Below are 115,343 nucleotides of genomic sequence, written 5' to 3' on the forward strand. Positions count from 1 at the left end.
GCCGAGAGTACCAAACCGCTGTCGTACAAGTTGGCGTATCTTGCAGAGTTGAGACAAATATTTGAAGCGATGAAAGTATACAGAGCAAAGGAAGATATGGGAGATCGGATTGATGCAGTATGTGACAGCATAGAGAAGGAGCTAGGTATTGATAGCCGCTGTTGTATTGGGGCCGAGGACTTCTAATGGCTCGGCATCCTGAGATATATGCAGCGCCAGAGTGGGAGAAGGCACGGAAGTATGTTATCTCCAGAGCTGATGGGCTGTGTGAGGAGTGTAGGCGGCAGGGAATGGTTAAGCTTGGCAAGGATGTTGACCATATCATTGAGCTTACGGATGAGAACAAACAGGACTGGGATATAGCTTACAATCCTGCGAACCTTCAATACCTTTGCACCGATTGTCACAATCATAAACATGCACGAAGTATTGGATTGCAAAATTTCCTTTCTCCTCCAAAGAAATAAAAAAATATTTTTTTATTTCAAATCCCCCCGGCCCAAAAAATTTAAAAAAGTATTTCAGGGACCGTCGGGGGAAGTTTCGAATTTACTCGCGGGTCAATCGTATAGGCCCCTCCCCTAAATAACGAAAGGTTGTGATATAAATGGCGATTACGTCTGGAGCTTCGAGAGAAGAGCGGATAAAGCGGGAATATAATCGCCTGAAGCGGCTACTGAAAGGTTTGCCGAAGGAAAAGCTGGCGGCAGCTGATGGCATTATTCATAGAGTTTCATTTATGGCTATTACTTTAGAGGACCTCGAGGAAGACATCAACATCAATGGAACAATCGAAGAGTTTACCCAGGGCGACAACACATATGATAGGCAGAGACCAGCGGCAACTATTTACAACGCGACCATTAAAAACTATTCGATGGCTTGCAAGCAGCTCACCGATTTAATTCCGGCCGGCATACCGAAACCAACTGGCGAAGACCCATTTCAGAAAATCATGGGGCGCGGTGGTTAAATGCACCTACCTTCCGAATATATTTTAGATTGGCATGAGTATGTAGAGCGTGAGCCGGAGAAGCACGGTAAAGATATTAAGGATTTAAAGAAATTGGTAGAGAAGCTGCTTAAAAATAAAAACGTTCGCTATGACCCGACCGATGTTGAAGGATTTATAGATTTTTGCCGATTGATCAAACATAGAGAGGGACGCTGGTCAGGTCAGCTGTTTGAACTGACGATTGAGCAGAAGTATATTGTCGCTTGCATATTCGGCTTTAAGATGTTTGATAAAGAGCTCGGCATGGAGGTTCGCTATTTCAGGGAACTCGTTTTGTTCGTTGCCCGGAAATGGGGGAAATCATTTTTCATTTCAGCGATTGGACTGTTTCTTCTCATGGCCGATCGCGAAGCGGCAGCGCAAGTGTGGTGCTTGGCAACAATCAAATCACAAGCGGGAATTGTTTATGATAATGCAAAGGCTCTTCTCATGTCTAGCGATGTATTAACGCCAGAAAAGAATCCTCGGCAATACTGGCGAACAAAACGGGATAAGGACAATGCAGAGAAGCTGTTGTTCCCAGCGACAGACAGCTATATGAAAGCTGGTAGCAAGAACAGCAATTCTCAAGATGGTCTGAATCCGCATGCGTATATCATCGATGAGTGTCATGCAATAACGCAGCGTAACACCTATGATGTATTTTCCTCAGCAGTCGGAGCGAGAGCGCAGCCGATGGGTGTTATCATTTCGACGTTTGGCTTTGTGCGCGAGGGGATCTTCGACAGTATCCTAGACCGCTGTAAGAAGGTGTTGTCTGGTCAAAGCAAAGAGCGATTATTTCCAATGATCTTCCGAATTGATGATGACGACAAGCCTGAGGATCGTTCAACATGGATTAAAGCTAATCCCGGTCTTGGCAGTCATCCGACAATGAGTTATTTGGAAGGCGAGTATCAGAAGGCGCTCGAAGATCCGGCAATGATGCCAAATTTTCTTTCCAAACATTTAAATCGCGCTAGCGGCTTGAGCGTCATCTATTTTGACTTAATGGAAGTAGATGCCTGTGCGGTGGATATGTCGATAGACATGATTCAAGACATGTACGCAGTCGGCGGCGTGGACATGGCAGAGACAACAGACCTTTGTTGTGCGTCGGCGCTAGTTTCGATTAATGGTAAGCTTCGATTATTTCAGAAATACTTTATTGCCAGTCAGCGTATTGAACAGAACAGTAAAGCGGACAAAATGGCCTATGAGAGTTTCTGTCATACTAATGCTTCCGATCCGCTGAACAAAGAACTATTGCACATTTGTGAGGGCAGCATGGTTAGGAAGTCAGACGTTACCGCCTGGTATGTTGAACTAGCCGAGCAATACGGCGTAACCTTTTGGAAAATTGGATATGACCGCTGGCATGGTGGTGATTGGGTAGACGATATGGAAATGAACGGCTTCCCTAAAGAAGACACGAACGGCCGTGGCGTTACGTTTCCCGTAGCCATGGGTGCCAAATCATTATCAGCTCCCATGAAGGAAACGAAGGTTCTCTTCAAAGATGGCATCATTGAATTTAGTGAGTATAACGGTTTGTTTCGTTGGTGCACAACAAACACCGCAGCCAAAATTGATGTCAATACGAATATACAGCCGGATAAGGCAAAGAGCAGGGCGCGTATCGATGGATACGTGTCTTTTTTGATTGCCTATATCGCCTATCAAAAGGTTAAGGATCAATTCGAAGAATACCAACCGTGAGAGGGGGTGAAGTATTGGGGATATTTCAGCGAGCGCTAAACTATTTCAAAAAGGAAGAAGTAACGGCTGCACAAATTATTGACTTGCTTAATCAAGGTGCGCCGCTAGGCTTCTTTGGTCGAGAGCTTTACAACATTCCAGAAGTACGAACAGCGATTAACTTCGTAGCCGAGAAGATCGGCAGCGTTCCTTTCTATCATGCTCGTGCCGACAGTGAGGGAAACGCACAGCTCATTGATGATAGGCTGCAATATGTGCTAGAGGTTCGCGCTAATCCGTACCAATCACCACAGGTGTTCTGGACCTACGTTGCGACGCGATTGATGATGCACAACAACGTGTTCATTTATCCAGATTGGAACGACCGGGGCGAGGTTCAGGCGCTCTATACGCTGCCCTTTACACAGTTTGATTTCCAGCAGAGTGAAGATGGGCAAATCGTCATTCATTTTCCCTATGCGAAGAATTACGACTTTTACTATGACGACATTATCCACTTACAGCGATTTCCAACACAAACTGGAGGCGCACAGCGACAGGCGACAGGCTCTTATGTGCAAATGGTTAACACGATGCAAGCGCAGGCGGTGAAGGACAGCGAGAACAGTCAGCGAATTGCGGCGCTATTGCAAGTCAAATCAGCGCTTAAAGGAAGTGACATGAAAAAGAAGCTCGACGAATTTAAGGAGCTCTTTTTGACTTCTGAAAATACTACAGGCTTCGGGATGATTGGCGCGGAGTATGACTTACACAAGCTGGATATGAAGATTAGTCCGTTGAACAAGGACTTGCTGGAATCCATCATTGGGTATTTGCATAACTATTTCGGCGTTTCAAAAGAGATTATTACGCATACAGCATCGGATATTGAGTATGAGCAGTTCATCGATAACACGATTAAGCCAATTGTATTCCAGATTGAAGAAGAGCTAACCTACAAGCTTTTTACGTATGGCGAAATTACGCATAAAAATAAAGTTTTGGCTGAAATGATCGACTTGGAAATCAGTACCCTTTCAGCGAAGACAACGTTCTTTAAAGAATTGTTATTTGGCGGGGTACTTAATCGAAATGAGATCCGAAAGCGGATCGGCATGCCGCGAGGCCCGGCTGCACTTGATCAATTCATGGAAAGTAAAAACTTTCAATCATTGCCGCCTGGCAATTACAGCGTAGAGGGAGGTGAGAAGGATGGAGAAGGAAAATAAACAATCCCGATTAACAGGCCAAACCAAACGCAAACTGAAATTTGCAAATGACGCTTCTAACTTCCGAGCCGTTACAGAGGAAGTCGATGGAAAGGTCATCCGCCGTTTGCGTGGCTATCCAATTTTGTTCGACGTACCCGGTAAACCATGGATGGGTAGCGATTGGATTGAGAAGATCGATAAAAAAGCACTCGACGGTGTAGATTTTTCAAACCTTGTCATGCTGCTTGATCACAGCACCACATGGGTACTTGGCCGCACAGGCTCGGATATGCGTGCGGTGGTCGATGACACAGGTCTGTTTGTCGAGGTCACACTAGGAGACACATGGATTGATGATTACGCTTTTGATCGCGTGAAGCGGGAGATCATTGAGGGCATGTCATTTTGGTTTGACCATAACGCCGTAATTGCTACGGATTGGGAAAATAAAATTGATGTTGTTTTGAAAATAAATGCCGTGTATGAAGTTAGCTTGGTCACGTTCCCAGCTTATGAGGAAACGGTGATTATTGCTGAGAACGTCGAGGAGACAAACAATCCCGTTGAGTCAACAGATGAAGAAACGCGAAAGCAGGCCCTTTTACAGCTAATTGAACAATTATAAGAATCCGAGGAGGAAATGAATCATGGCATTGACACAAAAACAGGTAGCGGAACTGAAAAGGAAAAAAGGGGATTTGGAACAAAAGCGTTTGGCGCTTAAGGAAAAGGTCAAGAACCATCGGAATATGTCATCCGATGATGTAAGTGCGACAGCTGAGGAGCTTCGTGACCTAGGCGAAGAAATTGACGATATTAATGCGCAGCTTGTGGATGCGCCAGAGCCACAAACTAGAGGAGGATTTCAATCCATGCGAACAAATGAATTGACGCAAGAGAATTTCCGCAGCTCCAGCCAGTACCGGGATGCCTTTTTTCGTAGCTACATCAATCGGAATGTATCAACGGACGATGAGCCAATCATGGATATGGGTAAACGGTCCATTACGGATATGAACGGTGGCAGCATCTCAAGCGGTGCTGCTTTTTTAGTGCCACAAACCACGTTGGATGTGATTCAAACCATTATCCAAAAATATGGTCAAGTTTATGCTGCTGTCACGAAATACGGATTTACAGGTGACGTTACGCTTCCGATTGGTACGGCGGGCGCGGTGACAACGAATGACGATGGCACAGTTTCGCTTAACTTCTCGTTCACGGAAGCGAAGCTTTCACAGTCGGCCATTGTTGCAACCATCAAAGTCAAAAACTTGCTGCTTAAAAACAGTATTTCAGCGCTGGAGACTTACTTAGCAACAGAAATGGGTAAGTACCTGGGTGTTTATTTGGATAGCGCCGTTATCAATGGCGATGGTGCAGGGGGAACATTCACAGGTATTGTACCGGCTATTAAAGTTGCACCATCGGAAGAAAAAAACTATGCCAAAATGGATTGGGGAATCCTAATGGACATTGAGGGCGATGTGGATTCCCCATATGGGGATGAGGCTGTTTTCATCATGCGCCGGAAGACTTTCTTTAATCGCTTCCGCAAGATGACAGACGCAGCGGGTGCGCCAATCACCACATCGATTCCAGTCATTACTGGAAACGGTAAAACGCAATTTGTATTGGACGGCCATCAAGTTATCTTTACCTCTGCCATGGCGCTAGATGACATTTTGTTTGGCGACATTAAGCAGTATGTTGTAAACGAATCACAAGAGATCGTTATTGAATCCTCCAGCGTAGGCGATGACACGTTTGGTAAAGATCAAACGATGTGGAGAGGGAAGGTATACAGCGGCGGTAAGCCAATGTTTGCGAAGGAAACCTTCACACTCTGGACTTTTGATGAAGAAGCAGCAGGGTAATATTGAGGCAAGGGGGACAAGCTTCGGCTTGTTCCTTTCTGCATGAATCGGGGCGATTGAATGACGGACGAACAATTGCTAGAGAAGGTTAAAGAAGGACTACGGGCAGGAGATTCGAATAACGGTACGCTTCTTATCAAAACGATAGCGGTGAAAGAGTACATGCTAGGTGCTGGTATTAGCCAGGAGCTAATTGAATCGAGTCTTGGAATCGCTACGCTTACGATTGGCGTTTCAGATCTTTGGAGTCTCCAGGCTGGCGAAATAAAATTTTCAGATGCCTTCAAGGATATGCTGATGCCCCAATTAATGGCACGAAGTATCGGAGTGTGAGAACATGCGTCTTGATTATATGATTTACTTGATAAGTACGACGATCAGCAAAAACGCGATAGCCAATTCCATTACCATCAAGACTAAGAAAGAAACCTATGCCGAAAAAAATTCTATTCGTCAGTCGGAGCATTATCAAGCTGCTGCAAGTGGTTTGAAGCCGGAAATCATGTTCACGATTAGAGCCGAGGAATACAAAGATGAATCGCTCCTAGAGTTCGAGGGAAAAGAATACAAAATTATTCGGACTTATGAAAAGAATAACGGCTTGGTGGAGCTCGTTTGCACTGGCCTTGTGATCGGAGCGGGATAAAATGGCACTTATGCCTCGTGCCGTGAGGACGACACGTAATGGTGTTGAATTCATATCTAATGTTGATCGTACGCAATTCACCATGAAGCGTCTTCAATCGGCAGCACTTTCAAATGTAGCAAGTCTGCTTCGCAAAAAAATATTGGAGAAGGCTAAACTTCGACCCAATATGAAACGGTCCAAAAGGAATGCGCAAGCATTCCAATATTGGAATCGTAAGCGCGAAGGCGACTTGCAAATCGGTATTAAGCATAATACTTGGTATGGTGTGCAGCAGGAGCTTGGAACGCGCAATCAGCCCAAGAAGGCAATACTCATGAATACGGTCATTGAAAACATGGATGACATTCGTCGAATCATGGGCATTTACATTGCTTCAATTGAGGATCAGAATAAAGCGGATGGTTTGATTCGTGAGGATGGAGGGTGGTAACGATGAGTAAAGTGATTGTCCTCAGTACCGCCATTGTTACGCTGCTCACGGCTAAACATCCACACATATACTGTGAGATCGCGCCAGAGCATGCCCCTTATCCATTCGCCACTTACAATTTAGAAAACAGTGTAGACGATGGCACGATGGAGAATTTCGTTTTAGAAATTGATGGTTGGGATGCACCAGAAAACGGAGATACCATACCTCTTGAGATGCTGATGCATGAATTGGATCTAGCACTAAATAAACAAGTCATCCGATCTAATGGGATGGCTTTTGTTATTTACCGGGACAACCGCCTGCCGCTTACCGATCCCGATAAGCGATTACGAGGCAGGCGGATTAGATATCAAGTACGTACATTTGGAGGGGATTAGCTATGGGAGTGCAATCAGGCTTTACAAATCAAACGGCAGAACATTTGGTGATCGATGCCGGAGCATTTTATAAAAATTTTGATCTTGTCACAGGACAAGGCACACTTTTAGGAGCAACGCGAGGCGGTGGGGAATTTAAGGCTGTGCCATCGGTCAGGTCTATTGAGATTGATGGGGTTAAAGGTCGGGCCAAAGGTTTGAACACGATTGACTCATGGGAAGTTACGATTGTTGCTAATATGCTGGAGATTACGCCGCAATTGCTTGCTGCTGCACTAGCGACAGGAACAGTAGATTCCGCGACCAATGCCATGTATGACATTATCACCGCCAGCAACACCATTGCACTGGCAAACTACTTGGATAATATCACTTGGGTGGGACGCTTGAGCGGCAGCAACAACCCGGTCATTATTCAGATTTTCAATGCGCTGAATACCGAAGGTGTAACACTAAAGACAGAGGATAAAGGCGAGAGCGTGCTGCCGGTTACTTTTGCTGCTCACTATGATGCAACTGATTTGGATATGGTACCGTTCAAAATCTATTATCCGAAACTATCAGGGGATACCACGCCGCCAACGGTTACGGTTGTGCCAGCTGATGCAGCAACGGCTATTGCGGTGGGTGCTAGTGTGGTTTGGACGTTTAACGAGGCCATCAATCCGACGCTCGTTAATCTGTCGAACTTCTTGCTTGTCAAAGCAACAGACGGTACTAACGTACCGGGTGCGCTGACAATCAATGCTGCTAAGACGGTGGTTACACTTAAACCGTCGGCCAATTTGACAGCGGCTACGGATTACATCGCCATTGCATCATCCAACATCAAGGATGTAAACGGCAATTCACTTGCACAGAAAGTAATCAAATTCAGAACGGCCTAATAACAAAGCGGAGAGGGTAGCGATGCCCTCTTTCGTCATATAACGGAGGGTTAACATGGAAACGATTAAACCAATCAAACTTAGAAAGCTACAGCTTAAAGATATTTTCCCTATGTCCCGCATCATCAAGAAGATTGGAATCAAAGAAATCATGAAGCAAGCAGCAGCGGCGCTAGAGAATAAGAAGCCAAAAGTGAGCGAGAAGGAGCAGCTAACCGAAGCTAAGCAAATGCAGGCGGGTATGGAGATGCTGGCAGTCGTGCTGGAGAATATTCATCTTGCAGAGAAAGAAGTCACGGACTTTTTGGCAAGCTTGGCTGGCATGGAACCCGAAGCGTTCGCGTCGCTTAATATTGAGCAACTCGGCAGCGTCTTTGAACAATTTAAAGAATTGCCAGGTCTGTCAAGTTTTTTGAAGCAAGCAAGTCAATAGATGAGGTAGAGGTCATTGACTTGTTGCTCAAACGATACGGCCAGATCGATTATGTGCTGCAAATGGATGTGGAAGCGGGTATCGAGCAAATCAGCAAAGTATATGAGATGGAACAAAAACAGCAGAACTGGGAAATGTATTTGACCAGATACGCAAATATGACCGAAAAGAATTATGTCTCATTTGATGATTTCTATAAGCCTAAGCGTCCGGCACCTCCTCCGGCATCCAAGAAAACGAAACAAGAAATCATCGACGATGCTGAGGAGATCCTAGCAGCTTTTCGGAAGGCGGGTGGGTAATCGATGGAAATATTTCGCCTCTTCGGTACGATTCTCGTAAATAACAATGCCGACGAGGTGCTTGACGATGTAGACACGAAAGGGCGCAAGGCGCAAGAGCGATTGGGAACAATTGCAAAGGCGGCAGGCGCTCTTATTTTGTCGTTAGCGGCTGTGGGAGCGGCAGCGGCGCTTGCATTAGGTGTGAAGTCCGTACAGGTGGCTGATGAATTTCGGAAGGCTATGAATGGGCTTGCAGCTGAAACAGGGCTAACCGCTGATGAAATGAAAGAATACGAGGAAATAACCAAACGGATTTACAACCGAAATCTAGGCGAAAACTTTGAGGACATCGCCAAGGCGATGGCGAAGGTCAAGCAGATTACGGGTGAATCCGGCGCGGAGCTTGAAGGGCTTACCGCAACGGCCTTGATGCTGCGAGATACATTCGAGTTTGAGGTCGAGGGATCAATTAACACGGTTAACAGTATGATGCAGCATTTTGGGATCACGGGCGAGCAGGCGTATACGCTCATTGCTCAAGGTGCACAGCAAGGAGCCAATAAAAATGGCGATTTGCTAGAGGTCTTAAATGAGTACAGCGCGCAATTCTCTGCTCTTGGATTCTCAGCAGAACAATTTACAGACATATTGATTCAAGGCGCACAAGATGGCGCATTTCAAGTTGATAAGATTGGGGATGCGATTAAAGAATTTACCATCCGATCCAAGGACGGTTCGACGGCCAGCGCAGAAGCTTTCGCAGCGCTTGGCTTAAGTGCATCCGATATGACGAATGCTTTTGCTGCTGGCGGGGAGACGGCACAAATTGCTTTTAGTCAAGTGGTCGGCGCATTGGATGCCATTAGTGATCCAGTAGCAAAGAATACAATTGGCGTTGCTTTATTTGGTACGCAATTTGAGGATTTGGAAGCCAAGGCGATTACTTCCCTAGCTAGTGTCAAAAGCTCCACGGACTCGACAGCCAACACGCTTGAAGAAATTAACAAGATTAAATATGATTCATTCTCGCAGGCGATCAAAGGCATTGGCCGTATGTTTGAGACAGGTGTCATGATTCCCATTGGGGAGAAGATCCTGCCGAAGCTGAACGAGTTTGCGGAATGGTTCAAAGGCAAGATGCCAGAAATCGAAAAGGTTACATTAGCGGTAGCAGATGCCATCATTGCCGGATTTACTCTGTTTGGGGATGCGCTGCAATGGGTAGTGGACAAAGCTAATATTTTGCTCCCAATCCTCGGCTTTATTACTACCGCTTTAGCAGCTCAGATGATTATTAATACCATTGTAACCATCTATAAGGCTTGGAAACTCGCTACAGCGACCATGACAACCGCACAATGGCTCCTTAACCTTGCAATGGCTGCAAACCCTATTGGGCTTGTAGCAGCCGCAATAGCGCTTCTGATAGCGGCTGGGATAGCACTGTACATGAATTGGGACAAGGTGTCTAGTTTCTTGCTAGGGACATGGACGGCGATCAAAGAGGCAGCTGTAGCCATCTGGGATGGGCTTGTTACTTTTTTCAAGGAATGGGGACCGAATATCCTCATTGCCATAACGGGACCAATCGGCATGACAGTCGGGTTGATCGTCAAGTATTGGGATGAGATCAAGGCGTTTACGCTCAATGTTTGGAATGCGATTATGAGCTTCTTCACCAATGACGTTCCAAACGCATTTAACCAATTTGTTACTTTCTTTTCAGAGCTGCCGGGCAAGATTCTTGGCTTCCTCAATGATTTGTTTATGGTGAAGATTCCGTATGCTATCGGTTATGTCATTGGTTACATGATTACAGCGGTTTCTGAGGGTATACCGAAGATCATTCAGTTTTTCGCGGAGCTGCCGCAAAAGGTCTGGACGTGGCTTGTGCAATTGATTTCGAATGTTAATCAATGGCGAAATGATATGATTGCTGCCGCTATACAGTTGGGCACGGAATTTGTTACTAATGTGGTTAAGTTTTTCGCGCAGCTGCCAGAGAAGGTATGGACGTGGCTTGTAAATACGTTTAATCGGATCGTGCAATGGCATCAAAACGCAGTAACGCAGGCTGCGGAGGCAGGCAGAGGGATTATCAATGCCATCGTTGATTTTATTAGGCAATTGCCTCAAATGATCATGGATTGGTTCCTAACGGGTATCAACGTCATTGTTTCTTTTGGGAAAAGCGTCTATGAAGCTGCTGGAGCCATCGGGAAGAACATCATAGACGGTATTGTCGATTTTATCAAAGGCATCCCGGATAAAATCATGGAGTTTGTTGGCGGGATCGTCGGTAAAGTAACCGAGATTGCGGGGAAAGTAAAAGATGCCATTGCCGGAATCTTTAAGAGCGGGAGCGAGGGAATCCAGGCAGGCGTACAAGCTTCGGGATCGACAGCAACGATTACGATTCCGGCGCATGCGGATGGCACGTTGTACGCGCCAGGCGGTTTGTCGCTCGTAGGAGAGAAAGGACCTGAGCTTGTGAATATGCCGCGAGGTAGCCAAGTTTACAACGCTAACGAAACGCGAGATATGCTTAGCGGCGCAGGTAACGGCGTGACTATCGTCCACACCCATATCCACATGGATGGCCGTGAGATCGCTAGTAGCGTCAGCCACCACCAAAATGAAAATATGCAGACAAGGGGGAGAGCGCTTGGCAATTTATAATGGCGGTTTTACCTTGCGTCCGGTAGATGATCCGCTTGATGTGCGCACAGCCTTGCAACTGGGCATGCATATGACGCGATCAGCAAAGCGTCCGATCTTAGCTGGCACAGTGGATAGTACATCTGCTATTGCAGGCAAGCACGGCGCTTTTTATTTTGGTGCGAAGCTCACGCCGCTGCAATTTGGCCTTGATTGTGCCATGTTCATGAATAATCCCGTTGAGCTGCAGCTGGCCGCAGATCGTTTGGCAGAGTTTATCTTGGACGTTGCGGGTTCGCCCCGCGAGCTGGAGTTGGTCTTTGATATCAAGCCGGGCAAGAAATACAACGTGTACTATTCCGGTGGCCTCGACATTGGGCGAGTGGTCGGGTTCGGGCAATTTACTTTGCCGTTCACAGCTTTCGATCCGTTTAGTTATCAGACGGATCTCTCCAATACGTTGACATGGGATAGTGAGGTGCTGATGGACAATGATCAACTCACATTTGAGGATGGATTTGATTTTGCTATATTGGGTCCACAGACGGTTGAGGTCGTTAATTATGGTGCGCTGGAGATTTGGCCAACGATTCAAATTCTCGGCAGCTTCGTTTCGTTGTTTATCAAAATCGGGGATCGTACCTTAGTTTACGGCGAAGCGGTTTCCGCTGGCACGGTTACGATTGACAACGAGCGCATGCAGGCAAGGCTCAGCGCGACCAACAAAAACAATAAAGTATCCGGCCGCTGGGTAAAGCTTGCGCCGGGACGTAATAGCGTAGAGATCGGCGGCACGGGGCTTCATTGCTCGGTGTCGTTTATTTTTGCAGCAAAGTATACGTGAGGTGATTAAATGTCTGAGTTAATACCGCCAGGCTCGACGCTTCGAGCAGGCAAAGAAGCGATTAACGGGAAGATTGCAGCGCTGGAGGAAGTTGATGCTTTAAGGCAAACCCAAATCACGGAGGAGCAGCAGGCGCGTATTGCAGCTGATGGCGCTCATGCTGCTGCTCCGGTAGCCCATACAGCGGAGCAGATCCAATTTGTCGAAGGCCAGAGCGTAAAACAGAAGGTCGAGGCGCAGCAAGCACAAATCAATAACATCATTGGCGGTCCCACATCGAGCGCAGCCGAGGTCATTGATGGCCGTATGGGTGCGGATGGAACGGCAAGAGCTACGCTTGGAACGATGATCAGGGAATTGCACAGCAAGCAGCTTGCGCAGGCCGATCAGACGGCGACCATTAAGCGAGGGCTAAACCTACTAAACACTTCTCAAGCATCAGGAGCAGAGGTGAAGGTGCAGGGCCGAACACTAGTTAACTTGCTTGGCATTGATGGGAATTTCGAAAATGATTCTAATGGCGATGGAGTAGCAGACAGGTGGCAAACCGCTGGGCCGGGAACTAGAAATACTGACTACGCTAGCGCAAAATACGGAAGAAGCGCACAGAGAATTTCTTCGCTGTCCGGGGATTCGCACACCGGGAGGAATGTAAGATATCCTACGCCTAATTTAAAAGCGGGCAAGTATTTATATTTGGTTGATGCGATTACAGATGGTGTGTCAATTGCTCGTGTAACAGTGGCTAAATTGGATGGAAATCCTATTTCAAACGGAACTGTCACTACTATGCAAACAACGAGTAATAAAACGCTTTATTCGAAGGTTGACGCAACATCAGAATTAGCAGACGCCTCTGTATGGATTCAAAATACTTCTGCAGTTGGCACAGTTGGTTGGGTTTCGTTCGACGGTGCTAGGTTGTATGAAATATCAGCAGCGGAGTACGCGAAAATTGACTTAGATCCAGAATACACGGGCGAAAAGCTGGCAGAGAAGTTCCCTTACGTCGATAGCGTGCAGCACTTGCAGGGTGGGGCTGTGCGTAAGGTCGGGAAAAACGTACTCCCTCCATTCTCGGAGTGGAAATTGCACGCAAACGCAACTATCAGTTCACCATATGAAATGACATTAAATGCCACCAATGTCGCCCAAGATAATTGGTTAAGCGTTCCGGTAGTGGTCGGGGCAACCTACACAATCAAACTTAATAACGGTGGAAATGCGAATGCTGTTTCCCGCATTTATAAAACTCAACTAAATACACACGATGTATCAAAGATGCTAACAGGTACGCTTGACACACCTATCACATTTACGGTAGACAGCTCTTACAATGGGTACGTTTCACTAAGACTTACGTCTGGAGCGGCGGGAATTTGTATATTTACCAATCCACAACTAGAACTAGGCTCTGTTGCTACCCAGTGGGAGCCGCGCAACGACGATTACATTAACTTCCCTATGCTCGTAAGCAATGTGGATCGGACTATAGCTGATAGTTACGATACGGCCACGGGTCGTACATTTAGACGTTGGTATACTGGCGTTGTATTGGATGGTTCTCTGCCTTGGTTGTTTCACGTAAACAATACTGGGAATAAGGTAGTTAAAGTTACGCTTCCTACTCCGGCAGGAACGTTTAGAACTGGGCTTGTACAAAAGTCAGATGGGACGATACTCTCACAAAACACTGGAGGTACAGCAACTTATTTACCAGACAATCAAGTATTTGATTCAGGGAATTTATTGTATGTGAGTGTTGGAACAGCAGATAGTGGTTGGGGGGATTCCTACAATCCATCAGTAGCAGAAATTAAAGCGTATTTTAATGGGTGGCGGATGAATAATGGTACCGTAGGGACTCCTTACAATGGGACGGGAACTAAAAGCTGGACTCCCATTGTAACTCCTAATGCTAATTTTGTTGGCAAGGTGAGTGGTAGTGTAGTCGAAAACCCAAATACGTATAAAACGCTGCTTATGACGACGTTGCTACCTCCGGCTTCAATTACGACCGAGTTTGCGACATCATCATACAGTAACATAGCGACTTTGAACGCAGTGACGCAACCGACCGGACGCAGCGGAGCTGGAGAAATAGCGGTACAAATATTTTCATTTAATTTGCTCGAACATGAAATTCGTAATCACGGTGTCGGCGTTTTCGGAACAGCGACAACAACTGCGGAGCGTGTGGCGTGGCTAAAGGCAGGAAACATCCCTAAGTTCAACTTTAACTGGTATGGGAACGGAAGTGGACCGAATGGGAATAAGGCTACTGTATCTATTTGGAATGGTGTGGCGTGGTCGGGCGCTGCAACCAACTTGACAGGCTCCGTTGCTAAAGTAAATATCAATTTAACAGTGACGGCAGGCTGGATCGACACAAACGGTTTCGTCCATCTTCTTGCTTATGCTGACGCTTCTAACGGTACGATAGCATCAACGATCAATACCGATTTCATAGATTTAGAGGCCCCTCTAAACCTGACTACTATACCAACAACGGGCTATGCAACGGTGTCATACACTCCATATAAACTCGACTATGTGCTAGCTCAAGGCTTTGAAGAACCATTTGTTGGAGACACAGGGGCCATCGCTTTGCAGGCTGGCGGTAATCAATTGGAATTAATGGAGAGTGTTGTAGTTCGCGAGAAGGTAACGCCTGTGCTATTTAGTAATACGAATTATTTACTAAATAATACGGCTTATCCTGTTAGTTATTTTAAATATGTGCCCGACAAGGTGTTAGCTGTTTATAAAAACGGCATAATCGATAACAGATGGATAATCAGCTTTAGCAGCCTTTATCGTAACAATGTTCAAGTTTATATAAATGCTAGCGACTATGACACGACAGCAGAATACACCGTGACCTATCAAGTGTTGGACAAGTATCTCTATACATCCAACGCAATCAATGCCGTTGTCCAGTACAAAAGCAATCCCAAGATGGTGCAGGATCAGCTCGTGCAAGATATGGCCGATATGGAGACGCAGAGCGCGGTCAATGTCCGAGCCATTGCAGAGCTTTACAAAAAAGTGAAAGCGCTAGGAGGCTAGGCCATGGATTTAGAAACGTTGCGAGAATGGTTGATAGCTAACGGGATACCGGCTAATGAACTGGACGATGTGGCCGAGCCTCCCGTTATCCGAGACATCGGGGAGGCGCTAACCTTGTCTTTACAAAATGATGACATGATTGGCACAGTCCTGGTCGAAATGATGATGCAGATCGCGGAGCTTCAAGGTGAGATTGCGGCATTGAAAGGAGGTAATGCCTAATGCTGACATTCTATAAATTTAGGGTAGATAATGGAATGCTCCAGCTCTCTGATGTACCTAACCCTTACCAAAATCAAATGAGGCTTCTAGGGTACAAGGATGAGGAAGCGAGCGAGGCAGGCGAGGAAGAATGACAGATAACATCATCGTAATCTATGACAAGATGGAGACGGATTTTAACCATTTCGGTCTTGCTGTGATTAAAAACACAATTGATCCGGGGCCGCGCATCTTCCAACGGATCAATGCTGATTATACCGTCGAGTTTTCTGTACCATTCACCGATGAGGCGGTACAGTATCTAGCGGAGGAAAATATCGTTAAAGTATCCGGCCAGCTGTTTATTATCCGAACCATTAACGAGAGCCGGGACGCAAGCGGCAAGCTGCTTGCAGCTGTCTTTGCCGAGCATATATGCACGGAGCTGCTTACCGAGTATATACCGTTGCTCCAGTATACCAATGCAACAGCTCCTGCGATATTGAATGGCATACTTGCAGGCACTCGGTTTACTGGCAATGCGCTCGCCGTTCCAACATCACATGATTTCACGGTAGAGCGGAACAGCGTGGTATGGGGGCTGAGTCATTTCATAGCCTTGTCAAAGGCAGAGATGCAGCGTGACAACTTCAATATTACTTTTCGTCCGCAAATTGGTGCTGACAATGGCGTGCGGATCAGCTACCGCAAGAATCTAAGAAGCATTACACGAACCAAAGAAAGCCGAGGTGTTATTACTCGGCTTTTTGTTTTCGGCAAAGACGGTATTACGCTGCCTCAGCCGATTGATAGCCCGAATATCGGGCTTTATCCGCGCCCAAAATGCGGAGAAGTAACGTTTGATGAGGTTGAGGACTTACTGGAGCTGCGTACTAAAGGCGAGGCTTATTTAGCCACAGTAGATACGCATTTGCTATCCTATGTCGCGGATGTGGCCGAGCTTAAAGGCGTAAAAGGTTACGGGGAAAGCGAGGCTTTTGCAATTGGCGATACGGTACACGTCGATGAGGAGGACTTAAACATCGAAGTGACGGCCCGAATCGTTGAATATGAAGAGTATCCCAATGCGCCAGAGCGTTCGCGTGTGGTGCTGGCTAATTTCCTTCCTAGCTTGACTGATACGCTAAACAAGATGCAAAACGCATCCAAGACCATAGAGCGTGTAACGACAGGCGGCGGCAGGGTTAGCACCAATTGGATTGACGGCAAGATTAATACGCTCAAAAATCAGCTTGTCGCTTCAGGCGCATATGCTTCCGCTGAGGTGCTACCAAATGAGGGATTCTTGCTTGAAAATACGGACATCAGCAGCCCGGACTATGGGGCGTTGTATCTTGGTCCTGGTATCTTCGCGATTGCAAGCGAAAAGGTTGGAGGCAACTGGAACTGGCGCACATTTGGCAAAGGGACAGGCTTTACCGCTGACGTAATCAATGCGGGTATCCTTAACGCCAGCTTGATACGAATCAACTCTTCAACAAGTTTTGATGCAGGGTATGATCCATCGACAAAGGAAACGCCGGGAGGCGCACAAGAAAAGGCAAATGATGCGAAGCAAGCAGCCATAGCAGCAGCCGCTACGGATGCTCAAGAAAAAGCGGATGCGGCTCTTGAAGCTGCGGAGCTGGTCGCAATTGCACAAGCGCAGCTCGCACAAGAAGAAGCGTTAGCTTATGCGGATGGTATCGTTTCAGCAGAGGAACAGGCGCGGATCAACCAGGCAGCAACCAATCTTTCAACAGCAAAAGCAGACGCAACGACTAAAGCCAATGCTGCCGAGACAGCTGCTAAAAACGCCAGCGTGCTTAAGGGAGTCAAATACAAATCGGTATATACTGATGCTGACGGCTTCCATGTTGATGGCCCAAACGGAGAGGTGCTTCGTATGGGGGAATTCGCTGCGGGGCAGTTCGGTGTCATCGCTTATCATTCAGATGGTTCCACTACAGCCCTAACGCCAGCAGGATTAATTAGGAAAACGGCAGCAGGAGATAAGCCTTATAACTACTTGGTTGCTGCCGGTAGTAACTCTACTGGAGCAAACGGTGCTTACTTTGGCACTGGAGAAATTCCAGACGTAACAATAACCTTGCCTTCGGATTTCAAGGGTAAGGATTTCAAAATATTCTTAGCTCTCAAGCGAGATTCGTTTTATGCGCAGGAGCTTAAGCAGAATCCTGGTGCAAATCTCAGGGTGTTAAATTATGCGCCGGCTATTACTCAGCTTGAAGTCGTTAGTATTGATAAGGCTAACGGTACTTTTACTGTAAAAGGATTTGGTCGGCTGTATCGCTGGAATGTATCTTATACGGTATCTGGTTCAACGGTAAATGCAAATTATACGAATCTTACACAGTATGATTATGCATTAGATTTTACTTGGATTGCCTTAGTATAGCCCACATCAGTGGGCTATTTGTTTACACAGAGAGTGATAATAGGGGGAAGAATAGGCATGTATAAACAATGGTTTTCGGTAGAGGTAACGGAAGGTAGGGCAATTGCAGCAGGGATTGGAGCAGTGCTGGCTCCGTGGGTATCTCTAATTTATGGAGATGGCCGTTTATTGCCGATTGCGCTTTTGATCCTCATCATCGGATTGGACTGGATTACAGGGATTTCGGCAGCAAAAAAGGATAAGACATTCTCTAGCGAATACGGCTTAAGGCAGGGGTTGCCACGTACGCTGTTTCTTGTATCACTGCCAGCGATTGCGAATCTCTTAGATTCCATGCTGGGCGTGCCAGGCTTATTATTTTATGGCTTAACGCTCGGCATCATCTATCATACTTGGCAGTCGTTAACAGCCAATGCCTACCGCGCGGGTTGGGGCAAATGGATACCTCAGTCGGTTATGTCACATATCGAATCCGAGCTTAAAGCAAAGGTGGAAAGAGCATCTAAGATCAGCTTAAAAAAAACAGTAGAGGAGCCTGAAAATGGCGAAGCTAAGTAGAAATGAATTTATCGCAAAGCTCGCGCCTATTGTGCAGCGAGTGAGGGGGGAGGGATCACCATTGCTCCCCTCTGTGCGATTGGCTCAAAACATATTGGAGACAGGCTGTGTTATTCATTCTTGGTACAACTTGGGTGGGATCAAGGTCGGCAGCGGCAAGCCGAATGGATATTGGAAAGGGCGTAGCATCAACAAGGGAACATGGGAGGAGTACGGCGGGATTGCGGTCAGCACGAGTGCCAATTTCCGAGTGTACGACAGCCTGTATGATTTTTACAAGGATCAGGATCTATTATTCCTACTGCCGCGCTATGATCGGGTGCGCTCGGCTAAGTCGCCAGAAGCGCAAGCTGTCATGCTTTATTCTTGCGGCTATGCAACAGATTCGGCTTATGCCAGTAAGATATTGTCGATTATCAAAGCTCATGAATTGACTAAATTTGATGTAATCGAAGAGGAGGACGAGAATGTGATTAACCTAACGGATGCAGAATGGACCGCACTGGCGGCAGCGGTTCAGCGGCTTATTGAGGCAAAAGTGATTTCGGATAAGGCTTGGCTGGATAAGGTAAAGTCGAAGAAGCTGACGCTATCTGAGCTGACGTGGTTTAACACTATTGCAATATCCCGAAAATAAGTAAGAGCCCACTAACCATAGCGGTTGGTGGGCTGTTTTTCTATTTTCCCAAGCGCTTGGGATTATCCATTTTATTTAATTACTGTTAACATTGTACTGGAAAGGTTCGAAATCTAAATCCCAATCTTCCGAGCTACCTTCTAAAAGTAGTTTAATTTCTCCTGCACTAGGATCGAGTTTGCCAAACAGAATAACACCATCCGTCATAACTTCTGGAAGAATCTCAGATTGAATATCCTTGTAATCTGCTTCATAGTTATCAGTCGGTTCAAACTGAGTACTATTTTGAATTAATTTAGCATTGAAATCATAAAAAGATATTTTACTTGCTGTGTTATTCTTAATTGAAATGTAAAACCGTGTTTCTTTTTCGGCAAATTCTACTTTTTCAAGATTAATAACATAACCATGTTGATCAATTTCTTGATTGACAGTAATTGTTTGCAATGTCGGAGACAAAGCACTTATATAGTCAGCTAATTCAACGGAGCTTGCAGTTATTAGTGGTGCAATTATTTTCCCGCCAAACGCATTTTCGCCTTCATATACATCATGCACCGTACCTTGCACATGTACTAAGTCTCCGTTTTTGACTTGAAAGGAGGGATCGTTATAACCAATAATGGCATTTTTTTCAGAGCTCTCTGGGTCTGCCCAGACTTGAAGGTAAACGCCATCTTCATCTTTTTCGGGTTCTGTAAATACTTTTGCAAAAAAATCAGTAGATCTTCCTTTGAATTTTTTAGGATCAGTGAACATTTGTTCAAACTCGGTTGAATTCAATAATTCAGAACTGGATGATTCATTTGTTGATGTCTTTGTCTCACTGGATTTCTCGGTACTCTCATTAGAAGCATTTGTACCACATCCTGAAATCAAAAGGACTGTTAAAAAGCAACCGATAAGCATTTTCTTCATTTTCTCTACTCTCCCCTATCACTATGTAAAAATCCTCCATTCAGTTTACTATATTAGTCGTATTTTGGCGATATGTGGAATAAAAAAACACCCTAATGGCGTATGTTGTCATCAGGGTGATAATTTAGTTTATTACTCCCATAGCTCGGAGCTTTCGTTTGATTTCATTTATTCTTACTTGTTTGAGGACCTCTTCAAAAGACAGCTGCTGCCTATCTAAATATCTCTTTGCCAATTGTTTAGCTTTATCAGGCACAACTGCCTCTAATTCAATTTTAAGGCGTTCCGGATCGGATTCAACTCGACAGAGAAGTTCGAACAGAAGTAATTGACTATTTATTCCTAAACCTCTGATTTCGCTGATATTATGCCATGTTTTACCTAGTACTGCTTTATATGTGTTCAATTGATTGGATGCAAGCGCATTGACGATTCTCTTTGTAGAAGGTTTGTAATCTATATCTTGAGCATACAAAGTGAATGTTGAGATATCGCATTCCATATATTTGGCCGGAATCTCAAAATAGTTACCAAGCGGCGTGTGATAATCAATTTTATAATTCATAGTAACTTCTCCTGTTGTCTTGCGCCAGCGAAGCGGAGCTATTCACATAAGCAGCTCCGCTGCAGCGCAATGGTAAATAACTACTTACTGAGCTTATAGAGCATATACTGATTGAGTGAAATGCCTTCTTCTTCGGCTTTAAAAATTAGCTGCCGGTGAAGTGACTTAGGAACACGGACGAGAATTTTTCCGCTGAATTCCTCTTGAGGTTCGGGTATGGGGTCACCATACTCTAATTTAATCTCGATGTGATCTTTTAACACTTCCTGCAACTCATTAAAAGCTTGTTCCCGTGTATCGCCAGAAGTGTGGCAGCCGTCTAATTCTTTTACATTTGCCCAATAATAGGATTTGTCATCATCTTTGACGTGTCTGACTTGGAATGTATAGGGCAGGGCTAAATAGTATTCAAGGTTTTTTTGATTTTCCATAATATTCGGCTTATGATAAAGGGAGGGAAGGGTGAGGGGATTGCTCCCCTCTTGTTACTTGCCTAACCTTTCGAGCGCGTCTGCAACAGCTTCCGGGTTTACCGGATTTTCGCGCTTGACCGTTGTCAGAAGTCCTTGTGCATTTCGGTAGTGATGGTGAGAGCCGCGAACTCTTACTTCACTGTATCCGGCATGTTCGAGGACTTTCTTTACTTCGGCAAAGGTTATGCCCTTCGGTCTCCGTCTCATCTTTTCGATGAGCTTCTCTATCTTAGCCATTTCTCAACTCCTTTCTATAAATTTATAATATCACATATGATATCAAAATACAACTATATAAAAAGAAAATATTCTTTTACGGCAAGTACTATGTAAAGCCAATTGCGTGTCTAAGGATCGCTTTTATCTAGTAGAAGCTTGCGCATAAATATACCCTTCAAGCGGTTAACCTTCGTGCCGATTATGTGCCGATATAAAATGAAAAGATGTGAAATGATATGAAAAGTTGGGGGCGAAAAATAGAGTATTATTAGGGGATATATAATAGGAAGGAACACGTTGAAAAGCTCAATTAAAAAAGTTCGAGATGGAAGGTTCTATCGGTTAATAAAAACGTAGGCGTATCAAGGGCTAAACGGTTTCAAAATATCGTATGATACCGTTTTGATACCGTTTAGTCAAATACGCTACTACTTTGAATTTCTATTTGCTAGTAAATCGGTGAATCCGTAGATTTTTTCTACGGATTCTTTTTTTTATTTCTTTAAGCAATTTCTGCAATAAATCGGGGAAACGGAAACCAAAAATGATTATAAATGAACAGTAAAAAAAATGACATCGAAAAATCCTCGACTGGCTAGGTCGAGGAGATAACTAATACAGACTGTATAGAAATAACCCTATGATTCAAAGATTAAACAGGTTTACCTGTCAGACTGTTTTCAAACATATCAATTATAACGAGGAAATGTTCTGCTTCTCGGAATACATGATCCGCCAATAACGGATGAATGATACTTTTTATACGGCAGGCTTCAATAAGGTCTCGAGCTGTACTTTTAAAGTCACGAAGCGATTTAACTGACACTCTATTTTGATCAAGAAATTGGTCAAGTAGCGGAACAGTTTGCGATTGAGGTCGCATAGACTCTAAGTCCCTTGCTTGAAATAGTAACGTGTCAAATTCTTCACTGAAGTTATTCGCTTGTTCCACTAACTGTCGCTCTGAAGGATCAAGCAAGTGACTAATGAATTTGGCGTGGTCTGCCATGATTCTTAGAAAGAAAACATTCTCGTCGATAATAGCATCAGGCAGTGGCTGTAACTGACCTAAATTTAATTCCGACAAACGATTTCTGAAATAATTAGCTTCTCTGCTCACATGATCAACTAACAATGGGAAGTTGTTTGCACCTGGAAGTTTGCAAGTCAGAATTAAACCGAGCACTTTTCTTTTGAAAGCCCAAATGTAAGAAACAGCAGTATAAACTTCTTCATTGAATCTTTTAATTACGGTAGGATCTATTTCAATTGTATAAGCATTAGATTTATTTTCGATTGATTCAAAAACGGCATAGAAATGATTTGCTTCATTAATTAGTTGTGTATCTTCACATCGGAAACCCAATTTAAGAAAAAGAGAATGCTCTTTCATAATACGAGACCAAAACCTAACTTCTTCTAGAGAACGAGCTACAAATGACTGATCTAACAATGGCGAAATCCTCCCTTGATACATTATCTTTAAGAGTACTGTATGAAAGGAAGGTTTGTTCTATTCCCTTCCTTGTATTCTAAGTAGCTTCATTTAGTCATAGTCGAAATGGAAGGTTCAATCGGTTAACGATAGAGCCAATAGGAAAAAGGGGCTGTCCCAAAGTAGAATATTCTACTTTAGGGCAGCCCCGTTTCCATGTTCATCGTATCCGTCTATTTTTCGAGTAGAAGCTTTACTGCTTTCTCGAAATAGCTGCTAAGCTTAGCGGTTTCTTCCAAGTTGCCATGTGCCCAATAAAAAATCATCGCATTGTTTATCTTATAAATACGAGGGTAAAGCATATTAATCAATTCGGTTTGTTTTTGAAAATCCTTTAGACCCTCTTCAAGCTGCTGCTCCGATTTAAAAATATAAATGGAAACCTGTTCTAGGCGAGTAGAGTCAGCTTCATTGTTTATAGGACTAACCGTATATCTGCTAGGATTAATACCATCCAAAATCCATTCCTTATCTGGACGGATCGGAGTCAAAAGCAGCTGCTGATTGCTTAATTCTTTTTCAATTAGACTTAAATAAAGGGATGATTTGGTTATTATAGGATCAATGATTTGTGCCGTAATGAAGAACCGAATGGGTGGCGATGAATCGAGCTGCATAGCTGCTGCTCTAATAGCCACTGGCTGACCAATATGTAGCTTGCCATAGACTTCTTTATCGATGGTGTACCACGCTAGCTCGCGATTCTGTTCTGCTTTTGTAAACCAATCATCCATCGAATGGCTTTTTCTCTCGTCTTCTGACCAGTTCGCAGCCACTAAAATTCGAATCGATGCATCTCGGGCCATAACTTTCTTGTCCATTACAAGTCCTTCGACCACTTTCTCTGGCTCTGACCAAGATAGTATTTCCCGAATCTTAATCGTGTCAGAAGGAGATAGCCTGAACATCGTATGCGAGTCATCTAGATTAACGATAGAATCTGTTTTATCATCACCGATCAAAAGATAATATTCAGAGCTGCCGATTATTACTTTATAAGTTGGAGCTGCCATTTTCACGATACCTTTTAATGGTTCAGCTTCTTCAATAGCTTTTTTAAATACATCTACAAGGTCGGCTTCCGTTATGGTCTGATAGATGGTTTCAATAGCTGCCTTGCTGCCATCAGCATTTTTGAGGCTATAAATGACAACTTTTTCACGGACTCGATTCGGCTGTTCGTTCGGTTCAATGATTGTTAGCTCGCTTGGTTGAACAGTTGGTGTATTGCTTATTGCTTCGGATTTGCATCCGGTCATCATTAAAGCGATAATGATTATTGCTAAAATGCTTCTCACTCCATCACCTCTAGTCTTAATTTGCATATTGGGTATCATTTACAATAACAACGATAAAATCATTGTATAAGTTGCGAACGTGGTTGATAAGAATAAGCGGCAGCATAAAAAAAACCCGCAATCGCAGATATGATCTGCAATTCGGGTTGTTTTTGAAACATTTAAATATAAACCTGCTGGATTTCATACTCACGCTCAATGGCCATATCGATGAATTCTTCACCAATTTGAATAAGCGGGCGGAAAAACTCGGTAGGGTGAGTCATGACAATAATTCCACTTTCTCCACCTACAAGCTCGATTCTTTTGCCTATGAAATTAGGCATCATATGTTTAATAAAGGTGTGGGTTGTATAGGGATCAAGCTCTTTGAAGCTCAGCTGATAAAGTTCCTTTAGTACAAAAAGCAAATCACGCTTCTGTTGATACACGCGCTGGGAAATCATCGCACTGTAAATATCGACTACAGCAATGATTTTGGATACGGGATGAATCTCATCACCCTTCAGACCTTGAGGATATCCAGTGCCATCATTTCGCTCATGATGTTGAAGTGCTCCAATGGCTACAAATGGTTCATCCAGAGAGTCTAAAATAATTTCATGTCCGTATAAGGTGTGTCTCTTCACTTCTTCGTACTCTTCATCAGTCAGCTTCCCAGGCTTATTTAAAATGCTCTCTTCAATTCGGCATTTTCCGATATCATGGAGGAAGCCGGCATTGCCGATACGAACAGCTTCTTCATTGGAGTACCCGACCCAAGTAGCGAGATAATACGACAACATACCGACCTGCACGGAATGCTGATACGTATAATCGTCTTTAGAATTGAGTAATAGCAGCATAGATACAACATCGCGTTCCATTTGGAGGTTGCTCAGTAGAGGCTGGAAGATGGACGTTACTTCCTCGACATCCACTTTTCCTTGCTGATTCGCTTTCGTGAATAATCCCTCAAAGCTTTTGACAGCGTTTTCGTAAAGGGGCTGAACGGTAGGAAGCCACTTGGGATTTATAGTAGATTCAAGTGTACGACCTTCCGTTTCTTCGCTTACTCTTTCATCTATATCAATATAGTCCATTTGATGTTGAAATAATCTTGATATATCTTGGTTATTGAGTACTGTTCCTTTGGAGAGTACATGAAGTCCGTAATTGTTGAAAGTGTCATTGCTTAAACGGTCTCCATTAATTAATTCTGTAACATGAACTCTCATCGAGACACCTCATTGGTAGTAGTAGAAAAGATATACCTACAATAGTAGCAATGATTGATCGGATTGGCAATATGAGGGTATTATAATAGCGACTAATTACCTAATAATTCAGCATAAAGCGACCTTGCTTTTGATAATTGATCTGTGCCTTGGACGATGGCTCGGCCATCCTGGAACAGGACTAAGGTCAAATCAGCCTCAAGTTCAATTCGCAGTAAAAAACGATTGCGTGTTATTGTGCCAACCGGCTTTAAGCGTTCAGCTAACTCTTCCAAGTTCAGTAGAGCATCTTGACTCGGTGTAATTTGCACAGAATGGCGACCGCATAGAGCAGCAGCTGATCCCGACATTTGGTCTTCCAAAAATGCGAACTGCCTATTTCCGCAGCAGTCGCAATGGCTTCGCTTCGATTTGGCCACAGAAATAGGAAGCCAAGCATGATTCCAAAGGTCAACTTGAAATAAGGTGCCGTGAAGTGCGTTCTTGTTGCCTGAGAGCAGCTTAATGGCTTCCGTTGCTTGAAGAGAGCCGATGATGTCAACGACTGGAGAGATGACACCTGCCGTTTCACAAGTATCGGTCGTTCCAGGTGGAGGCGGTTCATTGAACAAGCATCGGTAGCAGGGGGATTCGCCTGGTATAATCGTCATTGTCATGCCCGATGCGCCGACGGCTCCGCCATAAATCCAAGGAATGCTGTACTTCACGCTATAATCATTAATTAAATATCGAACAGAGAAGTTGTCACTGCCATCAACAATAAGATCAACATCAGTGAGTAATTCTTCCGCATTCATTGCCGTTAAATCAGCAACTATCGGATCAATGAAGACAGAGCTGTTCATGGCTCGCAAATGCGCAGCAGCGGCCTCTGCTTTGGGAAGCAGCGATAATACATCTTCTTCGGTATACAGCATTTGCCGCTGTAAATTACTCCATTCAATAATGTCCCGGTCTATAATACGCACATATCCAACGCCGGATCTGACTAAATGCTGGGCGATGACAGAACCAAGCGCACCCATGCCAACGACCGCTGCGCGACTGCCGGTAAGCAGCTGTTGTCCTTTCTCTCCAACGGGTGAGAAGCGGACTTGTCTCGCATAACGAGCTGATCCCACGCCCGATATTTCAGGCGCAGCGTTATTTTGTGTGATTGGTTTGTTCATTTTTGCTAATCTCCTTAAAAGCATCGTGAAGCCATGTTCGACACGCCTAGTTGTAATTCTAAAAGTCCTTTAATTGTTCAGTAGGATTCCACGGGCCAAGCTGATGCCCTTTCCATTCTGATCCGTCTTCCCAAATTTCTTTCTTCCATATAGGGACGATTTGTTTAAGACGTTCAATGGCGTAGCGGCTCGCCTCGTAACAGCTGTCACGGTGGGGGGATGACACCGCGATAACGACGCTTGTCTCAGCGAGGCCAACAACGCCAATTCTATGGCTGATGGCACATAAGGCGCCTTGCCAGCGCTCGGCAATTTCATTGCCAATTTGCTGCATCGTTGCAATGGCCATCGGTGCATAGGCTTCATATTCAAGCCGTACCGTACGCTGCCCATGTGTCCATTCACGCGTTGTTCCTACAAATGCAATAGAGGCACCATTTTCCGGTACAATAACTTTTGCAAGCACAGCATCGGAGCTAATGACATCGTTTGTTACGATATAGCGCTCTATAGGCTCCTTGGCAAGCTCTTGTTTCTCTTCTCCTCCGGATACTGGCGGAAGCAGGGCTAGCTCGTCAGAGGCGTGTATGATCGTATCCTCGGCGGCGTAAACGTGGTTGCATGCGATAAAAGCTATCTGTATTAATGCTTGATGATCTGGGTATTCGTCAGAAATGGCGGCCTTCAGATCGGCTACGCTCATTTTCTCCAAATCCGATTGCAGCTGTATGGAAGGGGCCCCAATTCGCTCGGGAAGCCCTGCAAATAATTTAATAATCCAGTCATATTTCATGGTATAAAACCTCTCATCGTATAGGCTTGAAGCTGTTTATAGAATATCATAATTCAAGAAAAAATGTTATGCTTATACTCGTACAGAAAGGGAGTGAAGGTCATGCCGACATTGACGGATCGTTTTGGACGGGTACACGATTACTTACGTATTTCAGTAACGGATCGTTGTAATTTGCGATGCTTGTATTGCATGCCAGAGGAAGGAATGGAATTCACAGAATCAGAAAATTTACTTTCCTATGATCAAATTGTCGAGGTAGTTGAAGCGGGTGCGGCGCTTGGCATTACGAAGCTGCGCATTACCGGAGGCGAGCCGCTTATAAGGCCGGGTCTCGATGGTTTAATTAAAAGATTATCTGCCATAGCTGGCATTAAAGATATAGCATTAACGACGAATGGTGTTTTTCTAGCCAAACAAGCGGAAGCGCTTCGAGCAGCAGGCTTGAATCGTGTCAATATTAGCTTAGATACGCTGGACTCCGCAAGATTTCGTTTTATTGCAAGAAGCGGGGAATTAAAACGTGTGATGGAAGGAATCGAAGCGGCAGCAGCAGTAGGCTTCGACCCTATTAAGCTGAATTGCGTGCTTCTTAAAGAAGTAAATGAGGATGAAATTGCCGCATTTTTAAAACTCGCCTACGAGCAGCCGATGCATGTTAGATTTATTGAATATATGCCAATCGGCCATGCGGATGAAAATTGGAAAAAGCATTATTTGCCGCTTTCGCGTGTACTGGAAGTAGCAGAGCAAGAAGGCTATACGATTAGCCGCGGACCAAACGTGCATGGAAACGGTCCTTCAGAGGATTGGCAAATGAAGGGCGGCCGCGGCTCCTTCGGGCTTATTCATCCCATCAGCGATCACTTCTGCAGCAATTGCAATCGGCTGCGCTTAACAGCGGATGGGTCCATTAAGCCTTGCTTATATTGGGTAGATGAGCTGAATGTAAGAGAAGCATTCGGGCATCCAGAGGAAATGCAGCAATTGCTGCTGAAATCGATGGACATTAAGCCGGAAAATCATGAAATGGCGGCTAAGCTGGCGGACAGTGCACAAACTCATATTCCTACCGAACGGCGGATGTCGCAGATTGGAGGCTGAGAAGCAGCTGATGCATGAGATCAAGATTGAACATTTTGAGATAGGAATATCCGTTACGACCCCAGAGGAGATGGCAAAACTTTCGGGCGCAAGCTTCCGTATAGCAGGCAGAGTGCCGGATGCTGAAGGTGAAGCATTTGATTTATATCAATGGTACGCTGCATGGATGAGGGACAATAATTCTGAGAATGCTGCAGTGTCCAAGACGCCATCTTATTTATTCGTAGAAGCGGCGGATTCTTTCGAGGCTACTATTCCATGGGAGCAGCTTGAGCAGGCGGCTGTGCTTTACCGGATTAATGGCTTGCCTTTGCAGAAGGCAGGCCCTATCCGCCTTTATGTGCCTAACGGCAGCAGCAAATGCTTAAATGTGAAAAGCATCGTTAAACTCAAAATGGGACACGATGAGCCAAATACGCAGGTTGAAGCAGCATATGGTTTTAAGCATACATTTTCGATGAATGATTTGCGTAATAACAAGTAGACTGGTTTTGTGTCGCTGAGTACAGGCATTAAGGAGGCGTGCATGAATTTGACGGACAGTTTTCGTACACGGGTAGTGCTTCTTCATAGCAATGATATACATAGTCGTCTGGAGCATGCCGCCAAGATCGCGTCATTTATCGCAGAGGAAAGACGAAGCTGGGGCAATGAGCGAGTCCTTGCGGTAGACTGCGGAGACCATATGGATCGCATGCGAGTGGAGACCGAAGGCAGCGATGGGATTGTTAATGTAGAACTTTTAAATCAAGCTGGTTATGAAGTAATAACACTTGGCAATAATGAAGGACTTACTTATTCTACTCAGACGATTTCGGAGGCGTATACCGATCGCGCTCAGTTTGCTGTCGTTTGTGCCAATATGCACGAGGCTGCTACAGGTGAGCAACCTGATTGGCTGCTGCCAAGTATTATTATTGATAAAAATGAACTTCGAATCGGTATCATAGGCGTCACAGCGGCCTTTTCTGACTTTTATTCCTTGCTAGGCTGGCAGGTATCTGATCCATTCGCGGCGGTGCAAGAACAGGCGGCAAAGCTGAGAGATAAGGTAGATGTGCTGGTAGTGATGTCCCATATCGGGATTACCTTCGATAAGCAAATGGCGGAGAAGCTTGAGGGCATCGATCTTATTTTGGGAGCACATACCCATCATTTATTGGAAGAGCCGATTGTTATCGGTGATACGACGATTTGTGCAGCTGGAAAATTCGGCGAGTATATTGGGCGAGTAGAAATCGGAATGGACGACGGTTCCTCGCGCCCAATGTTCCGCGCAACCTGCGTTCCTACGGCCGCAATGGCAGAGCATCCCGAAGCTGCCGCCATCATCGGCAGCTACCTAAAGGCGGGACAGCAGCGCCTAAGCCGGGTTATCGCCCGGCTTTCTGCACCGCTGCCCGCCAGAGCCGAGCGGGAATCACCGCTCGGCAACCTGCTGGCCGCTGGCTTGCGCCGCTGGACCGATGCCGAGATCGGCATCGTCAACGCTGGACAGCTGCTCGGCGGCCTCGCGCAAGGGGACGTGACAGCGGGCGAATTGCACGCCCTCTGTCCGTCGCCGATTAATCCGTGCCTCATGCTCATCGCAGGCACGGATATAAGGACAGCGCTGGAGCAAGCGCTGCTGCCCGAATTTATCCATAAGCCGATCAAGGGATACGGCTTTCGCGGTGAAGTGCTTGGAACGCTTGCCATAGATGGCTTGTCCGTTACTTACGATTCGAACAGAATGCCGATGGATAGACTCATACAGGTAACGGTTAATGGAGAAACGCTGGATGATGAACGGCTGTATAAGCTGGGAACGATCGATATGTTCAGTTTCAAGGCGGGTTACGAGTCGCTCGCCAACGCGGTGCAAGTGAACTATTACTTGCCCGAATTCATTCGAGACGTGATCGAAGCGCAGCTGCAAAATTCGTCTGAATTGGTGGAATGTTGTCAGCTAAGATGGGAAAATACCTCGATTTGACAAAGAATATGAAAAATATCGACAATTCATGTCGAAAAAATAGTATAAAATGGTTGCGATTTTCCCGTATATCCCGTACATTAACATTACGAACGATTTTTTCCGATGTAATAGTTAGCCGACTTTTAATGGGGAAGGATCGAGAAAATGCGGTTGTTGCCAATAGCGAAATGCAGGCCGGGTATGAAGCTGGCCAAAAAAATATTTTCTCAAGAGGGTATCGTTCTTCTTGGCGAGAATATGGAACTGACAGAGAGACTTATATCCCGCTTGGATCAATGCGGAATTCAATATGTTTATATAACAGATCCGAAGACGGATGATATTGTGCTGCCTTCTTTAATTAGAGAGGAAACGATGCAAATCGCGCTGAAGGAAATTCGAACGAATTTCCGCGAAATGATGGATCGTCCTAAACGCAAAAAAGGCGTAACCTACCCCTATATCGCACAGCCATTTAAAAATATGATGAATATGATTATCGATGACCTCTCCGGTCATAAGGATGCCATGATCATGCTAATGGACATGAGCTCCGTTGATCATTATTTGTTCCAGCATTCTTTAAACGTCTGCGTTTATACGACACTGCTCGGTATGTCGAACGGCTATTCTAAGGAAGAGCTTACGACGCTTGGCATGGGCGCTCTTCTTCACGATATCGGCAAGACGCAGATTGCGATTGATGTGTTAAGAAAACCAGGCTCCCTCTCCAAAGAGGAGTTCGAAGCGATGAAGCAGCATGCGAGAATCGGTTACGAGCTGCTCAAGGATGAGCCTAACCTGCCGCTGCTTGTTGCCCACTGTGCATTCCAGCATCATGAGCGAATTGACGGAAGCGGTTATCCGCGCGGAATCAAAGGCAATGAAATTCATGATTATGCCAAGTGGATCGGGTTGGTCGATTCGTATGACGCCATGACAACAAATCGCGTCTACAGTGCTCCAATGCTTCCACATCACGCGATTGAGCGGCTTTATGCCGGTACGGGAACGTTATACGAGCAGCGAATGCTGCAGCTGTTCCGCGATAAGGTTGCTATTTACCCGATTGGAATAACAGTTAAGCTGCAAACAGGAGAGTCGGGTATCGTAGCAGATCTTAATCATTCTTACCCGCATCGACCTATTATTCGTATTCTATATAATGAAGCGGGCGAGGAACTGAAATCGCCTTACGAGATCGATTTGTCGAAGCAGCTCACGATGATGATTGTCAGCGTGAACGATGACGCGAGCGAAGTGCAGTTTGCCTCAGGCATTTAACGAAAGACAGATTGGGAGCCGCTTAGGGCTCCTTTTTGCTTCTTTTTTTGCCGTTTTATTTGCTTCCTTTGCAGTCGCGCATTACAATAACTAAAGAATGATTCATTCCAGAAAATAAGTCAGGTGCTGAAGAAAAATGAACACAATACAATTTCAACAATCAAGAACACCGTTATCCACACTTTCGCCAACGAATGATCCGTGGGATCCCATCCGTTCGTTGCAGCAATATGGAAGACATCGCTTAACAAGCGTCGAAATGACCGTTTCCAACCTATGCAATATGCGATGCGAGCATTGCGCTGTTGGAGATACACTTGTAATGACAGAACCCGCCAAGCTGCCGCTTAAGCAGATGCTGGACCGACTGGATGAAGTAGAGCATCTGGAAACGATAAGCATTACAGGCGGGGAGCCATCCTTCTCCGACCGAACGGTTCGTGATTACATGGTGCCGTTGCTTCAATACGCCCGCAGCCGCGGCATTCGCTCCCAAATCAATTCGAACGTGACGCTGCCTTACAGCCGTTATGAGCAGCTAGCTCCTTATCTAGATGTCATGCACATTTCATTTAACTACACGTCTCCGGAAGATTTTCACCAAATTGGATTTGCGAAAGCCAATCACCATGTATCGCTCGAAGCTGCGACCAAGCTTTATGAACGAATGATCGAAAACACGCGTCGCCTTAGCGAGACAGGTGTACTCGTTTCTGCGGAGTCTATGATCAATTACAAAACGTATAACAAAATTGATGAGATTCATCAGCTGATTGTGGATATGGGATGTCAGAGGCATGAGGTACATCCGATGTATCCTAGCTCCTTTGCGAAGGATTTACCGGTTCTCTCACGTGAGCAAATGCTGGAAGCTATTGAACGCTTGCTGAAAGCGCGAGACCAATCCGTATGGATGCTGTTCGGTACACTTCCCTTTTATCCATGCAGTGACAGCAAATCAGAACGTGAGCTGCTGCGAAGATTAGCGAATGAGCCAAATGTAACGGTACGCAATGACCCTGACGGCCGCAATCGACTGAACGTAAATTTGTTTACAGGCGATGTATTTGTAACCGACTTTTCTGACGTGCCCGCTTTTGGCAACATCGGTTCGTCCAAATTGGAGGATTTATTTGATAAATGGCTGGACCATTCCCTTGCGCAAAGTGTGAATTGTCACTGCCCGGTCGCTTCATGCTGCGGACCTAACCTCCTTGTTAAGGATATGTACTATAAAGATGTTAATTTCCATGAGCGCAGCGCAGTGCTGGATTAGTATGAAAGAGCTGGTTTAAGAGTGGCGTAAAGTGCATATAAAAGAATAGAGAGGAGGAGAAGCTGTGTCTATTAAGACAATCGTATTTATCGCTTTAGGGTTATTGTTGCTCTATCTGTTTTTTACGGTAGGTGCTCCTTTCTTGCTTGCGCTTGTTGTAGCTATTTTTCTTGAGCCGCTTAATCAGCTGTTTATGAAAAAATTCCGAATGAATCGGCTGGTTGCGGCTACAATATCAAGCAGCCTATTTACGGTTATTCTGATCGGACTAATCGCGCTGCTTGGCGTGAAAGTGGTAGCCGAATTAATAGCCTTTTTCAAAAAAGTGCCCCAATACTTCGAAAATGCCAATGGGATGGTAGACGATCTCATGTTTCAGGCACAATCGTTATATCAAAACTTCCCTCCTGACGCCATTGAAACGTTAGAGAAATGGCTAATGGAGCTAACGAGTACATTAACGAAAATGGTGGGTACGTTATCGAACACCGTTATCGCTTTCGCCTCAAGCATCCCGGGCATGTTCATCTTCTTTATCGTTTTCTTGGTGGCGGTATACATGATGAGCTTTAGTCTAAATACGATGAAGGCAACGGTGCTTTCATTATTTGAAGAAAAATCGCAGCCCCAGGTCAATGATGTGCTGAACAATCTCAAGAAGTCGATTTTTGGTTTCTTGCGTTCGCAGTTTATTTTGAGTGCACTCACCTACATCATTTCGTTGATCGGTTTGCTCATACTTAATGTCAAATATCCGCTTGCTATCGCGCTGCTTATTATCATTGTTGATATTATGCCGATTCTTGGAACAGGTTCTGTGCTTGTGCCATGGGGAAGTTATTTGCTGCTGACGGGCAATGTTTTTGTAGGGGTAGGGCTAATTATTCTATTTTTAGTTATTACCGTATTCCGCCGCATCGTAGAGCCTAAAATTCTCGGTGATTCAGTAGGAATCGGCTCGTTGTCAGCGCTTGTAAGTTTATATGTCGGCTTCAAGCTCGTCGGTGTTATCGGTGTATTCATCGGACCGCTTGTCGTGATCATCTATATGGCGGCTCGAAGAGCTGGACTATTCCAAATGAAATTCAAGCTATAGCCTTGGAAAAGCCGTGCCAAAGCCGTTGCTAGATACGTATGATACTGCAAAAAAAGCAGATCATGCAGGAGGCATACGAATAAATGGCACCCATTAAAGTTGCAATTGTAACACCAGGCTCCTTCCCGATTCCTTCATCAGGGAGCAGCTCGGTTGAGCGAGTGGTAGAGAAATTTGCCCCGCTGCTTAAGCCTTACGCGGAACCTCGTATATTTGGAAGACTGAGCAAGCGATTGCCTCGTCAAGGACAATTTAACGGTGTTGTTTGTGAACGGTTTGCAGCGGGCAATAAGCAGCGATATATTCAAGAGGTAGGACATGCGGTTCACCGTTTTTCCCCTCACGTCATCGACGTCGAGAATCGTCCCCAATTTGTGCTAACGATGAAGCGATTGAATCCAGGCAAACGAGTCTGGCTTTATTTGCATTCCTCCACCTTTATTTCACCCTCCTATATTTCTTCTGCAAACTTGCATAAGTGCTTGCAGGCAGCAGATAGAATCATCGTAAATAGCGAGTTTCTAAGACGAATTGTAGTGTCGAAAGCGCCAGAGGTCGCTTCGAAGCTGCGAGTCATTTATCCTGGCGTAGATACGGCCAGGTTTCCTTCACAATATTCCTCCGAAGGAGCCGCTAAACGGGAGAGTTTAAGGCAAAAGAGAGGATTGAATGGTAAAAAAGTGGTGCTTTTTATGGGGAGGCTTATTCCGCTTAAGGGCGTTCATCATCTTCTCAATATCGTGCCGCAGCTTGCCAAAAGCCACCCGGAGCTCGTTGTTATCATCGTAGGGAGCCCATTTTATGGCTCGCATCGCAAAACGGCTTATGTGCGCAAGCTTGAACAGCTTGGACGCAAATGTCCGGGTCATGTTCGTTTTGTGCCCTACGTGCCGCATTCGGAAGTGCCCAGCTGGATGCTCGTTGCCGATGTAGCGGTTGTTCCATCAGGACAGAGGGAGGCGTTTGGGCTCGTTAATGTCGAGGCGATGTCCTGCGGCGTTCCGGTAGTCGCAACACGTGCAGGCGGAATGAAAGAAATTATTCGTAATGGCGAAACGGGCTATTTGGTCAATCAGCTTCATATCGAGCGAGAGCTGCGAGAAAAGCTGCATCTGCTGCTTCGCGATAAACAGCTCAGGCAGAAGCTGGGTCGCCGCAGCCGCGAGCGTGTGGAGCAGACATTCACATGGCGCCACACCGCTGATCGATGGGTAAGGCTGCTGAAGGAAAGCGGACTGTAGCAGGCTGTATTTTTCCGCGGTTTGGAAAATAGAGGGTTGACACCCTTCTTTACTAAACGGTATAGTCAAACAAGGAAATCCACTAGGGGCGCCGTAATGGCTGAGATAAAGCGAATCGCTTTGGTCCCTTTGAACCTGATCTGGGTTATGCCAGCGTAGGAAAGTGGGATTGTGCGTTTATGCTTTGCGCGTGAAAGCTCTGCCGGAATCTGCTGAAGCCTCAGCTTATGCGGCATGACTTTATCTGCTTAAGGGGAACCCTTGCAAGATAACACTCGCATGACGACACTCTTCGACCGCTCCTTTGCTGGAGCGGTTTTTTTGTTTGGCGCCAGTGAATCGATAAGCTTTGTGGCTGCCATGCACGCTCCAGCGATTGCAGCTCTAGTAGCAGCCTAGCTACTTGTATAGCAGCGGTGTTTTAAACTTTCTCATATGCTTGCGTATGCCTCCAGGAGGAATTCTATTATTCCATTAGGAGGTTTTTGTTATGTCTATTTTTTCCACTCCGCTTCCGGGCAGCCGCAAGGTGTACGTCGAGGGCTCAAAGGGAAACATCCGTGTTCCGATGAGAGAAATTGCACTTGAAGCTAGTACTGGCAGAAATGGTGAAGAGCTGCCGAATGAACCTGTAAGAGTTTATGATGCCAGCGGTCCTTATACCGATGAAACGTATGAGGCAGATGTTCGGCGCGGTTTGCCCGGTATTCGCAGCGAATGGATTTTGCAGCGTGGTGATGTAGAGCCCTATGAGGGCAGGGAAATCAAACCGGAGGATAATGGATTTATTTCGGCTGAAAAAGCAGAGCAGCGAGGCGCGGAACGATTCCCGGGGTTAACGAGGAAACCGCTTCGTGCCAAAACAGGGCAAAATGTTACGCAGCTTCATTACGCCCGCAAAGGGATCATTACTTCTGAGATGGAATACATCGCTATTCGCGAAGGGATGAGTGCAGAATTTGTACGCAGCGAGATTGCAGCCGGCCGTGCCATTATTCCGACGAACATCAACCATCCTGAAAGTGAGCCGATGATTATTGGGCGGCAGTTTCACGTTAAAATCAATGCTAATATCGGCAACTCTGCTGTAGCTTCTTCGATTGAAGAGGAAGTGGAGAAGATGACTTGGGCGACGCGCTGGGGAGCCGATACGATTATGGATTTGTCCACGGGGAAAAACATCCATACGACGCGGGAGTGGATCGTGCGGAATTCACCAGTTCCAGTTGGCACAGTGCCCATTTATCAGGCGCTGGAGAAAGTGAACGGCAAAGCAGAAGACCTTTGCTGGGAAGTATTCCGCGATACGCTTATTGAACAAGCCGAGCAGGGCGTCGACTATTTTACGATTCATGCAGGTGTGCTGCTGCGCTACATACCACTTACGGCAAAGCGCGTTACGGGCATTGTCTCGCGAGGCGGATCAATTATGGCAGCTTGGTGCCTGGCACACCATAAGGAGAATTTCCTATATACGCATTTTGAAGACATTTGTGAAATTATGAAAGCATACGACGTATCATTCTCGCTCGGTGACGGCCTGAGACCCGGTTCTATAGCAGATGCCAATGACGCTGCTCAGTTTGCTGAGCTGGATACATTGGGGGAGCTAACGAAGATCGCATGGAAGCATGATGTACAAGTGATGATTGAAGGCCCTGGCCATGTGCCAATGCATTTGATCAAAGAAAATATGGATCGTCAGCTAGAGGTGTGCGATGAAGCGCCTTTCTATACATTAGGACCGCTAACGACCGATATCGCGCCAGGCTATGATCATATTACTTCGGCAATTGGAGCTGCAATGATTGGATGGTTCGGCACGGCAATGCTTTGTTATGTAACACCGAAGGAGCACCTTGGCCTCCCAAATAAGGAGGATGTGAAGGAAGGCGTTATTACGTACAAAATTGCAGCGCATGCGGCTGACTTGGCGAAAGGGCACCGGGGAGCGAAGCTGCGTGATGATGCATTGTCCAAAGCGCGATTCGAGTTTCGTTGGCGGGATCAATTCCATCTATCGCTTGATCCAGAGCGTGCGATGGCTTACCACGATGAGACGCTTCCGGCTGATGCTGCGAAATCCGCTCATTTCTGCTCCATGTGCGGGCCGAAGTTTTGCAGCATGCGAATCACCCAAGATATAAGAGAGTATGCCGCGCAAAACGATATGGAAACAACGGAAGCCATTGAAGCGGGAATGAAGGAAAAATCAGATGCATTCAAGGCGGCAGGGAGCAAGATTTATGGTTGATTCTGTTCTTGATGCTTTTGCAGATCGTTATTCGAGGCAAACGAGATTTGCTTTCATTGGAGAGGCAGGCCAGCGGAAGCTGGCCGATGCCTCGGTGCTTATCGTCGGTGTTGGCGCATTAGGCGCTTCGCTTGCACAGCATATGGTAAGAGCCGGTGTCGGGGAAGTTAGGCTGGTAGACAGGGACTTTGTTGAGCCGAGCAACTTGCAGCGCCAAATGCTTTTTGACGAGGCGGACGCGCTGGCAGTGATGCCCAAAGCAGTGGCCGCTGCCAATCGGCTTCGCCAAATTAACAGCAGTGTAAACATTATGGCGACAGTAGCGGATGTGAATGCACAGAACATCGGATTTCTCGCCGGAGGAGTCCATCTCGTCCTTGATGGGACGGATAATGCAGCGACAAGGCTGCTGGTCAGCGACCAATGCTTTAGACAGCGAATCCCATTTGTTTATGGCGGGGTGGCTGGGGCGCAGGGCATGCAGGCAACATTAATTCCTGGAGAGACTTCTTGCTTGCGCTGCTTAATCGGTGCAGATGATATGGAGCAGGAGGCCGATACTTGCGATACGGTGGGCGTACTCGCTCCAGCGGTTGAATGGATTGCATCTATGCAAGCAGCTGAGGCGATAAAATGGCTAACTGGCAATGATTCGGCGCTGCGTAAAACGTGGTTGAGCATTGATCTATGGTCATTCCGAATGCGGGAATCGGAGCTTCCGGCATTCAGTACCGAGTGTCCATTCTGTGCTCAAACGCCTGAAGTAGCAATTGACGGCATGCTTTGTTTTGAAGCTGATAGAGCGGAAAATACTCAAATAAGCTCTACCGTATTATGCGGTAGGGATACGGTGCAGGTGACGTTAGGCAAGCCGTTTGATTTAAAAGAGGTAGAGCAAACTTTGCGAGCGCTTGGCTGCACGCTCACCGTGAATCGGTATTTAGTGAAAGCGATGATCTCAAGCGGAGAGCAGCTGATTCTCTTCCCAGATGGACGGGTGCTTGTGCAAGGCACAGCGGATGCGGAGAATGCAATTAATCTCGTTAAAACGTTCTTATGAAATGGAAGTAAATGATTTTTTTGATGAAAGGTTGTGTTTGAGAATGAGTAGACAAGGCTGGCGGAACTTCAAGCTCTACGCCATTACAGCAAAATCTAATCACCCTGGCAGATCCGTCGTTGAAGTGATGGAGCAGGCGCTGATTGGCGGAGCTCAAATGGTTCAGCTTCGCAACAAAACGGGGACGAGGGAAGAGGTGCTTGAAGAGGCCAAAGCCCTTCGAATACTAACGCGAAAATATAAAGTGCCTCTTATCATTAATGATTATCCTGATATTGTTCTTGAGACGGATGCTGACGGTGTTCATTTAGGTCAGGATGATATGCCAATTGCCAAAGCAAGAGAATGGCTTGGTGCTGACCGCATAATTGGCATATCCACGCATAACCTGCAGCAAGCGCTAGCTGCTGAACAGGAGGGAGCCGATTATATCGGCGTTGGGCCAGTGTACCCCACCGAAACAAAGCCGGGCCGTACGGCTGTTACTACAAGTTATGTTAGTGAAGCAGCGCATCATATATCGATACCGTTCGTGGCTATTGGCGGTATCACACTTGAAAATGTTGATGTCGTACTAGCGGCGGGAGCGACACGAATATGCGCAGTTTCAGCCATTGTTGGCCATAATGACCCGGCTGGTGTTTGTCAGGCTTTCTTAAAGAAAATCGATGCACACCGTTCTGAATATGTTCCTCCCTTTAAGATAGTGAAGATTAATGGCCGCGAGGAGCAGACCAGCGCTAAAACAGTGGAGGAACTGGTCGTCCAGCTGGGACAACAACATAAAAAGCTCGTTATTGAGCTTAACGGTATGATCGTACAACGTGCAAGGTGGGCTGAAACTGAATTACTTAGCGGAAGCTCCATAGAACTTGTGCATTTTGTTGGAGGGGGCTGAACATTTTGGGAAATTGGAATCATGAAGATGTCCTTCTTATTGGAGGACATGCGCTGCGGTCGCGCTTTTTTTTCGGTACGGGGCGATTTCCAAGTCCTGCTGTACTGCAGCAGGCGCTTGAAGCGTCGGGTTCGGAGGTTATTACGTTCGCGGTTAGAAGGGTTAATCTAGAGAGTGTGGAGGATGATTCGGTACTTCAACACTTTGAAGATAAACAAATGCAATATTTGCCGAATACATCTGGTGCGAGAACAGCGGAGGAGGCTGTTCGAATCGCGCGTCTGGCGAGAGAAGCTGGGCTTGGCAACTGGATTAAGGTTGAAATCAGCGGAGACCATCGAACACTTCTGCCTGACCCTATAGAAACGCTGCGTGCTACGGAGCAGCTTGCGAACGAGGGTTTTATCGTTCTTTCTTATACATCCGATGACCCAATCCTATGCCGGAAATTAGAGGAAGCTGGAGCTTCAGCAATCATGCCTGGAGGATCGCCAATTGGATCTGGGCTCGGATTGCTCAATCCCTATAACCTCGGACTTATTGCGGAGCAGTCGAGGGTTCCAGTCATCATCGATGCGGGTATTGGATCGGCGAAGGATGCTGCGGAAGCGATGGAGCTAGGTGCGGACGGCATTTTGGCTAATACGCCTATCGCTAAGGCACAGGATCCGATTATGATGGCTCGCGCATTTCGATTAGCGATTGAAGCAGGGCGGCTGGCATGGCTGGCTGGCCGCATACCGAAAAAACGTTATGCATCTGCAAGCAGTGATTGGGCAGGCTCATTATTTGAAACAGGAGTTAGCGCAGGAGGGGAACAATAATGCCCCAATCGGTAATTATACTAGGAGGCGGCATTATTGGTTTGTCTTGTGCCTTCGAGTCGGCGCGTAGAGGCATGAACGTAACACTCATTGAGCCAAGCGCACTCGGAGGGCAAGCATCCGGCGCAGCGGCAGGCATGCTTGCTCCATTTTCAGAAAATACGGAGCAGCCCGATCAATTTTTTCAGCTGTGCCTAAACAGTCACCGCAGCTACCCGGCGTGGATTAAAGCGATCGAGGAACAATCCGGCATGTCGACGGAGTGGGTAGAGAGCGGAAGCATTAACGTTTTTATGCATGAAGCAGACGTTTTGCCCATACAATCCAGATTGCAGTGGCAAAATGAATGGGGAGCCGAAGCTCAGCTTATTGATGCAGCTCAGCTTAGGAAGCTGGAGCCGATGCTTGCTCATTCGGCAATTGCTGGCGTATTTACGCCAAAGGAGAGCCATGTGTACGCGCCAAAGCTTGTTGCAGCGCTTGAAGAAGCTTGCCGGAGGTTAGGTGTCGTCATCCTATCCCATGCGGGTAAAATTGAAGAGGTTGCAGTTCAACAGAGCGGGGGAGCGTCTGTCCGAGCAGAAACGATGATAAAGAAGGTTCATGCCGATCGGCTAGTCGTCTGCGCGGGCGCTTGGTCAGGTGAATATGAACGATGGTTCGGACTTTCTGTTCCGATCCATCCGATTCGGGGACAAATCTGCTCTTATGAGCATCAAGAAGCTGAAGTTCGCCATATGATCTTCTCCAGCCAAGCCTATTGGGTCGGAAAAAGAAATGCTCGGCTCGTATGCGGTGCTTCTGAAGATGTCGCGGGCTTTGAGACGAGTGTGACAGAACGAGGCATCGGCCGCTTAATTCGCAGCAGCAATCAGCTTTTTCCATTTCTTAAAGGCAAAGAAACCGCGCATCGGTGGGCAGGCTTGCGTCCTGCAACGCGAGATGGAATGCCAATGCTTGGGCAAGTAGAGGGAATGCCAGCCGTTATTATGGCCGCAGGTCATTATCGCAACGGTATTTTGCTAAGTCCAATCACAGCTCATATTGTTGCTGATCTATTGGAAGAAAAGCAGGGAGAACCGTCGATCAGCAGATTTTCTCCTAACCGCTTTACGACTATTGCTATGAGAGGAAGGCTTTCTACTTGATAGGAAGCCGCATTAAGGCAGAACGAAATATCTAAATTATTGCATTGAAAACATATGAAAAATCTGCTATATTGAAAACGAGAATCGTTATCAGTTGAGTGGGTTTTTTTTTATGTCTGGAAACAGACTTCCTTTATGAAGCATTTTTTATCAACCAAAGTATACATACAGAAGGGTAGTTTTCAAATGTCTTCTCTATCAAGCAAGAAAGCGCTGGCAGGCACAAAGCTGCGCACACGGCCGCTAGTGGCTACGATTATTTTATTTGGCGGGCTTGCAGCACTCTTATTATCGCTCGCATTATCTATCTCCGTCGGTGCAGCAGATATCAGTCTTTCAACGGTATGGGATGGCGTATTCCACTTCAATGAGGAAAACATTCAGCATCAAATTATTAAAGAGCTTCGTATGCCGCGTGCGTTAGCCGCTGCTTTGGTGGGAGCAGCTTTCGCTGTCGCAGGTTCTGTTATGCAAGGCATGACTAGAAACCCATTAGCAGACTCGAGCTTGCTTGGAATTAACGCAGGAGCAGGTTTTATGTTGGCGCTTTGCTTCGCTTTTTTCCCTTCGATATCTTATCTTGGTCTTATGTTTGTGTGTTTTGCGGGTGCAGCAGTTGCAATGGGACTCGTATATGGAATCGGCTCATTAGCAAAAGGCGGCCTAACACCTGTGCGGCTTACACTGGCTGGTGCGGCTGTAGGGGCATTGCTGCTTGCTATAACAGAAGGCATAGCGATTTATTATAAAATTGGTCAGGATTTGGCTTTTTGGTATGCTGGCGGGGTAGCCGGAACGAAATGGCTGCAAATTCAAATTGTATGGCCATGGGTAGTTGGTGGACTGCTTGGCGCCATCGTGTTATCGCGCTCCATTACATTGTTAAGCTTAGGCGATGATGTTGCTGCAGGTCTTGGACAACGAACTGGCCTAGTAAAAGCAGCAGGCGTCATTATAGTCTTATTGCTGGCAGGCACCGCCGTTTCAGCGGTCGGCTCTATCGGTTTTGTAGGCTTGATTATTCCTCATATCTCACGATTCCTAGTTGGTGTCGACTATAGATGGATCATTCCATGCTCGGCGGTTTTGGGAAGTTTACTTATGGTGCTGGCTGATATTGGCGGGCGATTGATTAATCCGCCTCAGGAAGTGGCTATCGGTATTATAATCGCGGTTATAGGCGTTCCGTTCTTCCTCTATCTTGTAACAAGAATGAAGGGAGAATAAGCATGAATACTTACTTTATTACCGAAACCGAACAGCGTAGAAGAAAACGCGCAGTCCTCGTAATGACAGTGCTTAGCGTACTTATTGTTTTGTCCGTTATCATCAGTATGAACACAGGATTTATTCGCTTAGCACCGCTTGACGTATTCAAAACGTTAATTGGATCGGGAACGGCTAAGCAGGAGCTAATTTTATTTGATTTCCGCTTGCCGCGGATTGTCATCTCTATATTAATTGGCGCAGGTTTTGCAGTATCGGGCTGTATTATACAAGGATTATCGCGCAACCCGCTTTCTGATCCAGGGCTGCTGGGTATAAACGCGGGCGCAGGGCTTGCAGTTATCTTGTTTATTTCTTTTTATCCGACGACGGAAAAGGGCTCTATATTTTTGATGCCGTTTCTTGCATTAATCGGAGCATCGTTTACCGCATTGCTTATTTTTGTACTTTCGTATAAGAGACATCGAGGGTTATTGCCAACTCGGATGATATTGGTAGGTATTGCTGTAGCGGCGGGTATTAGCGCAGCGATGCAGCTTCTGATTTTGCGTCTAACGCCAGAGAAATATCAGTTTTTTGCTGTATGGATGGCGGGGAGCATTTGGGGAACGAACTGGAAGTATGTGGTTGCACTGCTCCCATGGCTAATCGTTATTTTTCCAATCGTGCAATATAAGGCGAAAGCATTGAATGCATTAAATTTAGGCGATCAATTGGCAGTTGGACTTGGAGCTCAAGTGAACAAGGAGCGGGCATTGCTGCTTGCTGCAGCGGTAGGCCTAGCTGGTTCTTGCGTTGCTGTCGGCGGGGGCATCGGATTTGTCGGACTCATAGCACCTCACTTGGCAAGAAGACTTGTCGGTCCGCAGCATCAGGTATTATTGCCAGCTTCAGCATTTGTAGGCGCGCTGCTCGTTATTGTGGCGGATACACTTGCCAGATGGGCATTCCAGCCAAACGAAATTCCAACAGGCATTGTTGTTGCTGTTATTGGAGCACCTTATTTCTTATACTTATTGTCCAGATCGAAATAGTTAAAACAGTTGAAACAGAAACCGCGGAGAGCTGCATGCTCCCGCGGTTTTTTGTTTGTTAAAAGCCGCATATGTACATTTGTCTGTACTCCTTGTAGCGAGCCCATGGGTACCTGCATATATTACCTATGACATTTCAGGTGGAAGAAGGAGAGGACTATGACAAAAAACAGAAAAGGGAAAAGCCCGAAGGGGCGAAAGCCGCTTTTTTATGTTGATAATCCGAATGCTTCCGAGTTAAAGTGGCTAGATGATTTGAACAGGAAGAAGGCCGCTGTTGCACAAGCACATGCAGCTAAAACGTTGATTAAAAAAGAGGAAGAAGAGAAGGAGAAAGCGAGCATTAACGCACTCGCTCTCATACTTGAGAATCCATCAGAGCAGATGGATTCGGAAGTTGTCACGGTGGAGGACTCTGAGGAGATTGAACAGTTAGAACAGCTTATTCAAGTGGAACCGGTGGAGCAAGAGCAGCAGCTGGAACTAGTAGAGCAGCAGGAACAAGTGGGGCAAGTAGAACTGTTGGAGCAAGGGGAACAGCTGGAACAATCGGAACAATCGCAAGAAGAGCAGCAGGAGCAAGCAAGGCTGTTGGAGCTAGGGGAGCAGCTGGAACTAAATGAACAATTGGAACAATCGCATGGAGAAGAGCTGCAGGAGCAATTAGAGCATTTGGATACGCTGGAGCAGCTGCACCAGATTGAAGAGCAAGAGCAGCTCGCTGTCGAAGAGCTTGCCCAGCAGATTGCTCAGTTAAGCTTGGAAGAAAAGTTTGAGAAACTTGATGAGAAATTGGCGCCGGAAGGTCCTCCAGCTTTTATATACACGGATGATTTGGTAGACTTTTCGGTTACATCAGAGAAAATTGCACCTGGGTCGATCGATAGCAGCAAGCTGGCAGCAGGCAGCGTGCAGGCAAGCACGATTGCCGATTATTCCATTCACACCATCCATTTAGCTGACGGCACAATCAACTCCGCTAAAATTGCAAAAGAATCGATTATGGGCGAGCATTTGGTAAACCACTCGATTACTGGAAACAAAATTTTGGATTATTCAATTTCTGGCAATAAGCTTCAAGATGGCAGCATCTCGTCAGAGAAGCTTGCGGATCGTACGATCAGTATGGACAAAATTGCAGAAGGGTCAATCGAATCCAGGCATTTGAAGTCATTGCTCATTACAACAGACCTGCTTGCCGATCAAGCCATTACTGGCGATAAAATTAAAAGCGGAACGATCCGACCGGAAAATTTGGCTAATGAAGCCGTTGACAACTCAAAGCTTTCTGAAGGAGCAGTAACACATTCCAAGCTTCGTGACTCAGCTGTTACGAGTGAGAAGATAGCAGCAGAAGCGATTGAAGCGGAGCATTTGAAGCCTGGATTGCTGCTATCTGAGCATGTCGCAGTTGGTATTATTCAGGGAAAGCATTTGGCCCTCGGAGACATAGCCGCGGAACATCTAGCAGAAGGAGCAGTCGGAACAAGGGAATTGCAGCCAAAAGCGGTAAAAGCAGAACAATTAGCGGACGAATCGGTATCTTCATCTCATCTTCAAGCAGCGGCCGTTCTAAGCTCCCACATTGGAACAGGGCAAATAACAAGTGAGCACATCGCGGATCAGTCCATTAACTCTAGGAAGCTTGCGGATCAATCGGTATCCACCATTAAAATTGTTGATCATTCGATAACGATTTCCAAGCTTTCTGATCAATCCGTTAATGCTCAGAAGCTCGCGAATGACTCCGTTCACAGCCGTCATTTGGGCTCTGGAAGCATTACATCCGACAAAATTGCTGATGGGCAAATATTGCAGGCGCATCTGACAACAGATGCAGTAAACATGAAGCATATTGCAGCAAATGCAATTAAACGGGATCATTTGCAAAGCGGCATTGTTAATGAAGATAAAATCGCGCCATTATCCATTCGTGTTGAACATATTGGTATGGAGGCTGTTGGTACTACTCAATTAGCGGATGCTTCAATAACGCGAAGTAAGCTGGTTGATGGTGCTGTTGATAATAAAGTCATAGCAAACTTTGCTATTGAATCCCGGCATCTTCAGGATGAATCGGTAACGTTTCAGAAGCTGGCTCCTGAAGTGTTAAGGTCGTATCATTTCACTAAGGGTGCCGTAACGGGTGAAGCGATTTCTTCTGAAGCAGTGAACGGCATGCATTTAAAATCGGAGATCATTGAAGGACGCCATCTCGCAAAGGATGCTGTAGATAACAAAAAGCTGCAAGACGGTTCAGTTACGAGCAGCAAGCTAACGAAAGGCGCTGTCACGGATCAAGCTATTGCTTCAGGTGCAGTTTTTTCGCATCATTTGGCAGATCATACTGTAAATTCATTAAAGCTTTCCCCTGAATCGGTTACGACGGATAAGCTGGCTGATTTAAGCGTCTCGACTGGCAAGCTCGCAGACGGAAGCGTATCGAGTGTCAAGATTGCGTCGCAAGCTATTATGCCAGGGCATCTCGGAGCCAATTTGATTGCTTCCCACCACATACAAGCAGAATCGATTCGCTCGACCCATATTGAAGCTCATGCAATTGGAGCTGAACATTTGGCTGATCAATCGATCGGAAATGACCACCTTCAAGATGGTGTCATTACATCTGCAAAACTTGCTTTCGGCGCTGTGCAATCAAAGCAGATAGCAAATGAATCGGTGCTTAGCCGTCATTTGGGAAATGCAGCCGTGCTCGGAATCCATTTGGGAGAAGGGTCGGTTCATGCCGCGCATTTGGCGGATGATTCGATTACGATTGAAAAGCTGACAGCAAACAGTATTGGACCAGCGCAATTGCAAAACGATTCCGTAGGTGCTGATGTCATAAGCAAAGGTGCTGTAGGTACGGATCATATCGCACCAGGAGCCATTACGTCGGGTAAAATAGCGGAATTGTCGATCGGCGCGAAGCAGCTTAAGCCAGAGTCGGTAAATGCAACGCATTTAACAATAAATAGTGTAAACGAACATGCATTGCAGGATGAGGCGGTGACGAGTGCAAAGCTGGCTCAAGATGCCGTCTCAAGCGAGCATGTACAGCTCGAATCACTTGCTGGAAAACATTTGAAATCCGATTCGATTCAAGGCTATCATGTTCGCAAGGGCACGATTACACTAGCTCATTTGGCTAATGATGTGCTTGTGTTTGATCGAATTGCTGACAATAGTATTTTGGGAAGAAAGATTAAGGAAGGCTCTATCGATAGTAAGTTGTTGTCAGTCGACAGTGTGGGGACGGAGCAGCTGGCAGACGGAAGCGTGACGACGTCGAAGCTGAAGCTAGGTAGCGTAGGAAAGGATCAGTTGTCGGACGGAAGCGTAACGACATCGAAGCTGGTACTAGGCAGTGTAGGTTCGGAGCAGCTGGCGAATGAAAGTGTGACGACGACGAAATTGGTACTAGGCAGCGTAGGCTCGAAGCAGTTGTCGGACGGCAGTGTGACGACATCGAAGCTGGAACTAGGCAGTGTGGGTACGGAGCAGTTGGCGGACGGAAGTGTAACGTCGTCGAAGCTGGAGCTAGGCAGCATAGGCTCGGCTCAGTTGTCAGATGGTTGTGTGACAAAATCGAAGCTGGAGCTGCGCAGTGTAGGTACGGAGCAGTTGTCGGATCGCAGCGTGTCGACATCGAAGCTGGTACTTGGCAGCGTGGGTACGGATCAGTTGAAGGATGGCAGTGTAACGACATCGAAGCTTGAGTTAGGCAGTGTAGGTACGGAGCAGTTGGCGGACGGTAGTGTTACAAAATCGAAGCTGGTACTTGGCAGTGTAGGCTCGGAGCAGTTGTCGGATGGCAGTGTGACGACGAATAAGTTGGTACGTGGCAGCGTGGGTACGGATCAGTTGATGGATAGCAGTGTGACGACATCGAAGCTGGTACCTGGCAGCGTGAGTACGGAGCAGTTGTCGGATGGCAGTGTGACGACATCGAAGCTGGTACCTGGCAGTGTAGGCCCAGATCAGTTGTCGGATGGCAGTGTGACGAAATCGAAGCTGGAGCTACGCAGTGTAGGTACGGATCAGTTGGCGGATGGTAGTGTAACGAAATCGAAGCTGGAGCTGCGCAGTGTAGGTACGGAGCAGTTGGCGGATGGCAGTGTAACAAAATCGAAGCTGGTACTAGGCAGTGTAGGCTCGGATCAGTTGTCGAATGGCAGTGTGACGACGACGAAGTTGGTGCTTGGCAGCGTGGGTACGGATCAATTGGCGGACGGCAGTGTAACAAAATCGAAGCTGGTACTAGGCAGTGTAGGCTCTGATCAGTTGTCGAATGGCAGTGTGACAACGACGAAGTTGGTGCTTGGCAGCGTGGGTACGGCTCAGTTGTCGGATGGAAGTGTGACGGCATCGAAGCTTGAGCTAGGCAGCGTAGGTACAGATCAGTTGTCAGATGGAAGTGTAACTACAACAAAGATCGCGTTAGAGAGCATAGGTTCGGATCAGTTAATGGATGGAAGCGTGACTGCATGGAAACTAGCGTTTGGAAGCGTTGGATCAGAACAGCTGACTGACGGAAGTGTGACAACAGAGAAACTGGCGCTTGGAAGCGTAGGCTCGAATCAGCTGTTGGACGGAAGTGTGACGTCAACGAAGCTGGCATTTGGCAGTGTAAATTCGGAACAGCTGACGGACGGCAGTGTGACGACATCGAAACTGGCGTATGAAAGCATAGGTTCGGAGCAGCTAGCAGATGGCAGTGTGACAACATCGAAGCTGTCGTATGGAAGCATTGGTTTAGAACAACTGATGGATAGAAGTGTGACATCAGCAAAACTTGCGTATGGAAGCGTTGGTTCAGAACAACTGACGGATAGAAGTGTGACATCAGCGAAGCTTACGAATGGAAGTGTTGGATCAGAACAGCTGACTGACGGAAGTGTGACAACAGAGAAACTGGCGCTAGGCAGCATAGGTTCGAATCAGCTGATGGACGGAAGTGTGACATCAACGAAGCTGGCATTTGGCAGTGTAAATTCGGAACAGCTGACGGACGGCAGTGTGACGACAGCGAAGCTTGCGTATGGAAGCGTAGATTCAGAACAGCTGATGGGCGGAAGTGTAACATCATCAAAATTGGCATATGACAGTGTAGGTTCAGAGCACTTGATAGACAGAAGCGTGACGACGACCAAGCTAGCATTTGACAGCGTAGGTTTGGAACAGCTGATGGACGGAAGCGTGACATCCGCGAAGCTGGCGAATGGAAGCATTGGTTCAGAACAACTGACGGATAGAAGTGTGACATCAACAAAGCTGGCGTATGGAAGCGTAGGTTCAGAACAACTGACGGATAGAAGTGTGACGTCAGCGAAGCTTACGCATGGAAGCGTAAGTTCAGAACAGTTGGCAGACGGAAGTGTGACGACATCGAAGCTGGCTTATGGCAGTGTAGATTCAGAACAGCTGATGGGCGGAAGCGTAACTTCATCGAAACTGGCGTATGATAGCATAGGTTCAGAGCACTTAATGGACGGAAGTGTGACAACGACGAAGCTGGGAATTGGCAGCGTAGGATCGGAGCAGCTGACGGACGGAAGCGTGACAACGACGAAGCTGGCGTTTGGCAGCGTAGGAACGGAACAGCTGACGGACGGAAGCGTGACAACGACGAAGCTGGCATTTGGCAGCGTAGGATCGGAACAGCTGACGGACGGAAGCGTGACAACGACGAAGCTGGCGTTTGGCAGCATAGGATCGGAACAGCTGGCGGACGGAAGTGTAACTTCAGCGAAGCTCGCTCTTGGCAGCGTAGGAACGGAACAAATTGTTCCGGGAAGCATTACCGCAGATTTGTTGGCACCTGGATTACTGCTGAGCAATGTAGAGGGTTCAGCTGCAAATCAAGTAGAGCAGATTGCAGATGGCTCAATTACTGGAAGGCATATTCAAGAGCAATCCATTGGTCTTTCAGCACTGCAATTTGCACCTGTAATTACTAACGCAAGCCAAGGCATTGTAAAGCAGCAATTTGGGCTTGCGCCTTACAGCTTTGCTGTGCAAGCAGAACAAGTAGAGCTTATCATTCCATTTGATGAGCCGTTCGTGGATAATTATTACGTGCTAACCGTAACGACTGACAACCCGGCTTGCTACGCTGTAGCTCATTCGAAAGCTGCGGATCATGCAGTTATTTTCATCATTCGTACACGCATCAGTCAAGAGCCAGTTGGCCATCTCAACTGGATTGCTATCGGTAAAGGATAAGACGAATTGAAAAGGAGATTGCCTGTAGGTGTAAAACACCAAAGGCAATCTCTTTTTATACAAAATTATAAGACAACTCTAGCATTTTGTTGTCGCAGCATTTTATACTCATTCCTTGCTAAGCAGTACACTTGCCGTTGCAGATATCTCTTCAAAACATACTATATGATGTTGAAGTAAAAAAGATCAAATGACGGATTGGAGAGGTTATCGATGAGACGCAAAAAAAGACCGGTCCGACGTCTCAAAAACAATGTTAGTTTGCGCAATACAGCGGAAAAAAGAGTAGAGAGATATAGGCTGGGTATGAATGAAGGCTATGAGGAAGGATTGAAAGCCGGCATTGAAAGCTATGATTCTTGTTTCGAAGGAACTAGCATAATTATTCCCAGTCATAATGAGGTTGAATCGGTAAAAGCATGTATCGAAGGCATTATGGATCATACCGATTTGCCTTATGAAATCATCGTTATAGATAATGGATCTTCAGATGGTATCGAGCATTATTTAAGACAACTAGATGGCCAAGTGCGGTATCGTATTTTAGCAAAATCGGCAGGCTTCACAGGCGCTGCAAATAAAGGTTTAATGATGGCTAAAGGGACGACTATTTTGCTGCTAAACAATGGGATGCGACCGACTGAAAATTGGCTCGACAATCTATTAATATGCTTGAATAGCGATGCTGGCATCGGAATGGTAGGCCCTGTCTCTATCGGTCTGACTGGCAAACAAAAGATGGAGTTTCATTATGTTGATATGGAAGATATGCATGAACTTGCGAGATTAAATAATGCTAGTGATTCATCGAAATGGCATCAAACAGAGCGGTTAGCAAGCAGATGCCTGCTCTTTCGGCGCGAGCTGCTGGAGAAAGTGGGCTTTCTCGATGAAGGCTGCCAAGAGTCGCCGTTTGAAGCAGAAGATTATGGCTTGCGAGTGAGATTGCAAGGATATTCATTGGTTTACGCGCGCGACGCCTACATTCATGCCGAACGACATGATAAGGAGCTGGCGGAGTACAACGCGAAAGAGTCCGAGGCGCTTGAATCCAAGCATTATTTTATGAACAAATGGAGCGGCTTGGATGAGAAGTTTTTGGACCGAGAGGGAACTGACTTTGAACGTCAAGCCAAGCTTCCTGAATGGGAAGCGGGCATTAGACCGAAGCTTGGGGAGTCGGTGTTTTATCCGCAGCAAATGGTCGTAAAAGGTTTTGGAGAAACAATCTATTGGATAGAGGACAGCGTTAGACGGCCCATTCATGGCTTATGGGAGCAGCCAGTTAAACGTGTATCTCAGCTTGACTTGTGTCGTTGGCCGATCGGTGAGCCTATCGAGGTGGATGTAGTCATTTCACGTAAAGGCTCGCTATATTACGGTGATAGCAACGAACTCCAAAATGGCAGCATTTATGCAAGTGAGAACGGAAGCAGCTTCTATCTTGAGAATGGCAAGAAACGTATTATTATGAGTCGCCTTGCTGCCGATGGCTGGGGCTTGCAGCTTGGGCATAAAGAGAAGCTTTCCGAAGCAGAGCTTCGTATGATTCCCGATGGCTTGCCCTTGATCGCACCGATTACGCTTCGTCAAGCATTGTAACAAAAGGGAAGTATCCACTGCTGCGGAGCACGCATATGATGTAGGAGCAAGGAGGGAAAGTACGATGCAAGCTACAATTACGGAAATTATGCAGCATATGTCTCACGGCAATGTACAAATGGCACGAATGCTAGAAGCAGAACGGCATGTAACGGTTCGCTTATCCGAGATCGTGCAGGCGCTTCCAGACGAGCATCCGAATTTAGGAGGTTTATCTGGCATTCTGGAAAATACGCAAGCAGTGGGTCAGAATATCGTTGCATATTTGAATAGTATCGCAGATTTTCAAGAAACGATTGCTGCTCAGCTGACCTATGTTGTGCGTGAGCTTAAGGAAGCAGACGGGGAAGAATAGAGAGCAAATAAGGAGGTCTAGCTTGCAATGGATCGTGATCAAGCCTATATGCGAATGCTTAGCTCAACAGCTAATATGCAATGGAATATAGCAATTATGCTGGAAGCCAAAGCGGCTGAGGCAGAGAAGATGCGAGGCTGGATATGTAATCATGTGCATACCCACACCTTTAATTCGCACCAAACGCAGCTAGGCCAGTCTATTCAAATGCATGATCAGGTGATTGAGATGATCGATGGAATCGCGAAGCTTAATCAAGGGATCGTGTCTATTATGAAGGCTGTGCTGCAGCAAGAGGAAGAAATGTCAGAGAGCTATGGTGATTCATTGTCTTCACTGGGCAAGGGCTTCACCTTTGGTGACAAAAACTGATGGAGACCTTGGGATCTGAACGTGAGGCAAGAGCGGCTTTTTTAGCCTCGCTTGCTAGAAGCCAAGGCGCGCTTGCCCGTATATTAGAAAGTATCGCTGATGTGTCTGATGCTTCACAAGGAACAGTTAAGCTCCTCCGGGACAATGTAAGATCGCTTACCGAACTACAGGAAACGATTGCTGAATCGGTAACAAGCCTTGCTTGGCATAGACGGGTAAAACGGAAGGGTAATCCAACGAAGCCATGGCTTCAGCCTGAGCTGCCTATCTATGGCGTTCATTGGTCAGGGGGAGAGGGGATTGTTGAACAATAAGAGCAAAACACGGAAAAGTGAAAGTGCACGAAGCCCTCGCAAACGGACAGCAAGAAGAAATACGACAAGCAAAAAAACACTACAACGTAGAAAACAAGTACCGAGGAAACGATTTGCCCATAAGGAAACCGAACGAGCTGGACTTGGGCAAACCTTTAATGATGGCTATAACACAGGGTTTGCAACGGGTTTTGAAGATGGACATCAAGCAGCATACGAGAGTCAACCCTAAATGGCTGTAGCAAAACAGCCCTCTACACCATCTGTTCCAAGCGGAATATAATCGATGGAGTATAGGGCTGTTTAGCATGTTCTAGAAGGACCAGCGAAGAACGACGCCAGCTTGAGTTAATCCGCCTCCAAAGCCGTATAGGAGCAAAAGATGTCCAGGCTTAACGAAGCCGGATTTCACAGCCTCGTCTAGGGCAAGAGGAATGGATGCAGCGGATGTGTTGCCATATTGTTTTATACTCGATAAGGTTTGTTCAAGTGAGAAGCCTGTTCGTTCGCAAAGCGATTCTATAATTCGCATATTAGCGCTATGAGGAATAAACCAATTGATATCTGCCGGTGTATATCCGCTCTTCTCCAATAGCTGCTGAACACCTTCAGCTACATGACTAACCGCCCAGCGATATACTTCCCGGCCGTTTTGCACGATTAAACCGTTCGTTTGTATATCATGCTCACCAATTGCGGATGCTAAACTGCTGCGATAAAGCAGATGACCACGGGCACCATCTGTTTTGGTGTATACTGCTTCGATATCGCCATGTCCGTCATGCGAAGCTTCCATAAGAATTGCGCCAGCCCCGTCGCCAAACAAAATACAGGTCGTACGGTCTGTATAATCCGTAATTTTGGATAACGTTTCTGCGCCAAGCACTAAAATTTTGCGATGCGCTCCAGATAACAACAAGCCATTCGCTAATTGAATGGCAGCGGCAAAACCAGCACAGGCTGCTTGAATATCAGCTGCACCTGCATGGCTGATGTTGAAGTGCGACTGCACCTGAGAAGCTACGCTTGGGAAGACGGCATCTGGGGTAGAAGTAGCCACGATAATGTAGTCAACATCAGTCAAGCTTACGCCGTAGCGTTCAATCATATTATGAACAGCTTCAAAGCATAGATCGCTGGTGAACTGACTGTCTGAGGCGATATGACGCTCCTTGATGCCGGTTCGCTGCATGATCCATTCATCGCTCGTCTCCACAAGCTTCTCCATATCTGTGTTTGTTAAAATCCGTTCAGGAACGTAAGTGCCTATCGCGGTAATGACGGCATTCGATTGAATGACAGATGGTTTTATTTTGTCCATACAATGCACACTTCCTCTCAAAATTAGTACCAAGTACTAGTATCTGATACTAATTTACTTCATCCCTTTTGCTTTGTCAATGCAATGAATAGCGAGTCCTGAAAAGGCGAACGCTAAGGAAGGGTCCGGTGCCTAAACAAAACAAGTTGGAGGATGGCTAAATGCGCAAACAAATCGTTGCTTTGTCTGCAGGTGTGCTGCTAAGCACAATGCTGGCAGGCTGCATGGAAAATCACGGTGAGCTTGGAAATAAAGACATCCGCTCGAACAGTATCCGTTATGATGCAAATGGAAATTTATTAAAAAACAAACGATTCGCCGATGACCAAATGAATGAGAAAAATCGAGTAAATGGACGCAGGCTAAACAGCAATAACGTCATCGGCTCGCATAAAAATTATAGAATGCAAATGAATGAAAAAATGGCTAAGGAGATCACAGATTTAGGTGTAGTCAAATCTTCATATGTGATGATAACCGACCATAACGCATACGTAGCTGTTTCATTAGATGAGATTCAGCCTAAGGTTGAATCCAAAATGCTAAGTCGAACAAATAGTGGGTATATGGGGAAAGAGGGCGTGGAGATTAGCCGGCGCATGAGCACCCTGTCTACAGGAAACCATATGCTTACGGCGCAAGTAAAGGAACAAATTGCGAGTAAAGTGAAGCAATTAAATCCGAGCATTGAACATGTATATGTGTCAGCTAATCCTGATTTTGTTGGGCGGATGAATGCGTATATGAATGATGTGAAGCTTGGGCATCCTATACAAGGCTATATTGCAGAATTTAATGCGATGGTCGAACGAATTTTTCCAGCGCAAACTGTAGAAAATAAGATGAAGAGCAAAAGCATCAAAGATAGACGCATGATTTACGACTAAAGGGCAGGTAATCGTAATGAAAATACAGAAACGGCTGGAGGGTTTCAATCTCTGAGCCGTTTTTATTTTGGAATGGCAATGGGTAAAACTATCAGATGATCTTCACCCTATATTTAGACGGATACTAGGGTTTCCTATGAAACAAGGCAATCATAGGATATGACAGGAGAGGAGATGGTCGTACTGCCATGAATGATAATAGACTAGTTATAGCTAGATTGGGAGAGGCATTATGATTTTTGGGACGGTTATACATGCAGATCATACAGCCAAAGCGATAATGATGGCCAAATCCATTAAGAAACATATGCCTAATGGCAAGGTTATCATTGGTGTGATGGAGGAAACTATGCCTAATGTCGCTGTTGGCTGTCCTTATTTTGATGAGGTCGTGCTCATGAAAGATACGGATGCATATTCCAATATGAAAAAGTTTTTTTTCCAGTACACTCTTCAAGAAGCACAGCGGGCTTGCAAGGCTTTATTGGTGAACTATATATACAAAAAGTATACGAATGAGATAGCTATCCATTACTTGGATGCGGATACATGGGTCATTTCGCCATTTGAAGAGCTTGCAGAAGGTTTCAATCAGCATCCCATTACTTTGATAGGAAAAGTCATTGATCCTGAGTTTCTGGATTTGGATTGGTTGACGGATGTTAGGAAAAACGGGATCTATGATTCAAGCTTTATGAGCTTTAAACGTCATGCTGTTACGGAAAGCTTCCTGAAATGCTGGCTCAAGCTTAGTGAAAATAATTGTTATTATGATCAAACGACCCATAATTTTATCGATCAAGGATGGCTGGATCAAGCGCACACACTCTTTGATGGTGTCTTTTCCTTGCGTGATGCGGGCTATCAGGTCTCTCACAGCAACCTTATGGAGAGATGGGATATATCAAAAACTGTCTCTCATACGTATTCCATTGGTAATAAACCACTGCGCTCCATTCGAATATCCAATAATTTTGAGCTGGCGATCTCATGGATCGAGCATGAGAAGGGGCAGCTATACGGAGAACTAATCGAAGAATATAGAAATGAATGGATAGAAGTAGAACGAAATACAGCGGCGAGCTCAACCTGGAGCTATAGTCACTTCACTAGCGGAGAAGTGATTGCAGATCAAACGAGAGGAAAGTTTCGCATGCATTACTATGACAATTCTGAAGTTGAAAATCCATTTTTGCTTTCAAATGGGTACTTTCATTCAGAAGCGTTCAGTAAGGATGTGATGGATCAATCGATTCCGTATTACGCGGACGAACCAGATCGGATAAAGCATCGAAACATGATGGTGAAGAAGAGAAGAGCTCGGCGCAAGCTAAGGAAGCCTATCCGCAAAAAACGTCGTCGTTTGTATTGAGATATGCCTCAATTGAAATGAAAAAAATGCACCCGTTAGCCTAGGTGCATTTTTTGCATTCTTATTTATTTAATCTTGCACGATGCTTCGTGTAACCAAAGTTTGCTTCAACATATTGAATCGCTCTTCTCACTTGCCTATCGTAAAGTTCGGAGCTTGACATCAACCGATCGATTTCATTCGTTACATTGGAAGGTTCAGCATAAATGGCGGCTTCACCAAAAAGCTCCTTGTAGCTTGGGGGAAGAATAACCGGCACGCCAGCAGCCATCGCCTCAAAAATAACGCGGCCAAACGCTTCGACACAATTGGGATGTGTATAGTAAACAAAGACGTCGAGTCCTGCCAAAAAAGACTTTGGCGAGCGTTTTCCAAATCCAAGCACATGCCAATTTTGAGGCAGCTTTCCTAATATCCGACGCGGTGTTCTAGCACCGCCAAGAATGTGTATTTCATATTTTGATGAAGCGGGATAAATTTTTAGAAGATCCGTTCGATTGGAAGGCCATTTCACATAAGCATCTCTGGAGTGTCTGCCTATTTTGATCACGCCTCTGTGAGAAGGACGGTTTTTCCGTCTCCATTCCCTCGTATTAATGATGTTGACCCAATCTGCAGAAGCCAATTTAATGTTCTTCAAATCACCTGCATGGTGCTTAAAAAGCGTTTTTCTCACTTGAGGGCCGATTGGATGCCATGTGCTGGATTTTCCGAAAAATTGTTTGACCCGCTGTTCGCAGCGACTAATGTTATAAACTAACCGGCCGTATCTGCCATAATCCTTTCTTGGGGTTTGATTGACGATGACGTGTATTCTCTTTGCCGATACGTTCGGTTTATATCTTCTTCTCACATGAAGAATTCGCGGATGTCTAATAATTAGAGTTTCACAGGTAGCTCTGGCGGTTGTATTCAGCATTCGAATGCTCCGCCCATCGACCATACGCTTGATTTTGGGGTTAATTGTACTGGTTTTGCTTCTTGGCTGGCCGGACATGTGAATCAGCCCTGTTGTTAGACCTGCTCTTTTTTGAGCTTTCATTTCTTCTACGTTGGATGAGGTTGTTCCACCCGGCAATCTAAAGTCAGACATCATAATGACGTCAAAATGCCTGCTGAGCTTCCGGTATTTTCCAGCCATATCGTTACCCCTCTCGAAGCATTTGCTTGCTGCAGATTATCGATAGCATATGCGGCATTTGAAAGGAAGGTATAAGGCGAATGCAAGGGAAGTGGAAAATTGGGCTGTGATCACGGTGGCTGCATTTTGTATCCAAACTGTCCAAACTCTTAATAAGTTGTTTCATATACTATCTAAGCTGATTAAAAATTACTAGAGAGAAGGCTAGAGATCAGAATATGAGCGATTTGCATAATCATAACGCGATTGAAAAGCAGAGAACGGTAGCTATTGTGGGGCTTGGTTATGTGGGTCTGCCACTTGCTCTGCTTTTTGTTCGTAAGGGGTTTAACGTTGTTGGAATTGATTTGGATAGAAGAAAAGTAGAGTCGATTCAATTAGGAAAAAGCTATATAAACGAAATTAAGGATCAGGATATACAAGAAGCGAATTTATCTGACCGCTTTACCGTTTCAAATGAGTTTCATCTAATGGATGCAGCTGAAGCAATCGTTATTTGTGTGCCAACGCCTTTAACTGCGCATGGAACGCCTGATTTGAGCTATTTGACGCAAGCGGCCAAACAAATCAGCAGTAGACTTAAGCGGCAGCAGCTAGTCATATTAGAAAGCTCAACTTACCCGGGCACTACAAGAGAAGTGCTCCTGCCTGTTTTGAATCAAACCGGGCTTAACGCAGGGATAGACTATCATATTGCCTACTCGCCTGAACGGGTAGATCCTGGAAATAAACATTTTGATGTAGAAAGTATTCCAAAGGTAATTAGCGGCGTAACGCCCGGCTGCTTGGAGCGAGTGAAGGAATTATACAATCAAATTTTTATTCGTGTGCATCCCGTTTCCTCCACGGATACAGCGGAGATGACAAAAATATTGGAAAATGCTTATCGACTAATTAACATTTCTTTCATTAATGAAATGGCCTTAATATGCGATGCAATCCATCTGAATGTTTGGGAAATTATCGAGGCAGCCAGTACGAAGCCATTTGGATACAACACGTTTTATCCCGGGCCTGGAATTGGCGGTCACTGTATTCCGGTGGACCCCTCGTATTTAGCATGGAAGCTGAAGCAGCATGGCATTACTTCTGATTTTATTCACATTTCAAATACAATTAATGATGGAATGCCGCTATATATTACACAGCAGCTTGAACATTATTTGGCGCCTAAACCGCTCTCGGAAACGAGAATTATGATATATGGAGTAGCCTATAAGCCAGATATATCTGATTACAGGGAATCAGCGGCTATTGGTTTGATTCAAAGTCTGCATCTAAAAGGTGCGGATGTAGTTTACCATGATCCATACGTGCCATCGCTGCAAGTAGGCGAGCATAAGCTTGTCAGCTTGGAGCTAAGCGCAGAAACACTTTCAAATACAGATTGCGTTATCATTGCTACCGATCATACTTCTTTGCCGCTGGAACTTGTTTTGGAGCATGCTCCGTTTGTATATGACACCCGAAATGTAGTCAAAGGGATTACGGGCAAATCAAGAATCGTCACGCTCGGAGGCGGCGGATCATGAGAGTATCACTAGCTGTTTATGACCGAGTAAGGAGGCACGATGCAGCCGGCATGGATAAGGAGCATTTTTCCGGTCAGGGGAGGATGACCTCAGGTGTAACCATAGTTACAGCAACAAATAAGCCCCTCTTTATGCAAAATCTATTCACTAACTTCAAGCGTCAGCAATGGAGGGTGAAGGAGATGATCGTGCTGCTCAATAACGATGGCATGAACATTGAACTTTACAAAAAACAGGCCAGCAGCTTTGGAAATGTATCGATATACAAGCTGCCGGCCAAATGGTCGCTTGGGAAATGCTTAAATTACGGCATTAGCAAAGCCCAATATGAGATTATAGCCAAATTCGACGATGATGATTATTACGCTCCGAATTATTTGACTGAGGCAATGCTGCGACTTGAAAAGACGGAAGCGGATCTGATAGGGAAAAATAAGTTTTATATGTACTTTAAGCATTCTTCAAGGCTGATGCTTGCAACGATGCCTAGTAAAAATAGAGTAGCAGGAGCGACGATGCTGTTCAAAAAAAAGCTGTATCCGGACGTTTCTTTCAAACATCTTCGCAAGGGAACGGATATGAGGTTTCAGAAGGACAGCATCAAAAAAGGCTATAAGCTGGCTTTCACAAGTCCCAGCCATTTTGTAGCAATTAGAAGAGCCAATCAAAAAATGCATACATGGAAGGTTACGAAAAAAACGATTCGATTGCTTCGTGCCAAAAAAATTGCGCAGACGAAGCAATACCGAAGCATAGTCAATCAGAGCAGCAAACAAAAATAAGGATGGCAGCAGCCTATCCTTATTTTTTGCTTTATTGCTTCCGCTTTTTATGGAGCTGGTATGCACGCTGTTGAATTTTCAAGTAGTCATGCTCGATGCTCGTATCGTACCAGCGTTCCTTGTATACATATCCGATCGCTTTGCGTGTCATGCCCATCTGATTTAAAGCATCGGTTAATTGAATCTCTCCGCCTATTCCGGGTTTCGTTGTTTTTAATAATTCGAAAATGCCGGGTTCAAGAATATATCTGCCCATGACCGCGAGCTGGGACGGAGGATCATATGCCGGCTTCTCTACTATGGAAGCGACCTCGTAAATTCGGCGCTGAACTTGAACAGCAGACGCCACGCCGTATTGGGACAACAGCTTGGGGTCAACCGATTGCAGTCCAATGACATTGGTTCTGTGCTTCTCGTAGTTTCGAATTAAGGGTAAGAGCAAAGAGTTTTGATACAGGTTTATTTGATCCGGCAGCAGAACAGCAAAGGGCTCGTTTGCAGCAAATGATTGTCCAAGCGAAACGGCATGACCAAGACCGAGTGCTTCATATTGACGAATATATTGAATATTGACTTTGGCGGGAGCAATGATAGGCAGCATGCTTTCTTTGTGAATCGTACGCAAATGAGCCTCCAGCTCCATCGAACGGTCAAAATAGTTCATAATTTCTGTCTTATTGCGAGATAGTATAATTAAAATGTCGGTAATTCCTGCATCGACTGCTTCTTTAACTACATAGTCGATTGCGGGTCGGTTTCCAATGGGAAACAATTCTTTGGGTATAGCCTTGGTTATGGGTAAATTGCGAATTCCATAGCCTGCGGCAGGAATGATCGCTTTTCGAATCAATTGCATCACCTCTAGTTTTGAATGTCTCTCTAAATCTAGTTTATTAATAAAATATAGATTTGAAGCTTGTCTTTCTTAAAAAAGGCAGCCGTACAAGCCCCTTTATCGTTATGATTTTTGATCAACAACGTCCAAATCTTAGCGCATGTGGTTATCCATCCACTCTTAAATCTTTTAAATTCATATACTTATAAGGGAGTTTCAGTAGAGTGAGGGGAGGTGGACTTCTGGATGAAAGGCGTTATACTGGCTGGCGGGTCAGGCACGAGACTTTATCCGCTAACGAAATTTATGAACAAGCATCTATTGCCAGTCGGAAAGCATCCTATGATATATTATGCGATTAAAAAGCTGGCGGATGCAGGGATTAAAGATATTTTGCTCGTTATAGGAAAACAATCAGCAGGCTTGTATGTTGATTTTTTGGGGAGCGGCCACGAATGGGGCGTCAATCTCGTTTTTAGAGTGCAGGATCAGTTTGGCGGTGTTGCTGAGGCATTAGCTTTGGCAGCTGGGTTCGTATCTGCGGATGAAAAATTTGTCGTTCTGCTAGGAGACAATTTGTTCGAGGATTCATTATCTGAATATATGGTTTCTTTTGAAGCATCATCGGAAGAGGCAAAGGTATTACTTAAGAGAGTAGCTGATCCAGAAAGATTTGGCGTTCCGAGAATGGAAGGCGGGCGTATTGTATCCATTGAGGAGAAGCCTTCGAATCCCGGCTCTAATTATTGTGTAACGGGTATTTATATGTACAACGCTGATGTTTTTAATGTAATTAAGACATTGCGTCCTTCGGGGAGAGGGGAGCTTGAAATTACCGATGTAAACAACTTTTATGCGGCGAGGGGGGCACTCAAGCACAGCATTTTGAAAGGGTGGTGGCATGACGCGGGTACGTTCACTTCGCTGCAGGAAGCGGGATTGCGTCTAGCGGATGAGAAAACACAATAGTAGGCTAGCTAGACTGCGACATTACCTGTGTCCCAGTCTATTTTTTTGCAACGATTAGGAGAGAAGAAACTTCATGGTAACAGACGCCGTGGCGGTAAAAAGGATCAAACATATTATGAGATAGGGTTGAATGCATAGAGTCACCAAGTATACCGCCATTACAGATATAAGGGAAGGAAAAAAGATTATGAAATTCAAAAATCTTAAGGTCCGACCTAAGATGATGCTGAAGCCAAAAAGGAGAATTGGTAGAAAAAGCCGCTTGGTCAAAAATGGAAGGAAAGATTGGCGGGCAGGATCGATAAGCAGCCAGTCAGAAGGCTACAAAGCTGGATGGAAAGACGGCTATCGTGACGGCCGCTGGATTGCTGTAGTAGGCGGCGTCTGTAAGCCGAAAATTGCATACGTCATCCCAGGATGCTCCATTTCCGGTGGCGTAGCGGTTATTCTTCAGCATGCCAACCGCTTGAAGCAGCGCGGTTATGATGTCGTATTAGTTTCCATGGATGGAAATACGCAGGTTAGCTGGCATCCTGTTGAGGTGCCCATCGTCACAGAATCCCGCGCTCCTGCGGATCGTGATATTGTGATTGCGACCTTTTGGGCTACACTCGGCGCTGCAAGAAGAATAGAAGCAAAGAAACGCTTTTATTTCATTCAATCGGATGAATCCAGATTTTATTCGCCATCGTCGGAGCAATCGAAGCTGGCCTATCAAACGTACAAAACGAATGATTTTACGTTTCTGACGATGGCAGGCTGGCTGCAGCGCTGGCTGCAGCGTACGTTTAATAAGCAAGCGATCTATATCCCTAACGGACTCGATACCTCACTTATGTATGAGGCAGAGCCGCTTGCACCAAAAAGCAGCAAGGTTAGAGTATTGCTGGAGGGCCCTATTAACGTTCCTTACAAAGGAATGAGCGATGCTTTTGCGGCAGTGCGGGATTTGAACTGTGAGGTTTGGTGTGTCAGCTCGTCGGGGCGTCCCGCTGCATCTTGGCGCTGTGACCGCTTCTTTGAGAGTGTATCCTATGAAACGATGAAGCATATTTACTCTAGCTGTGATATTTTGCTCAAAATGAGCAGGGTTGAAAGTTTCCTCTATCCTCCACTTGAGATGATGGCTTGCGGAGGAGTTCCAGTCGTTGCTGATGTAACGGGGACGGATGAATATCTGGTCAATCATTATAATAGTTTGGTCATTCCAAATGACATTAGAGCAGCAGCGAATGCAGTACAAAGTTTGATAGCAGACAAGTCTCTGCGCGAACACCTAAGAGCTGGCGGGAGCGAGACGGTAAAGAAGTGGGAATGGGATCGAAGCATAGATTTGTTGGAGCAGGCACTAATTAGAAATGTATAAAGAGTATTCGTTACAGAAAGAGGTGAGATACTTCTGAAGCAGAAACGGAAAATAAACATTTCAGCAGCAAACGAGTGGGATGCAGGACGCGAATCTGGCTGGAAGCATGGTTACCATGTGGGTACCTGTGAGGCGATAATTCAGAAAATACCGCGGCCTGCAAGCGTGCTTCGATCTCTGCGAGTATTATATGTTCGCGCGGGATTAAGAGGCCCTTTTCCAGATATGGATCAGGCGGTTACGGATGCTCTCAGAGGTATGGTCAGCGAGCTGATCATCGCATCTCCATCGGATAATCTTATTGATCTGGCAAGCAGGAGAAGACCGGATTTAGTGCTCGTACTGCATGGCACTCAGGTGCCAGTCAACCAAATCAAAGGCATTCGTTCGATCGGCGTTAAAACAGCGATATGGCTCGTCGATGAGCCCTACGTAACCGATGTTACAACGGTCATTGCCCCGCAGTATGAATGGCTATTTACCCATGAGTTGGCTGCTATTCCAATATATCGGCAGCTCGGCTGTCAGGTTCATTATTTGCCGCTGGCAGTTAACCCAGCCGTGTATAAGCCCAAATATGTACCCGCTCATTATCAAAGCGATATTTGCTTTATTGGGAATGCCTTTCATAACAGAGTCAGATTAATAGATCGAATTGCTCCTGCACTAGCACAGCGCGATACAAGAATTATCGGTTTGTTCTGGAAAAGGCTTAAGCGTTACAAAAGCCTAAGCAAGGGCATTCGCATTTCATGGATCAGCTCAGAAGAAGCAGCGAGCTATTACAATGGCGCCAAGATTGTCATCAATATTCATCGTTCCCATGACGACAAGGTGCATAACAAAAATAGCCGCAACCTTCCCGGCCTGTCGATCAACCCTCGTACGTATGAAATTGCGGCTGCCGGAGCTTTTCAGCTTACAGATGTTCGTCAGGACTTAAGCGATTTTTATGTACCTGGAACGGAGCTTGAAACGTACTCTTCACCAAAAGAGCTGGCTGATAAAATTGCATATTACCTGCATGACGAGCAAAAGAGGAATCAAATCGCATTAAGAGGATTTATAAAAACGCTGGAGCAGCATACCTACGAGAAGCGGCTCAGCCAGCTGCTTCAAATCGTCTTTCCATCATGATAGCTAAACAAGATCGTGGGAGGTGAACCCAGATGCGCAAGCGATATTCGCGCAGGCGTATAAAAGCAGTCCGTAAAATAAAGCGAACCAACTTTCAAGCGAGCTATGCAGCTGGTTATCGGGATGGCAGGGCGAGTGGAGCAGCAAGCTATCAGCAGCCTTTTGAAGGCACAAGCATTATTATTCCAACCTATAACCAGTTGAACTATTTACGAAATTGCATAGAGAGCATTCATAAATATACGCCGCAGTCTTACGAAATCATCATTATTGATAATGGCTCAACGGATGGAACGGCTGCCTATTTAAAGTCGCAGGCAGGGCGATTGCGCTATAAAATTTTTCAAGAGAACTTAGGTTTTTCCGGTGGCGTCAATCAAGGCCTGATGATGGCAAAAGGTACGTCGATTCTCATTCTTAACAATGATACGATCGTGACGAAAAACTGGCTGTCGAATTTATTGTCGTGCTTGAACAGCAACCCATCGATTGGTCTTGTTGGTCCGGTAACCAATTATTTGTCGAATGATCAAAAGATTGATGTCAGCTACAAAAACATGAAAGAAATGCAGCAGTTTGCCCAAAATTACAATCATATTAACCCGGTACGATGGAGAAAAACGAATGCCATAATGGGCTTTTGCTTGCTTTTATCCAGAGAGGTGCTTCAGCGAGTCGGGTATATGGATGAGGGATATGTCATTGGGACCTGCGAGGATGTAGACTTTTATCTTCGGATACAATTGCTTGGTCTGGATCTAGTTATTGCGGAGGATACATTCATCCATCATTATGGCAGTGTGACGATGCGTTCGTTTCTGGATGCTTCCTTGCTTAATAACGCTTTTTTTCGTGAAAAATGGGGCGACTGGGATCAGATCAGCAGGCTGGAGTCGGTAATGAATTCTGCATCGCCTAATGAAAAGAGAAAAGGAACAAACTTTTACCCTAGCCATATCGTTGTTAAAGGAACTGATTCGAATGTGTATTGGGTAGAAAATGGATATCGATATATTGTACGGTCTTCAGATTTAATGCATGTGGATGCAGTAAGATTGCCGCAGCTTGATTTATGGAACTGGCCGATAGGAGGGGACATTTCGATTACAGTTTTGCAGCAGAGAATAGCTGCATTATCGGCGCTCACCACCAATTTCGCTGAGGGCAGTTTAGTAAAAACGCAGGACGGCGAAATGTACCAGATTATACAGGGCAAGCTGCACCGAATGACGACAAAATATGCCTATAAGGCATGGGGACTGGAGCAGCGTTATGTTCGTCCTTTAACGCAGGCCGATAAAAACCAGTATTCGGAAGGCTTCCCTATTGTAGCTCCTCCGATCATTAAGGCTAATAATATATAATTCCAAGTTTAGGAGGACGGCAGCATGCTGACGAAACGAAAAAAAAGTACAGCTATTAAAAAAACGAGCGTCAAAAAAACGAGTGTCAAAAAAACGTTGAACGCCGGCGGGAAATTAAGCAGCCGCAAAAACAAATATGGTGTAAAAAAAGGGAAACGGCGAGGTAAAACATTAAAAAAAGGGTTGAGAAGCGGTGCAAGAGGGAGAAAAAGAAGCGGACCGTTTCACACAGGTTATGAGCAAGGGTATAGAGAAGGGCATTCGAAAGGTTTTGAGGATGCGCATCAAGAGTCTTATATGACGAATCAAGGTGCTGTCCTCTCGCAAGCACAGCCAGAAAGCACAAATGCATCGCCTTATCTGACTACTCAAATGCCGAGTGAAGCGGAAATTGCGAGCGTAGCCGGATCTCGAATCGGGATTCTTTATATATGCACAGGGAAATACAGTATTTTCTGGGAAAACTTCTATCGGAGCGCCGAAGCTTATTTCTTGCCGGGCTACCAGAAAAACTATTATGTATTCACAGATGCCGAGCACATCGTTGATGAAGAGAGATCGAACATTTTGAAGATTCCTCAAGATAATCTTGGATGGCCGGGCAATACGCTGCTGCGATATGCGATGTTTAGAAACGTGGTGCATCAGCTGCAGCAGGAATGTGATTTTGTATTTTTCTTTAATGCCAATATGCAATTCGTTGATGTCGTAAGAGAAGAAATATTGCCAATTCACGAGGGCATCGTTGCGGTCCAGCATCCAGGCTTCTACAATAAAGCGCGCCACGAGCTTGATTTTGAGAAAAATCAACAAAGCTTAGCCTATATTCCGGAGGGCGCAGGAAGCTACTACTTTATGGGTGGGTTGAACGGCGGCCGAACGGAGCACTATACGAATCTCATTCGTGTTCTGGATGACAATATTAGAACGGATATGAATAATGGGATCAATGCCGTTTGGCATGACGAATCGCATTTAAATAAATATTTAATCGACAAGTCTCCTAAAGTGATGAATCCATCCTATGGTTACGTGGAGGGCCAGCAGCTTCCGTTTCCAATGAAAATATTAATTCGCGATAAAAACAACTTCGGCGGCCATAGCTTTTTGAGAAGCTAGCGGCATAAAAAAACGTAAGCGGTTCGGATTTTTCCGAGCTGCTTACGTTTTTTTGTGGATGAATGAAAGGAACAGCTATTAAAAGATGTCTACCTGCTCGTGGCATGCGGCTGGGATATAGTTTGCATATTTGTTTACGTTTATACGATCACCGTTCTCAAATAGCAAAGCAAGCTCTTGCGGCGAGTATTCCTTATTGCTTCCTGAGCGGTTGGCATACACATTCTGAACGACGTTGAGCGGGTTGCAAAACGCTAAGGATACTTCGCTGCATGCTAGAAACTGGCGCCCCTCAGACAGCTCCTGCGCACGTCCTGCCATACATCCTTCAAGCGTATTGGGGTTGGAGAAATCCAAGTTTCTCAGATGCGGAAGAAGATGAGTTGTGCGGTATACCGAGCTGGAAACTTCAATCGGATAGCCGAATTCATACTGCGCCGATGTCCAGTCAAACTTGCGATAGCCATACTCGATAATGTGATGCCATGGAATAGACTGTTCAGCACTCATCGTGTAGCAGTAACGAATGTTTGGTCCCAGTCTTAAGGAAAAGCCAATCAAATCGTTGTGCGCAGCTAATGTGTTCATGACGGACTGCAGCGTGAAATCGCGAACGAACAAGCAATCATCCACGATGAATAGAACATAGGTATAGGGTTCCATCGAAGCGATAACCTGCTCTTTGAATTGCTCCTCTTTAATAAATTGCACCAACGGGTATTCGTTTTTGAGTCGTTCATATTGTGATTCATAAAAATCGCTCGATGTCTTGTAAAGGACCTTCATGTGAAAATTGGAAATATCGAGGGCATGCAAGTAAAGCGATCGCAGGGCTGCATCCAGCTGGAGGGCTCGATCCTTGCTGAAAATAATACCCGTCAGCGGTATTAAAATAGGCGCTGCCCCTCCGTCGCTTGGCTGTTCAACAAGAGTAGAAGCAGGAGCAGTAGGAGCTATTGGAGCAGCTGGTACTTTACGGGCGAGGATGCCGCGTTTCCATCCTCTTGCTCGTTTGTTTATTCGATTTGACCGCAGCAGCTTCTTCCCCTTGCGAGAAGCTCTGCGACGCGTATTTGCGGACGTGCGATTTATTTTTTTACTTTGTCGTTTCATCCGCTTATTCGCAGCTGGTTTTCGTTTGACAACGGTTTGAGACAAGCGTTATCCCTCCTTATTTTCAAGAAACCTCGTTCAATGTATTCTATGTCGATAATTTGGCATGGTACGGGCAATCGATAGGCGTGAAGCGCCTGTATTCCATTGCTTGATCGCATCTATTAAATTTTCACAGACTGGGTATTCATCAGAACAACAAACTATTGAATGAATAAACATAGGAAGATGGCAAAGTATATTTGAGAGAAAGAGAGGATGTTTCTATGCGGACGATAGATAAAAATACGAAAGTGGTCATTCTAGCAGGTGGGTTCGGCACTAGAATAAGCGAGGAGTCGCTCATGAAGCCAAAACCGATGATCGACATTGGGGATAAGCCAATCTTATGGCATATCATGCAAACCTATGCGCATTACGGCTTTACTGATTTTGTGATTTGTTTGGGCTACAAAGGTTATTTCATCAAAGAATATTTCTATCATTATTTTTTGCATCACTCGGATGTGACCTTTGATTTATCGAATCGAAACGAAATGACAATTCATGAATCTTCCATTGAACCTTGGAAAATCACGTTGGTCGACACAGGCAAAGAAACGATGACGGGCGGCAGGCTAAAGCGAGTTCAGCCGTATTTAGGAAACAAAACATTTATGCTGACGTACGGCGACGGGGTTTCGGACATCGATATTGGCAAGCTGTCAGCTTTTCACTGCTCTCATAACAAGCTGGCTACAGTAACGGCTACGCAGCCAAGCGGCAGATTTGGCGCTCTCGATATAAAGGACAGCAACAAGGTTATTGATTTTATGGAGAAACCAAAAGGCGACGGGAGCTGGATTAATTCAGGTTTTTTCGTAATGGAACCGCAGCTGCTTGATTATATTGAAGGCGATCATACAAATCTGGAGATGGACTGCATGCAGAAGATAGCTAATGATGGACAACTTATGGCTTATAAGCATGAGGGGTTCTTTCAGCCGATGGATACGCTTAGAGATAAAAACTATTTAGAAGGTTTATGGAAATCAGGAAAAGCGCTATGGAAAAAATAAAGGAGTGTCCATGATGAATCCAAGCTTTTGGCGCAATAAAAAAGTGTTCATTACTGGACACACCGGCTTTAAAGGCAGCTGGCTTTGCTTGTGGCTGGCAGCGATGGGCGCCAAGGTGACTGGTTATGCGCTAGCACCGCAGCAGCAGCCTAATTTATATGAGCTTTGCAATATCGATGCGATGATTCAGTCCGTTACCGGTGATATTAGAGATTCAGCAAGGCTGAGCAAGGTTTTGTTAGCTGCTGAGCCTGATATCGTTATTCATATGGCAGCTCAAGCTCTGGTTAAGCCCTCCTACGAAACGCCTGCTTATACTTTTGAAGTCAACGTCATGGGTACGGTTAATCTGCTTGATGCGGTAAAGCTTGCTGTGGAGAGTGGAGCGGGCATTAAGGCGGTTGTTAATGTAACGACAGATAAAGTGTATGAAAATCAAGAATGGGCATGGGGCTATAGGGAGAGCGATAGGCTGGGCGGTTATGATCCATATTCAAACAGCAAAGCTTGCTCGGAGCTTGTTACAGCCTCTTATCGCAATTCCTTCTTTCATAGCAAAGATGAGAAGGTTCACGGTGTCGGCATTGCAACGGCAAGAGCGGGCAATGTCATCGGGGGCGGAGACTTTGCTCAGAATCGCTTAGTTCCAGATATGGTTCGTGCCTTCATGGACGGCAGTGCGGTGAGCATTAGAAACCCGCATGCTGTAAGACCTTGGCAGCATGTACTTGAGCCTTTAAGCGGATATTTGCTGCTTGCAGAGAAACTTTATGCGAACGGATCAGAGTATGCGGAAGGTTGGAATTTCGGTCCTCGCGATGAGGATGCAAGGCCGGTAGGCCAGGTTGTTGAACAACTTGGTGCGAAATGGGGCGGCGTAGTAGTGCATACGGATACAGGCAAGCACCCGCATGAAGCCCATGAGCTGAAGCTGGACTGCTCGGAGGCGCAGCGGCGCTTAGGGTGGAAGCCAAGATGGACCCTTGATCAGGCGCTGAATAAGGTGGTTGAGTGGACGCTTGCCTATCAAGGCAACGAAGATATTCGGCAGGTTTGTTTGAATCAATGGCATGAATATGCAGGGAAAACAAGCTGAGGGGGGAGATCGATGATAGAAAAAAATTCCCGTGCAGCCTTAACAGCTTTAGTCACCGGAGCCACGGGTTTTATTGGCTCACACCTCGTTCGAAAGCTTTTGGCGGAAGGGTGGAAGGTGCACATTATCGCTAGAAATGAATCGAGCCTTAAGCAACTGGAGGATGTCCAGGGTGCTATCATCATACATCGGCATGATGGGACGATTGACAGTATGTTCGCAATTGTCGAGTCTGCAAAGCCCGATCTTGTTATTCATTTAGCATCCTTCGCCACAGTTACTTATGCGCCAAGACAGGTAGAAGAGATGCTGACAAGCAATATTCTTTTCGGTACGCAGCTAATGGAGGCGATGTTGTCGCAGCACGTTTATGCATTCATTAATACGGGAACCTTCTCACAGCATTTTGACAATAAGCTTTATAGTCCAAAATCGCTGTATGATGCCTCAAAACAAGCGTTTACGGATATTTTAGCTTATTATTGTGAATCGTCGCCGTTACGTGTAATTACGCTGGAGCTGTTCGATAATTACGGTCCAAACGATACGAGATCCAAAATCATTTCGTTGCTGCTGAAGGCTGGAAAGGAACATAAACCGCTTGCGATGTCACCTGGAGAGCAGCTGATTGATATTGTACACATTGATGATGTTGTTGAAGCTTATATGCTCGCAGCCCAGCAGCTGCTAAATGAAGGGGCAGTTAAGAACGAGGTTTATTCCGTTTCTTCACAGCAGCCCATTCCACTGAAGGAGTTAGCGGGCATTATCGAAAAAATAATGGATGTACCGTTACAGGTGAATTGGGGAGGACGACCCTACCATCCGCGAGAAATTATGATTCCATGGAACAAGGGGGTAACCGTGCCGAAGTGGAAGCCAAAAATAACACTAGAGGAGGGAATTAAAAGATTAATAGAGCAACAGCAATAGGAATGAGAATAGATTGCTGTTAAAAATGAGGAGGGTAAATAAAGATGAGAATCTTGCTTTGTTATGAGGCGGATGAGGCAGCTGCGGGCAGTAAGGCAGCCGGTCAGCTCACCGCTGCGCTCCATGGTTTACTCGTTCCAATAGGCGCAGTAACGCTGTTCAATGCCTCATATTTTGATCAGCGGATGCTGCAAGGTCAAAGCTACGATCTGTATGTAGGTGCATCCTATCATCTCTCACGTATAAAAGGGCTATGCCATATAAAGAAAAGTATATTGATAACGACAGGGCTGCATCCACAAGAAATCAACCACAGCACGTCTAGATTAAAGGCTGGCCATAACCTGCCAGATGATGTTTTCCATGAGACTGCTGCACCGAATGTTGACGAGCTGGAACAGTCTATCAAACAAGCTGATTTCATTATCGGAATCGGAAATATTGAAACCTACAATTCTTACATCAAACGCGGACTGCCAAAATGGAAATTAAAAATGTTGTTAGGCGGGATTGCTGCTTTAGATCAACCTAATACGTTGCCATCTTCGGAAAATGTAAAAACGGGGCAAAGAAGAGTGTACACGTATATCGCTCCAAAACTCGGATTAAGCAATGGTTTTGAAGCCGTCTTTCTACTCTTCTCGAGTTCAGACATCGCGAGTCAAAATTTGGAGCTGCATGTTGTAGGGCAGCCTGCAAATAGGTTTTTCAACAACAGGCTGCTGCAATTAAAAGCTGTGCTCGGTGATAAGCTGTTTGTTCACGGTGAAGAGCTTAATGAAGCCCAGAGCGCTGAGCTGCTCTCGAACACTGATTTTATCGTTTACCCCTCGTTAGGCCAATATGATTCTTCGATTTTACAGGGACTAATCCACGGCGCTATACCGCTTGTAACCGAGCAGTCCGGCATCGATTTTTCACCCATCGGAGTATTCGACCCATTGGATCATTTGCAGCAAAAACAGCTGCTGCAGCGCACGCTTCAGCTGAGCGATCAAGAGATTGTGTACTGGAAAAAGAAGACGATTGAATATGTAAATGAATATCACCTTCCTTATAAGCAGGTGCTGGACAAGACGATTAAGGATTGCCTGAACGGGAATTTATATCCGAAAATAAGCATTACGCTGCCTGTTTTCAATAAAGAAGCGACGATTGTTCCCCTAATAGCGGAGCTGCACCGTGCTGTGAGCGAATATAAAAATGCTGAACTCCGAATTATTTTCGATGGCTGCTACGATCAAAGCGAATATGTGGTGAAGCAATTTTTTCAGACCGTTCAAGTGGATTACAGTATTGCTTATGAAACGACGCCTAACATTTTTGAGATTAAAACGAACAACATCGGCTTAAAAAAATCATCCGGTGCTTATTGCGTCATTCTGCAGGATGACAATTATGTTTACGATAAAAATATCTTTTACGAGGTTGTACAGTTTATGGACAGAAATACGAGTTGTGCCATTGTCGGCTGTTTATCCGGCGTTAACTTTTACCCGAGAGGAACGACGCTTAGCGGACCAGGGCAAATCTCGTGTTCTGCAAACGAGGTGTATTGGAGGCAGGATGAGAAAGCAGATCCGAATTTGAAAAACCGTGTTTTTGAAGTGGATGCTTGCATGCGGGGACCGCTCGTCATTCGAAAATCATTTTTGGAGCAGTATGGATACTTGGATGAAGGCTACGCGCCTTTGTATCAAGACGACATGGATATTTGCTTTCGGGCTAAGCATTACGGCTATAAGGTGTATTGCATGATGTCCGATGTAGAGAACCGTTCTTTAACAATGGCCCATTACGATACAGGGATGAGCAGGATGTTCCATGAGGTGATGGAGCGAAATACGAATATTTTTTATGCAAGATGGACGCCGAGTACAAACAAAGATTATGCATGGATTCATCGAACTCGCGTTGATGGATCATAGGTTAGAAGGAAGTGGTCATGAATGATTTATTTAGTAAGTTTTGCATCGCCAGAATTTCAATCCTATCAAGATAGACTAAACGCGACTGCGCTGCAATATGGCGTTGATCGTGTCATTTCATATCATCCAAGCGATCTCGAAGGAACGGCTTTTGCTCGTAACAATGCAGCAATTTTGCAGCATGAGAAAGGCTTTGGCCTATGGTGCTGGAAGCCGTATATTTTACTGGACTCTTTATCGAAAATGGAAGAAGGAGCGCTGGTGCTGTATTCGGATGCGGACACGCGGTTCACCAATCCATTGTATCCGCTATTTGCCCACTGCGCCGATAACGGCGGATTTGCTTTTTTTAAAACAGCCTATTATTTAAATAAAAGCTGGACAAAAAGAGACAGCTTCGTGCTCATGCAGTGCGACAGCTCGGGTTATTGGGAAGCGGAGCAGGTCTGGGCTGGATTTTTTATGTTTTACAATAATGAGAAAAGCAGAAGACTATTAGAAGAATGGCTGTTTTATTGCGAAGATTATAAAGTGATTTCGAATGCTGAAAATAGCAGCGGCCTGCCGAACTTCCCGGAATTTATCGATCATCGTTACGACCAGTCGATTCTTTCGCTGTTGACGGTTAAATACAGCTTGCCGGTGACGAAGGATATGTATCATTACTTTATGTTGCCAGACAGGAAAGTTACACCAGAATGAAAGGAGCTTGCCCGATGAATGTGAAGGTCAGCATAGTAATCCCGTGCTTTGATGAGGGTAGATGTATTGAACAAACCATCGATTCTTGCTTAGCTTCTTCCTATTCGGAGATTGAAATAATCGTCGTGGATTATGGATCAACAGAGCCAGCGACGATTGATCTATTAAATCGTTTAAATAAACCAAAGACGAGAGTCATTTATGAGAGGAACTGTGGACTCCCGGCTGCGAGGAATGCGGGGATTAAGGCAGCACAGGGCGACTTCATCGTATCGCTGGATGCAGATGATTTGCTCCATCACAGCTTTCTTGAGAAGGCGATTCGCCTGCTTGAGCAAAATCCAATGGCAGGCATTGCTTCGCCAGGCTATCATACTTTCGGGGCTGTTCATTATAGCTGGGAGCCGCCGGTCTTTCATTTTGGCCGCTTGTTAGCTGAAAATATTATATGCATAAGCGCTCTCTTTCGGAAGCAGGCTTGGCTTGAAGCTGGCGGCTATAACGAGGGGATGACGGATGGTTATGAGGATTGGGACTTTTGGATTTCGCTTTCGAAAAAGGGCTGGACCAGTGTAGCTGTAAATGATGCCCCGCTGGCTTATCGTGTATTAAGCGCCGATTCCGATGGTTCCATGCATGATCTGCTCCGTAAACAAATTGTGAATAACCATCCAGAGCTGTTTCACGAAAACCGCTTGGATAAGCTATGGCTCAGCTGGCTGTGCGACGAATGGGAGGTTAGGAGAATGCTGCGCAGGCGGCTTGGTCAAGATCTTGAGCTCGCGCCAATCGTAAGCATCGTCATTCCCTGTTACAATTACGTCCAATACGTGGAGGAGGCCGTAGATTCTTGCTTAAACTCGACCTTTCAAGAGATTGAAATTATTGTCGTAAATAACGGCTCTACTGACCCGTACACGCTCGAAGTTCTGCAACGCCTTCAGCGGCCAAAAACGAGAGTCATTCATGTTCAGACGAATATTGGTCTGCCGTATGGACGAAACGTTGGCATACGCGAAGCAAGAGGGAAATATATATTGCCCCTTGATGCGGACGACAAAATACAGCCTACTTTAATAGAGAAGGCTTACCGCATATTAGAAGCGAGACCGGAGGTTGGCTTCGCAACTGTCGGCTTGGAGTATTTCGGCGATCAATCGTGGGTTTGGATTCCGCCTGAATTTGATTTTAACCGCTTGCTCTCTGAAAATATTGTTTGTGTCACCTCGCTTGTTCGCAAAAGTGCTTGGTTATCAGTAGGCGGTTACAATGAAGCGATGATACACGGCTATGAGGATTGGGATTTCTGGATTTCGTTATGCGAGAGGGGCTGGCGTGGGACTGCCATTCATGAAGCCTTGTTATTATACCGGCGTCATGGCCATTCGTTGTCCTATGATGCGGGACAGAAGCATGCGATGATTGTTCAGCAAATACGAGCGAATCATCCGAGATTATACTGAAACAGCGACATTGTTGAAAGAACGATGAAGATGCCCTAAGGCTTTTGTCCAAACCATCTGCATCTATCATTCATTGTATAGTAGTGAGTGTGTAGAAGGAGGCGGGAAGGTGCCAAAGGTAACGGTTTTGATGCCGGTTTATAACGGTGAATTGTTTTTGCGCGAAGCAATCGAAAGCATTTTAAATCAGACATTTCAAGATTTTGAGTTTTTAATTATTGATGACGGCTCCAAGGATCAGAGCGCCGCAATCATTGCTTCTTACTCGGATACAAGAATCCGTTTCTTTAGCAATGGATCAAACTACGGACTTATTTTCACGCTGAACAAGGGGCTTGTTCTTGCTCAAGGCGAATATATTGCTAGAATGGATTGTGATGACTTTGCTTTTCCTGATCGTTTGGCAAGGCAGGTTGAGCATATGAATCAATACCCGGATATCGGCCTTTGCGGCACAGCGATGAAATATATGCATACCGATATTTGGGTTAAGCATCCAACCGATCATGAGGACATTAAGGCAGGGCTTTTGTTTTATTGCTCTCTAAATCATCCAACGGTCATGATGCGGAGCTCCGTCGTTAAGAGCTACTCGCTTTATTATGACTATCAGAGTCCACATACGGAGGATTATGAGCTGTGGACGAGAATGGCGCAATTAACCCGCATCACGAATATACCTGATGTTCTGCTTCATTACCGCATTCATAGTGAGCAAATAGGCGCGAAGCATAATGCGGAACAACAAGAGATCGGGAAAAAAATTGTATTCAATCAGCTGATTCAGATGGGGCTTCTGCCTACCGAGGATGAGCTTAATCTTCATATGAACGTATGCGAGAGACGTTTGCAGGCAACAGACGGTTTTGTTCAAGGGGTGACAAGCTGGTTCGATAAGCTTCGGGCAAAAAATATCGAAACAAACCATTATTCCCAGCAGAGCCTTGAAAATGTGTTGAATTCGTATTTTGCTGAGGTTTCAAGCTATTATCATGCTAATCTGCCAGTTGCCAAACCAGCTTCAAGCATAAGGAGAACGAAGCCGTTAAGAAGAAACGGACGTAAAAGGTTAGGAAAAAAAACAACCGGCATGCGAAGAAAAAAAAGTAGTAAAGGTGCATCAAGCAGGAGAGCTGTCAGCCGGAGCAAGCGCAAGGGGAGTGTCCAGCCACGGATTAAAGGGAGCGCAATAAAAGGAAAGAAGCGGGCATCATAAAAACAAAAGCCACAGCGACTAGGGATAGTCGCTGTGGCTTTTGTTTTTATGACCGTATTTATTGCTGATCGATATACCATTTCACGGTCTTCTCTAACCCTTCCGGCAAATCCGTCTGTGCCTTGAAGGAGAATAGCTGCTCTGCTTTGGATGTGTCAAGGCATCTTCGCAGCTGCCCGTCGGGTCTGCTTGCATCCCATCGTATATTTCCGGTGTAGCCTGTTTTCTCCGCAATTAAATGAACGAGCTCTTTAATCGAGATTTCGCGGCCTGTGCCAATATTGACAGGCTCTTCGCCATTAAACTGCTCTGCGGCTTGCAGAATAGCTGTTGCTGCGTCCTCCACATATAAAAACTCTCTTGTTGCAATCCCTGTGCCCCAAACCTCAATGTAATCAGCATTCTGTTCTTTCGCCTCTAAGCATTTCCGAATAAGCGCAGGAATGACATGCGAGGTTTCCAGATCAAAGTTATCTCTGGGACCATACAGATTAACGGGTAGAAGGAAGATGGAATTAAAGCCGTATTGCTTGCGATAAGCTTGAGACTGAACGAGCAGCATTTTTTTGGCTAAGCCATAAGGTGCGTTTGTCTCTTCTGGATAGCCGTCCCACAGCTCTTCTTCCTTGAATGGAACATTGGCAAATTTGGGGTAAGAGCAAATCGTTCCGCAGGCTACAAACTTTTCGACGCCATGAAGACGAGATGCCTCTGCGAGGTGGATGCCCATCGACAGGTTGTCATAGAAGAAAGAACCTGGATTTGCGCGATTGGCTCCAATCCCACCTACTTTTGCGGCCAAATGAATGACGATATCCGGTTTATAGTCTTGAATGACGGACAAACATGCGGCCTGGCTAGTTAAATCATATTGCCGGCTCCTCGGTACAACAACGTCTGCTGCATCGTATTTAGCAAGCAGCTCGACGACATGCGAGCCTAAGAAGCCGGAGCCTCCGGTGACCATAATTTTTTTCCCTTTCAATTGACTCATTATCAGCCTCCGACCTTTCCTATTTAACCTGAATATATAATTCTACTTATCAGATTATGTAATCGGCTTCTAATGTGAGCATGTCTTTGCCTATTTATAGAATAGAGTTTGAGAAGCTTCCATTACGTCCATACCAATTCGTTTGAGAGACATACTATGTTACTAATTGGGATGATAGGGAAGGGGCAGATGCTTTGAAGATTGCTTTTGTAACAGGGATTACGGGACAAGACGGCGCATATCTAGCGGAATTGCTGTTAGATAAGGGATATATTGTACACGGATTGCAGAGAAGAAGCTCTCTGCCGAATACCGGGAGAATCGACCATTTGTTGAATGATTCCAGCATTAATGAACAAAGATTTTTTCTTCATTATGGAGACCTAACGGATTCTTTAAACATAGTGCGAATTATTGAACAGGTGAAACCGGATGAAATTTATAACTTGGCAGCGATGAGCCATGTTCATGTCAGCTTCGATACGCCAGAGTATACAGCCAACGCAGATGGCATCGGAACGCTGCGCATACTGGAAGCTGTACGACTGCTCGGGCTTACGCAAAAAACAAAAATTTATCAAGCCTCCACATCTGAGCTTTACGGGCTTGTTCAACAAATTCCGCAGCATGAGAATACACCGTTTTATCCCCGCAGTCCTTATGCAGTTGCCAAGTTGTATGCCTATTGGATCACAGTAAACTACCGCGAGGCCTACGGCATGTTCGCGTCCAACGGTATTCTCTTTAATCATGAAAGTCCTTTGCGAGGGGAAACATTCGTTTCACGCAAAATAACGAAAGCCGTAGCCCGTATAGCGCATGGACTGCAAGACAAGGTTTACTTAGGAAATTTAAATGCGCAGCGAGACTGGGGACACGCAAGAGATTACGTCGAGGCGATGTGGCTGATTCTTCAGCAGAGCGAGCCGGAAGACTTTGTTATTGCAACAGGATACACGACAGAGGTTAGAGAGTTTGTTCGTCTTGCTTTTGCCGAGATCGGTGTGGAAATAGCATTTAAAGGGGAAAAGGAAGACGAAGTGGCCTATGTAAAGGCATGCCATAATCCAGCCTATTCGCTTCCGGTCGGCAAGGAGGTTGTTGCCGTGGATGCCAAATATTATCGGCCTACCGAGGTTGAGCTGCTGCTCGGAAGTCCTGAGAAGGCAAAGAAACAATTAGGGTGGACACCTAAATATGACGTTCAAGCGCTTGTTAAAGAAATGGTTATGCAGGATATGAATGCACTAAAAGGAGCGCGAGGCTAATGAAAATAATTTTGCTCTCGGGAGGCTCCGGCAAACGATTATGGCCGCTTTCGAACGGCTCGCGAACGAAGCAATTTTTAAAGGTGCTCAAAGGGGAGAACGGCGAACGAGAATCGATGGTTCAACGGGTGTGGAGACAGCTGCAAGAGGCTGGTCTTGAGGCTTCATCCTATATCGCCACATGCTCCTCTCAGGTGGATTTGATTAGAAGCCAGATTGGCAACCAAGTTCCGATCATCGTGGAACCGGAGAGAAGAGATACCTTTCCGGCTATTGCTTTGGTTTCCGCTTATTTGAATTCAATAGTGAAAGCTTCTAAGGACGAGATCGTATGCGTGCTGCCTGTAGACCCCTATGTAAATACAGATTTTTTCAAAAAGATCAAGGAATTAGAGCAGGTTTTGAGAGGAACGAATGCGGAGGTTGCCTTAATCGGATCACGTCCGACTTATCCTTCAGAGAAATATGGCTATATGATTCCATCTCCTATGAATCTCGCATCACAGACTAATAATAGCATCGTGATTACAAGTTTTGTTGAGAAGCCGCCAGCGCTGATTGCCAAGGAGTTAATAGACAATGGTGCACTATGGAATTGCGGCGTGTTTGCCTTCAAGCTTGATTATTTGCTCTCGCTTCTACGCGATCGAAATTACCCAACCTCCTATCAACAATTATCCCGTCAATATGCTGCGCTGCCCAAAAACAGCTTTGATTATGAAGTGTTGGAAAAAGCGAAGCAGCTCAGAGCCATCGCATATGAAAATGAGTGGAAGGACCTCGGCACATGGAACACGCTGACGGAGGAAATGGATACGAATGTAATTGGGCAGGGTCTTATAAGCGACGATTCGAACAATACGCATGTGCTTAATGAATTGGATATTTTGGTGACGGTGCTTGGTTTATCGAACATTGTTGTAGCAGCAAGTCCGAATGGCATTCTCGTATCCGATAAATCTGCGAGCCCCCGCATTAAGGAAATGATGCAGCCTATCGATCAGCGACTGATGTACGAGGAGCTCCGCTGGGGCTGGTATCGCATTTTGGACGTGTTTAAGCTGGAAGACAACCGAGAGACGCTCGTGAAAAAAATTGTGGTTCATACAGGAGAGCATTATGTTCCGGGTTCATTGCCCTCTCGAAGGGTTATATGGACCGTTCAAGCCGGCAAAGGCGTAGCGATTGTGGATGGTAAGCCGCTAAACGTCGCTCCCGGGGATTGCTTGGAAATGGAGTCGACAACAAGCTACAGCATAGCCGCTTTAACGGAGCTTACTTTAGTGGAAGTACAAATAGAGACGACGAGCGGAGTGGACGTATGACATTTAGAAAAAGGATGCTGGTCTTATCCATCATCGACAGCTTGCTGCTCCTCGGAAGCTGGATGTTTGCTTTTTATTTGATTTATGGCGAGCTTCTGCCTCAATCATTATCGGTTACTGATGTGGCAGTAGCTGGACTTTTTATCATTACAAGCTACTTCTTCCTTGTCATCAGCAAATCTTACAAAACTTTATGGAAATATGCAGGCGTGCACGAACTCATTAGGGTGTTTAAATCGGTGGCGGCAGCCGTCATTCTCTACGCAGCGGAGTTGCTGCTTTTCACAGATGAACAGTTTCCTTTTCTAATGCTTGTTGTGCTGGGACTAACCTCTGCGGCGCTGCCGTCAGAAATAACATATTTGGCACGCTGAATGTTGTAGACAATGCGATTAAGGCTGAAGTGCAGCGATTTGTATTCATCTCTACCGATAAAGCGGTGAATCCAATTAATGTGATGGGAATGACGAAGGGAATGGCAGAAATGCTTGTGCAGTCCAAAGCAAAAAGCAGTGCTACGATCTTCTCGATTGTTCGATTCGGCAATGTACTGGAGAGCAGAGGAAGCGTAATTCCCATCTTCAAGAAACAAAGCGCAGCAGGAGGGTCGGTAACGGTGACGCACCCGGATATGGTTCGATTTTTTATGACGATACCAGAAGCGGTTCATTTGGTTCTTCAAGCAGGCGCATTGTCAAACGGCGGGGAAATCTTCGTGCTCGACATGGGCAAGCCGGTGAAAATTGATGACCATGCGAAAGCACTGATTCGTTTTGCCGGTTATAAGCCGGAGCAAGAAATGAAAATCAAATATACAGGCATGCGCCCTGGCGAGAAATTAGCAGAATCGCTATTTTACGAGAAGGAGAGCATACTGCCAAGTCTGCATCCTCGAATTTTTATAGCTTCGCTGCGAACACTTGATGAAGAGCAGCTGCGGTCGGATCTAAAGAGGCTGGAGTCGGCGATTATTTTTGAGCAAGGTGAAATTAAAAATATTTTAGGGGAAATTTTGAAAAAGCATGGGTTAGATGAAGATGAGCACGGCGATGCAGAGTGATGCGAGAAATTGATGATTGTGTAAAAAAAGCACATGAAAGCAATCGTTTGGCGCTTGCCATTATCGGATCTACTGCGAGGCATAACAACCCGCCTTTTATCATTGGACCTGCCAGAGAATCGCAGACTTTTGTAGCCTGTTTCTATATTGTTGCAGAGCGAGAGCATGTAAAGGCTATTTGTGAATACGCCGATGGTAAGGTCGACTACATTTTCATTGACGCCGAAGCTAAAAACGCGGAAGCGGGTGATTTTCTGGCTGTCGCCAAAGCGTGTGTGCTGCAGAGTGTGATAAAAGCCTACAAAGGAAACGATATTACCTCGCTGGCTTGCGATCTTCTAATCAACGAGCTGGTTCCAGAGCTTAAGCAAAAGAAGGTCTCGATTATTGGCGCAGGAAACTTAGGCTCAAAGCTTGCGTTGACGCTCGCCGAGCGAGGTGCTGACGTTTACATCAGCAGGAGAGATCAGCATGGAGCAATCATTGCGCAAGCTTTGAATGCCATTCTTCCAAGGTACAGCACCGGGCGGATATACAATGAGAACAACATCGCGGAATCCGTCAAAAATGCTGACATTCTTATAGGATTTACGCAGGGGCTCCCTGTTATAGACGAGGCTGCGGTCACAACCTTAGCTAAGCATGCGCTTATTGTGGACGGCGGCATCGGAACGGTTAAGGAGGCTGCGATCGCAACAACTAGGCGATTAGCGATAACTATTATTCGGCTTGATGTGCGCATTGCGTTTTCTTATGTCATTGATGCGATGTTGAATACGGAATATTTTATGAGGCATATCGCTGGAACAAGAGTCATAGATGGCAAAAGCTATGTGGCGGGAGGCATGATCGGCGAGAAAAACGATATCGTTGTCGCGGATATAAGAAAACCTTCAGAAATCGTAGGCATAGCCGATGGAAAGGGTGGTATGCTGCCTCCATCCTCAAGCTGAATCGAGAGTGCTTGCATGCAGAAAAACATGCATTCCATTGTGTCATTTCGCGCATCCCATTAGGGATGCTTTTTTATTATCGCTGTCGACTTTTCCGTCGTGCTAAAAAAGCGGTGGAAATTTCACTTTTTCATTGACCATGAGGTTAATATCACATAGAGTTAAGTTGTATTTCATTATAAAATGGACAACTTTATTCCAAATATGAGGTGGAAATCGGAACGATGATGAATATGTTTAGTCGCGCTACAATAACCATCCTTCTCCTAACCCTTCTATGGCCAGCGGCAGTATCAAACGCAGCAAGCAATCTACTTAACAATGCCGGTTTTGAAAATGTTGCGGAGGGAGCGCCTTCCTATTGGACGCATGATGCGTATTTGAAGGAAGAGCAAATTACTTCGTATACGATTGATAATACCGAAGCGCATACAGGAACCTATTCAGCCGTGCTTGAGAACAAGCAAGCTAATCACTCGCGGTGGACACAGACGATAAAAGTAAAACCAAAAACAACATATAAATTTTCTGGGTACGTGAAGACGGAACAAGTAGGCTTGGATGCAACAGGAGCTCTATTTTTCGTTGAAGGCGTAGCAGTAACTTATCCTGAAGTGAAGGATACAAATGGAAAATGGGCTTACGTTGAATTTTATGCGAAAACGGGCCAGGACCAAAAGAGTATTACCTTTAGCGCTAGTTTAGGCGGATACGGGAGCATTAATACCGGAAAAGCTTATTTTGATGACGTCAGTGTAGAGAAAGTATCTAAGGCGCCATCCGGTGCAGAGGTGTTCAGCTTAGTCCCTACGGAGACAAGCCAAGGAACTGAAGCATCGACTTCGGGCGGCTCAGTCCTTCCACTTATTTTGTTTGGTGCACTGTTCACCTTGTTTTTTGCACTTATCTATAAGAAGCTGTTTCGTGAGCGAAGCTGGCTTGAAGAGAAACAACATTTACATAAAATCATTCTTGTATTCGTGTTCCTTGGGGCACTAATTTTGCGGCTCTGGATTGCTGTTTCAAGCAGTGGTTATGCGAATGATATCGCTTTGTTTATGGCTTGGGCTGACCAAGCTGCGAAGCAGGGGCTTTCTGGATTTTACCATTCGGGAATGTTTGTAGATTACCCTCCCGGCTATATTTATATTCTGTATGTATTAGGTTTAATCAAAGATATGCTGTCGCTAGATTCAGGATCAAATGCGGCAATGCTTCTATTTAAGCTCCCGGCGATTTTAGCCGATTTGGCTGCTGCTTATTTCATTGTCCAAATAGGCAAGAAGAAAGCAGGATATTCGATAGCGTTAGGATTAGCGCTTCTTTTCTTATTCAATCCAGCTATTATTGTGGATTCTGCCGCATGGGGGCAAGTGGATTCAATATTTGCGCTGGCACTCGTGCTGGCTATTCATGGACTGGTCGAAAATAAAATAGAGCGCGCTTCGGTTTTGTTTGCTATTGCAGCGCTTATTAAGCCGCAGGCATTTATTTTCATGCCGGTGCTGCTGTTGTGGTTCGTATATCGGAAAGATTGGAAGAAGATTCCGGTAAGCGCATTTTACGGCCTCACTACATTTATATTGCTCGCTTTGCCTTTCTTCTGGGGCAACAGCGGCTTGTCGGGCCTCATTAAGCTGTATTCAGGAACCTTGTCTTCTTATCCGTATGCGACGCTAAATGCATTCAACTTCTATGCGTTAAGCGATGCGAATTGGAAGCCGATTAAGGATACGTGGCTGCTGTTTTCGTTCAAAACATGGGGGAATATCTTCATTTTTGCAGCCGTAGCGATCTCCGCTTTTTTTGCACTGTTAAAGCGAGACAATGAATCGTCAAAGCGCTCTTATTTTATAGCGATGGTGCTTATCGTTGTCGTATTTATGGGTGTAACAAAGATGCATGAGCGTTATCTGTTTCCAGTAATGCTGCTTGGAATCTTTGCTTTTATACAATCGCTCGATCGCAGGATGTTGATGGTGTATTTCGGATTTAGCTTGACGAGCTTCATCAATATTGCTTATGTGCTTGACTACAGCAAGGTGAGCACGAACGTGCCTTTTAATGGAATTGTTCTATTGTGCTCGTTAGCAAATGTTGGATTGATGCTTTACTTGTTATATATCGGATATGATAATTATGCACGCGGAAGATTGAAGCCTATCGCCCCGCTGCTGGAGGAAGAACGCAAGCAGTCGGATCACAAGACACTAACAGCTTTCAAAGCTGAAGCGATCTCAAGAGTGAAGCAAGAGAATGAACGACTCGTGCGCAAGGATTGGATATGGATGGGTGCGATTACGCTAATTTATGCGGTCGTCGCGCTATTCCAACTTGGCGAGATGAAGGGGCCGACAACCGCATGGCAGCCTTCGTCCGTTGGTCAAAGCTTTTACGTTGATTTGGGCGAGGTTAAGCAGCTTGATCGCATCAACAGCTTTGGCGGAGTTGGAACAGGAAAATACAAATATGAATTTAGTCAAAATGGGACCGACTGGGACAATCTCATGGAAGTCGACAGCAGCCATGTTGCTGTATTTACTTGGAACAGTCAGCCCGCGGCGCTCGCAGCTCGGTATGTGAAGCTTACGACGGTTCAAACAGGCTTCTCCATGCATGAGATGGCTATTTACGAGCAAGGCAACCAAATACCGTTATCAATCGTCGGAATAAATGATGAGCAGGCGAAGGATGCCAAACGAGGCAGCGTACCTTTGCTCTTTGATGAACAGCAGCGCGCGAAGTATGAAGCGACTTATATGAACGGATCTTATTTTGATGAAATTTATCATGCCCGTACTGCTTATGAGCATATGGAGCATATTGTAGCTTACGAGAATACACATCCACCGCTTGGCAAAATTATAATTGCGATCGGTATTAAGCTGTTTGGGCTTAATCCGTTTGGCTGGCGCATTGCCGGCACGCTGTTTGGCATTGCAATGCTGCCGTTAATGTATGTATTCGCGAGAAGGCTGTTTAAAACGACTGTTTATGCTGGTGTGGCGACTGCCTTGCTAGCAGCAGATTTTATGCATTTTACGCAGACTAGAATTGCAACGATTGACGTTTACGGCGTGTTTTTCATTATGCTGATGTTTTATTTCATGCACAAATATTATTCCTTAAGCTTCTACAAGGTAAAGCTGAGTGTTACTTTGCTGCCGTTGTTTTTAGCCGGTCTCTTTTTTGGAATCGGAGTAGCTTCCAAATGGATTGTGCTCTATGGGGGCGCAGGCTTAGCTATTATGCTCGGTTTATCTTTATTTGATCGTTATAAGGAGTATGCAGCTGCCAAGCGAGTTCTGAAAGAGAACAAAAAAGAGTCTGGCTTTAGCCAAGACAAGCTGCAGCATATTATAAACGTATTTCCTCGTTATACGATCATAACGCTTGCTGTATGTCTCGTATTTTATATCGTTATACCGCTTGCGATTTATGCGTTATCCTACATTCCAGTACTGACTGTAATGGATGAAGGATATACCTTGAAAAGTCTAGTTGATTACCAGAAGCATATGTTCAGCTATCATAGCAAGCTGGTATCAACGCATCCATTCTCATCCTCATGGTGGGAGTGGCCGTTCATGAAGAGGCCGGTATGGTATTACTCAGGCGACAATATGGCAGCAGGTATGAAATCCACAATTGTAGCGATGGGCAATCCGCTTATTTGGTGGGCAGGCATTTTTGCGATGGCAGCGACGATATGGATGAGTATCAAACGGAAAGATAAAGCGATGTATACGATATGGATTGCGTTTCTAGCACAGTACGTGCCTTGGATGCTTGTAACACGTCTAACATTCCTTTATCACTATTTTGCAATGGTGCCGTTCATTATTCTGAGCTTGGTCTATATGTTTAAAATAATCGAAGAGAAACGGCCAAACTTTAAGCTGATTCGAAATGTTTTTGTAGCAGTAGCGATATTGTTGTTTGTGATGTACTATCCTGCGCTATCCGGTATGACTGTAAAGACCTGGTATGTAGAGCATGTTCTGCGCTGGTTCCCAAGCTGGTTATTTTAAAATATAAGAAAGTATATCGTTTTCTCATACTTATCTTATATTTCACCGTCAAGGCTACTTCAGCGTCTAAGGACGCCGAAGGCGTTTTTGCTTGAAGAAAGGGGTATCTGGATGAAACAATCGGCTGTAAAATACAGTATTATCGTTCCTATGTACAACGAAGAAGAGGTTATCGAGCATACGTACGAGCGGCTGAAGCTGGTCATGGACAGCACGAACGAGTGTTATGAGCTTATTTTCGTCAACGATGGAAGTAAAGATCGTACGGTCGAATTAATTTCCATGATCTGCGATTTCGATCCAAATGTCCGAATGATTAATTTTTCACGTAATTTTGGTCATCAAATCGCGATTTCAGCGGGGATGGATTATGCGCAGGGTGATGCGATCGTCGTCATTGATGCTGATCTACAAGATCCTCCAGAGGTCATTATCGATATGATCGCCAAATGGAAGGAAGGCTTTGAGGTTGTTTATGGCAAACGTCTTAAGCGCAAAGGCGAGACGATGTTCAAGAAAATAACCGCTAAGCTGTTTTATCGCACGCTGCGCAGCTTAACGAATGTGGATATTCCCGTAGATACGGGGGATTTCCGTTTGGTCGACCGGAAGGTATGCGATGTGCTGCGCGGCTTGAAGGAAAAAAATCGGTTCGTTCGCGGCTTGGTTAGCTGGATCGGTTTCCGTCAGACGATGGTCGAATATGAACGGGAAGAACGTTTTGCAGGCGAAACCAAATATCCGCTGAAAAAAATGATATCTTTTGCCATAGACGGAATAACCTCCTTCTCTTATAAACCTTTGAAAATTGCCACCTATGTTGGCTTTACATTATCAATAACGAGCTTCTTGTATTTGTTAGTCGTTATATTCCAGAAGCTGTTTACGGGCACCACGATTGCTGGCTGGGCTTCCATTGTGGCAGTAAATTTATTGTTTAACGGCATTATATTGATGCTCTTAGGCATAATCGGGGAATATATTGGCCGGATTTATGAAGAATCCAAAAACCGCCCTTTATACATCGTTCGCGAAGCTCAGGGGTTTCCTGCGAAAGATGACAATCAATCCTCAGAGTCTGCTGAACAAGATCGGGTTAAAAAATATGTCTAACGCAACATCAAAACGAGCAGCTAGAGGATTCATCGCACAATTTGTAAAGTTCAATTTAGTTGGACTTCTTAATACGTTAATCGATTTTCTGATGTTTACACTCCTCATTTGGTTTGGTGCGTATTATTTACTTGCACAGGTGATTGCATACGGAGCTGGAATGATTAACAGCTATGTGCTAAATAGCCGATATACTTTTAGGAAGAGGGAAAATGAAGCTTCAAGCCCGCAGCAGCTAAATAGAGGTATGAGATTCATCGTATGGAACGGTATCATACTAGGTATTACTTTACTGCTGCTTATGGCCTTGAACGAGTGGTGGGGTTTGAATGAGGTCGTCTCAAAGTTGATTGTAACGGTGGTAACCGTTGCGCTTAACTTTTACGGAAGCAAGAAATGGGTTTTCGAGGCGAAAGGACCACAGACTGAGGCCAGCTAGCGGAAGGTGGGGAAAAATGAAAAGAATACTGTCTTATGCATTAGTGATTGTAGGTATTCTCATATTGCTCTATCCAAAAGCGAATGAATGGTACGAGAACCGTCAGCAGGATAAGCTGATGGCTGCTTGGGATGAGGCGAGCTTTGATGTGAGCGCAGAGCAGCAAGCGCAGCAGCAATATGAGCAATTGACGGATCTCTTCAACGAGCAATCCGCAGCGACCGAGACGCCGATTCAATCGCCGACGGATGCAGCTACACCAGAAGCAACCCCTACAGAGGCGCCAAAAGCACAGAAGATTGCACCCATTGCAACGATTAAGATTGAAAAAATAAAGCTTAAGCTGCCTGTCGTTGAGGGAGCCACCCAGAAGAATATGAAATCGGCTACAGCTCACTTAAAGGAAACAACAGCAATAGGCAAAGTCGGCAACGCAGCTATAGCCGGCCATCGGATGCGCTCTAAGGGAAGGCTGTTTAATCGGCTTGGGGAAGTTGAGGTCGGAGATAAAATCGTCGTGGATACAAAAGATGAAAGCTTCACATATACCGTTTATAAAGTATCCATTGTAGATCCGACTGATGTATCTGTTCTAAATTACAACAATAAAGATAAGCTGCTGACTTTGATCACCTGTGATCCCATAGTAAACCCCACGCATCGGCTCATCATTCATGCAAAAATATAATGGGCAGCAGAGCCCATTTTCCCTTCATAACAGCACCAATGGTATCGCCCCTTCATAGTATAAGTTGACTGTATCCCTTAACCTTGTTAAACCATAAAAACCCGCGCAAGGAGGGGTGACAAACATTGAAGGGTAGCGACCATAAGAGCAAGTTTTTATTGACGCATCGTGAACGCGAGGTATTCGAGCTGTTAGTACAGGACAAGACAACAAGAGATATTGCACAACAACTATTCATCAGCGAGAAGACCGTCCGCAACCATATTTCTAATGTCATGCAAAAGCTGAACGTAAAAGGTCGTTCACAAGCGGTTGTCGAGCTAATCAAGCTTGGTGAATTACAAATCTAACATAGCAACCTAATCGGACGGCACTGTAACAAGGTGCTGTCTTATTTTTTGTTTTAATAGTTGCTGAGCATGGTGACAAACATTGAAGGGTAGCGACCAGAAGAGCAAGTTTTATGCACATAACTATTTGTCAGCGGGAAAAGTGTCCGCAACCACTTTACAAATGAGATATGTTTTGAAACACATAACGAGCTCAATGTTGTCCCATGGGAGATGATTTTTTATGCTAAAATAAATACATAAATGACAGTAGGAGGGATGTAACGATGAAATGGCAGGAAGTCAGAGAATTGTTTCCCGACCAATTTGTTTTGCTTTCCATACTTGAATACAAAATACAAGAAGATAAAAAAATCGTAACGGAAGTTGCGCCAATAAAGACGATTCCGACGGAAGATGCGAACAAAGCGTTTTTTAGCGCAGAGCCTGGAAGTATTGTTTATCACACATCGAATGAGGATTGTGTAATTCATTTGCGTAAGGACCCGCTATTGCGAGTGAGGCGCGGTTCATGAAGATGAATGATGACGGACAGCTCCTAACCACTACAATCACTCTTTGTTATCGTGGGAAAACGTTACAGATCAGCGACATTATTATTGATACAGGCTCATCACACACGGTTTTCAGCCCTGATATCTTGGATGCTATTGGAGTAACATATGAAAATGGAGACGCTGTTTATGAGGCATATGGCATTGGTGGGACCGTTCCTTTTTATACAAAAGTAATGGATTATATCCAGCTTGATAATCTTAAAGCAGAGCAAATAGAGGTAGATGTTGGTATGCTTCCCAACTCTCATCAGGGGTTGCTAGGACTGGATATTCTAAAAACACATGGTTTTATTATGGACATGGACAAGCTTGAGCTCTACAAGCCTAATTCTAACAAAGCAACCTAATCGGACGGCACTGTGACAAGGTGCTGTCTTATTTTTTTAAATCGATTAATGGGCAATTATTGAAATTGATTATCTAATTATGGAAAATAAACCAGCTAGGAAAGAGGTATTTGTCGAATCTCGTCGAATAATTAGTAATATCATAAATCAAAGAAGGTATCGCTGTGTCGCTTTTACATGTAAAACAAGCTATCCAAAAGAGAAAAGTGAGCCTGACGACACTAATGATTGGTTTAGTCTCTGTTTCGGTTTTACTCATGTTAACCATTTTGCTTTTTGCATCCTACCAGTCCAAGAAACAAGCGTTGTATGAAACAACACTTACACTTAATCTTTCAACCGCATCAAAAATGAGCATGACAATGGATTCATTATTTGAGTCGATGCGAAGCAGTCTTAAAAACGCGGCAGACTTTTATTCTTTGAATAGTGTTATGAAGCAATCAGATTCCGGAAAATATCTTGATCTCATTCGCAATAGCAGCAACTATTTTAATTCGATTGTCGTAGTTGATGAGAATGGTGTCATGCGTACACTGTCCCCTTCGTCGATTGGCAAGGCAGGCGAGCCTATAAAAACAGCCGCTGCGAAGGAAGCATTGGCATCACGAAAGCCATATTTGTCAAAGCCTTATACGAGCGCGACAACAAAAAATCTCATGGTGTTTATTAGTGAGCCTTTGTTTGATCAAAAGGGTGTGTACCGGGGCTATATCGGTGGAAGCCTCTATTTGCAACAAAATAACGTTCTAAATATGATATTCGGTAATGATAACCTTGACCATAACGGTTCCTATTTCTATGTAGTAGGTTCAGATGGCCACTTGATGTACGATCCTGACAAAAGTCAGATTGGAAAGGATAGTACCTCGAATCTGATCGTTCAGAAGTTGATTAAGGGGCAGAGTGGACAAGAGCTCGCCGTAGATGAAGATGGTGTGAAATGGCTTGCCGGTTACTCCTACGTCCCTGAGAATCAATGGGGGGTCGTTGTGCTTTCACCAATAAGCATAGTGAAGGAGCAGTTGAACAATCATATACAAGCGATCCTATTATACACGCTCATACCCTTTATTCTTTTGATGCTCGTGACGACCTTTCTTGCCCGCCGATTGGCTAAACCTTTTGTAACGCTTGCGAATATCGTCAGCAAAATGGGAAAAGAAGAAGTTCCCATACCCGCCATGAAGCATCATTGGAACAGAGAAGCCGATTTATTAACGAGCACGGTCATACTTGCTATGAAAGGTGTTAAAACGGAAACCGATCGGTTGACACAAGCGGCTATGACGGATGCTTTGACCGGATTAAATAATAGAAGAACGTTAGAAACGATTATGAAAAAATGGATAGAAGAAAAGAAACCTTACTCCATTGTCGTCCTGGATATTGATCGCTTTAAAACCATTAATGATACATATGGGCATCAGGAAGGTGACAGAGTGCTTCAGCATTTGGCAGACATTGTCAGGTTTTCTGTAACACCTGATGACCTTTGCAGCCGTTATGGAGGGGAAGAGTTCGTTGTCCTGCTGCCGAATGCCGCGCCGTATGTTGCCTTTGAAACTGCTGAGCGGATTCGTACAACGATGGCGAGCAGCGAAAATCATCTCAAGCAGATGGTTACCGTTTCGCTTGGCGTAGCTCAGTTTCCTTCCCATGCACAAACAGCAGATGAATTATTTTCACTTGCAGATCAAGCTCTCTATAAGGCCAAGCACGCTGGAAGAAACCAGACGGTAATGGCTGACTAGTATGCTGCCTCTGAAATTTCTGATTATTATCAATTATTGATGTACTGAAAAGGAATAAGCTAATGAAACCAGACCTAGTGTATACAAAAAAAAGAATGATTTATTTTATCGTTTTATCCATTGCAATCATAAGTATGCTTGTCGGACTTAAACTCATCTCCACCTATCACTATACAACGAAGTCAGCGGAGATCACGCTGGCGAAGCAGTATACGGAAATCGCTACGGATGCAGCAAAGGGTTTAGATAAAGTTGCTTATAAGCAATTTCTACTAACCAAAACGGATGATGAGAATCGCAAAAAAATAAAGCTGTATTTAGAGGAGTATCGGAAACGTATAAATGCGCTCTATATCTATATTCTGCTTTTAGATGATACCGATGTTTCCAAAGTAATGGTTAACGCATTTCCGCCTCATATAAAAGATATACCGATTGGTTTTCCTTGTACCGTTCCTACTAATCAAGTGGAGATGGCTAAAAAAGGGTTAAAATATTCCACAGGAGTGTTACATGATAGGATAAGCGAATCCTATATGTCCGTCGGGGTTCCTTTCTTTGATGAGGATGGCACGGTGCTTGGTGTTGTGGGGATCGATATCGCTGCAAAGGATTTAGGCCATGTGGGCAAGTATGTTGTCCAAAATAATATGTTTATTTTCGGAGTGGATGTCCTGTTTGCTTTATTGCTGCTCGCTGGTGTATATGTGCTTAATAAATGGTACAAAGCCAGGCTTCATCAGGACATGCGTGAATCCGAGAAGCTATACATTTCCGAGTTGGGCAAAATTGTAGAGACCATCAAATCAAGTCGTCATGATCTCATGAATCATCTCCAGGTGTTGAATGGATTAATGGACATCCGAAGGTATGATAAGGCACATGATTATTTAAAACAGCTAACCGAGGAATCCAAAACGCTAAACCTATCGCTGCATATAAAAAATCCGATTTTAATGGTGCTGTTCCAGAGCAAGAGGGAGCTGGCGCATTCGAAAAATATAATCATCAGCTTCGCTACAGATTATGATGCATTCGATAAAATAGAGTCGATGGACTTAGTCAAATTATTTTCTAATTTGTTGGATAATGCGATTGAAGCGGTGGAATCAAATGCTGGGTATATATCGCAGGAGATTCAAGTGCAATGTAAAGTGGAACATGGAAAATATATATTTATAATCGAGAATCCAGCCGTGCTTACGGATGAGGAGCAAAAGTGCTTCTTCCAATATGGTTTTACTACGAAAGCAAAGGGTTCTGTTTTACGAGGAAACGGTCTCTCTATAGTAAGGAGAACGGTGGAGAAATATAAGGGTGAGCTTAAATTTCAATATGAAGAAGGCAAGGTTCGTATTCAAATCCGAATCTAAATAAAAGAGGCTGTACCGCATTCTGATGCAGTACAGCCTCTTTTGCTGAAATTTTATATTAATCCAGAAACATGCTGCTCCACATAGCCTTTAACCTCTTCAGCTGAGCTTAGTGCCAGAACGGCCTGAGCTATCTGCTTCATTTCCTGCTGAGATAGATTTGCGAGCAAAGCGCGAGCAGGAAGTATTGCACTTGCGCTCATACTAAACTCGTCTAAACCTAGACCGAGCAGAATCGGCAGTGCATGCTTCGAGCCCGCCATTTCACCGCACATCCCCACCCATTTGCCATGAGCATGAGCGGCTGTAATAACACGATTAATAAGCTGTAAAATAGCTGGATGAAGCGGATCGTTTAGATAGGAAAGCTTAGGATTCATACGATCTGCAGCAAATGTGTACTGAACTAAATCGTTTGTTCCGATACTGAAGAAATCAACTTCCTTGGCGAATAAATCCGCTAGCAGAGCCGCTGCTGGAATTTCGATCATGATGCCGGCTTCGATCCCAGAGTTAAAGGGAATACCTGCTTCGGTCAGTTCCTGCTTTGTTTCTTCCAGCATAGCTTTAGCTTGGCGCCATTCACCCAGTGTAGCAATCATAGGGAACATAATTTTTAAGTTGCCGTATGCGCTGGCCCGCAAAATCGCCCGAAGTTGTGTCTTGAACATATCCGGTCGATCCAAGCAGATACGAATGGCACGGTAACCAAGGAAAGGGTTGTCTTCCTTAGGTAGGTTGAGGTATGCAATTTCCTTGTCTCCGCCAATATCTATCGTTCGAATGACGATAGGCGCATCGTTTCCAAACGCTTCTGCTGCTTTGCGATAAGCTTCAAACTGTGTATCCTCGGAGGGCAGCCCAGCTGCGTCCATATATAGAAACTCGGTACGAAAGAGTCCGATGCCTTCAGCTCCTGCCGCAGCGGCAAGCTCTGCATCCTTAACTAAGCCGATATTTGCTACAAGTTCAACCTGTACGCCATCGCTGCTTACGGAAAGCTGATTCATAAAGGTTTGATAAAATTGCTTGCTTTCAAGCTGCTGCTTCTGCAATTGTGAATATCGAGATAATGTTTCATTATCGGGGTCCACGAAAATATGCCCATCTGTCCCGTCAATGATGACGGTTTGGCCGTTTTTCACTGCCTGCTCCATGGAGCTGCCGATTCCGACAATGGCAGGAATGCCGATAGACCTTGCAATAATGGCAGAGTGGGAAGTGCGTCCGCCTGCTTGCGTTGCGAAGCCAATTACTTTGCTTGGATCGAGCTGAGCCGTATCCGAAGGTGTTAAATCTTCTGCAAACAGAATGATAGAACCTGATTCATCATTCAAAGAAGTTGATGAAATGCCTTGCAGCTTGTTCAATACACGTAGGCTTACGTCACGAATATCGGCTGCTCTTTCCTTCAAGTAGGGATCATCCAGCCCGCCAATCATTTCTGCAATCTCTTCAGAGGTGTTGAAAAAGGCGAATTCAACATTAATCCGTTCGGATCTGACGATCTCTTTCGAGCGGTCGATGAGCTCTTCATCCTCGAGCAGCATTAGATGTGCTTCAAATATTTCTGCCTCATGCTCTTTGTTCTGAGCAATCAGCTTGGCGTGGATGGCTTCAAGCTCTTCATGAGTTGAAGCAATTGCAGCTTCAAAACGTTTAATTTCATCGTCCAATCGATTGTCTTCCAAGTGAACCTTCTCGATCTGGATAGGTTTTGTAGACAATACTTTAGCTACGCCGATCGCATATCCAGGAGATGCGGCAATTCCTTGAAGCATCATCTCTTATTGCCCCTTTTCTGCATGCGCCTCAATAGAGACAAGAATCTCTCCAATAGCAGCTACAACAGCCTCAGCGTGCTCACCCTCAGCAGAAACGGCAATGCTGTCTCCAAGTTTTGCCCCAACGGAAATGACATGAACTAGACTTTTGGCATTGAAGCTTTTGCCATCCTTCTCTAGTGTAACTGTTCCTGTGAATGCCTTTGCTGCTTCAACGATCTTGCGTGCTGGTCTTGCATGTATGCCAAATGGATTTTGTATAACAAAGCTGTTTTTCATCGTTTTTCACTCCTAATATGTTTGTTGTTACATTATTTTTTTAATTTCGTCTTTCAACTGCTCGGACTGCGTGCCGAATATAACTTGCACTGCGCCTTTTCCTAAACGGATAATGCCTGCTGCTCCCATGCCCTTGAGCTGTGTATCATTGACAATCGATTCATCCTTCACGACTAAGCGAAGACGTGTAATACAAGCATCTAGACCGACGATATTTGAAGATCCGCCGAGCGCATGCAGCACATTTTCTGCTTTACTGCCAGATGCGGCTGCAGTCTTTTCTTTGTTATCGGCTTTGTCCTCGGCCGTCTCATCTTCACGACCTGGCGTCTTAATATTGAATTTGACGATGATAAAGCGAAATAAGAAATAATACACGACGGCAAAGGCAAGGCCCACTGGAATAATGAGCAGCGGATTCGTCGCGAGCTGATAATTGATCGCATAATCGATAAAGCCTGCAGAGAAGCCAAACCCATGCCTAACCTCCAGCTGGTAGAGGATGAAGCCGGATAACCCCGTTAAGATGGCATGAATGACAAATAGAAACGGTGCTGCGAACATAAAAGCAAATTCAAGCGGTTCTGTGATCCCTGTCAGGAATGAAGCGAATGCCGTACCAATAAATATGGAAGCAACGAGTTTGCGCTTCTCTTTGCGAGCTGTGTGGATAATTGCAAGCGCGCCTGCTGGCAGTGCAAACATCATAATCGGGAAGAAGCCAGTCATAAACATGCCCGCTGTTTTGTCTCCAGCGAAAAAGCGATACAAGTCACCGTGCACTACTTTTCCTGTTGCATCTGTATAGTCACCGATTTGGAACCAAGCGATGGAATTAATAACATGATGCAAGCCGGTAGGAATAAGCAGTCGGTTTGCTGTAAGAAAAACGAAGGAGCCGATTCCGCCAAAACCAACGACCCAGCGGCCAAAAGTATCCAGCGCCATTTGAACAGGACCCCAAACAAGACCGAGCAAGAGAGCAACGATAACCATAACTAGCGAAGTTATGATAGGGACAAATCGTTTGCCGCTGAAGAAGCCAAGCCAGTCGGGCAGCTTGATCGTATGGAATCTTTTATATAAGTACGCTGATATCAAACCAGCAATAATACCGCCAAGGACGCCCATGTTGAGTTCAACATCTTTTCCAACAATGTTGGTAAAGACGAGCGGCACTTTAATTTGAACGGTTACAAGCACTTGGTACGCGATAACGGCAGCCAGTGCGGCAACTGCATCACCAGCAAGTCCGATGGCAACACCGACGGCAAATATGAGCGGTAAGTTATCGAAAATAGCGGCGCCGCCAGCAGCAAGAAACGGTGCGATGTATTGATTAATAAACTCTCCTGCGCTGCCCATGTGAAAGTCTTTCACATAGTCAATATTACCGAAACGAAGCAGGATGGAAGCCGCTGGAAGAGCGGCGACTGGAAGCATTAATGCTTTACCTATTTTTTGTAGGAAGGCTAGCATAGTTATTCGTCCTCTTTTCTTATCCAAGTGTAGGGGTGCTTCTTTAGCCGTTCATAGTTGCCTTAAGCAGAAGCTCCTTGCCAGCTGTAACAGAACCGCTGGTAAGCAAGTGTTCCAGTTGCTTCACATCATCCTCGTTTGCGACAACGATAGGTGTGATGGATGGATAACCTGCGGCTTCGATTTTGGCGCGATCAAATGTTATAAGTGCATCACCGGCTTGAAAGGTGTCACCTGAAGCTACATGAGCCTCAAAACCATCGCCATTTAGTGCTACAGTATTGATACCGATGTGAATGAGAAGCTGCAGGCCTGATGCATGCTCAATAATAATGGCATGATTGGTATGAATAAGATGAGATACAGTACCATCGAAAGGTGCGACGATTGTCCCTTCAGACGGCTCAATCGCAAGTCCGTCACCCATATGTTTGCCTGCGAAAGCTTCATCAGGAACAGCGGTTAACGGTACGACCTTTCCTGACAAGGGTGCTGATACTTCAATTGTTTTTTGTTTTGACTTTCCAAAAAGTTTAGATAGCATAATAATATCCTCCTAGTGTTGGTCTGCTTGTTTAATAAGTTGCCCTACCGGTACATTGTGAATTCCAGAATAAACATGAAACGATAAAAACCCTATTTCTTCTTCCGGGATGCCGACATGGAATTGCTCACTAATCCACTCAGCCAATTTGGCGGCAATTTCGAACTCTAAAGGAAAGCTCTGTTTCGTCTCGTTTAGAAAGGGATTTACAATATCCATGCCATTGTGAAGCCGATAAACAGCAAATTGGATGTGGCTCGGCAGTGTGAAATATAGTTTCGGGTTTACTTCGACACCCGTTTTCTGCTTGATGTAATCGGCTATTCGCTCTGTCATATCAATGATGGTTGGATCGATTTCTTCAAGATACGTGTGATATTTCTTCATTTGTTCGGAATCATCCAAACGAAATCGTTTTTCTATGCGGTTATCGGTTCGATCAATGATTTGTCCGGCTTTAAGACTGAACCCTAATCCTTTGCCAAAAATGACGTATTCTTTCTCTGTTTGCACATCAATTGTTAATAACACATTGTTGCCGATTGCGCGTTCAACCCGAAAGGCGCGAGCCATACTTGAAATCCCTCCTTTGTCATTAAGGTGCCCATCTGGCAAAAAAAAGAGCCAAGAAAAGAAAACCGTTCTAAAAGGAAATTAGAAGGTAATCAGTTCTTGGCTCATGCCTCTTTTAGTGAGTAACACGCCAATTTCATATGATTTATCGTTTTAATCGATAAAATGATGTTGAACACCATTCATTTGAATATTAACATCATAAGAATGTAAAATGCTTTCGTCAAGAGGGTATTCACTTGAAAAATATCACTTTCATCATTTTCAATAACCGTCAGTGGAGTGGCCGAGCTCCTCAGAAAGCTCCATTCCTTCGTTTGCAGGCGTGGTTCCAACGTGTTTTGTGCTGTTGCCGAGCTTATCGGTTGTCTGTAGTCCTTCCTTCACACGTTTGCCATATTCGGGATCCGCTTCTGTGAAATGTTGAATCATTTGATCACGAATAACTGTGCTGCATGTGCTGAGTGCATCTACCAAATTTTCGATGAGCTCATCCTTCTCCCAGTCCTCGAATTTACGATAGGTCTCCCCAGCTTGTTTGAAATTGTTTTGGCGATCGATAGGCTGTTTTACAAGTTTTGCGGAATAGGAGGGCTCATGAGGCTCACCCGGCTTTGGGGCTTCCGTTAATCCGCCCATTGTAGACGGCTCGTAATTGACATGCGGATTTTGGCCGGGTGCAATGTCGATATAGAAAGCCATTTGCCCGTCACGCTGATTGGTCGCGACACGTTTCTTCGGTGCGTTGATCGGTAATTGAAGGTAGTTGGAGCCGACACGGTGACGCTGAGTATCGGAATAGGAAAACGTCCGGCCCTGCAGCATCTTATCGTCAGAGAAATCTAGACCATCAACGAGTACGCCTGTGCCAAAAGCCGCTTGCTCGACTTCTGCAAAGTAGTTTTCCGGGTTTTTGTTTAAGACCATCTTCCCAACGGGCAGCATCGGGAATAATTCAGGGTCCCAAAGCTTTGTGTCGTCCAGCGGGTCAAAATCAAGCTCTTCATGCTCGTCATCGCTCATCCACTGCACTTGTAATTCCCAAGCTGGATATTCACCACGTTCGATGGCTTCATATAAATCTTGGGTTCCGTGATTGAAATTTTTCCCTTGAATTTGCTCTGCTTCGCTTTGTTTTAGGTTGCGAATGCCTTGAAGCGGCTCCCAATGGTATTTGACGAGTACGCCTTCGCCTGCGGCATTAATCCATTTGTATGTATTGACGCCGGAGCCCTGCATTTGCCTATAGTTTGCGGGTATTCCCCAAGGCGAGAACAAAAAGGTAATCATATGGGTAGCTTCCGGCGATTGAGATACAAAATCAAAAAAACGTTCCATACTTTGTACATTGGTGACTGGGTCGGGCTTGAATGCATGAACCATATCAGGAAATTTCATCGCATCCCGTATGAAAAATATTTTCAGATTGTTGCCGACAAGATCCCAGTTGCCATCTTCAGTATAAAACTTGGTAGCGAACCCGCGCGGATCGCGCAGCGTTTCTGGTGAATGGCCTCCGTGAATAACGCTGGAAAAACGAACGAATACGGGCGTACGCTTGCCCGGCTCTTGAAATAGCTTGGCTCTCGTATATTTTGCAATCGGCTCTTCGCCAAGCTTGCCGTAAGCCTCGAAATAACCGTGCGCACCTGCGCCGCGGCCGTGCACAACACGTTCTGGAATACGTTCTCTGTCAAAATGAGATATTTTCTCGATGAAATGATAGTTCTCCAGTGTCGACGGACCACGATTGCCAACGGTACGAATATTTAGATTGTCTGAGATCGGGTGACCTTGCCGATCAGTTAATGTCGAATCTGGTGTCTCATTCGTCGCCATGATGTTTTCATCCTCCAATTTAATGCAATTGATATTTCTAGCGTGTAGTTTAAGTCATACAAGTTTTTATTATTCATACATTAGATATAGTAATGAAATGCTATTTTTGCTCGAAAAATGTGAAGATTATGGTATGATAGAACCATATTTGTACAATAAATGATGGATTTGCTTACGAATTGAATGTTTAATTACAAAGCGTGCAGGAGGATCATATGTTAAAATTTAGTCTTTTAATATTTTTATTTTGGTTGTTTGGCAATCCGTTTATAGCCATTCTTGTCATGCTTCTCCTGCTGTATGTGCTTGATCGTCGGTTTGTCGGGTTAATGCCAAGCATATTTAAACCACTAAAAAGAATATCAAGAATAAAAAAACTGAAACAGCAAATTGATCGGTCGCCAAATGATGTGTCCTCCAAGCATGAGTTGGCTCGTCTTTTAATTGAGAGAAAGAAGTATAAAGAGGCTTTGACATGGCTTGTCCCGCTGCAGCCAATGCTTGATGAATCAGCTGAATTTTGGGATGACTTAGGGACTAGTTATTTATATACCGGTGATGAGGAAAATGGGGTAGCAAGCATACTTCGGGGGCTGGAGCTTAATCCACGCGTCAAATACGGTGCACCATACTTGAATCTAGCGGCTCATTTCTCGAATGGCCAAACAGAGCAAGCGCTTAAGCATATCCAATCCTTTCAATCGATAAACTCCTCATCTTGCGAGGCATATGATCAACTTACTATGATATATAAGAAATTAGGCAATACGGCTGAAGCTAAAAATGCCATTGAAGAAGGACTTCGAATTTATCGTATGCTTCCTCGTTACAAAAAGCGGCAGGAGCGCAAGTGGGCTGTTCGATTGTTTTTCAAAAAATGGACGGTTTAATCTAGAACGAAATACTAGCGCTTTGGTTGATATTCATGTATTTGTAATCATTTGTTAGTGATTGTCATATTGTCGTTTAGTTTAGGATGATCCATAATGGAAGCTATAATAAATAGAAGGGCAAGATGCTTGAGATGCAACGCAACATTTGGCTTGTGGCGATTAGTATTATCGTCGTTTTAGTTTTATTAAATAATACGGCTTATTATTTTCTCACAAAAAAAACGCTGGAAGATTCCTTTAATGAAGAGCTTCTAACACATGCCAAGCGGCTGGAGATTTCGCTCGAGCAATCCCGCGAAGGCTCGGAACAGTTTCAAAACCAGATTGGACGTGAACTTCGCGCCGCCTCGATTGCAATTCAATATGCGCTTGATCCCGATATTGAGAAAGTAACGACGGAGCAGCTCATGGAGCTGCGCGATAAGCTGGACCTAAGCCACATTACCCTTCTCAAAAAATTGCCTGATGACATTGTTTTATACAAATCATCCAATGCTAAGCAAACCAATATTAGTACAAAAGAATGGAAGCCATGGTACGAGGTGTTTAACCAGCTATTCGAAAACAAAAATGCATCGGTAAACTGGCTTGGACAATCCCTTCCGAACTTCTGGAGCGGACCTTATGAGGTATCTGCAACAAATGTGGATAAGCTTAACAAATGGGGTTACTACTACGACGGAGCTACGAACTATATTATTGATCCTTATGTAGATTATGAGCGACAACAAAAGTATGAGAATGCGACAGGTGTTCACCGCATGATTGAAAATTCAATTCAAAGCAGCGATTCATTGCTTGAAATTGCTTTTATTAATCCGGAGACATTTCCTGATGGGAAAAATACGATTAATCCGCAAGGCGAGGTTCAAGGTCATAAAGTGCAGGAACCGATCTTTTATGGCACGTATAATATTAAATCAAAGCAGGATACGAATTTAGTCCGTAAAGCTTACTTTTCTAAGAAGACGGTCACCTTAAGAGAGAATATCGGCGGCAAAGAGATTTTCAAAATGTATATTCCGGTATTTGTTAATGAGGATGGTATTAATATTACCGATCGTGACGGTCAGCCTATGAATAGCTATGTGCTAATGATGACCTCTGATTATCACGTCATTCAGGATAAGCTGGACTCTCAGTTTCTGAATTTAGGCATTATCATTTTAATTGTCACCTTTTTCAGTTTGTTGATAGCTGTATTTGCGATGAGATATTATAGGCATTCTCGCGACAAGGTTGTTCGCGTCACGCAGGAGACCTATGTGGAAGAGATTAATCAAATGTTCCAGTCTATTCGAGCGCAGAGGCATGATTTCTTGAATCATGTCCAGACCATTCACTCTCTCGCAGAGCTTAACAAATCGCATGAGCTCGTTGCTTATACGAAGGAGCTGACCGGTGATATTCGATTAATGAACGATATTATCAATATTGGCAATCCGGCCATAGCAGCTTTGGTTCGTTCCAAAATTTCACAAGCAGAAAGCAACAAAATTCAATTCAGCTGCTCCTTTACCGGACTGAATATGCAGGAAATGGGCGTTAGAACGCTTGATGTCAATCGTATGCTTGGCAATTTGATCGATAATGCTTTTGATGAGGTATTGAAATACTCGGAGGATCGACGCCATGTTACGCTTATCGGCAAACAAACGGCGGATATGCTGGAATTTACGGTAACAAATAATTGTGACGATGCGGAGCTTGCCATTTCGAATCCTATATTTGAAGCGGGTTATTCCACTAAGCAGCAGGATCATCAAGGCTTAGGCTTATCGATTGTAAAAACGATTGCGAAGCAATATAAAGGTGATGTTTATGTGGCTGCAGAGCCGGCTGGGAAATTAACGTTTACTGTGAAGATGCCATTATAATATTGTTTTGCGCCTTGCCGAGCGGAGATCTTCGCCGGTAAGGCTTTTTTTTTTTGCTGCTGCTTATTTCATTTGCAATTGTAATCCAGCTTTTAACGTCAAATGATGGCACCAGCCTTATTGGCTTGGTATAATAGTAAGAATGCAAGTGAACGGAAAGGAAGCGGGTGAATGTCTATGATGCACCTCAATGAAAAGCTGCACGCGCTAATTGAGCAACAACTGAACGTCCATGTTGAGACAACGATTATGAAGCGGGGCTGGCATTATTACATGGAAGGTAAAGTGAACAGCGCGAATGAGGGAAGCCATGATCATCTTTATGGGGTCGTGCAAGGATCGGATCTTTATGCGGTCATCCTTGATGCTGGTCAGCTGCGTTATAGCTCATGTACTTGTCCCTATACAGGATTTTGCAAGCATATGGCTGCTGTTTATTTTCAATATTGCAGTCAGCAGGAGGGGGGACATACACTGGCGGAGCGATCCTATTTTCGCTTGCTGGGGTTGTCTTCCGCGAGTGCGCTGCTCAAAAATACACAGGCTGCTGCACCACCTCCCGAAGCAGCGCCTGCTTTGCCTCGCGAGCCCGGTGAACAAGCTTCAGCTGAGGAGTGGCTGGAATGGATGGAAGCGACACATGGCGACGTATGGCGGAAATGCCGGCACTCTCTCCATGCGCTTCAACCATTATTGTCCTCATTAAAGGGGCTTGCTAAGGATTGGGAAAAAAGGATGCAGCGTTTGCATTGGTCAACAGCCATCATCTTTGTGCTGGAGCAAGCAGAGCGAGCGATCAATACGGTGGACTCGTTCAGCAGATATTATCATGAAATGTCGTTCATCCGGATGGCAGAGCCTTGGGTGGAGCATTTATATACATTGGTATCCGAGCTAACTCCCGAAGCAATGGAGCTGCGGGAAGAAGCTTGGGCGGATGCATTAATCGCTCGAGTGAAAGTATGGGCATCGAGTACCGAAAAGCAGCTTTTTGACTGGGAGTATATCTATTTAGTTTTATGCGAGAAGCTTTCAGAGAGCCGCAGCTGGTTTGAGCGGGAGTTAGCTTCGATGGTTGAGCTGTCGATGAATGAAGATGTCGAAGACGTCAATAAGGCATTTTTGCATACTGCGATTGGCATCATGTATTTTTTTGACAAACAGGATGAGAAGGCAATTGCTCATTTTGCATTAACAAGCTTTGAGCGCTCTCAGAAAGTGATGTATCCTTGCGCCGCACAGCGGATGGAAGAAGGGAAATGGGAGCTTGTAGAGCAGTGGATGAGCTTCTTGTTCGAGCGAATCAATAAATTGAAAAATGGCCGTTCGGTGGGACCGTTCGTTACATTATGCCGAAGAGCAGATCTTGACCGGCCTGAAATGCCGATATGGACCGATTATATGAAGCAATTGCTGCCCCATTCTTATTCAGAATTATCTGACCATTGGCTCGACCAGAAGCGTTATGATGAATGGGCTGATTTACAAATGCTGATTGGATCAAGCCCTGAGGATGTCGGCGCTCATGCGCTTCGAGAAATTGCTAAGCTTGCGCCTCGCGCGCTAATGCCCATGTATCATCAATCGGTTGAATCGTCCATCCAATCACGGAACCGTCAAGGCTACCGAATTGCGGTTAAGCAGCTTAAGAAGCTGGAGCGGTTATATAAAGCGGATAAAGATGAAGTGAGATGGAATCAATATATTTCTGGACTTGTAAGTAAGCATCAGCGATTGCGAGCATTTCAGGAAGAGCTGTGGAAAGGGAAAATAGTTACATGAGAACTTACATTGGCGCGCGCAAGTTGACGATAGACGGATTTTGGAATGAAGAAGAGGGTACGTCCATTTGGTTAAGCGCTGTCGATCGAAAGGATTCTGCGGATGGCAAGCTGCGATCCTTATTGTTCGCATGGCACAAGGCATCTTGGTATGGAGCGGATGTCGAGGAAGTCAGTGTAGGTGAGCGTAAGATGCTGAAGGTTCCGCCGCTCCTTGCCATTGATTATTTATCCTCGCCTCAGCATGTTCGCCTGCTTCAAGTAGAGTGGACGGAGCGTTTGACGGTCTTGATGCAAATGGCAGAGTTCATAAGAATTGCGCTTCTTAATGGTTGGTATATGCCTGATTGGGAGCGTTGGACGGAAGAGAAGCGAAGCTGGAGAATGGCTATTCCTGAGCAGGATACCGAGCGCAACCAGCAATGGAGTGCTATTGTAGCAGCTGCTAATCAGAACGGCGATAAAGGAATTGAACAGTGGATTAGCGGAGCAATTGAGCAAATGATTGAAGAAAACGAACAGGCTGCACAGGCTTGGAGGGAAATAGGCAATGCTTCTGGAGAAGCGGTGCTGAGGAGAAAAGCAGTTGATGAGGAAGATTGGCTCATTGCCATTGGGCTTAGGAAGGATGTCCTTCCATTCCGAATTGCGCTTCAGCTAGTGGAGCCGCAGGAGTCATCCATTTGGAGGCTTCGACCCGCTCTGCAAAATCGTGATGGTGGACCGTGGCTGCCTATTCGCCAGAATATTAGTCAGGATGGCTGGGAAGCGGATACGGATGATGGACAAATCATTCCGCAAGAATGGCTTCCGCTTCTAGATGGCAAGCTGGCTAAGGAGCAGCAGAAATGGATGAATGCTCTTCCTGATCTAACAGAAGCGGAAAACGACGGCAAGCTAAGATACACCTTATCGGATAATGAAGCATGGAAGTTTCTTGAGCATGCAAGCGTTCAACTGCTGGAGGCAGGTTGTCCGGTCTTATTGCCTAGCTGGTGGGAAGCGGTTCGCAATCGCAAGCTTCGTTTGAAGGCAAAGATGAAATCTTCAGTAGGCTCAGCGGCTCAGCCCATGTTTGGACTTGATCAAATCGTACAATTTGATTGGAAGCTGGCTCTTGGTGATGTGAATTTGACCGAAGCCGAATTTCTGCAGTTGGCAGAGCAAAACCGTCGTCTCTTCAATGTCGGCGGCGAATGGGTTCATTTGGACCCACAGGATGTGACGCAAATTAAACAGTGGCTGAAGCGGATGGGTAAACGCAAAGGACTATCATTCCGTGATGTGCTGGAAATGCATTTAAGAGGCGGCATCCCGCTCGATGACAGCGGTGAGCTTGATTCGTCTATGGACACGGAAGTTGAGCTGAATGACCATTTAACGGCATGGCTCACGCAGCTGCAGCAAATTAAGGAAATACCGCAGGCGGAAATTCCAGCTACGTTTTTGGGAGAGCTTCGACCATACCAGCATGAAGGCGTATCGTGGCTGCTTTTTCTTAGGAAATTCGGGCTTGGCGGTGTGCTTGCAGATGATATGGGACTCGGAAAAACGATTCAATTTATGGCTTACCTTGTCTATATTAAGGAGAAGAAACTTCAAATGGGAGGGCCTTCGCTGCTTATTTGCCCAACTTCAGTAATAGGCAACTGGGAGAAGGAGCTCGAGCGTTTTGCACCTTCGCTTAATGTCATGCTGCATTACGGCAACAAACGGGAGAAAGGCGAATCATTCCGCGATTCCGTTTCAGGGGCAGATTTGGTCATAACTTCTTACTCCTTGGCACAGCTGGATGAAGATGATTTGTGTTTAGTGGATTGGGATGCTCTTTGCCTCGATGAAGCGCAAAATATTAAAAACGTATATACAAAACAATCTACAGCAATAAGGAGGCTGCCTTCGAATCATCGCCTGGCTCTGACAGGAACGCCGATGGAAAATCGATTGACAGAGCTCTGGTCGATTTATGATTTTATAAATCCGGGTTATCTTGGCAATATGACCGAGTTCCGCAAGGAGATCGTCACACCGATAGAGAAAACACGAGATGAGAAGCTTATTGCTGGCCTTCAAAGCTGGGTAAAACCATTCATGCTGCGAAGAATTAAGAAGGACCCTTCGATTCAGCTGTCTTTGCCGGATAAAAATGAAACGAAGCTGTATATGACGTTGACAGCTGAACAAGGCGCGATGTATGAAAATTTAGTCGCAGACCTCCTTGAGAATTTGGATAAACTAGGTCCAATGCAGCGCAGAGGGCTCATTCTTGCAGCTTTAACCAAGCTGAAACAATTATGTGATCATCCTTCCCTGCTTAATCATGAGGATACCGCTGCTTTATGGGAAATAGAACGTTCGAATAAAGTAGCAAGGCTGCTTGAAATGTGCGAGGAAATAGCTGCCGAAGGTGAACGCTGCCTTATCTTTACCCAATATATCGATATGGGGCACCAACTGAAGCAGCTGCTTGAGGAGCGAATAGGTTTGCCGGTTCCTTATTTGCATGGCGGCGTGCCTAAGGTGAAGCGGGATCAAATGATTGAGCAGTTTCAAAATGCGGAGGAGCCGTGCTCTGCATTTGTCCTTTCACTAAAAGCGGGGGGAACGGGTCTTAATCTGACCGCTGCAAACCATGTTTTCCATTTTGACCGGTGGTGGAATCCTGCCGTTGAGAACCAAGCGACCGACCGGGCATTCCGAATCGGCCAGACGAAAAAGGTTCAGGTGCATAAGTTTATTACACTCGGAACGCTTGAAGAGAAGATCGACGAGATGATTGAGCGAAAGCAGTCGCTTAACGATCAAGTGGTCGGTCAATCGGAGCAGTGGATTACGGAAATGTCTACTGAGGATCTTAGGGAGCTTTTTGCACTGCGAAAAGGCTGGCTAAAGGGATGAGGGATATAATTGTCGGATGGCAGTTTACGTGCTAAGCAAGAAAAATTGCAGCTTGAAGCTCAAATAACGAATAGGGAAGATAAAATATCACATAATGAAAACAATATTATAGTGGAAAATAACCATATACAAGGTTCTATTCCAGAGTGGCAGCGATTTTATGAGGTTGTTAGAGGGATAACGAAGGATATGCGTCACTAAAACGTAAGATTAATTTACATAGCCCGTCGGGAAAAGTAACCCGACGGGCTATAAGATTTTATCCCTCTTTTGAAAAATGAGAGAATTGTCTCCCTAACTCGTCGTTTTTTTGACCTCCTTTGAATTGGTTCTGCAGGACTATAATAAATGTGCGAGGCAAACAAGCAACACCATAAACGAGGAGGTCTTCCCAATGAAAAAGAGATCTACACTAATTGCCACTACGCTGCTTTCCCTTATGATTGTCGCATCGGCGTGCGGCGGTAACAATGCTGGTAAAGGAAATGAAGGCGCTGCAACAAATGCCCCAACGAATGCAGCAACGGATGCTCCAGCAACCGATGCACCAGCAAAGGACGTAACATTGTCCCTTCGACACACTCAAATTAAAGAAACAAGCAAAACTCGTTTGAAAATTCTTGAAGATGTTGTTGCAAAAACACAAGACGAAAATAAAGGTCTTACTTTCAAGCTTGAAGGTATTGACGAGATCGTTAACCGCGATCAAAAGCTGAAAGCTGAAATGGCTGCTGGCAACCCTCCTGATATTTTTGAAGTATTCGGTGGAGCAGACCTTAACCTTTATGTAAAAGCTAACCGCATGCTTGACTTGACACCAATCATTGCAGAACTTGGTCTTACAGACAAATTTGCAAGCTTGGACGAGTTCACTGTAGATGGCAAAGTTTATGGCCTTCCTTTCGGCGGCTATAGCGAAGCGATTTTCTACAACAAGAAAATTTTCTCTGAGCTAGGCTTGGAAATTCCTACAACTTGGACGCAATTGGTTGAAATCTCCGAAAAAATCAAAACAGCTGGCTACACACCACTTGGTTTGGCTGCTAAAGACGGCTGGGTAAACGGTATGCTTTGGAACACAGTTATGGAGCGTAACGTTGGTATCCAAGCATTCAGCGATGTTGTTGCTGGTACTGCAAAATGGACTGATCCTAACTTCGTTAAAGGTCTAACTTCATATGCTGAGCTTGTTAACAAAGATTTCTTCACTAAAGGTGCTCTAGGTCTTGCTTATGCTGATCAAGGCGCGCAATTGCTTTCTGGTAAAGCTGCAATGGTATTCACAGGAACTTGGGATGCTAACCGCTTCTCAGGCGACGAAGCTGGCGATCTTAAAGGTCAAATCGGTTACTTCGGCTTCCCGTCAATCGAAGGCGGCGCTGGCGACCAAACTTCAATCAACGCATCATACTCAAACGGCTTTGGTTTCTCTGCTACGCTAACTGAAGATCAAATTGCAGCAGTTAAGAAATTTATCGCTAACTTCTATTCCGAAGAGGTTCAAAAACGTACTTTGGTAGAAGACAAATTGCTTCCTTCTTTGAAACTAAGCGATCTATCTGGTGTTGACCCGCTTACAACAGAAATCTTGACGGTTATGGCTAACGCTTCCAGCTCATGGAAAGCTTATGATGCAATCGTTCAACCAGCAGTAGGCGCTGACATTAACGTTGGTATTCAAGAGCTTATCGGTAAAGTAAGCACACCAGAAAAAGTAGCTGCAAAAATTCAAGCATCGCAAGATAAAGCGAACGCAGCTAAGTAATCGCAACACATTATATTCGATCCTGCTATGCAAGAGGGTGTGCTTCCTTCCTGGAGGGCACCCTCTTTTAACGCTAGGACAAAAGGAGGACATTATGAACAGAGCGCTCAAAAATCCGATTACTTACGTGGCGTTCATTATTCCGACGCTTGCTTTATATGCTTTGTTTTTTGTTTATCCCGTTATCGTATCTTTTTTTTACGGTTTCTTTCGTTGGGATGGCATTACTGAGAAGGTGTTTATCGGATTTGATAACTTTACGAGATTGTGGCAGGATGAAGTTTTTAGAAAAGCACTTTTAAACAACTTTTATTTCATGGCGTTTTCCCTAATCGTGAACATTCCGCTCGTCTTCTTGATTTCGATCATTATTAGTAAAGTTAGACGGATGCGTGACTTTTACAAATCGGCCGTATTTGTGCCGGTTGTTATATCGACGGCTACTGTAGCCATTTTGTTCGGTGTTTTGTACAACTATGATTCAGGAATGATCAATCAATTAATTCGTCTTGTTGCACCAGAAAGCTGGGCGCGCGAATGGTTGTCTGATCCTAAGCTTGCAATGCTCTCGATTCTTATCGCGAATGCATGGCAAAATATCGGCTTCTTCATAGTACTTTGTTTGGCAGCAATTCTAAACATTCCGAAAGAAATTATCGAAGCTTCTAAGCTGGATGGCGTAACCGGCTGGCAAGAAACATGGATGATCACATTGCCGCTTGTAAGACCAATCCTATTTGTAATGCTGCTTCTTTCTGTTTCGGGAACGATGAAGGTGCTTGATATCGTACAAATCATGACGAACGGCGGTCCTTTCCAATCCACAGAAGTTATGGCGACTTATATGCTTAAAGTTGGCTTCCGCTCTCTTGAACTTGGATATGGCAGCGCGATCGGTGTTGCGATGTTCATTATTATTTTGATTCTTACGGGTATTTTACAGCGCATCACAAAAAGCGAGGAGGTGCAGTACTAATGGAACGTTCCCGAGGCACACAATGGTGGATGCATACATTTTTAATGGGGTATGTTGCAGTAGTGCTCTTCCCTCTGTTATGGTTATTCATGTCATCATTCAAAACAAACCGTGAAATAACAGTAAATACATGGTCTTTGCCAACTAGCTTTAACTTCGATAACTATATCGCTGCTTGGGAAACGGCTAATATTGGTAAATATGCGCTGAATAGTACAATTGTAACCGTTGCAGCTTGTGTATTGACGCTCCTTTTTGCAGCGATGACCTCATTTGCGATTGCGCGGATGAAATACACGAAGATGAATAAAGCTGTTTATAATTTCATTTTACTTGGCCTAATCGTCCCAGCGGGTGCATTGTTTATCCCGTTGTACCGTTTAATTCAAAAGATCCATTTGTTTGGACAGCCATTATATGATACACATTGGTCATTAATTTTGGTATACACCACATATGCTTTGCCGATAACCGTGTTTATTATTTATGCATTTATGCTTTCGATTCCAAATGAGCTTGAGGAAGCTGGCATTATGGACGGGCTAGGCGCAAGCGGTCTGTTCTTCAGAATTATTATTCCGATTTCGATGCCGGCACTAGTTACTGTATTTATTTTAAATTTCATTGGCAACTGGAACGAATATATTTTGTCCCAACTATTTATAACATCTGAATCACTCAAAACACTGCCAACAGGTATGGCAACCTTTAATGATGGCTATCGCACAAACTTTGCATCGCTGTCTGCTGCGGTAATCATAAGCATTATTCCGGTCCTGGTTGTGTATGTGTTCTTGCAGCGTCAAATCATTGAAGGTATGACGGCAGGCAGTGTGAAGGGATAAGAAAGAAGGAGCCTCCTAGATGAACTTGAGACCGAAATTGATGCTTGCATTCATATTTCTGATCGTCATTCCGATGATTGGCCTCGGCATATTCTCATTTATTAACTCTGAGACGCTGCTGGAGAAAAAGTATAGCGAGCAAACCGAAATTTCTCTCAGGGCTGTAGGAGGCAATATTCATTATTTCTTTCGAGAGCTTGATCAGCTATCCGATGGTAATTTAACGAGCACAGAGGTGCAGGAAACACTGAAATACAGCTCGTATAATTCCAATGATGCCGGCACGCTCATTCAAATTAACCAAGCAGAGAAAGAAATGAAACGGATTTTGTTCCAACACCCTGCTGTCAGCTTTGTTGTGCTGTATGCGAAGGATGGGACGATGTTCCGCTCTTACCGCAACGATCCGACGACGTTCAAGCCTATTTCCTTTGATATGCTCAAACAGCACTCTGTCTATAAGGATGTTATGAATCTTGGCGGACGTCCGCTTTGGATTGGACCTTATGAACAGCGTGAGCTGACAGGTGTTGAACCGCCTCTATTTACACAGATTCGAGTCGTTAAGGACATTGAGTCATTTAATGATTTGGGCGTAATGATTACGCAGTACAAAACAGAAGAAATATCGAGCATGCTTAAAACCTTTCAAAACCCGCAATCCAATGCAGCCGAAACAAGATACCTCATTGTCAATAAAGCAGGCCTTATTATGCTAGACAGCAAAAAAAAGATGGATGGTCATAATATAAATGAACAGACCGATTCATTGCCTCAGCACACGAATAACTACAATAGCTCGCGAGAAAAGTTTGAAGGTATAGACAGTCTTGTTTCTTCCTATCAATTGGATCGCAATGGTTGGATACTTGTGTCCATAAAGCCTTGGGATTCACTTACTAACGAAAATGTTCGGTTTGTCCAGTGGATTGGAATGATTACGGTCCTTGGTTTGCTATCGGCGGTGTTGTTCAACGTCTTTTTTGTTAACCGAGTAGCGAAAACGATCATTAAAGTTGTTCGTAAAATGAGATTGGTTGAGCAGGGGTTGCTTGATATTCGAGTAACCGCTCAAGGTAAGGATGAAACCGTTCTACTGGCCAATAGCTTCAATAGTATGGTTGAGCGAATCGGCAATTTGCTAAGTGAAGTGCGCAGAGAGCAGGCACGTAAGCAGCATGCGGAAATGATGCTTATGCAGGCACAGATTAAACCGCATTTCCTATTTAATACGCTTGAATCAATTAATGCACTTGCAGCTCAAAATGAAGGCGCGAAAATTATGTTGATGGTGCGCAGATTAAGCAATCTGCTTCGCACAAGCATGCATCAATCCGAAGAAATAAGGATCAGCCAAGAAATTGAGCATGTCCGCAGTTATTTGGAAATTCAGAAATACCGCTTCGAGGAGCTTTTCTCATACGAATTGAATGTCCCGGCAGAAGCACTTGATTTCTCCATACTAAAGCTTTCGCTTCAACCGCTCGTAGAAAATAGCATTCAGCATGGGTTTGATGGATATGAAGACGGACAAGGCAGGATATCGATTGATGTAACTGCTGAGCCTCATCAGATCGTCATTATGGTTCGTGACAACGGATTAGGCATGAGCTCCAGAGTGCTGACTAAGCTGTCAGCAGAGTCAGACTCTGAAAGCAAGCATACGGATGCTGCGCAAATGGGTGAGAGAAGAGGACTTGGATTACGAAATGTTGCAGATCGCTTGCGCATACATTATGGTCCTGCGTTCGGTTTGTGGATTTGTAGTCAAGAAGGCAGCGGGACCGTTATTCGCTGTGTAATTCCGAAGAGCAGAGGTGATCAGCTATGACGGGTAAAGTACTCCTAGTTGACGATGAGGCACATATTACGAGAAATTTAGAAAAAGTTATTCCCTGGGAAATGCTAGGGCTTACCGTTGGCGGTACAGCTAAAAATGGTGTTGAAGCGTTAGAGCTTATGGAGCAGCAACACTTTGACTTATTGCTGTGCGATATTCGCATGCCGGTTATGGATGGTTTGGAGCTTGTTCGGCATATCCGTGATAAAGCAATGGCTTGCGATATTATTATGCTGTCGGGATATCAGGATTTCGCTTATACGCGAACAGCAATTCAATTTGGCGTCAATGATTATGTGTTAAAGCCTATACCTTATGATGAATTGACTGGTGTTATTGCTAGAGTAATGTCTACTCAGCGCAGTAAGCAGAAGCTGCAGCAGGAAGAGAAGCAGAAGCTCGGCCGGATGATCGATCTCGCTAGCGAGAAAATTTTGTACGATATTATTATGGATTATACCGATGTTACTGCAGATAATTGGCTCTTGACCGGAGATGAACAGCAGCTCAAGCGGCAGCAGTTCGTCTTAATTGTGCTTGATCTTGATGTAAGCTCGGAGAAGACGAAGGATTGGCGTGACTGGTCCGATAAGGAAAGAAAGCTGTGGAATTTTGCTGTATGTAATGTACTGCGTGAGAAGCTGCAGCAAAATGGGCTGCATCATGCGGTCATTCAAATTCGAGATGGTGAGTGGTGTGTACTCATTGAAACGGAGAAAACGGCTGAATTTGATATTGCCTTCATTAAAAACTGGGCAGACATGTTGTTGTCTGCGATTAAGAGCCATGTAAAGCTGCATTTATTTGCAGGTATTTATCATAAGTTTGCAGCGGTTGCTGACTTATCCCAAGCCTATAAGCTAGTACAGCAAGGGATGCAGCTTACGCCTGTCCATGACATTATCGCTATTTATCCATCCGCTCAGCAAAAATCATCGCAAGCAGATCAAGCGTTTTGGGATACTGCGGAGAAATTAATTGGAGCGGTTAAACGCGGGGATACGATAAGCGTAGACAGCGAGCTTCAAAGTATTACGCTGCTGTTGCAGCGAATGAATGAGCCTTCATTAAATCGTGTCAAGCCGCTGCTTCATTTCTTTGTCCTGCATCTTATGCGTGAGATGAAAGAAATGGGCGTATTTACTCGCGAGCAAGAGGATATGCTTTGGCGCAGATTGGATCGCCGCTTTGGCATTAAGGATTTATTATCAGTTATTCGTCAAGTTACGAATACGGTTTCGGAGAAATCTATGGATAAGAAAAAGCAATCGGAACGTTCAATGGCTGAAGCGAAAGCCTTTTTGGACCGCAATCTTTATCGCGATCTAAGTGTTGAAGAAACGGCAACTCATGTCGGTTTAAGCACCTCTTATTTTAGTTTATTGTTCAAGCAGACTTTTGGCGAAACGTTTATCGAATATGTAACGCGGCAGCGGATGGAGCGCGCGAAGGCGATGCTTGGGGAATCACTCAAGAGCGTTGCACAAATCGCGAAGGAAGTCGGTTATGCGGAGCGGCGATATTTTACAAAAGTGTTTATGAAATATACAGGTGAGAATCCTACCGATTATCGTACGAGACGGCAAGAGGGCGGACAACATAACGAGGCTTTGAATGAGCCGTCGTAATAGGGTTGATAAGTGAAGGGACGGGGAAGCATTGACGACAACGCGTGAGTGGGATAACTGGAGCTTGAAGAAGAAGGTTGGACAATTATTTGTATTTGGTTTTCATGGCTTTGAGCCAACGGCGCAAATCAAGCAGTTAATTGAAACGAGCGGCATTGGCGGAACGATCTATTTTTCCCGCAATGTGAAGGATGCTAAGCAGGTGCACAAGCTTAGCGGCGAGCTTCAAAGCATCGCAAGAAAAGCTGGCAATCCGCCTCTATTCGTAGCGATTGATCAAGAAGGCGGCATGGTTGCAAGACTAGTTGACGGTGTAACGCTTATGCCGGGCAATATGGCACTTGGTGCAACCGGCGATAAGGAGAGCGCTAGAGAGACAGCATTTGTATGTGGTGAAGAGCTTCGTCAATTGGGTGTTACGATGAATTATGCGCCTTGTATTGATGTTAACAATAATCCGGATAATCCTGTTATTAATGTACGTTCGTATAGCGACCGCTCTGATGTCGTTGCGGAACTCGGAGCAGCCGCAGTAGCAGGCTATCAAGCTGCACGAGTTGCTGCGACTGTTAAACATTTTCCAGGGCATGGCGATACGGCGGTGGATTCCCATCATGCGCTGCCGATATTGCTGCATGGGCGTGATCGGTTAGACGCGATTGAGTTGAAGCCGTTCCTAGCTGCAATTGAAGCAGGCACGGATTGTATTATGACAGCGCATGTTTGCTTGCCGGCGCTTGATCCATCAGGCGTGCCGTCGACTTTGTCTGAGCCTGTCATCACGGGATTACTGCGCAAAGAGCTTGGTTATGACGGGATTGTTGTGACAGATTGTTTAGAGATGGATGCGATTGATAAAACCTATGGTCCAGAGCAGGGCGCTATTAAAGCGCTGCAAGCGGGAGCCGATATGGTACTGATCAGCCATACATTTGAAAAACAATGGGCTGCACTTGAAGCCGTTGTGCGTGCTGTTGAGAACGGTGAGCTTGCAGAAGCTCGTATTAACGAGGCGCTTAATCGGATTATGACACTTAAGGAGAAGCTTGTGCTTGAGGGGCCTTTGCTGCCATGGTCACAAGTGGAATGGGAAATTGGTACGGAAGTAAATCGAGCGGTTGCAATTAAATGGAGCGAGGCTTCAGTTACATTAGTAAAAGACGATGGGCCATTGCTGCCATTAAGCCGCGAGAAAAGCACGCTCGTATTGTGGCCCAAAATTGTCCCTGTTTCGGTGGCTGACGAAATGCTTTCAGGTGACGGCTCATTAGGTCACTTTCTTGGAGAGTATGGAGCTAATATCGTCGAGCGTCAAATGGATGATGATCATCCACTCGCTGATTTGGAAACATTCTCACAAATCGTCGTTGTCACTTACGACGCTTCCAAGCATCCGGTAGAGCGCGATATTGCACGCGAGGTCGTAAAATTGGCACCGGAGCGTACGATAGCTGTGTCGGTTCGGAACCCGCTTGATCTATTGCTATACCCGGAAGTAAAAACGTACATGGCAGTGTATGAGTGTCGTCCACTCGCGCTAGCTGCTGCTGCGAGAGTATTGTTAGGTGATCTTATGCCGCAAGGCAAGCTGCCGTTAGAAATATCGGCTGCATACCCATTCGGCTGGAGTGCTGCTGTTCATAGCTAATATAAACCAAAGCTGGGCCGCGAGATATATCTCGCGGCCATTTTGTATTGAAGACTTATTGTCCAATTAAATTGGAATAGGTTAAGTCATGCAAAATATAAGCCAGGAAAAAAACAACACAGTCATTCTCATAGCGATGCTGAACCTTCACCAGCTGGTTATAATAAGTATCAGCGTAATGAGGGTTATTTCGCATCTCAAGGCTTGCTTTGATTAAGGCGTCCAGCTTGTCGGAAATATCAACGAGCTCGCCATTTGCATCTGCTGATTTGCTGTGTACTATGAATTCGGTCATATCTTCATGAAAAAACGATGGAAGCTTATTAATCATGAACTGAGCGGTTTCTTTCTCGTATTGCTCGAAAGCGTGCTTAATGTCTGGATTATTGTGCTTGAAATTCGATACAACATCGCCGGATAAAGCTTCAGGCAAATCATGAAGGGCAGCTTTGGCGAGCAGC

The 115,343-nt window shown here is 45.1% G+C and carries 104 protein-coding genes, 1 pseudogene and 1 riboswitch (2 of these 106 cut by a window edge); of the genes and pseudogenes, 84 read left to right on the forward strand and 21 right to left on the reverse strand.

Annotated features, from left to right (window positions below; all coding sequences use genetic code 11):
- The 22 genes from AC1DM9_RS17600 to AC1DM9_RS17705 form a co-directional block, all read left to right on the forward strand.
- Positions 1-186: the 3' portion of a hypothetical protein gene (locus AC1DM9_RS17600; protein ID WP_477581316.1), read on the forward strand. Its footprint begins 60 nt before the window's first position; only the last 186 of its 246 coding nucleotides appear in the window; the start codon falls outside the window, past its left edge; it ends in the stop codon at positions 184-186.
- Entirely contained in the window at positions 186-467 is a 282-nt protein-coding gene (locus tag AC1DM9_RS17605; RefSeq protein ID WP_477581318.1) for an HNH endonuclease, read from the forward strand. Before AC1DM9_RS17600 ends, AC1DM9_RS17605 begins: the two co-directional genes overlap by 1 nt.
- Positions 468-607: 140 nt before the next feature.
- On the forward strand, positions 608-973 hold the full coding sequence (locus AC1DM9_RS17610; protein WP_477581320.1) for a hypothetical protein: 366 nt from the start codon (positions 608-610) through the stop codon (positions 971-973).
- Positions 974-2,713, forward strand: coding sequence for a terminase large subunit (locus tag AC1DM9_RS17615; protein ID WP_477581321.1), 1,740 nt, complete (start codon positions 974-976; stop codon positions 2,711-2,713).
- Between the two features lie 14 nt (positions 2,714-2,727).
- Positions 2,728-3,921 carry a phage portal protein gene (locus AC1DM9_RS17620; RefSeq protein ID WP_477581323.1) on the forward strand — a complete coding sequence of 398 codons (1,194 nt, stop codon included), beginning with the start codon at positions 2,728-2,730 and terminating at the stop codon, positions 3,919-3,921.
- A complete protein-coding gene (locus AC1DM9_RS17625) occupies positions 3,905-4,528 on the forward strand; it encodes an HK97 family phage prohead protease (RefSeq protein WP_477581325.1) in 624 nt (207 codons plus the stop codon). Before AC1DM9_RS17620 ends, AC1DM9_RS17625 begins: the two co-directional genes overlap by 17 nt.
- Before the next feature lie 22 nt (positions 4,529-4,550).
- Positions 4,551-5,780 (forward strand): phage major capsid protein, encoded by a 1,230-nt coding sequence (locus AC1DM9_RS17630; protein ID WP_477581327.1) that lies wholly within the window; start codon positions 4,551-4,553, stop codon positions 5,778-5,780.
- 60 nt (positions 5,781-5,840) lie between these two features.
- Positions 5,841-6,113 carry a hypothetical protein gene (locus tag AC1DM9_RS17635; protein ID WP_477581329.1) on the forward strand — a complete coding sequence of 91 codons (273 nt, stop codon included), beginning with the start codon at positions 5,841-5,843 and terminating at the stop codon, positions 6,111-6,113.
- Positions 6,114-6,117: 4 nt separating this feature from the next.
- Positions 6,118-6,426: a phage head closure protein gene (locus AC1DM9_RS17640; RefSeq protein ID WP_477581331.1), complete on the forward strand. Its 309-nt coding sequence runs from the start codon at positions 6,118-6,120 to the stop codon at positions 6,424-6,426.
- A 1-nt stretch (position 6,427) separates the two neighbouring features.
- Positions 6,428-6,859, forward strand: a complete 432-nt coding sequence (locus AC1DM9_RS17645; RefSeq protein ID WP_477581333.1) for an HK97-gp10 family putative phage morphogenesis protein — start codon at positions 6,428-6,430, stop codon at positions 6,857-6,859.
- Entirely contained in the window at positions 6,853-7,239 is a 387-nt protein-coding gene (locus AC1DM9_RS17650; RefSeq protein ID WP_477581335.1) for a hypothetical protein, read from the forward strand. The genes AC1DM9_RS17645 and AC1DM9_RS17650 overlap by 7 nt, the downstream gene beginning before the upstream one ends.
- A 2-nt stretch (positions 7,240-7,241) precedes the next feature.
- Positions 7,242-8,126 carry an Ig-like domain-containing domain gene (locus tag AC1DM9_RS17655; RefSeq protein ID WP_477581337.1) on the forward strand — a complete coding sequence of 295 codons (885 nt, stop codon included), beginning with the start codon at positions 7,242-7,244 and terminating at the stop codon, positions 8,124-8,126.
- A 55-nt stretch (positions 8,127-8,181) separates the two neighbouring features.
- Complete coding sequence (locus AC1DM9_RS17660) at positions 8,182-8,559, forward strand: hypothetical protein (protein ID WP_477581339.1); 378 nt, start codon at positions 8,182-8,184, stop codon at positions 8,557-8,559.
- 20 nt (positions 8,560-8,579) lie between these two features.
- Positions 8,580-8,861: a hypothetical protein gene (locus tag AC1DM9_RS17665; protein ID WP_477581341.1), complete on the forward strand. Its 282-nt coding sequence runs from the start codon at positions 8,580-8,582 to the stop codon at positions 8,859-8,861.
- A gap of 3 nt (positions 8,862-8,864) precedes the next feature.
- A complete protein-coding gene (locus AC1DM9_RS17670) occupies positions 8,865-11,522 on the forward strand; it encodes a phage tail tape measure protein (RefSeq protein WP_477581343.1) in 2,658 nt (885 codons plus the stop codon).
- Positions 11,509-12,345, forward strand: a complete 837-nt coding sequence (locus AC1DM9_RS17675; RefSeq protein WP_477581345.1) for a phage tail domain-containing protein — start codon at positions 11,509-11,511, stop codon at positions 12,343-12,345. Before AC1DM9_RS17670 ends, AC1DM9_RS17675 begins: the two co-directional genes overlap by 14 nt.
- 9 nt (positions 12,346-12,354) lie before the next feature.
- A complete protein-coding gene (locus tag AC1DM9_RS17680; RefSeq protein ID WP_477581347.1) occupies positions 12,355-15,414 on the forward strand; it encodes a hypothetical protein in 3,060 nt (1,019 codons plus the stop codon).
- 3 nt (positions 15,415-15,417) lie between these two features.
- Entirely contained in the window at positions 15,418-15,636 is a 219-nt protein-coding gene (locus AC1DM9_RS17685) for a hypothetical protein (protein ID WP_477581349.1), read from the forward strand.
- Complete coding sequence (locus AC1DM9_RS17690; RefSeq protein ID WP_477581351.1) at positions 15,636-15,770, forward strand: hypothetical protein; 135 nt, start codon at positions 15,636-15,638, stop codon at positions 15,768-15,770. The genes AC1DM9_RS17685 and AC1DM9_RS17690 overlap by 1 nt, the downstream gene beginning before the upstream one ends.
- Positions 15,767-18,034: a phage tail spike protein gene (locus tag AC1DM9_RS17695; protein WP_477581353.1), complete on the forward strand. Its 2,268-nt coding sequence runs from the start codon at positions 15,767-15,769 to the stop codon at positions 18,032-18,034. Before AC1DM9_RS17690 ends, AC1DM9_RS17695 begins: the two co-directional genes overlap by 4 nt.
- A gap of 57 nt (positions 18,035-18,091) precedes the next feature.
- Positions 18,092-18,592, forward strand: coding sequence for a phage holin family protein (locus AC1DM9_RS17700; RefSeq protein WP_477581355.1), 501 nt, complete (start codon positions 18,092-18,094; stop codon positions 18,590-18,592).
- Positions 18,576-19,229, forward strand: a complete 654-nt coding sequence (locus AC1DM9_RS17705) for a glycoside hydrolase family 73 protein (RefSeq protein ID WP_477581357.1) — start codon at positions 18,576-18,578, stop codon at positions 19,227-19,229. The genes AC1DM9_RS17700 and AC1DM9_RS17705 overlap by 17 nt, the downstream gene beginning before the upstream one ends.
- A gap of 75 nt (positions 19,230-19,304) precedes the next feature.
- Here AC1DM9_RS17705 and AC1DM9_RS17710 read toward each other — a convergent pair whose 3' ends face one another.
- From AC1DM9_RS17710 to AC1DM9_RS17750, 9 genes are all read right to left on the reverse strand, one after another.
- Entirely contained in the window at positions 19,305-20,147 is an 843-nt protein-coding gene (locus AC1DM9_RS17710) for a DUF4352 domain-containing protein (RefSeq protein ID WP_477581359.1), read from the reverse strand.
- A 124-nt stretch (positions 20,148-20,271) separates the two neighbouring features.
- Positions 20,272-20,712 (reverse strand): hypothetical protein, encoded by a 441-nt coding sequence (locus AC1DM9_RS17715; RefSeq protein WP_477581361.1) that lies wholly within the window; start codon positions 20,710-20,712, stop codon positions 20,272-20,274.
- Between the two features lie 80 nt (positions 20,713-20,792).
- On the reverse strand, positions 20,793-21,143 hold the full coding sequence (locus AC1DM9_RS17720) for a toxin-antitoxin system HicB family antitoxin (RefSeq protein ID WP_477581363.1): 351 nt from the start codon (positions 21,141-21,143) through the stop codon (positions 20,793-20,795).
- 54 nt (positions 21,144-21,197) lie between these two features.
- Entirely contained in the window at positions 21,198-21,422 is a 225-nt protein-coding gene (locus tag AC1DM9_RS17725) for a type II toxin-antitoxin system HicA family toxin (RefSeq protein ID WP_477581365.1), read from the reverse strand.
- A 634-nt stretch (positions 21,423-22,056) separates the two neighbouring features.
- On the reverse strand, positions 22,057-22,857 hold the full coding sequence (locus tag AC1DM9_RS17730) for a DUF2935 domain-containing protein (protein ID WP_477581367.1): 801 nt from the start codon (positions 22,855-22,857) through the stop codon (positions 22,057-22,059).
- Between the two features lie 215 nt (positions 22,858-23,072).
- Complete coding sequence (locus AC1DM9_RS17735; RefSeq protein WP_477581369.1) at positions 23,073-24,197, reverse strand: YhfM domain-containing protein; 1,125 nt, start codon at positions 24,195-24,197, stop codon at positions 23,073-23,075.
- A gap of 161 nt (positions 24,198-24,358) precedes the next feature.
- Positions 24,359-25,414 (reverse strand): HD-GYP domain-containing protein, encoded by a 1,056-nt coding sequence (locus tag AC1DM9_RS17740; RefSeq protein WP_430063499.1) that lies wholly within the window; start codon positions 25,412-25,414, stop codon positions 24,359-24,361.
- 92 nt (positions 25,415-25,506) lie between these two features.
- Positions 25,507-26,583: a ThiF family adenylyltransferase gene (locus AC1DM9_RS17745; protein WP_477510583.1), complete on the reverse strand. Its 1,077-nt coding sequence runs from the start codon at positions 26,581-26,583 to the stop codon at positions 25,507-25,509.
- 58 nt (positions 26,584-26,641) lie between these two features.
- A complete protein-coding gene (locus AC1DM9_RS17750) occupies positions 26,642-27,376 on the reverse strand; it encodes a molybdenum cofactor biosynthesis protein (RefSeq protein ID WP_477510584.1) in 735 nt (244 codons plus the stop codon).
- 102 nt (positions 27,377-27,478) lie between these two features.
- Here AC1DM9_RS17750 and moaA point away from each other — a divergent pair, with 102 nt between their 5' ends.
- The 21 genes from moaA (at position 27,479) to AC1DM9_RS17855 (ending at position 52,879) form a co-directional block, all read left to right on the forward strand.
- Entirely contained in the window at positions 27,479-28,480 is a 1,002-nt protein-coding gene (moaA, locus tag AC1DM9_RS17755; RefSeq protein WP_076270264.1) for a GTP 3',8-cyclase MoaA, read from the forward strand.
- Positions 28,470-28,964 carry a hypothetical protein gene (locus AC1DM9_RS17760; RefSeq protein WP_477581372.1) on the forward strand — a complete coding sequence of 165 codons (495 nt, stop codon included), beginning with the start codon at positions 28,470-28,472 and terminating at the stop codon, positions 28,962-28,964. The genes moaA and AC1DM9_RS17760 overlap by 11 nt, the downstream gene beginning before the upstream one ends.
- 42 nt (positions 28,965-29,006) lie before the next feature.
- On the forward strand, positions 29,007-30,455 hold the full coding sequence (locus tag AC1DM9_RS17765; RefSeq protein WP_477581374.1) for a bifunctional metallophosphatase/5'-nucleotidase: 1,449 nt from the start codon (positions 29,007-29,009) through the stop codon (positions 30,453-30,455).
- Positions 30,456-30,602: 147 nt separating this feature from the next.
- Entirely contained in the window at positions 30,603-31,721 is a 1,119-nt protein-coding gene (locus AC1DM9_RS17770) for an HD-GYP domain-containing protein (protein WP_477581376.1), read from the forward strand.
- Positions 31,722-31,857: 136 nt separating this feature from the next.
- Positions 31,858-32,997 (forward strand): radical SAM/CxCxxxxC motif protein YfkAB, encoded by a 1,140-nt coding sequence (yfkAB, locus tag AC1DM9_RS17775; RefSeq protein ID WP_076270262.1) that lies wholly within the window; start codon positions 31,858-31,860, stop codon positions 32,995-32,997.
- Positions 32,998-33,061: 64 nt separating this feature from the next.
- A complete protein-coding gene (gene ytvI, locus AC1DM9_RS17780; RefSeq protein WP_076270261.1) occupies positions 33,062-34,093 on the forward strand; it encodes a sporulation integral membrane protein YtvI in 1,032 nt (343 codons plus the stop codon).
- A gap of 83 nt (positions 34,094-34,176) precedes the next feature.
- Entirely contained in the window at positions 34,177-35,334 is a 1,158-nt protein-coding gene (locus AC1DM9_RS17785; RefSeq protein ID WP_477581378.1) for a glycosyltransferase family 4 protein, read from the forward strand.
- Positions 35,335-35,408: 74 nt separating this feature from the next.
- Positions 35,409-35,513: riboswitch (TPP riboswitch) on the forward strand.
- A gap of 82 nt (positions 35,514-35,595) precedes the next feature.
- Entirely contained in the window at positions 35,596-35,733 is a 138-nt protein-coding gene (locus AC1DM9_RS17790) for a hypothetical protein (protein ID WP_477581380.1), read from the forward strand.
- Positions 35,734-35,824: 91 nt separating this feature from the next.
- On the forward strand, positions 35,825-37,588 hold the full coding sequence (gene thiC / locus AC1DM9_RS17795; protein WP_477510590.1) for a phosphomethylpyrimidine synthase ThiC: 1,764 nt from the start codon (positions 35,825-35,827) through the stop codon (positions 37,586-37,588).
- A complete protein-coding gene (locus tag AC1DM9_RS17800; protein ID WP_477581383.1) occupies positions 37,581-38,648 on the forward strand; it encodes a ThiF family adenylyltransferase in 1,068 nt (355 codons plus the stop codon). The genes thiC and AC1DM9_RS17800 overlap by 8 nt, the downstream gene beginning before the upstream one ends.
- Positions 38,649-38,691: 43 nt before the next feature.
- Complete coding sequence (gene thiE / locus AC1DM9_RS17805) at positions 38,692-39,546, forward strand: thiamine phosphate synthase (RefSeq protein WP_477581385.1); 855 nt, start codon at positions 38,692-38,694, stop codon at positions 39,544-39,546.
- Between the two features lie 5 nt (positions 39,547-39,551).
- Entirely contained in the window at positions 39,552-40,370 is an 819-nt protein-coding gene (locus AC1DM9_RS17810) for a thiazole synthase (protein WP_477581387.1), read from the forward strand.
- Positions 40,370-41,518 (forward strand): glycine oxidase ThiO, encoded by a 1,149-nt coding sequence (thiO, locus tag AC1DM9_RS17815; RefSeq protein ID WP_477581389.1) that lies wholly within the window; start codon positions 40,370-40,372, stop codon positions 41,516-41,518. Before AC1DM9_RS17810 ends, thiO begins: the two co-directional genes overlap by 1 nt.
- A 186-nt stretch (positions 41,519-41,704) precedes the next feature.
- Complete coding sequence (locus AC1DM9_RS17820) at positions 41,705-42,745, forward strand: FecCD family ABC transporter permease (protein WP_076270255.1); 1,041 nt, start codon at positions 41,705-41,707, stop codon at positions 42,743-42,745.
- Positions 42,746-42,747: 2 nt separating this feature from the next.
- Positions 42,748-43,779, forward strand: coding sequence for a FecCD family ABC transporter permease (locus AC1DM9_RS17825; RefSeq protein ID WP_477581391.1), 1,032 nt, complete (start codon positions 42,748-42,750; stop codon positions 43,777-43,779).
- Positions 43,780-43,938: 159 nt separating this feature from the next.
- Positions 43,939-50,004 carry a WIAG-tail domain gene (locus AC1DM9_RS17830; RefSeq protein WP_477581393.1) on the forward strand — a complete coding sequence of 2,022 codons (6,066 nt, stop codon included), beginning with the start codon at positions 43,939-43,941 and terminating at the stop codon, positions 50,002-50,004.
- 213 nt (positions 50,005-50,217) lie between these two features.
- Positions 50,218-51,606, forward strand: a complete 1,389-nt coding sequence (locus tag AC1DM9_RS17835) for a glycosyltransferase family 2 protein (protein ID WP_477581395.1) — start codon at positions 50,218-50,220, stop codon at positions 51,604-51,606.
- Between the two features lie 64 nt (positions 51,607-51,670).
- The gene (locus AC1DM9_RS17840; RefSeq protein ID WP_076270251.1) at positions 51,671-51,961 is read left to right on the forward strand and encodes a nucleoside-diphosphate sugar epimerase; all 291 of its coding nucleotides are present in this window, start codon (positions 51,671-51,673) and stop codon (positions 51,959-51,961) included.
- A 27-nt stretch (positions 51,962-51,988) separates the two neighbouring features.
- Positions 51,989-52,333, forward strand: a complete 345-nt coding sequence (locus AC1DM9_RS17845) for an alpha-helical endospore appendage domain-containing protein (RefSeq protein WP_076270250.1) — start codon at positions 51,989-51,991, stop codon at positions 52,331-52,333.
- Positions 52,333-52,647 (forward strand): hypothetical protein, encoded by a 315-nt coding sequence (locus AC1DM9_RS17850; RefSeq protein WP_477510600.1) that lies wholly within the window; start codon positions 52,333-52,335, stop codon positions 52,645-52,647. The genes AC1DM9_RS17845 and AC1DM9_RS17850 overlap by 1 nt, the downstream gene beginning before the upstream one ends.
- The gene (locus AC1DM9_RS17855) at positions 52,634-52,879 is read left to right on the forward strand and encodes a hypothetical protein (RefSeq protein ID WP_441886803.1); all 246 of its coding nucleotides are present in this window, start codon (positions 52,634-52,636) and stop codon (positions 52,877-52,879) included. Before AC1DM9_RS17850 ends, AC1DM9_RS17855 begins: the two co-directional genes overlap by 14 nt.
- 81 nt (positions 52,880-52,960) lie before the next feature.
- Here AC1DM9_RS17855 and AC1DM9_RS17860 read toward each other — a convergent pair whose 3' ends face one another.
- On the reverse strand, positions 52,961-53,968 hold the full coding sequence (locus AC1DM9_RS17860) for a beta-ketoacyl-ACP synthase 3 (protein ID WP_477581398.1): 1,008 nt from the start codon (positions 53,966-53,968) through the stop codon (positions 52,961-52,963).
- Positions 53,969-54,129: 161 nt separating this feature from the next.
- Here AC1DM9_RS17860 and AC1DM9_RS17865 point away from each other — a divergent pair, with 161 nt between their 5' ends.
- The gene (locus AC1DM9_RS17865) at positions 54,130-54,855 is read left to right on the forward strand and encodes a YhcN/YlaJ family sporulation lipoprotein (protein WP_477581400.1); all 726 of its coding nucleotides are present in this window, start codon (positions 54,130-54,132) and stop codon (positions 54,853-54,855) included.
- A 232-nt stretch (positions 54,856-55,087) separates the two neighbouring features.
- The gene (locus tag AC1DM9_RS17870; RefSeq protein WP_477581402.1) at positions 55,088-56,227 is read left to right on the forward strand and encodes a hypothetical protein; all 1,140 of its coding nucleotides are present in this window, start codon (positions 55,088-55,090) and stop codon (positions 56,225-56,227) included.
- A gap of 61 nt (positions 56,228-56,288) precedes the next feature.
- Here the strand turns inward: AC1DM9_RS17870 and AC1DM9_RS17875 are convergent, their stop codons facing one another.
- Complete coding sequence (locus AC1DM9_RS17875; RefSeq protein ID WP_477581404.1) at positions 56,289-57,368, reverse strand: glycosyltransferase; 1,080 nt, start codon at positions 57,366-57,368, stop codon at positions 56,289-56,291.
- Between the two features lie 218 nt (positions 57,369-57,586).
- Here AC1DM9_RS17875 and AC1DM9_RS17880 point away from each other — a divergent pair, with 218 nt between their 5' ends.
- Positions 57,587-58,900 (forward strand): nucleotide sugar dehydrogenase, encoded by a 1,314-nt coding sequence (locus AC1DM9_RS17880; protein WP_441886791.1) that lies wholly within the window; start codon positions 57,587-57,589, stop codon positions 58,898-58,900.
- Positions 58,897-59,682 (forward strand): glycosyltransferase family 2 protein, encoded by a 786-nt coding sequence (locus AC1DM9_RS17885; RefSeq protein WP_441886788.1) that lies wholly within the window; start codon positions 58,897-58,899, stop codon positions 59,680-59,682. Before AC1DM9_RS17880 ends, AC1DM9_RS17885 begins: the two co-directional genes overlap by 4 nt.
- A gap of 31 nt (positions 59,683-59,713) precedes the next feature.
- Here the strand turns inward: AC1DM9_RS17885 and AC1DM9_RS17890 are convergent, their stop codons facing one another.
- Positions 59,714-60,532 carry a UTP--glucose-1-phosphate uridylyltransferase gene (locus tag AC1DM9_RS17890; RefSeq protein ID WP_441886785.1) on the reverse strand — a complete coding sequence of 273 codons (819 nt, stop codon included), beginning with the start codon at positions 60,530-60,532 and terminating at the stop codon, positions 59,714-59,716.
- Between the two features lie 231 nt (positions 60,533-60,763).
- Here AC1DM9_RS17890 and AC1DM9_RS17895 point away from each other — a divergent pair, with 231 nt between their 5' ends.
- The 5 genes from AC1DM9_RS17895 (at position 60,764) to AC1DM9_RS17915 (ending at position 66,472) form a co-directional block, all read left to right on the forward strand.
- The gene (locus tag AC1DM9_RS17895) at positions 60,764-61,486 is read left to right on the forward strand and encodes a sugar phosphate nucleotidyltransferase (RefSeq protein WP_441886782.1); all 723 of its coding nucleotides are present in this window, start codon (positions 60,764-60,766) and stop codon (positions 61,484-61,486) included.
- Between the two features lie 220 nt (positions 61,487-61,706).
- The gene (locus AC1DM9_RS17900; protein ID WP_477581408.1) at positions 61,707-62,852 is read left to right on the forward strand and encodes a glycosyltransferase family 4 protein; all 1,146 of its coding nucleotides are present in this window, start codon (positions 61,707-61,709) and stop codon (positions 62,850-62,852) included.
- Between the two features lie 225 nt (positions 62,853-63,077).
- A complete protein-coding gene (locus AC1DM9_RS17905) occupies positions 63,078-63,989 on the forward strand; it encodes a CgeB family protein (RefSeq protein WP_477551077.1) in 912 nt (303 codons plus the stop codon).
- A gap of 32 nt (positions 63,990-64,021) precedes the next feature.
- The gene (locus AC1DM9_RS17910) at positions 64,022-65,353 is read left to right on the forward strand and encodes a glycosyltransferase family 2 protein (protein ID WP_477581410.1); all 1,332 of its coding nucleotides are present in this window, start codon (positions 64,022-64,024) and stop codon (positions 65,351-65,353) included.
- A gap of 24 nt (positions 65,354-65,377) precedes the next feature.
- Positions 65,378-66,472 (forward strand): family 6 glucosyltransferase, encoded by a 1,095-nt coding sequence (locus tag AC1DM9_RS17915; RefSeq protein WP_441886770.1) that lies wholly within the window; start codon positions 65,378-65,380, stop codon positions 66,470-66,472.
- Positions 66,473-66,550: 78 nt separating this feature from the next.
- On the opposite strand, the gene AC1DM9_RS17920 is transcribed toward AC1DM9_RS17915, so the two are convergent.
- A complete protein-coding gene (locus tag AC1DM9_RS17920) occupies positions 66,551-67,630 on the reverse strand; it encodes a hypothetical protein (RefSeq protein ID WP_477551080.1) in 1,080 nt (359 codons plus the stop codon).
- 221 nt (positions 67,631-67,851) lie between these two features.
- On the opposite strand from AC1DM9_RS17920, the gene rfbF reads away from it, so the two are divergent.
- The 7 genes from rfbF (at position 67,852) to AC1DM9_RS17955 (ending at position 75,981) form a co-directional block, all read left to right on the forward strand.
- Entirely contained in the window at positions 67,852-68,643 is a 792-nt protein-coding gene (gene rfbF / locus AC1DM9_RS17925; RefSeq protein ID WP_477510612.1) for a glucose-1-phosphate cytidylyltransferase, read from the forward strand.
- A 10-nt stretch (positions 68,644-68,653) separates the two neighbouring features.
- Positions 68,654-69,739 carry a CDP-glucose 4,6-dehydratase gene (gene rfbG, locus AC1DM9_RS17930; RefSeq protein ID WP_441886761.1) on the forward strand — a complete coding sequence of 362 codons (1,086 nt, stop codon included), beginning with the start codon at positions 68,654-68,656 and terminating at the stop codon, positions 69,737-69,739.
- 12 nt (positions 69,740-69,751) lie between these two features.
- On the forward strand, positions 69,752-70,672 hold the full coding sequence (locus AC1DM9_RS17935) for an NAD-dependent epimerase/dehydratase family protein (protein ID WP_477581413.1): 921 nt from the start codon (positions 69,752-69,754) through the stop codon (positions 70,670-70,672).
- A 44-nt stretch (positions 70,673-70,716) separates the two neighbouring features.
- On the forward strand, positions 70,717-72,600 hold the full coding sequence (locus AC1DM9_RS17940; protein ID WP_477581415.1) for a glycosyltransferase family 2 protein: 1,884 nt from the start codon (positions 70,717-70,719) through the stop codon (positions 72,598-72,600).
- 21 nt (positions 72,601-72,621) lie between these two features.
- Positions 72,622-73,302, forward strand: coding sequence for a hypothetical protein (locus AC1DM9_RS17945; protein ID WP_441886752.1), 681 nt, complete (start codon positions 72,622-72,624; stop codon positions 73,300-73,302).
- A 14-nt stretch (positions 73,303-73,316) separates the two neighbouring features.
- Positions 73,317-74,765, forward strand: coding sequence for a glycosyltransferase family 2 protein (locus AC1DM9_RS17950; RefSeq protein ID WP_477581417.1), 1,449 nt, complete (start codon positions 73,317-73,319; stop codon positions 74,763-74,765).
- A gap of 109 nt (positions 74,766-74,874) precedes the next feature.
- Positions 74,875-75,981, forward strand: a complete 1,107-nt coding sequence (locus AC1DM9_RS17955) for a glycosyltransferase family 2 protein (protein ID WP_477510616.1) — start codon at positions 74,875-74,877, stop codon at positions 75,979-75,981.
- A gap of 58 nt (positions 75,982-76,039) precedes the next feature.
- Here the strand turns inward: AC1DM9_RS17955 and AC1DM9_RS17960 are convergent, their stop codons facing one another.
- Positions 76,040-76,975, reverse strand: a complete 936-nt coding sequence (locus tag AC1DM9_RS17960) for a GDP-L-fucose synthase family protein (RefSeq protein WP_441886743.1) — start codon at positions 76,973-76,975, stop codon at positions 76,040-76,042.
- A gap of 194 nt (positions 76,976-77,169) precedes the next feature.
- Here AC1DM9_RS17960 and gmd point away from each other — a divergent pair, with 194 nt between their 5' ends.
- The 14 genes from gmd to AC1DM9_RS18030 all read left to right on the forward strand — a co-directional run bounded on the left by gmd (position 77,170) and on the right by AC1DM9_RS18030 (position 92,233).
- Positions 77,170-78,243: a GDP-mannose 4,6-dehydratase gene (gmd, locus tag AC1DM9_RS17965; protein ID WP_441886740.1), complete on the forward strand. Its 1,074-nt coding sequence runs from the start codon at positions 77,170-77,172 to the stop codon at positions 78,241-78,243.
- Positions 78,243-79,568: a sugar phosphate nucleotidyltransferase gene (locus AC1DM9_RS17970; protein WP_477581420.1), complete on the forward strand. Its 1,326-nt coding sequence runs from the start codon at positions 78,243-78,245 to the stop codon at positions 79,566-79,568. Before gmd ends, AC1DM9_RS17970 begins: the two co-directional genes overlap by 1 nt.
- Positions 79,565-79,942, forward strand: coding sequence for a hypothetical protein (locus AC1DM9_RS17975; RefSeq protein WP_477581422.1), 378 nt, complete (start codon positions 79,565-79,567; stop codon positions 79,940-79,942). Before AC1DM9_RS17970 ends, AC1DM9_RS17975 begins: the two co-directional genes overlap by 4 nt.
- Before the next feature lie 17 nt (positions 79,943-79,959).
- Positions 79,960-80,628: a polysaccharide biosynthesis protein gene (locus AC1DM9_RS17980; RefSeq protein WP_477581568.1), complete on the forward strand. Its 669-nt coding sequence runs from the start codon at positions 79,960-79,962 to the stop codon at positions 80,626-80,628.
- Entirely contained in the window at positions 80,628-81,581 is a 954-nt protein-coding gene (locus AC1DM9_RS17985; RefSeq protein WP_477581570.1) for a Rossmann-fold NAD(P)-binding domain-containing protein, read from the forward strand. Before AC1DM9_RS17980 ends, AC1DM9_RS17985 begins: the two co-directional genes overlap by 1 nt.
- Positions 81,582-81,805: 224 nt before the next feature.
- Positions 81,806-85,612, forward strand: a complete 3,807-nt coding sequence (locus tag AC1DM9_RS17990; RefSeq protein WP_477581424.1) for a phospholipid carrier-dependent glycosyltransferase — start codon at positions 81,806-81,808, stop codon at positions 85,610-85,612.
- Between the two features lie 111 nt (positions 85,613-85,723).
- Entirely contained in the window at positions 85,724-86,725 is a 1,002-nt protein-coding gene (locus tag AC1DM9_RS17995; protein WP_477581426.1) for a glycosyltransferase family 2 protein, read from the forward strand.
- On the forward strand, positions 86,718-87,164 hold the full coding sequence (locus AC1DM9_RS18000; protein ID WP_339204032.1) for a GtrA family protein: 447 nt from the start codon (positions 86,718-86,720) through the stop codon (positions 87,162-87,164). Before AC1DM9_RS17995 ends, AC1DM9_RS18000 begins: the two co-directional genes overlap by 8 nt.
- Positions 87,165-87,180: 16 nt before the next feature.
- Positions 87,181-87,852 carry a class D sortase gene (locus AC1DM9_RS18005; protein WP_477581429.1) on the forward strand — a complete coding sequence of 224 codons (672 nt, stop codon included), beginning with the start codon at positions 87,181-87,183 and terminating at the stop codon, positions 87,850-87,852.
- A gap of 125 nt (positions 87,853-87,977) precedes the next feature.
- Positions 87,978-88,202, forward strand: a complete 225-nt coding sequence (locus AC1DM9_RS18010) for a helix-turn-helix domain-containing protein (RefSeq protein WP_006040330.1) — start codon at positions 87,978-87,980, stop codon at positions 88,200-88,202.
- 266 nt (positions 88,203-88,468) lie between these two features.
- On the forward strand, positions 88,469-88,717 hold the full coding sequence (locus tag AC1DM9_RS18015) for a hypothetical protein (RefSeq protein ID WP_441885970.1): 249 nt from the start codon (positions 88,469-88,471) through the stop codon (positions 88,715-88,717).
- Positions 88,714-89,106: an aspartyl protease family protein gene (locus tag AC1DM9_RS18020; protein WP_477581431.1), complete on the forward strand. Its 393-nt coding sequence runs from the start codon at positions 88,714-88,716 to the stop codon at positions 89,104-89,106. Before AC1DM9_RS18015 ends, AC1DM9_RS18020 begins: the two co-directional genes overlap by 4 nt.
- A 164-nt stretch (positions 89,107-89,270) precedes the next feature.
- Positions 89,271-90,860 (forward strand): sensor domain-containing diguanylate cyclase, encoded by a 1,590-nt coding sequence (locus tag AC1DM9_RS18025; RefSeq protein ID WP_477581433.1) that lies wholly within the window; start codon positions 89,271-89,273, stop codon positions 90,858-90,860.
- Between the two features lie 62 nt (positions 90,861-90,922).
- Entirely contained in the window at positions 90,923-92,233 is a 1,311-nt protein-coding gene (locus AC1DM9_RS18030) for a GHKL domain-containing protein (protein WP_477551091.1), read from the forward strand.
- A gap of 53 nt (positions 92,234-92,286) precedes the next feature.
- Here the strand turns inward: AC1DM9_RS18030 and ptsP are convergent, their stop codons facing one another.
- The 6 genes and pseudogenes from ptsP to AC1DM9_RS18060 all read right to left on the reverse strand — a co-directional run.
- Entirely contained in the window at positions 92,287-94,017 is a 1,731-nt protein-coding gene (gene ptsP / locus AC1DM9_RS18035; RefSeq protein ID WP_477581436.1) for a phosphoenolpyruvate--protein phosphotransferase, read from the reverse strand.
- Between the two features lie 3 nt (positions 94,018-94,020).
- Positions 94,021-94,296, reverse strand: a complete 276-nt coding sequence (locus tag AC1DM9_RS18040) for an HPr family phosphocarrier protein (RefSeq protein WP_076270216.1) — start codon at positions 94,294-94,296, stop codon at positions 94,021-94,023.
- 27 nt (positions 94,297-94,323) lie between these two features.
- Positions 94,324-95,775: an N-acetylglucosamine-specific PTS transporter subunit IIBC gene (gene nagE, locus AC1DM9_RS18045; RefSeq protein ID WP_076270215.1), complete on the reverse strand. Its 1,452-nt coding sequence runs from the start codon at positions 95,773-95,775 to the stop codon at positions 94,324-94,326.
- A gap of 43 nt (positions 95,776-95,818) precedes the next feature.
- Positions 95,819-96,319, reverse strand: coding sequence for a PTS sugar transporter subunit IIA (locus AC1DM9_RS18050; protein ID WP_339204025.1), 501 nt, complete (start codon positions 96,317-96,319; stop codon positions 95,819-95,821).
- Positions 96,320-96,331: 12 nt separating this feature from the next.
- On the reverse strand, positions 96,332-96,892 hold the full coding sequence (locus tag AC1DM9_RS18055; RefSeq protein ID WP_076270213.1) for a PRD domain-containing protein: 561 nt from the start codon (positions 96,890-96,892) through the stop codon (positions 96,332-96,334).
- Between the two features lie 264 nt (positions 96,893-97,156).
- Positions 97,157-98,722, reverse strand: a pseudogene (locus AC1DM9_RS18060) (catalase); the annotation flags it as partial.
- A 224-nt stretch (positions 98,723-98,946) separates the two neighbouring features.
- On the opposite strand from AC1DM9_RS18060, the gene AC1DM9_RS18065 reads away from it, so the two are divergent.
- The 11 genes from AC1DM9_RS18065 (at position 98,947) to AC1DM9_RS18115 (ending at position 114,882) form a co-directional block, all read left to right on the forward strand.
- On the forward strand, positions 98,947-99,621 hold the full coding sequence (locus tag AC1DM9_RS18065; protein ID WP_477510630.1) for a tetratricopeptide repeat protein: 675 nt from the start codon (positions 98,947-98,949) through the stop codon (positions 99,619-99,621).
- Between the two features lie 125 nt (positions 99,622-99,746).
- Positions 99,747-101,501, forward strand: coding sequence for a sensor histidine kinase (locus tag AC1DM9_RS18070; RefSeq protein ID WP_477510631.1), 1,755 nt, complete (start codon positions 99,747-99,749; stop codon positions 101,499-101,501).
- A 171-nt stretch (positions 101,502-101,672) separates the two neighbouring features.
- On the forward strand, positions 101,673-103,283 hold the full coding sequence (locus AC1DM9_RS18075) for an SWIM zinc finger family protein (protein WP_441885945.1): 1,611 nt from the start codon (positions 101,673-101,675) through the stop codon (positions 103,281-103,283).
- Complete coding sequence (locus tag AC1DM9_RS18080; protein ID WP_441885942.1) at positions 103,280-106,180, forward strand: DEAD/DEAH box helicase; 2,901 nt, start codon at positions 103,280-103,282, stop codon at positions 106,178-106,180. Before AC1DM9_RS18075 ends, AC1DM9_RS18080 begins: the two co-directional genes overlap by 4 nt.
- A gap of 9 nt (positions 106,181-106,189) precedes the next feature.
- Positions 106,190-106,381, forward strand: coding sequence for a hypothetical protein (locus tag AC1DM9_RS18085; protein ID WP_441885939.1), 192 nt, complete (start codon positions 106,190-106,192; stop codon positions 106,379-106,381).
- A gap of 193 nt (positions 106,382-106,574) precedes the next feature.
- Entirely contained in the window at positions 106,575-107,945 is a 1,371-nt protein-coding gene (locus AC1DM9_RS18090; RefSeq protein WP_076270207.1) for an extracellular solute-binding protein, read from the forward strand.
- A gap of 94 nt (positions 107,946-108,039) precedes the next feature.
- Positions 108,040-108,921: a carbohydrate ABC transporter permease gene (locus AC1DM9_RS18095; protein ID WP_477510633.1), complete on the forward strand. Its 882-nt coding sequence runs from the start codon at positions 108,040-108,042 to the stop codon at positions 108,919-108,921.
- Complete coding sequence (locus AC1DM9_RS18100; protein WP_076270205.1) at positions 108,921-109,766, forward strand: carbohydrate ABC transporter permease; 846 nt, start codon at positions 108,921-108,923, stop codon at positions 109,764-109,766. The genes AC1DM9_RS18095 and AC1DM9_RS18100 overlap by 1 nt, the downstream gene beginning before the upstream one ends.
- 19 nt (positions 109,767-109,785) lie before the next feature.
- Entirely contained in the window at positions 109,786-111,597 is a 1,812-nt protein-coding gene (locus AC1DM9_RS18105; RefSeq protein ID WP_477581441.1) for a cache domain-containing sensor histidine kinase, read from the forward strand.
- Positions 111,594-113,234 carry a response regulator transcription factor gene (locus AC1DM9_RS18110; RefSeq protein WP_477581443.1) on the forward strand — a complete coding sequence of 547 codons (1,641 nt, stop codon included), beginning with the start codon at positions 111,594-111,596 and terminating at the stop codon, positions 113,232-113,234. The genes AC1DM9_RS18105 and AC1DM9_RS18110 overlap by 4 nt, the downstream gene beginning before the upstream one ends.
- A 31-nt stretch (positions 113,235-113,265) precedes the next feature.
- On the forward strand, positions 113,266-114,882 hold the full coding sequence (locus AC1DM9_RS18115) for a glycoside hydrolase family 3 protein (protein WP_477510635.1): 1,617 nt from the start codon (positions 113,266-113,268) through the stop codon (positions 114,880-114,882).
- A gap of 55 nt (positions 114,883-114,937) precedes the next feature.
- Here the strand turns inward: AC1DM9_RS18115 and AC1DM9_RS18120 are convergent, their stop codons facing one another.
- A protein-coding gene (locus tag AC1DM9_RS18120) for a YfbR-like 5'-deoxynucleotidase (RefSeq protein WP_076270201.1) crosses the window boundary here: on the reverse strand, positions 114,938-115,343 show its 3' portion. It continues 737 nt past the right edge of the window; 406 of the gene's 1,143 nt are visible here — the last part of the coding sequence; the start codon falls outside the window, past its right edge; it ends in the stop codon at positions 114,938-114,940.

This window comes from Paenibacillus sp. 01T431 (genome assembly GCF_056398625.1).

Bases quoted from the DNA above. Each gene is read 5' to 3' on its own strand.
- AC1DM9_RS17605 (WP_477581318.1), top strand. From the start codon at position 186: ATGGCTCGGCATCCTGAGATATATGCAGCGCCAGAGTGGGAGAAGGCA.
- AC1DM9_RS17610 (WP_477581320.1), top strand. From the start codon at position 608: ATGGCGATTACGTCTGGAGCTTCGAGAGAAGAGCGGATAAAGCGGGAA.
- AC1DM9_RS17615 (WP_477581321.1), top strand. From the start codon at position 974: ATGCACCTACCTTCCGAATATATTTTAGATTGGCATGAGTATGTAGAG.
- AC1DM9_RS17625 (WP_477581325.1), top strand. From the start codon at position 3,905: ATGGAGAAGGAAAATAAACAATCCCGATTAACAGGCCAAACCAAACGC.
- AC1DM9_RS17630 (WP_477581327.1), top strand. From the start codon at position 4,551: ATGGCATTGACACAAAAACAGGTAGCGGAACTGAAAAGGAAAAAAGGG.
- AC1DM9_RS17635 (WP_477581329.1), top strand. From the start codon at position 5,841: ATGACGGACGAACAATTGCTAGAGAAGGTTAAAGAAGGACTACGGGCA.
- AC1DM9_RS17640 (WP_477581331.1), top strand. From the start codon at position 6,118: ATGCGTCTTGATTATATGATTTACTTGATAAGTACGACGATCAGCAAA.
- AC1DM9_RS17645 (WP_477581333.1), top strand. From the start codon at position 6,428: ATGGCACTTATGCCTCGTGCCGTGAGGACGACACGTAATGGTGTTGAA.
- AC1DM9_RS17655 (WP_477581337.1), top strand. From the start codon at position 7,242: ATGGGAGTGCAATCAGGCTTTACAAATCAAACGGCAGAACATTTGGTG.
- AC1DM9_RS17660 (WP_477581339.1), top strand. From the start codon at position 8,182: ATGGAAACGATTAAACCAATCAAACTTAGAAAGCTACAGCTTAAAGAT.
- AC1DM9_RS17670 (WP_477581343.1), top strand. From the start codon at position 8,865: ATGGAAATATTTCGCCTCTTCGGTACGATTCTCGTAAATAACAATGCC.
- AC1DM9_RS17680 (WP_477581347.1), top strand. From the start codon at position 12,355: ATGTCTGAGTTAATACCGCCAGGCTCGACGCTTCGAGCAGGCAAAGAA.
- AC1DM9_RS17685 (WP_477581349.1), top strand. From the start codon at position 15,418: ATGGATTTAGAAACGTTGCGAGAATGGTTGATAGCTAACGGGATACCG.
- AC1DM9_RS17690 (WP_477581351.1), top strand. From the start codon at position 15,636: ATGCTGACATTCTATAAATTTAGGGTAGATAATGGAATGCTCCAGCTC.
- AC1DM9_RS17695 (WP_477581353.1), top strand. From the start codon at position 15,767: ATGACAGATAACATCATCGTAATCTATGACAAGATGGAGACGGATTTT.
- AC1DM9_RS17700 (WP_477581355.1), top strand. From the start codon at position 18,092: ATGTATAAACAATGGTTTTCGGTAGAGGTAACGGAAGGTAGGGCAATT.
- AC1DM9_RS17705 (WP_477581357.1), top strand. From the start codon at position 18,576: ATGGCGAAGCTAAGTAGAAATGAATTTATCGCAAAGCTCGCGCCTATT.
- AC1DM9_RS17710 (WP_477581359.1), bottom strand. From the start codon at position 20,147: ATGAAGAAAATGCTTATCGGTTGCTTTTTAACAGTCCTTTTGATTTCA.
- AC1DM9_RS17715 (WP_477581361.1), bottom strand. From the start codon at position 20,712: ATGAATTATAAAATTGATTATCACACGCCGCTTGGTAACTATTTTGAG.
- AC1DM9_RS17720 (WP_477581363.1), bottom strand. From the start codon at position 21,143: ATGGAAAATCAAAAAAACCTTGAATACTATTTAGCCCTGCCCTATACA.
- AC1DM9_RS17725 (WP_477581365.1), bottom strand. From the start codon at position 21,422: ATGGCTAAGATAGAGAAGCTCATCGAAAAGATGAGACGGAGACCGAAG.
- AC1DM9_RS17740 (WP_430063499.1), bottom strand. From the start codon at position 25,414: ATGAGAGTTCATGTTACAGAATTAATTAATGGAGACCGTTTAAGCAAT.
- AC1DM9_RS17745 (WP_477510583.1), bottom strand. From the start codon at position 26,583: ATGAACAAACCAATCACACAAAATAACGCTGCGCCTGAAATATCGGGC.
- AC1DM9_RS17750 (WP_477510584.1), bottom strand. From the start codon at position 27,376: ATGAAATATGACTGGATTATTAAATTATTTGCAGGGCTTCCCGAGCGA.
- moaA (WP_076270264.1), top strand. From the start codon at position 27,479: ATGCCGACATTGACGGATCGTTTTGGACGGGTACACGATTACTTACGT.
- AC1DM9_RS17765 (WP_477581374.1), top strand. From the start codon at position 29,007: ATGAATTTGACGGACAGTTTTCGTACACGGGTAGTGCTTCTTCATAGC.
- AC1DM9_RS17770 (WP_477581376.1), top strand. From the start codon at position 30,603: ATGCGGTTGTTGCCAATAGCGAAATGCAGGCCGGGTATGAAGCTGGCC.
- yfkAB (WP_076270262.1), top strand. From the start codon at position 31,858: ATGAACACAATACAATTTCAACAATCAAGAACACCGTTATCCACACTT.
- AC1DM9_RS17785 (WP_477581378.1), top strand. From the start codon at position 34,177: ATGGCACCCATTAAAGTTGCAATTGTAACACCAGGCTCCTTCCCGATT.
- thiC (WP_477510590.1), top strand. From the start codon at position 35,825: ATGTCTATTTTTTCCACTCCGCTTCCGGGCAGCCGCAAGGTGTACGTC.
- AC1DM9_RS17800 (WP_477581383.1), top strand. From the start codon at position 37,581: ATGGTTGATTCTGTTCTTGATGCTTTTGCAGATCGTTATTCGAGGCAA.
- thiE (WP_477581385.1), top strand. From the start codon at position 38,692: ATGAGTAGACAAGGCTGGCGGAACTTCAAGCTCTACGCCATTACAGCA.
- thiO (WP_477581389.1), top strand. From the start codon at position 40,370: ATGCCCCAATCGGTAATTATACTAGGAGGCGGCATTATTGGTTTGTCT.
- AC1DM9_RS17820 (WP_076270255.1), top strand. From the start codon at position 41,705: ATGTCTTCTCTATCAAGCAAGAAAGCGCTGGCAGGCACAAAGCTGCGC.
- AC1DM9_RS17825 (WP_477581391.1), top strand. From the start codon at position 42,748: ATGAATACTTACTTTATTACCGAAACCGAACAGCGTAGAAGAAAACGC.
- AC1DM9_RS17830 (WP_477581393.1), top strand. From the start codon at position 43,939: ATGACAAAAAACAGAAAAGGGAAAAGCCCGAAGGGGCGAAAGCCGCTT.
- AC1DM9_RS17835 (WP_477581395.1), top strand. From the start codon at position 50,218: ATGAGACGCAAAAAAAGACCGGTCCGACGTCTCAAAAACAATGTTAGT.
- AC1DM9_RS17840 (WP_076270251.1), top strand. From the start codon at position 51,671: ATGCAAGCTACAATTACGGAAATTATGCAGCATATGTCTCACGGCAAT.
- AC1DM9_RS17845 (WP_076270250.1), top strand. From the start codon at position 51,989: ATGGATCGTGATCAAGCCTATATGCGAATGCTTAGCTCAACAGCTAAT.
- AC1DM9_RS17850 (WP_477510600.1), top strand. From the start codon at position 52,333: ATGGAGACCTTGGGATCTGAACGTGAGGCAAGAGCGGCTTTTTTAGCC.
- AC1DM9_RS17860 (WP_477581398.1), bottom strand. From the start codon at position 53,968: ATGGACAAAATAAAACCATCTGTCATTCAATCGAATGCCGTCATTACC.
- AC1DM9_RS17865 (WP_477581400.1), top strand. From the start codon at position 54,130: ATGCGCAAACAAATCGTTGCTTTGTCTGCAGGTGTGCTGCTAAGCACA.
- AC1DM9_RS17870 (WP_477581402.1), top strand. From the start codon at position 55,088: ATGATTTTTGGGACGGTTATACATGCAGATCATACAGCCAAAGCGATA.
- AC1DM9_RS17875 (WP_477581404.1), bottom strand. From the start codon at position 57,368: ATGGCTGGAAAATACCGGAAGCTCAGCAGGCATTTTGACGTCATTATG.
- AC1DM9_RS17880 (WP_441886791.1), top strand. From the start codon at position 57,587: ATGAGCGATTTGCATAATCATAACGCGATTGAAAAGCAGAGAACGGTA.
- AC1DM9_RS17885 (WP_441886788.1), top strand. From the start codon at position 58,897: ATGAGAGTATCACTAGCTGTTTATGACCGAGTAAGGAGGCACGATGCA.
- AC1DM9_RS17895 (WP_441886782.1), top strand. From the start codon at position 60,764: ATGAAAGGCGTTATACTGGCTGGCGGGTCAGGCACGAGACTTTATCCG.
- AC1DM9_RS17900 (WP_477581408.1), top strand. From the start codon at position 61,707: ATGATGCTGAAGCCAAAAAGGAGAATTGGTAGAAAAAGCCGCTTGGTC.
- AC1DM9_RS17905 (WP_477551077.1), top strand. From the start codon at position 63,078: ATGGATCAGGCGGTTACGGATGCTCTCAGAGGTATGGTCAGCGAGCTG.
- AC1DM9_RS17910 (WP_477581410.1), top strand. From the start codon at position 64,022: ATGCGCAAGCGATATTCGCGCAGGCGTATAAAAGCAGTCCGTAAAATA.
- AC1DM9_RS17915 (WP_441886770.1), top strand. From the start codon at position 65,378: ATGCTGACGAAACGAAAAAAAAGTACAGCTATTAAAAAAACGAGCGTC.
- rfbF (WP_477510612.1), top strand. From the start codon at position 67,852: ATGCGGACGATAGATAAAAATACGAAAGTGGTCATTCTAGCAGGTGGG.
- rfbG (WP_441886761.1), top strand. From the start codon at position 68,654: ATGATGAATCCAAGCTTTTGGCGCAATAAAAAAGTGTTCATTACTGGA.
- AC1DM9_RS17935 (WP_477581413.1), top strand. From the start codon at position 69,752: ATGATAGAAAAAAATTCCCGTGCAGCCTTAACAGCTTTAGTCACCGGA.
- AC1DM9_RS17940 (WP_477581415.1), top strand. From the start codon at position 70,717: ATGAGAATCTTGCTTTGTTATGAGGCGGATGAGGCAGCTGCGGGCAGT.
- AC1DM9_RS17945 (WP_441886752.1), top strand. From the start codon at position 72,622: ATGATTTATTTAGTAAGTTTTGCATCGCCAGAATTTCAATCCTATCAA.
- AC1DM9_RS17950 (WP_477581417.1), top strand. From the start codon at position 73,317: ATGAATGTGAAGGTCAGCATAGTAATCCCGTGCTTTGATGAGGGTAGA.
- AC1DM9_RS17960 (WP_441886743.1), bottom strand. From the start codon at position 76,975: ATGAGTCAATTGAAAGGGAAAAAAATTATGGTCACCGGAGGCTCCGGC.
- AC1DM9_RS17970 (WP_477581420.1), top strand. From the start codon at position 78,243: ATGAAAATAATTTTGCTCTCGGGAGGCTCCGGCAAACGATTATGGCCG.
- AC1DM9_RS17975 (WP_477581422.1), top strand. From the start codon at position 79,565: ATGACATTTAGAAAAAGGATGCTGGTCTTATCCATCATCGACAGCTTG.
- AC1DM9_RS17985 (WP_477581570.1), top strand. From the start codon at position 80,628: ATGCGAGAAATTGATGATTGTGTAAAAAAAGCACATGAAAGCAATCGT.
- AC1DM9_RS17990 (WP_477581424.1), top strand. From the start codon at position 81,806: ATGATGAATATGTTTAGTCGCGCTACAATAACCATCCTTCTCCTAACC.
- AC1DM9_RS17995 (WP_477581426.1), top strand. From the start codon at position 85,724: ATGAAACAATCGGCTGTAAAATACAGTATTATCGTTCCTATGTACAAC.
- AC1DM9_RS18000 (WP_339204032.1), top strand. From the start codon at position 86,718: ATGTCTAACGCAACATCAAAACGAGCAGCTAGAGGATTCATCGCACAA.
- AC1DM9_RS18005 (WP_477581429.1), top strand. From the start codon at position 87,181: ATGAAAAGAATACTGTCTTATGCATTAGTGATTGTAGGTATTCTCATA.
- AC1DM9_RS18015 (WP_441885970.1), top strand. From the start codon at position 88,469: ATGAAATGGCAGGAAGTCAGAGAATTGTTTCCCGACCAATTTGTTTTG.
- AC1DM9_RS18020 (WP_477581431.1), top strand. From the start codon at position 88,714: ATGAAGATGAATGATGACGGACAGCTCCTAACCACTACAATCACTCTT.
- AC1DM9_RS18030 (WP_477551091.1), top strand. From the start codon at position 90,923: ATGAAACCAGACCTAGTGTATACAAAAAAAAGAATGATTTATTTTATC.
- ptsP (WP_477581436.1), bottom strand. From the start codon at position 94,017: ATGATGCTTCAAGGAATTGCCGCATCTCCTGGATATGCGATCGGCGTA.
- AC1DM9_RS18040 (WP_076270216.1), bottom strand. From the start codon at position 94,296: ATGAAAAACAGCTTTGTTATACAAAATCCATTTGGCATACATGCAAGA.
- nagE (WP_076270215.1), bottom strand. From the start codon at position 95,775: ATGCTAGCCTTCCTACAAAAAATAGGTAAAGCATTAATGCTTCCAGTC.
- AC1DM9_RS18050 (WP_339204025.1), bottom strand. From the start codon at position 96,319: ATGCTATCTAAACTTTTTGGAAAGTCAAAACAAAAAACAATTGAAGTA.
- AC1DM9_RS18055 (WP_076270213.1), bottom strand. From the start codon at position 96,892: ATGGCTCGCGCCTTTCGGGTTGAACGCGCAATCGGCAACAATGTGTTA.
- AC1DM9_RS18065 (WP_477510630.1), top strand. From the start codon at position 98,947: ATGTTAAAATTTAGTCTTTTAATATTTTTATTTTGGTTGTTTGGCAAT.
- AC1DM9_RS18070 (WP_477510631.1), top strand. From the start codon at position 99,747: ATGCTTGAGATGCAACGCAACATTTGGCTTGTGGCGATTAGTATTATC.
- AC1DM9_RS18075 (WP_441885945.1), top strand. From the start codon at position 101,673: ATGTCTATGATGCACCTCAATGAAAAGCTGCACGCGCTAATTGAGCAA.
- AC1DM9_RS18080 (WP_441885942.1), top strand. From the start codon at position 103,280: ATGAGAACTTACATTGGCGCGCGCAAGTTGACGATAGACGGATTTTGG.
- AC1DM9_RS18090 (WP_076270207.1), top strand. From the start codon at position 106,575: ATGAAAAAGAGATCTACACTAATTGCCACTACGCTGCTTTCCCTTATG.
- AC1DM9_RS18095 (WP_477510633.1), top strand. From the start codon at position 108,040: ATGAACAGAGCGCTCAAAAATCCGATTACTTACGTGGCGTTCATTATT.
- AC1DM9_RS18100 (WP_076270205.1), top strand. From the start codon at position 108,921: ATGGAACGTTCCCGAGGCACACAATGGTGGATGCATACATTTTTAATG.
- AC1DM9_RS18105 (WP_477581441.1), top strand. From the start codon at position 109,786: ATGAACTTGAGACCGAAATTGATGCTTGCATTCATATTTCTGATCGTC.
- AC1DM9_RS18110 (WP_477581443.1), top strand. From the start codon at position 111,594: ATGACGGGTAAAGTACTCCTAGTTGACGATGAGGCACATATTACGAGA.